The 112,794-nt window shown below is 64.7% G+C and carries 105 protein-coding genes, 1 other RNA gene, 3 pseudogenes and 2 riboswitches (1 of these 111 only partly in view); of the genes and pseudogenes, 51 read left to right on the top strand and 58 right to left on the bottom strand.

What is annotated here, in order from left to right:
• The 4 genes from JC607_RS03550 to JC607_RS03535 form a co-directional block, all read right to left on the bottom strand.
• Nucleotides 1-261 carry the start of an SDR family NAD(P)-dependent oxidoreductase gene (locus JC607_RS03550; protein WP_198835567.1) on the bottom strand. It extends 531 nt beyond the left edge of the window, so the window shows 261 of its 792 coding nt (coding positions 1-261); it begins with the start codon at nt 259-261; its stop codon lies off the left edge, out of view.
• A complete protein-coding gene (locus tag JC607_RS03545) occupies nt 254-964 on the bottom strand; it encodes a cytidylyltransferase domain-containing protein (RefSeq protein WP_198835566.1) in 711 nt (236 codons plus the stop codon). The genes JC607_RS03550 and JC607_RS03545 overlap by 8 nt, the downstream gene beginning before the upstream one ends.
• Nucleotides 961-1,908: a Gfo/Idh/MocA family protein gene (locus tag JC607_RS03540; protein ID WP_198835565.1), complete on the bottom strand. Its 948-nt coding sequence runs from the start codon at nt 1,906-1,908 to the stop codon at nt 961-963. The genes JC607_RS03545 and JC607_RS03540 overlap by 4 nt, the downstream gene beginning before the upstream one ends.
• Nucleotides 1,909-2,066: 158 nt before the next feature.
• Entirely contained in the window at nt 2,067-3,527 is a 1,461-nt protein-coding gene (locus tag JC607_RS03535; RefSeq protein WP_198835564.1) for an amidase, read from the bottom strand.
• Between the two features lie 172 nt (nt 3,528-3,699).
• Nucleotides 3,700-3,937, top strand: a riboswitch (cobalamin riboswitch).
• A 137-nt stretch (nt 3,938-4,074) separates the two neighbouring features.
• Here JC607_RS03535 and JC607_RS03530 point away from each other — a divergent pair.
• From JC607_RS03530 to JC607_RS03500, 7 genes are all read left to right on the top strand, one after another.
• A complete protein-coding gene (locus JC607_RS03530) occupies nt 4,075-5,949 on the top strand; it encodes a TonB-dependent siderophore receptor (protein ID WP_198835563.1) in 1,875 nt (624 codons plus the stop codon).
• On the top strand, nt 5,949-6,830 hold the full coding sequence (locus JC607_RS03525) for an ABC transporter substrate-binding protein (RefSeq protein WP_198835562.1): 882 nt from the start codon (nt 5,949-5,951) through the stop codon (nt 6,828-6,830). The genes JC607_RS03530 and JC607_RS03525 overlap by 1 nt, the downstream gene beginning before the upstream one ends.
• Nucleotides 6,827-7,810 (top strand): iron ABC transporter permease, encoded by a 984-nt coding sequence (locus JC607_RS03520; RefSeq protein ID WP_198835561.1) that lies wholly within the window; start codon nt 6,827-6,829, stop codon nt 7,808-7,810. Before JC607_RS03525 ends, JC607_RS03520 begins: the two co-directional genes overlap by 4 nt.
• Nucleotides 7,807-8,550 carry an ABC transporter ATP-binding protein gene (locus JC607_RS03515; protein WP_198835560.1) on the top strand — a complete coding sequence of 248 codons (744 nt, stop codon included), beginning with the start codon at nt 7,807-7,809 and terminating at the stop codon, nt 8,548-8,550. Before JC607_RS03520 ends, JC607_RS03515 begins: the two co-directional genes overlap by 4 nt.
• Nucleotides 8,547-9,233, top strand: coding sequence for an adenosylcobinamide amidohydrolase (locus tag JC607_RS03510; RefSeq protein ID WP_198835559.1), 687 nt, complete (start codon nt 8,547-8,549; stop codon nt 9,231-9,233). The genes JC607_RS03515 and JC607_RS03510 overlap by 4 nt, the downstream gene beginning before the upstream one ends.
• 403 nt (nt 9,234-9,636) lie before the next feature.
• Entirely contained in the window at nt 9,637-9,804 is a 168-nt protein-coding gene (gene rpmG / locus JC607_RS03505) for a 50S ribosomal protein L33 (RefSeq protein ID WP_023666545.1), read from the top strand.
• A gap of 87 nt (nt 9,805-9,891) precedes the next feature.
• Nucleotides 9,892-10,446, top strand: a complete 555-nt coding sequence (locus JC607_RS03500) for an AAA family ATPase (RefSeq protein ID WP_198835558.1) — start codon at nt 9,892-9,894, stop codon at nt 10,444-10,446.
• Nucleotides 10,447-10,539: 93 nt separating this feature from the next.
• Here JC607_RS03500 and JC607_RS03495 read toward each other — a convergent pair whose 3' ends face one another.
• Nucleotides 10,540-11,316: a Bax inhibitor-1/YccA family protein gene (locus JC607_RS03495; RefSeq protein ID WP_198835557.1), complete on the bottom strand. Its 777-nt coding sequence runs from the start codon at nt 11,314-11,316 to the stop codon at nt 10,540-10,542.
• A 253-nt stretch (nt 11,317-11,569) separates the two neighbouring features.
• Nucleotides 11,570-11,791: a DUF1127 domain-containing protein gene (locus tag JC607_RS03490; protein ID WP_198835556.1), complete on the bottom strand. Its 222-nt coding sequence runs from the start codon at nt 11,789-11,791 to the stop codon at nt 11,570-11,572.
• A gap of 127 nt (nt 11,792-11,918) precedes the next feature.
• Here JC607_RS03490 and JC607_RS03485 point away from each other — a divergent pair, with 127 nt between their 5' ends.
• Nucleotides 11,919-12,782 (top strand): LysR family transcriptional regulator, encoded by an 864-nt coding sequence (locus JC607_RS03485; RefSeq protein WP_198835555.1) that lies wholly within the window; start codon nt 11,919-11,921, stop codon nt 12,780-12,782.
• A 21-nt stretch (nt 12,783-12,803) separates the two neighbouring features.
• Here the strand turns inward: JC607_RS03485 and JC607_RS03480 are convergent, their stop codons facing one another.
• A complete protein-coding gene (locus JC607_RS03480) occupies nt 12,804-13,781 on the bottom strand; it encodes an NADPH:quinone oxidoreductase family protein (RefSeq protein WP_198835554.1) in 978 nt (325 codons plus the stop codon).
• 419 nt (nt 13,782-14,200) lie between these two features.
• Here JC607_RS03480 and JC607_RS03475 point away from each other — a divergent pair, with 419 nt between their 5' ends.
• Both JC607_RS03475 and JC607_RS03470 read left to right on the top strand, forming a co-directional pair.
• A complete protein-coding gene (locus tag JC607_RS03475; RefSeq protein WP_198835553.1) occupies nt 14,201-14,557 on the top strand; it encodes a helix-turn-helix domain-containing protein in 357 nt (118 codons plus the stop codon).
• 278 nt (nt 14,558-14,835) lie between these two features.
• Nucleotides 14,836-15,702, top strand: coding sequence for an inositol monophosphatase family protein (locus tag JC607_RS03470; protein WP_198835552.1), 867 nt, complete (start codon nt 14,836-14,838; stop codon nt 15,700-15,702).
• A gap of 92 nt (nt 15,703-15,794) precedes the next feature.
• On the opposite strand, the gene JC607_RS03465 is transcribed toward JC607_RS03470, so the two are convergent.
• Nucleotides 15,795-16,265 (bottom strand): hypothetical protein, encoded by a 471-nt coding sequence (locus tag JC607_RS03465; RefSeq protein ID WP_198835551.1) that lies wholly within the window; start codon nt 16,263-16,265, stop codon nt 15,795-15,797.
• Between the two features lie 303 nt (nt 16,266-16,568).
• On the opposite strand from JC607_RS03465, the gene JC607_RS03460 reads away from it, so the two are divergent.
• From JC607_RS03460 to JC607_RS03450, 3 genes are all read left to right on the top strand, one after another.
• A complete protein-coding gene (locus JC607_RS03460) occupies nt 16,569-16,898 on the top strand; it encodes a ribonuclease E inhibitor RraB (RefSeq protein ID WP_198835550.1) in 330 nt (109 codons plus the stop codon).
• Between the two features lie 305 nt (nt 16,899-17,203).
• Nucleotides 17,204-19,261 (top strand): divergent polysaccharide deacetylase family protein, encoded by a 2,058-nt coding sequence (locus JC607_RS25935; RefSeq protein WP_198835549.1) that lies wholly within the window; start codon nt 17,204-17,206, stop codon nt 19,259-19,261.
• Entirely contained in the window at nt 19,251-19,700 is a 450-nt protein-coding gene (locus JC607_RS03450; RefSeq protein ID WP_198835548.1) for a GNAT family N-acetyltransferase, read from the top strand. Before JC607_RS25935 ends, JC607_RS03450 begins: the two co-directional genes overlap by 11 nt.
• A gap of 35 nt (nt 19,701-19,735) precedes the next feature.
• On the opposite strand, the gene JC607_RS25890 is transcribed toward JC607_RS03450, so the two are convergent.
• Entirely contained in the window at nt 19,736-20,449 is a 714-nt protein-coding gene (locus JC607_RS25890; protein ID WP_198835547.1) for a nuclear transport factor 2 family protein, read from the bottom strand.
• Between the two features lie 95 nt (nt 20,450-20,544).
• Nucleotides 20,545-21,006 carry an Lrp/AsnC family transcriptional regulator gene (locus tag JC607_RS03440; RefSeq protein WP_092896463.1) on the bottom strand — a complete coding sequence of 154 codons (462 nt, stop codon included), beginning with the start codon at nt 21,004-21,006 and terminating at the stop codon, nt 20,545-20,547.
• Nucleotides 21,007-21,109: 103 nt separating this feature from the next.
• Here JC607_RS03440 and putA point away from each other — a divergent pair, with 103 nt between their 5' ends.
• The 3 genes from putA to JC607_RS03425 all read left to right on the top strand — a co-directional run bounded on the left by putA (nt 21,110) and on the right by JC607_RS03425 (nt 26,238).
• A complete protein-coding gene (putA, locus tag JC607_RS03435) occupies nt 21,110-24,550 on the top strand; it encodes a bifunctional proline dehydrogenase/L-glutamate gamma-semialdehyde dehydrogenase PutA (RefSeq protein ID WP_198835546.1) in 3,441 nt (1,146 codons plus the stop codon).
• Nucleotides 24,551-25,529: 979 nt separating this feature from the next.
• Nucleotides 25,530-25,754 (top strand): hypothetical protein, encoded by a 225-nt coding sequence (locus JC607_RS03430; RefSeq protein ID WP_198835545.1) that lies wholly within the window; start codon nt 25,530-25,532, stop codon nt 25,752-25,754.
• 343 nt (nt 25,755-26,097) lie between these two features.
• On the top strand, nt 26,098-26,238 hold the full coding sequence (locus JC607_RS03425) for a hypothetical protein (protein WP_198835544.1): 141 nt from the start codon (nt 26,098-26,100) through the stop codon (nt 26,236-26,238).
• Between the two features lie 271 nt (nt 26,239-26,509).
• Here JC607_RS03425 and JC607_RS03420 read toward each other — a convergent pair.
• Nucleotides 26,510-26,959: pseudogene (locus JC607_RS03420) on the bottom strand (transposase); the annotation flags it as partial.
• Between JC607_RS03420 and JC607_RS03415 the strand changes: the two are divergent.
• Nucleotides 26,926-27,084: pseudogene (locus JC607_RS03415) on the top strand (glutaredoxin); the annotation flags it as partial. The pseudogenes JC607_RS03420 and JC607_RS03415 overlap by 34 nt on opposite strands.
• Nucleotides 27,085-27,196: 112 nt before the next feature.
• Here the strand turns inward: JC607_RS03415 and JC607_RS03410 are convergent.
• Nucleotides 27,197-27,682: a hypothetical protein gene (locus tag JC607_RS03410; protein ID WP_198835543.1), complete on the bottom strand. Its 486-nt coding sequence runs from the start codon at nt 27,680-27,682 to the stop codon at nt 27,197-27,199.
• Between the two features lie 711 nt (nt 27,683-28,393).
• Between JC607_RS03410 and JC607_RS03405 the strand changes: the two genes are divergently transcribed.
• The 3 genes from JC607_RS03405 (at nt 28,394) to bfr (ending at nt 30,573) form a co-directional block, all read left to right on the top strand.
• Entirely contained in the window at nt 28,394-29,659 is a 1,266-nt protein-coding gene (locus JC607_RS03405; RefSeq protein ID WP_198835612.1) for an imelysin family protein, read from the top strand.
• An 18-nt stretch (nt 29,660-29,677) separates the two neighbouring features.
• On the top strand, nt 29,678-29,935 hold the full coding sequence (locus JC607_RS03400; protein WP_198835542.1) for a bacterioferritin-associated ferredoxin: 258 nt from the start codon (nt 29,678-29,680) through the stop codon (nt 29,933-29,935).
• A gap of 152 nt (nt 29,936-30,087) precedes the next feature.
• Complete coding sequence (bfr, locus tag JC607_RS03395; protein ID WP_198835541.1) at nt 30,088-30,573, top strand: bacterioferritin; 486 nt, start codon at nt 30,088-30,090, stop codon at nt 30,571-30,573.
• A gap of 210 nt (nt 30,574-30,783) precedes the next feature.
• Here the strand turns inward: bfr and JC607_RS03390 are convergent, their stop codons facing one another.
• From JC607_RS03390 to JC607_RS03370, 5 genes are all read right to left on the bottom strand, one after another.
• Nucleotides 30,784-32,742, bottom strand: coding sequence for a MacB family efflux pump subunit (locus JC607_RS03390; RefSeq protein ID WP_198835540.1), 1,959 nt, complete (start codon nt 32,740-32,742; stop codon nt 30,784-30,786).
• Between the two features lie 10 nt (nt 32,743-32,752).
• The gene (locus JC607_RS03385) at nt 32,753-33,958 is read right to left on the bottom strand and encodes an efflux RND transporter periplasmic adaptor subunit (RefSeq protein ID WP_198835539.1); all 1,206 of its coding nucleotides are present in this window, start codon (nt 33,956-33,958) and stop codon (nt 32,753-32,755) included.
• A gap of 96 nt (nt 33,959-34,054) precedes the next feature.
• A complete protein-coding gene (locus JC607_RS03380) occupies nt 34,055-34,468 on the bottom strand; it encodes a YbaN family protein (RefSeq protein WP_198835538.1) in 414 nt (137 codons plus the stop codon).
• The gene (locus tag JC607_RS03375; protein ID WP_198835537.1) at nt 34,458-35,699 is read right to left on the bottom strand and encodes an FAD-dependent oxidoreductase; all 1,242 of its coding nucleotides are present in this window, start codon (nt 35,697-35,699) and stop codon (nt 34,458-34,460) included. The genes JC607_RS03380 and JC607_RS03375 overlap by 11 nt, the downstream gene beginning before the upstream one ends.
• A 230-nt stretch (nt 35,700-35,929) precedes the next feature.
• Nucleotides 35,930-36,817 carry a LysR family transcriptional regulator gene (locus JC607_RS03370; protein ID WP_198835536.1) on the bottom strand — a complete coding sequence of 296 codons (888 nt, stop codon included), beginning with the start codon at nt 36,815-36,817 and terminating at the stop codon, nt 35,930-35,932.
• 245 nt (nt 36,818-37,062) lie between these two features.
• Here JC607_RS03370 and JC607_RS03365 point away from each other — a divergent pair, with 245 nt between their 5' ends.
• A complete protein-coding gene (locus JC607_RS03365) occupies nt 37,063-38,034 on the top strand; it encodes a serine protease (protein ID WP_198835535.1) in 972 nt (323 codons plus the stop codon).
• 202 nt (nt 38,035-38,236) lie between these two features.
• A complete protein-coding gene (locus JC607_RS03360) occupies nt 38,237-38,710 on the top strand; it encodes an Hsp20 family protein (RefSeq protein WP_198835534.1) in 474 nt (157 codons plus the stop codon).
• A gap of 1,934 nt (nt 38,711-40,644) precedes the next feature.
• Here JC607_RS03360 and JC607_RS03355 read toward each other — a convergent pair.
• On the bottom strand, nt 40,645-41,697 hold the full coding sequence (locus JC607_RS03355) for a PotD/PotF family extracellular solute-binding protein (protein WP_198835533.1): 1,053 nt from the start codon (nt 41,695-41,697) through the stop codon (nt 40,645-40,647).
• Nucleotides 41,698-41,983: 286 nt separating this feature from the next.
• On the opposite strand from JC607_RS03355, the gene tam reads away from it, so the two are divergent.
• The 6 genes from tam (at nt 41,984) to JC607_RS03325 (ending at nt 47,196) form a co-directional block, all read left to right on the top strand.
• On the top strand, nt 41,984-42,781 hold the full coding sequence (gene tam / locus JC607_RS03350) for a trans-aconitate 2-methyltransferase (RefSeq protein WP_198835532.1): 798 nt from the start codon (nt 41,984-41,986) through the stop codon (nt 42,779-42,781).
• Nucleotides 42,782-43,065: 284 nt separating this feature from the next.
• Nucleotides 43,066-44,298, top strand: a complete 1,233-nt coding sequence (locus JC607_RS03345; protein WP_198835531.1) for an aminotransferase class V-fold PLP-dependent enzyme — start codon at nt 43,066-43,068, stop codon at nt 44,296-44,298.
• 220 nt (nt 44,299-44,518) lie between these two features.
• Nucleotides 44,519-44,965, top strand: coding sequence for a TrgA family protein (locus tag JC607_RS03340; RefSeq protein ID WP_198835530.1), 447 nt, complete (start codon nt 44,519-44,521; stop codon nt 44,963-44,965).
• Nucleotides 44,941-45,864 (top strand): NUDIX domain-containing protein, encoded by a 924-nt coding sequence (locus JC607_RS03335; protein WP_198835529.1) that lies wholly within the window; start codon nt 44,941-44,943, stop codon nt 45,862-45,864. The genes JC607_RS03340 and JC607_RS03335 overlap by 25 nt, the downstream gene beginning before the upstream one ends.
• Nucleotides 45,865-46,074: 210 nt before the next feature.
• Nucleotides 46,075-46,734 carry a GntR family transcriptional regulator gene (locus JC607_RS03330; protein ID WP_198835528.1) on the top strand — a complete coding sequence of 220 codons (660 nt, stop codon included), beginning with the start codon at nt 46,075-46,077 and terminating at the stop codon, nt 46,732-46,734.
• 231 nt (nt 46,735-46,965) lie between these two features.
• Entirely contained in the window at nt 46,966-47,196 is a 231-nt protein-coding gene (locus JC607_RS03325; protein ID WP_198835527.1) for a hypothetical protein, read from the top strand.
• A 551-nt stretch (nt 47,197-47,747) separates the two neighbouring features.
• Here JC607_RS03325 and JC607_RS03320 read toward each other — a convergent pair.
• Nucleotides 47,748-48,044: pseudogene (locus JC607_RS03320) on the bottom strand (winged helix-turn-helix transcriptional regulator).
• A gap of 193 nt (nt 48,045-48,237) precedes the next feature.
• Here JC607_RS03320 and JC607_RS03315 point away from each other — a divergent pair.
• Nucleotides 48,238-49,245, top strand: a complete 1,008-nt coding sequence (locus JC607_RS03315; RefSeq protein WP_198835526.1) for an NAD(P)-dependent alcohol dehydrogenase — start codon at nt 48,238-48,240, stop codon at nt 49,243-49,245.
• Nucleotides 49,246-49,275: 30 nt separating this feature from the next.
• On the opposite strand, the gene JC607_RS03310 is transcribed toward JC607_RS03315, so the two are convergent.
• Together JC607_RS03310 and JC607_RS03305 are read right to left on the bottom strand one after the other, a co-directional pair.
• Nucleotides 49,276-50,130, bottom strand: coding sequence for a sigma-70 family RNA polymerase sigma factor (locus tag JC607_RS03310; protein WP_198835525.1), 855 nt, complete (start codon nt 50,128-50,130; stop codon nt 49,276-49,278).
• Nucleotides 50,120-50,593: a carboxymuconolactone decarboxylase family protein gene (locus JC607_RS03305; RefSeq protein WP_198835524.1), complete on the bottom strand. Its 474-nt coding sequence runs from the start codon at nt 50,591-50,593 to the stop codon at nt 50,120-50,122. Before JC607_RS03305 ends, JC607_RS03310 begins: the two co-directional genes overlap by 11 nt.
• Nucleotides 50,594-50,801: 208 nt before the next feature.
• On the opposite strand from JC607_RS03305, the gene JC607_RS03300 reads away from it, so the two are divergent.
• The gene (locus JC607_RS03300; protein ID WP_198835523.1) at nt 50,802-51,785 is read left to right on the top strand and encodes an MFS transporter; all 984 of its coding nucleotides are present in this window, start codon (nt 50,802-50,804) and stop codon (nt 51,783-51,785) included.
• 346 nt (nt 51,786-52,131) lie between these two features.
• Here JC607_RS03300 and JC607_RS03295 read toward each other — a convergent pair whose 3' ends face one another.
• Nucleotides 52,132-53,175, bottom strand: coding sequence for a helix-turn-helix domain-containing protein (locus JC607_RS03295; protein ID WP_198835522.1), 1,044 nt, complete (start codon nt 53,173-53,175; stop codon nt 52,132-52,134).
• 111 nt (nt 53,176-53,286) lie between these two features.
• Here JC607_RS03295 and JC607_RS03290 point away from each other — a divergent pair, with 111 nt between their 5' ends.
• The 7 genes from JC607_RS03290 to JC607_RS03260 all read left to right on the top strand — a co-directional run bounded on the left by JC607_RS03290 (nt 53,287) and on the right by JC607_RS03260 (nt 62,064).
• The gene (locus JC607_RS03290; RefSeq protein WP_198835521.1) at nt 53,287-54,150 is read left to right on the top strand and encodes a sugar phosphate isomerase/epimerase; all 864 of its coding nucleotides are present in this window, start codon (nt 53,287-53,289) and stop codon (nt 54,148-54,150) included.
• Entirely contained in the window at nt 54,147-55,646 is a 1,500-nt protein-coding gene (locus JC607_RS03285) for a sugar ABC transporter ATP-binding protein (protein ID WP_198835520.1), read from the top strand. Before JC607_RS03290 ends, JC607_RS03285 begins: the two co-directional genes overlap by 4 nt.
• 2 nt (nt 55,647-55,648) lie before the next feature.
• Entirely contained in the window at nt 55,649-56,605 is a 957-nt protein-coding gene (locus tag JC607_RS03280; protein WP_233092595.1) for an ABC transporter permease, read from the top strand.
• Nucleotides 56,602-57,579, top strand: coding sequence for an ABC transporter permease (locus tag JC607_RS03275; RefSeq protein ID WP_198835518.1), 978 nt, complete (start codon nt 56,602-56,604; stop codon nt 57,577-57,579). Before JC607_RS03280 ends, JC607_RS03275 begins: the two co-directional genes overlap by 4 nt.
• 35 nt (nt 57,580-57,614) lie before the next feature.
• Nucleotides 57,615-58,748: a substrate-binding domain-containing protein gene (locus JC607_RS03270; protein WP_198835517.1), complete on the top strand. Its 1,134-nt coding sequence runs from the start codon at nt 57,615-57,617 to the stop codon at nt 58,746-58,748.
• A 952-nt stretch (nt 58,749-59,700) separates the two neighbouring features.
• The gene (locus tag JC607_RS03265) at nt 59,701-59,847 is read left to right on the top strand and encodes a hypothetical protein (protein WP_198835516.1); all 147 of its coding nucleotides are present in this window, start codon (nt 59,701-59,703) and stop codon (nt 59,845-59,847) included.
• A 726-nt stretch (nt 59,848-60,573) separates the two neighbouring features.
• The gene (locus JC607_RS03260) at nt 60,574-62,064 is read left to right on the top strand and encodes a PLP-dependent aminotransferase family protein (protein ID WP_198835515.1); all 1,491 of its coding nucleotides are present in this window, start codon (nt 60,574-60,576) and stop codon (nt 62,062-62,064) included.
• On the opposite strand, the gene JC607_RS03255 is transcribed toward JC607_RS03260, so the two are convergent.
• The 14 genes from JC607_RS03255 to pyrC all read right to left on the bottom strand — a co-directional run bounded on the left by JC607_RS03255 (nt 62,057) and on the right by pyrC (nt 76,027).
• Nucleotides 62,057-62,716 carry an SDR family oxidoreductase gene (locus JC607_RS03255; RefSeq protein ID WP_198835514.1) on the bottom strand — a complete coding sequence of 220 codons (660 nt, stop codon included), beginning with the start codon at nt 62,714-62,716 and terminating at the stop codon, nt 62,057-62,059. The genes JC607_RS03260 and JC607_RS03255 overlap by 8 nt on opposite strands.
• 142 nt (nt 62,717-62,858) lie before the next feature.
• Nucleotides 62,859-64,334, bottom strand: coding sequence for an amidophosphoribosyltransferase (gene purF, locus JC607_RS03250; RefSeq protein WP_198835513.1), 1,476 nt, complete (start codon nt 64,332-64,334; stop codon nt 62,859-62,861).
• A gap of 121 nt (nt 64,335-64,455) precedes the next feature.
• Nucleotides 64,456-65,103 carry a CvpA family protein gene (locus JC607_RS03245; protein WP_198835512.1) on the bottom strand — a complete coding sequence of 216 codons (648 nt, stop codon included), beginning with the start codon at nt 65,101-65,103 and terminating at the stop codon, nt 64,456-64,458.
• Between the two features lie 25 nt (nt 65,104-65,128).
• Nucleotides 65,129-66,487: a DNA repair protein RadA gene (gene radA, locus JC607_RS03240; RefSeq protein ID WP_198835511.1), complete on the bottom strand. Its 1,359-nt coding sequence runs from the start codon at nt 66,485-66,487 to the stop codon at nt 65,129-65,131.
• A gap of 196 nt (nt 66,488-66,683) precedes the next feature.
• Nucleotides 66,684-67,685 (bottom strand): LLM class flavin-dependent oxidoreductase, encoded by a 1,002-nt coding sequence (locus JC607_RS03235; RefSeq protein WP_198835510.1) that lies wholly within the window; start codon nt 67,683-67,685, stop codon nt 66,684-66,686.
• Complete coding sequence (locus JC607_RS03230; protein ID WP_198835509.1) at nt 67,678-68,127, bottom strand: paraquat-inducible protein A; 450 nt, start codon at nt 68,125-68,127, stop codon at nt 67,678-67,680. The genes JC607_RS03235 and JC607_RS03230 overlap by 8 nt, the downstream gene beginning before the upstream one ends.
• A gap of 167 nt (nt 68,128-68,294) precedes the next feature.
• A complete protein-coding gene (locus tag JC607_RS03225; RefSeq protein WP_233092594.1) occupies nt 68,295-69,107 on the bottom strand; it encodes a DNA repair protein in 813 nt (270 codons plus the stop codon).
• Nucleotides 69,108-69,263: 156 nt separating this feature from the next.
• On the bottom strand, nt 69,264-69,641 hold the full coding sequence (locus JC607_RS03220) for a hypothetical protein (protein ID WP_198835508.1): 378 nt from the start codon (nt 69,639-69,641) through the stop codon (nt 69,264-69,266).
• A 7-nt stretch (nt 69,642-69,648) separates the two neighbouring features.
• Complete coding sequence (locus tag JC607_RS03215; RefSeq protein WP_198835507.1) at nt 69,649-70,395, bottom strand: ABC transporter ATP-binding protein; 747 nt, start codon at nt 70,393-70,395, stop codon at nt 69,649-69,651.
• Nucleotides 70,392-71,183 carry an ABC transporter permease gene (locus JC607_RS03210; RefSeq protein ID WP_198835506.1) on the bottom strand — a complete coding sequence of 264 codons (792 nt, stop codon included), beginning with the start codon at nt 71,181-71,183 and terminating at the stop codon, nt 70,392-70,394. Before JC607_RS03210 ends, JC607_RS03215 begins: the two co-directional genes overlap by 4 nt.
• A 5-nt stretch (nt 71,184-71,188) precedes the next feature.
• A complete protein-coding gene (alr, locus tag JC607_RS03205; protein WP_198835505.1) occupies nt 71,189-72,238 on the bottom strand; it encodes an alanine racemase in 1,050 nt (349 codons plus the stop codon).
• Between the two features lie 183 nt (nt 72,239-72,421).
• Nucleotides 72,422-73,927 carry a replicative DNA helicase gene (locus tag JC607_RS03200; RefSeq protein ID WP_198835610.1) on the bottom strand — a complete coding sequence of 502 codons (1,506 nt, stop codon included), beginning with the start codon at nt 73,925-73,927 and terminating at the stop codon, nt 72,422-72,424.
• Between the two features lie 275 nt (nt 73,928-74,202).
• Entirely contained in the window at nt 74,203-74,880 is a 678-nt protein-coding gene (locus tag JC607_RS03195) for an orotate phosphoribosyltransferase (protein WP_198835504.1), read from the bottom strand.
• Nucleotides 74,881-74,983: 103 nt separating this feature from the next.
• Nucleotides 74,984-76,027 carry a dihydroorotase gene (pyrC, locus tag JC607_RS03190; protein WP_198835503.1) on the bottom strand — a complete coding sequence of 348 codons (1,044 nt, stop codon included), beginning with the start codon at nt 76,025-76,027 and terminating at the stop codon, nt 74,984-74,986.
• An 80-nt stretch (nt 76,028-76,107) separates the two neighbouring features.
• Here pyrC and JC607_RS03185 point away from each other — a divergent pair, with 80 nt between their 5' ends.
• Together JC607_RS03185 and JC607_RS03180 are read left to right on the top strand one after the other, a co-directional pair.
• Nucleotides 76,108-76,464, top strand: coding sequence for a GFA family protein (locus tag JC607_RS03185; RefSeq protein WP_198835502.1), 357 nt, complete (start codon nt 76,108-76,110; stop codon nt 76,462-76,464).
• On the top strand, nt 76,461-76,868 hold the full coding sequence (locus JC607_RS03180) for a lysozyme inhibitor LprI family protein (RefSeq protein ID WP_233092592.1): 408 nt from the start codon (nt 76,461-76,463) through the stop codon (nt 76,866-76,868). The genes JC607_RS03185 and JC607_RS03180 overlap by 4 nt, the downstream gene beginning before the upstream one ends.
• 87 nt (nt 76,869-76,955) lie before the next feature.
• On the opposite strand, the gene JC607_RS03175 is transcribed toward JC607_RS03180, so the two are convergent.
• Together JC607_RS03175 and JC607_RS03170 are read right to left on the bottom strand one after the other, a co-directional pair.
• Nucleotides 76,956-77,891 carry a hypothetical protein gene (locus JC607_RS03175; protein ID WP_198835501.1) on the bottom strand — a complete coding sequence of 312 codons (936 nt, stop codon included), beginning with the start codon at nt 77,889-77,891 and terminating at the stop codon, nt 76,956-76,958.
• A gap of 323 nt (nt 77,892-78,214) precedes the next feature.
• On the bottom strand, nt 78,215-79,447 hold the full coding sequence (locus tag JC607_RS03170) for an acyl-CoA dehydrogenase (protein WP_233092590.1): 1,233 nt from the start codon (nt 79,445-79,447) through the stop codon (nt 78,215-78,217).
• A gap of 94 nt (nt 79,448-79,541) precedes the next feature.
• Between JC607_RS03170 and JC607_RS03165 the strand changes: the two genes are divergently transcribed.
• Together JC607_RS03165 and JC607_RS03160 are read left to right on the top strand one after the other, a co-directional pair.
• Complete coding sequence (locus tag JC607_RS03165) at nt 79,542-80,468, top strand: LysR family transcriptional regulator (protein ID WP_233092588.1); 927 nt, start codon at nt 79,542-79,544, stop codon at nt 80,466-80,468.
• 219 nt (nt 80,469-80,687) lie between these two features.
• A complete protein-coding gene (locus tag JC607_RS03160; protein WP_198835498.1) occupies nt 80,688-82,595 on the top strand; it encodes an OmpA family protein in 1,908 nt (635 codons plus the stop codon).
• 124 nt (nt 82,596-82,719) lie between these two features.
• Here the strand turns inward: JC607_RS03160 and JC607_RS03155 are convergent, their stop codons facing one another.
• The 5 genes from JC607_RS03155 to JC607_RS03135 all read right to left on the bottom strand — a co-directional run bounded on the left by JC607_RS03155 (nt 82,720) and on the right by JC607_RS03135 (nt 86,066).
• On the bottom strand, nt 82,720-83,475 hold the full coding sequence (locus tag JC607_RS03155) for a VOC family protein (protein ID WP_198835497.1): 756 nt from the start codon (nt 83,473-83,475) through the stop codon (nt 82,720-82,722).
• A gap of 11 nt (nt 83,476-83,486) precedes the next feature.
• Nucleotides 83,487-83,864, bottom strand: coding sequence for a DUF1428 domain-containing protein (locus JC607_RS03150; protein ID WP_198835496.1), 378 nt, complete (start codon nt 83,862-83,864; stop codon nt 83,487-83,489).
• A gap of 244 nt (nt 83,865-84,108) precedes the next feature.
• Nucleotides 84,109-85,017 carry a polyphosphate kinase 2 gene (gene ppk2, locus JC607_RS03145; RefSeq protein ID WP_198835495.1) on the bottom strand — a complete coding sequence of 303 codons (909 nt, stop codon included), beginning with the start codon at nt 85,015-85,017 and terminating at the stop codon, nt 84,109-84,111.
• 81 nt (nt 85,018-85,098) lie between these two features.
• Nucleotides 85,099-85,431 (bottom strand): multidrug efflux SMR transporter, encoded by a 333-nt coding sequence (locus JC607_RS03140; RefSeq protein ID WP_370584744.1) that lies wholly within the window; start codon nt 85,429-85,431, stop codon nt 85,099-85,101.
• Between the two features lie 11 nt (nt 85,432-85,442).
• Complete coding sequence (locus tag JC607_RS03135) at nt 85,443-86,066, bottom strand: TetR/AcrR family transcriptional regulator (protein ID WP_198835493.1); 624 nt, start codon at nt 86,064-86,066, stop codon at nt 85,443-85,445.
• A gap of 342 nt (nt 86,067-86,408) precedes the next feature.
• Between JC607_RS03135 and ssrA the strand changes: the two genes are divergently transcribed.
• Both ssrA and JC607_RS03125 read left to right on the top strand, forming a co-directional pair.
• Nucleotides 86,409-86,764: a transfer-messenger RNA gene (gene ssrA / locus JC607_RS03130) on the top strand.
• A 260-nt stretch (nt 86,765-87,024) separates the two neighbouring features.
• Nucleotides 87,025-87,768, top strand: a complete 744-nt coding sequence (locus JC607_RS03125; RefSeq protein ID WP_198835492.1) for a YoaK family protein — start codon at nt 87,025-87,027, stop codon at nt 87,766-87,768.
• Nucleotides 87,769-87,777: 9 nt separating this feature from the next.
• Here JC607_RS03125 and JC607_RS03120 read toward each other — a convergent pair whose 3' ends face one another.
• Nucleotides 87,778-90,033 carry an adenosylcobalamin-dependent ribonucleoside-diphosphate reductase gene (locus tag JC607_RS03120; protein WP_198835608.1) on the bottom strand — a complete coding sequence of 752 codons (2,256 nt, stop codon included), beginning with the start codon at nt 90,031-90,033 and terminating at the stop codon, nt 87,778-87,780.
• A gap of 235 nt (nt 90,034-90,268) precedes the next feature.
• Between JC607_RS03120 and JC607_RS03115 the strand changes: the two genes are divergently transcribed.
• Complete coding sequence (locus JC607_RS03115) at nt 90,269-90,697, top strand: DUF1489 family protein (RefSeq protein ID WP_198835491.1); 429 nt, start codon at nt 90,269-90,271, stop codon at nt 90,695-90,697.
• Nucleotides 90,698-90,786: 89 nt separating this feature from the next.
• Here the strand turns inward: JC607_RS03115 and JC607_RS03110 are convergent, their stop codons facing one another.
• Nucleotides 90,787-91,188, bottom strand: coding sequence for a polymer-forming cytoskeletal protein (locus JC607_RS03110; RefSeq protein ID WP_198835490.1), 402 nt, complete (start codon nt 91,186-91,188; stop codon nt 90,787-90,789).
• Nucleotides 91,189-91,556: 368 nt separating this feature from the next.
• Nucleotides 91,557-91,714: riboswitch (cobalamin riboswitch) on the top strand.
• Nucleotides 91,715-91,782: 68 nt separating this feature from the next.
• Between JC607_RS03110 and bluB the strand changes: the two genes are divergently transcribed.
• The gene (bluB, locus tag JC607_RS03105) at nt 91,783-92,553 is read left to right on the top strand and encodes a 5,6-dimethylbenzimidazole synthase (RefSeq protein WP_198835489.1); all 771 of its coding nucleotides are present in this window, start codon (nt 91,783-91,785) and stop codon (nt 92,551-92,553) included.
• 311 nt (nt 92,554-92,864) lie between these two features.
• Here bluB and JC607_RS03100 read toward each other — a convergent pair whose 3' ends face one another.
• Entirely contained in the window at nt 92,865-94,913 is a 2,049-nt protein-coding gene (locus JC607_RS03100; RefSeq protein ID WP_198835488.1) for a bifunctional aldolase/short-chain dehydrogenase, read from the bottom strand.
• Between the two features lie 162 nt (nt 94,914-95,075).
• Between JC607_RS03100 and JC607_RS03095 the strand changes: the two genes are divergently transcribed.
• Nucleotides 95,076-96,050, top strand: a complete 975-nt coding sequence (locus JC607_RS03095; RefSeq protein WP_198835487.1) for a sugar-binding transcriptional regulator — start codon at nt 95,076-95,078, stop codon at nt 96,048-96,050.
• A 96-nt stretch (nt 96,051-96,146) separates the two neighbouring features.
• Here JC607_RS03095 and JC607_RS03090 read toward each other — a convergent pair whose 3' ends face one another.
• The 9 genes from JC607_RS03090 to JC607_RS03050 all read right to left on the bottom strand — a co-directional run bounded on the left by JC607_RS03090 (nt 96,147) and on the right by JC607_RS03050 (nt 107,257).
• Nucleotides 96,147-97,091 (bottom strand): carbohydrate kinase family protein, encoded by a 945-nt coding sequence (locus tag JC607_RS03090; RefSeq protein ID WP_198835486.1) that lies wholly within the window; start codon nt 97,089-97,091, stop codon nt 96,147-96,149.
• Between the two features lie 38 nt (nt 97,092-97,129).
• On the bottom strand, nt 97,130-98,149 hold the full coding sequence (locus tag JC607_RS03085; RefSeq protein ID WP_198835485.1) for an ABC transporter permease: 1,020 nt from the start codon (nt 98,147-98,149) through the stop codon (nt 97,130-97,132).
• Nucleotides 98,146-99,738, bottom strand: coding sequence for a sugar ABC transporter ATP-binding protein (locus JC607_RS03080; RefSeq protein ID WP_198835484.1), 1,593 nt, complete (start codon nt 99,736-99,738; stop codon nt 98,146-98,148). Before JC607_RS03080 ends, JC607_RS03085 begins: the two co-directional genes overlap by 4 nt.
• Nucleotides 99,739-99,820: 82 nt before the next feature.
• Nucleotides 99,821-100,822, bottom strand: coding sequence for a substrate-binding domain-containing protein (locus JC607_RS03075; protein ID WP_198835483.1), 1,002 nt, complete (start codon nt 100,820-100,822; stop codon nt 99,821-99,823).
• 77 nt (nt 100,823-100,899) lie between these two features.
• The gene (locus JC607_RS03070) at nt 100,900-101,883 is read right to left on the bottom strand and encodes an ABC transporter permease (RefSeq protein ID WP_198835482.1); all 984 of its coding nucleotides are present in this window, start codon (nt 101,881-101,883) and stop codon (nt 100,900-100,902) included.
• Between the two features lie 166 nt (nt 101,884-102,049).
• Nucleotides 102,050-104,101, bottom strand: a complete 2,052-nt coding sequence (locus JC607_RS03065; protein ID WP_233092586.1) for a bifunctional sugar-binding transcriptional regulator/dihydroxyacetone kinase subunit DhaK — start codon at nt 104,099-104,101, stop codon at nt 102,050-102,052.
• Nucleotides 104,101-104,754, bottom strand: coding sequence for a dihydroxyacetone kinase subunit DhaL (gene dhaL / locus JC607_RS03060; RefSeq protein WP_198835481.1), 654 nt, complete (start codon nt 104,752-104,754; stop codon nt 104,101-104,103). Before dhaL (JC607_RS03060) ends, JC607_RS03065 begins: the two co-directional genes overlap by 1 nt.
• Nucleotide 104,755: 1 nt before the next feature.
• Nucleotides 104,756-106,486 carry a dihydroxyacetone kinase subunit DhaL gene (gene dhaL / locus JC607_RS03055; RefSeq protein ID WP_198835480.1) on the bottom strand — a complete coding sequence of 577 codons (1,731 nt, stop codon included), beginning with the start codon at nt 106,484-106,486 and terminating at the stop codon, nt 104,756-104,758.
• A 180-nt stretch (nt 106,487-106,666) separates the two neighbouring features.
• Nucleotides 106,667-107,257 carry a hypothetical protein gene (locus JC607_RS03050; RefSeq protein ID WP_198835479.1) on the bottom strand — a complete coding sequence of 197 codons (591 nt, stop codon included), beginning with the start codon at nt 107,255-107,257 and terminating at the stop codon, nt 106,667-106,669.
• A gap of 36 nt (nt 107,258-107,293) precedes the next feature.
• On the opposite strand from JC607_RS03050, the gene JC607_RS03045 reads away from it, so the two are divergent.
• Nucleotides 107,294-107,467: a hypothetical protein gene (locus tag JC607_RS03045; RefSeq protein ID WP_198835478.1), complete on the top strand. Its 174-nt coding sequence runs from the start codon at nt 107,294-107,296 to the stop codon at nt 107,465-107,467.
• A 303-nt stretch (nt 107,468-107,770) separates the two neighbouring features.
• Here the strand turns inward: JC607_RS03045 and JC607_RS03040 are convergent, their stop codons facing one another.
• Nucleotides 107,771-108,214 (bottom strand): MarR family winged helix-turn-helix transcriptional regulator, encoded by a 444-nt coding sequence (locus tag JC607_RS03040; RefSeq protein ID WP_198835477.1) that lies wholly within the window; start codon nt 108,212-108,214, stop codon nt 107,771-107,773.
• A 118-nt stretch (nt 108,215-108,332) separates the two neighbouring features.
• Between JC607_RS03040 and JC607_RS03035 the strand changes: the two genes are divergently transcribed.
• Complete coding sequence (locus JC607_RS03035; protein ID WP_198835476.1) at nt 108,333-108,758, top strand: organic hydroperoxide resistance protein; 426 nt, start codon at nt 108,333-108,335, stop codon at nt 108,756-108,758.
• A 102-nt stretch (nt 108,759-108,860) separates the two neighbouring features.
• A complete protein-coding gene (locus JC607_RS03030) occupies nt 108,861-109,358 on the top strand; it encodes a hypothetical protein (RefSeq protein ID WP_198835475.1) in 498 nt (165 codons plus the stop codon).
• A 26-nt stretch (nt 109,359-109,384) separates the two neighbouring features.
• Here the strand turns inward: JC607_RS03030 and JC607_RS03025 are convergent, their stop codons facing one another.
• Nucleotides 109,385-110,137, bottom strand: a complete 753-nt coding sequence (locus JC607_RS03025) for an SDR family oxidoreductase (protein WP_198835474.1) — start codon at nt 110,135-110,137, stop codon at nt 109,385-109,387.
• Between the two features lie 105 nt (nt 110,138-110,242).
• Here JC607_RS03025 and JC607_RS03020 point away from each other — a divergent pair, with 105 nt between their 5' ends.
• On the top strand, nt 110,243-111,169 hold the full coding sequence (locus tag JC607_RS03020; RefSeq protein WP_198835473.1) for an AraC family transcriptional regulator: 927 nt from the start codon (nt 110,243-110,245) through the stop codon (nt 111,167-111,169).
• Between the two features lie 138 nt (nt 111,170-111,307).
• Here JC607_RS03020 and JC607_RS03015 read toward each other — a convergent pair whose 3' ends face one another.
• A complete protein-coding gene (locus JC607_RS03015; RefSeq protein ID WP_304612917.1) occupies nt 111,308-111,712 on the bottom strand; it encodes a helix-turn-helix domain-containing protein in 405 nt (134 codons plus the stop codon).
• A 98-nt stretch (nt 111,713-111,810) separates the two neighbouring features.
• Between JC607_RS03015 and JC607_RS03010 the strand changes: the two genes are divergently transcribed.
• Entirely contained in the window at nt 111,811-112,695 is an 885-nt protein-coding gene (locus JC607_RS03010) for an NmrA/HSCARG family protein (protein ID WP_198835471.1), read from the top strand.
• The last annotated feature ends 99 nt before the right edge of the window (nt 112,696-112,794 follow it).

Genomic DNA, 112,794 nt, shown 5'->3' with positions numbered 1-112,794 from the left:
CACGACATTGGGCTCCCATCCGTCTTTTTCGATGCGTTTGAAAATGGTTACGACCTGATCTTCATCCGATACATCAAGCTCGTAAAAGCGAAAATTTTCGTTTCCCGCATGGGCTTCTTTCAGCGCCTCGGCCCGGTGCCCGGCAAGATCAGAGCTGACCACCCGCGCGCCTTCGGCCAGCATGCGGCGCACGTAAGTGCTGCCCAGCACACCACCCGATCCGGTGATGAAAACCGTGCGGCCTTTCAGTTGATCAGCCATGATGCGCCCCTTCCTGAGCTTCTTTCAACAAAAACTCGACCAGCCGGAAATCGAACGGGCTGTCGATATCGACACAGCGCTCGGGGGGCATCAGGTAAGGGATCACGCGCCCCTCCCAAAGCCCTTTCGAGCGCTTCAGGTAATCGGGCGAGACCACATAAGTCGAGGCCGCATGTTCATAAACCACCGGCGCCTGCTGACGCGCGACCACGCCGCCGGGCAGCGGTTTTGAGACATGCAGGGCGCCACTCGCATCGGGCTCAACCAGGTTGAAATAGGGGTTCTTGCGCGCCTCGCAACACGACATCACCATGTCCGGCGCCTCACGCGCGAAAAGATCCAGTGCACCGCTGATATCCTCGGGCAGCCGCAAAGGCGAAGTACAGTCAAGATCCAGAAACGCCATTACCGGACGGTCGAGCAAAGCCTGCGAGGCATCAAGCGCATGCGCCCAGACCCCCCATTTCCCGGCCTGATCAGTGGCCAGATGCGCAGGCCTGAGCCCGATTTGCAGCGCGCCCTTTGCCACGGCATGATCATAGATCTCTTCATCATCGGTCGAGACCACCACCGCATCAACGCCGGGATGCGCGAAAAGCTGATCCAGCGACCAGTCGATCAGCGGCTTGCCGCAAATCTCGCGGAAATTCTTGCGCGGCACGCCTTTGGACCCTTTGCGCGCGCCGATATGACCCAAAATCATGTGAGCTCCTTATCGATCAGGCCGATGAAACGGCGATTCTGCCAGGCCTCGCTGATGAGTTTCGCCGAGGCGATAACGCGGTCAAGCCGCGGCAGATGTTCGACCGGATCGGGGCTTTGCCCGGCCACCAGCGCCAGAAAGGCGCGCATCGCATCGAGGAACATCGCATTGCGCTCCAGCGGCAGGTCAAGCACCCGCTCGCCCGCCAGGTCCTGGACCCGGTAGATCTGGGCCGCGAAATCAAAGTCAAAGCTCTGACGGGTGCCGTGCAGCACCGCCCGCCGATGCAGGCGCGGCGTCAGGTAATCCATTGCGACCGAGCCCGCCACCCCTCCCTCGCGCTGCCTGAGCGTGATGAAACTCGCCAGATCAACACCCGGGTAACCGGCATGGCCCTGCGACAGCACCTCGTCTGGCTGCAGCCCGGGGAACAGGCATTGCGCCATATCAAGCTCATGGCACAGATCCAGCAGCACACCGCCGCCTTTCTCCTGCGCGGCATAGCTCTGCGCAAAGGACCAGTTCTGCCGCCACTGGGTGACATCATGGCCAATCGCAAAGGAAAACCGAAAAATATCCGACAGATCGCGGCGCGCGAGTTCGCGAAACGCCGGATGCCAGCGCATCATATAACCGACCATCGACCGCTCCGCGACCGCGGCGCAGCAGGTGCTGATGGCATCCACCCCGGCTGGCAAAAAGGACAGCGGCTTTTCCACATAGACCGGCAGACCCCGATCCGCCGCCGCGCAGATCACTTCGGCGCGCACATCGGTCGCGGTCGCCACCACCACCGCATCATGGTCGCGCAGATCCGCCTGCAATCCGGCCGCGCCATATCCCCGCCAGCCGCGCAAGCGCGCCACCGCCCCAAGCGTCTGCAGGTTGTCATGATGGCGCCGCCCGATCGAGCCCGCCCCCACCACCAGAACCTTCAAAGCCATCCTGCGCCTCCGCTTTTCCGGAGCGCATCGCATGAATTCCGCGTCGCGACCAGCCACCTCATTTTCTGTCCTTAAATATCCTCGGGGGGAGGCGCGGCACGCGCCCGGGGGGCAGACAGCCCCCCGATGCCCGGCCCGCCAAACTCAGCCAGCCAAACTCACCCCGCCAAAGCCGCGCGCCGGTTCCAGTACACCGCCGCCTCCACCTCGGCACAAAGTGCGATCAGCTCTTCATCCGCCCCGAAAGGCGCGGCGAGATGGATGCCAATCGGCAGGTCGGATTTCGACCAGCCCAAAGGCAGCGACGCCGCCGGCTGGCCACTCGCGTTGAACACAGCCGCAAAGGGCGAATAGTCAAAGCAGCGCCCCGGCCCGAGGCGGTAATCGACGTAATCCTCGGTCTCATGGCTGAAGCGCCCGACATGTGCCGGCGGCTCGGCCAGCGTGGCCGAAAGCAGAATGTCGTAACCAGCGCCGCTTGCATCAGGGCCGTCCTCTGGCCGGAAGAAATACGCCATCTCACGACCGAAATCATGGATATCCTCGACCGCTTCCAGATAGCGCAGCGGCCCGAGCGCCTCGGCATGTTTCACCGCGCCGCGCCCGACACCCTCGACCAGATCCGCCGTCAGCGCGCGGCCTTTCAGCTTTTGCCGGATCGTCAGCGCGGTGCCGACCGCGACGATATCGGTCCAGGCCCGCATCATTGCCCCGATATCCGCCTTTGGTCGCGCCGGCTCCACATGATGGCCAAGGCTTTCCAGCAGCTGCCCGGCCTCCCGCACGGCAGCCGCGACCTCCGGGTCAATCGCGGCGCCGGTAAAGGTCGTGTCGCAGATCGCCACGCGCAGCCGCCGGGGCGGGGCCGAGATCGCCTGACCGTACCCTTTCGCCAGCGGCGGCGCGCAATAGGGCGCGCCGGGGTCAGGTCCCTCGCAGGCATCCAGCATCACCGCCGTGTCGCGGACCGAGCGTGTCAGGAAGCCGTCAATCGCCATACCGGCCCAGCCCTCACCGGACCAGGGCCCGTCGGGCAGCCGCGCGCGGGTCGGCTTGAATCCGAACAGCCCGCAATTCGAGGCCGGAACCCGGACCGAGCCGCCGCCGTCTGATCCATGCGCGAAAGCGACGATCCCCGCCGCGACCGCCGCCGCCGCGCCGCCCGAAGAGCCGCCGGCGGTATGGTCAGGATTCCAGGGGTTGCGCGTCGGCCCGCCATAGACGGCGGCTTCGGTTGCGATGCCGACCCCGCCTTCGGGGCTTGTCGTGCGCCCGAAGGTCACCACCCCGGTCGCCCGCATCCGGGCCATCATATTGCAATCGGCGGCATAGGTCCTGGCCGGAGCAAGCCGCGTGCCGTTAAGGGATGGCAGATCCTTTGCCTCAAGCCCCAGATCCTTGATCAGGAAGGGCACGCCGCGAAACGGCCCGCGCGGCAGGCCGGCGCGGATTTCAGCGCGCGCAACCTCTTCCTGCACCAGCACCACGGCATTGATTGCCGGATTTCGCGCCCCGACCGCCGCCAGCGCCGCATCCAGCAGCTCATCCGGGCTGACCTCGCCCTTTGCCACCAGCCCCGCAAGTTCGGTCGCATCCCGTGCGCCCAGATCCCCGATCATCTGCGATTCCCCGTTATCCATCACCCGGCCAGTCTGGACGCGGCGCCCGGGAAAGGTCCAGAGGCGCCGCGCATCCGGCTGTTACCGCAACCATGTGGCCCGGGCGACCAAAGCGGCCCCTGCCGCCGCTTTGCCACCCGTCAGCCGCTTGACAGAGGGCAAGGGCGGGTCGCATGGAAGGCAGAGCAACGGTTCCGGCACCGCGCCCGCAAAGCGCGGTTTTCCGGAGAATAGGGAATGTGGCCGGGCCTTCTGCGCAGGGATCCGGGACCACAGCTGCCCCCGCAACTGTAAGCGGTGAGCGGCGGTTGATGATGCCACTGGAAGTGCCTCAGAGGGGCTCTCCGGGAAGGCCAGCCGTCCGCCCGGACCCGCGAGCCAGGAGACCTGCCGCTGCTGATCACCCTTTCCCTCGCACGGGGCGTGCGGCGGAGGGCGGAGTGCCGCCAGAGGTGACGTTCATGCGCAACGGGAGGGCTTTCCCCCGCGGCGAAAACGCATCAGGGCAGCGGTCAGCGACCGGCGGCTCCGAAGAAAGGGCTGAGAGATGTTTCACAGGGTTTCCCATCTGGCACTGATCACCGCGCTGGCCGCCGCCGGTGCTGTGGCGACAGCTGGCGGCCGTGCCAATGCGCAGGCGCAGGAGGAAGAGCCGATTGAACTGGGCACCATTACGCTGACGGCCAGTGGCGAGCCGGTCGCCCTCAGCCGTACCGGGGCCACGGTAACGGTGCTGACCGCGCCCGAGATCGAAAAGCGCGGCCCGCTGTCGCTGGTGGGTATGCTGCGGCAGGTGCCCTCGGTGACGCTGGCGGCGAATGGCGGTATTGGCAGCCTCACCACGCTGCGCCTGCGCGGCCTGCCGGGTTATTATGTCGGCACCCGGATTGACGGGATCGATGTCTCCGACCCCTCGAACACGCAGCATTACTTCGACTTTGGCGGCTCGACGACGGCGGGGGTCTCGCGGATCGAGGTGCTTCGCGGCTCGCAATCAGCGCTTTACGGATCCGAGGCGGTGGCGGGGGTGATAGACATCACCAGCTGGCGCCCGACCGAAGACGGGGTTTCGGGCGAGGCCGCGCTGGAGGGCGGCACCGATCAGACCTGGTCCGGCACACTGTCGCTTGGCTTCAGAGATGCCCGCAGCACATTCGCGATCAGCGCCAACCGTACCATCACCGATGGCATTTCTTCCTATGCCAAAGGCATCGAGGATGACGGGTTCAGGACCAGCTCACTCAGCCTTTACGGCGCCTATGATCTGACCGAGACCGTCACGCTGGGTTTCAACGGGTTTCGTAAATCTTCGTTCAGTGAATTCGACTCCGGAACCGGGGATGCCGATAATTTCGGCACCAGCGACCTGACCGGCGGGCGGGCCTTCCTGCGCGCCGAGCTTGGCGCGACCTGGCACGAGATTTCCGTCTCGCGCATGAAGACCAGCCGCGAAGTATTTGAGTTTGGCGGCTTTACCTGGTTCGACAGCGACCGTGATGTGATCGCCTGGCACAGCGGTTGGACCGCCACCAATACCCTGTCGCTGAATTGGGGGCTGGAACATAAGGAAGAGGATTTCACCTCGTCTTCCGCTTTTGGGTCTGAGGCGGGTTCCGCCAGAACCAGTTCAGCCTCGGCCGAGATCCTCTGGGCCGCGACCCCCGATCTCGACCTGTCACTGGCGCTGCGTCACGATGATCACAGCCGGTTTGGCGGACAGAATTCGGCCCGCGCAGCGCTGGCCTGGCGCCCTGATGACGCCTGGATCCTTCGTGCGGTGGCCGCGAAGGGCTATCGTTCTCCCTCGCTTTACGAGCTGCATTCCAGCTATGGCGATCCCGGCTTTACCCCGGAAAACAGCCGCAGCTTTGAACTGAGCGCCGAAAGGCTCTTCAACAATGGCTCGGTCCAGGTGACGCTGTTCGACACCGAAATCAGCGATCAGATCATCTTTGACAATGTGCCCTTCGCCTATCGCCAGATCGACGGCACCTCGACAAGCCGCGGGATCGAGATGACGGGGCAGGTCGAAATCGCCTCGGGCTGGCAGCTTTTCGGCAATTACACCTATGCCGATGTGGTGATCGACGAGGCCGGGTCGGAGCGGGGCGCGCCACGAGCACCGCGTCACAACCTGACCATCGGGGCCGAGGGCCAGATCACGGACCGTTTCAGCGCGGCCATGTCACTGACCCGCGTGGCCGGGGCACGGGACGAATACTGGGACTGGGGCGCCATGGTCCTGGTGCAGGAGGCGCTGCCCGATTACACCCTCGCCAATCTGACCTTGTCCTATGAGCTGAATGACACAACCGAGGCCTGGCTCCGCGTCGAGAACCTATTTGACGAGGAATACCAGACCGCGCGCAATTACGGCCAGCCCGGACGTCAGGTCTTCCTCGGCCTGCGGACAAAGTTCTGATGCTGCGGGCCGCCGCCCTTGCCTTGCTTGCCTTGCTTGCCTTCGCAGGTCCGGCGGAGGCCGAACATGATGATGACCACGCCCCTGTGCCGGGGCGGGTGGTCTCGATCAACCTTTGCACCGATCAGCTGGCGATGATGCTGGCGGCGCCGGGGCAACTGGTTTCAGTCAGCCATCTGGCCTCGGACCCGCTGGCGTCCTCCATGCCGGAGGAGGCCGCCGCCTATACCGCAAACCGGGGCGGCGCCGAGCAGGTGTTTCTTATGAAGCCGGGTCTCGTGCTGGCCGGCACCTATACCGCCCGCGCCAGTGTCGATCTTCTGCGCCAGCTTGGTATCCGGGTGGAACAGGTCGCGCCGGTCACCTCGCTGGAGGGTGTCAGCGCGCAGATCCGCGAGGTGGCGGGGTATCTCGGGCGCGAGGCGGCGGGCGAGGCGCTGGTCACTGAATTCGAGGCCGGGCTAGCGGCGCTGGCGACCGGTCTGCCCCTGAGGCCGGCGGCACTTTACTATCCCAATGGCTATACGACGGGGAAGGGCACCCTGTCGGATGATGTTCTGGCGCATACCGGTTTTGCCAATATCGGCGCGGTCGCGGGCGTCAGTGGCGGAGGTGTCCTGCCGATGGAACTGCTGGTGATGGCGAGCCCCGACCTGATCGTGACCTCTAAACCCTATCCCGGCGCCTCGCGTTCGGAAGAGATCCTTGACCATCCCGCGCTGGCGCTTTTACAGGCTGAGGCCGGGGTGGTGGCCTTCAGCGATGCCGACTGGATCTGCGGCACACCGCATATCCTGCGTGCGGTCGCAGAGATGCGCGCGGCGCGGCTGGGGCTGGATGACACAAAGGCCGGGACAGACGCTGGGGAGCGCGCCGAATGAAACTGCTGATCCCGCTGTTGCTGGCGCTGGTGGCTCTGCTGTTTGCGGCCTCGCTTCTGATCGGGCCGGCAGGGCTGGGCCTTGGCGAAAGCCTGCGCGCGCTTTTGGGCGGCGAGGGAGGCCCGGTCGTGCTGGTCATGCAGGAGATCCGCCTGCCGCGCGCGCTCCTCGGCCTGCTGATCGGCGCGGCGCTCGGGATCTCCGGCGCCGCGATGCAGGGCTATCTGCGCAACCCCCTGGCCGAGCCGGGGCTGATCGGCGTTTCGGCCTCGGCGGCGCTGGGCGCCGTTCTGACCTTGCAGACCGGGCTTGCGGCGGCCTTTTCGCTGGCCTTGCCGCTGGCGGCGCTGGCGGGGGCGGGGCTGGCCTCGCTGCTGATCCTGGGGCTTGCCGGCCCGCGCGGCGGTGCGCTGGCGCTGATCCTGGCCGGGATCGCGATTTCCGCGCTGGCCGGCGCGGCGACCTCGCTGGTCCTGAACCTCTCGCCCAATCCCTTTGCCGCAGCCGAAATCGTCTATTGGATGATGGGCTCGCTGGCGGACCGGTCTTTCACCCATGTCTGGCTGGCGGCGCCGTTTATCCTTGTGGGCCTTGTGGCGCTGCTGAGCCTCGGGCGGGGCCTTGATGCGATGACGCTGGGCGAGGATGCGGCCGAGAGCCTTGGCATCCGCCCCGCAAGGCTGCGCCTCGTGCTGATCCTCGGATGTTCGGCGGCGGTGGGCGCCTCGGTCGCAGTGGCGGGGGCGATTGGCTTTGTCGGGCTTGTGGTGCCGCATGTGTTGCGCCCGCTGGTCGGCGCCAGGCCCTCGCGGCTTTTGCCGGCTTCGGCCCTTGGCGGCGCGGCGGTGCTGCTTGCCGCCGATATCGCGACCCGGCTGATCGCGCCGGACCGTGACCTGAAGCTCGGCGTGCTGACGGCCCTGGTCGGCGCGCCTTTCTTCCTGCATCTGATCTGGAAGATGCGGAGGGTCGAGGCATGACATTGCTGACACTGGACAGAGTGACCGTGCGTCGCGGCGCCCGCGCAGTGGTCGAAGCTGTTTCGCTGACGGTGGGCGAGGGAGAATTCATCGGGCTGATCGGCCCGAACGGTGCCGGCAAGACCACGCTGATGCGCGCCGCTCTGGGGCTTTTGCCGCATGAGGGGCGCTCGAGCCTTGCGCTGATGCCGGCACGGGCACGGGCGCGGACAGTGGCCTTCCTGCCGCAGGGGCGCGAGATTGCCTGGCCGGTCTCGGTTGCGGATCTGGTGGCCCTGGGCCGTGCGCCCTGGGGCCATGCTGATCCTGCCGACCCTGCCGTGGCATGGGCGCTGAGACGCCTCGGGATTGAGGGTTTCGCGGCCCGGCCTGCGACCGAACTTTCCGGCGGCGAACAGGCGCGGGCACTGATTGCCCGCGCGCTGGCGCAGGAGACGCCGTTGCTGATCGCCGATGAGCCGGGCGCCGGTCTCGACCCGGAGGCGCAGATCCGCATGATGACGATCTTCGCCGCTCTGGCGGACGAGGGGCGCGCGGTGGTGGCTTCCGTCCATGATCTGGGCCTCGCCGCCCGTCATTGCACCCGGCTCTTGCTGATGGATTGCGGGCGTCTGGTCGCCGATGGCCCACCGCGCGAGGTGCTGACTGCGGCGCGGCTTGCGGCCACATTCGGCATCCGCGCCCATCTGTCGGAAGGCCCGGACGGGCTGATCTTCCAGCCGCTCGCGGTGATCCGGTGATCCGTGACCATCTCGCGCGGCCCTGGCTCTTTGCGCAATTGCCCGGTCCGATGCGCATCCTGTCCCATGCGCCCTTTGGCGCGGGGTTTGTGACCGGCGACACCATCGCCTGGCGTGAGGTGCGCGACCAGGATCTGAAGCCGGATTTCCCGGTGGAAGCCTGGTTCGGGGCCGAAATGGCCCGCGCTCCGATGCAGGCGACGGTTGGCATGATGACCTCGCGCGATGTATCGAGCCGGGTGCTGGCCGAGGCTGAGGCGGAAGGCGTCCGGGCGGCGGCGCTGGTGACGCTGGGCCTCTCGAATGCCGAAGCCGTCGGGCGACGCCTGCCCTGGCACCGCGCCGATGGGTCGGGCTTTGGCACGGTGAATATCCTCGTCACCACCGATGCCGCCCTGTCACAGACCGCGCAGATCGAGGCGCTGACCATTGCCGTCGAGGCCCGCACCGCCGCGATCATGGATCTCGGGCTGGATCTCGCCACAGGCCGCGCCACGGGAACCGGCACCGATTGCCTGGCGCTGGCCTGCCTGCCGGGCGAGGGGCGCTATGCCGGCCTCCATACCGCGGCAGGCGAGGCAGTGGGTGCCGCCGTGCGCAAAGCGGTGGCGCAGGCGGGCGCGGAATGGATGGCCTGGCGCGCGCCGAAGCTGCGGGACCAGCGCGCGCAGCCCGCCCGCTAAATCTCTCCTGGCCGGCTAAGGCCCTTCTCACGTGGGATCTTACCCGGGGAGCTTTAAACGCGCGCTGAAGAAGCCTTTAAGAGGGCACGGTTTCCTGTTTCGGCTGTCTTCGGCATTCTGCTTCGGACCCGGTCACGGCGGAAGGATCCCCGCCTTGCATCATCGACGCGCCCCGATCCCCGGGAACGGCAGGTCTCTGGCTTGCTCCCGCCACGGTCATCTTGCGCCTTGCCAGTCTTCCCGCCGGAGCCTTTCCCGGCCGCCGCCGGCGGGAAGGCGGCGCAGCTGCGGAAACTCGCCCATCAGAGCATTTTTGACTGTTGACACTGGCAGGGATGCCCTTAAAAGGCTGGCTCAGAGATTTCGCGGGGAAGCCATCTTTCCCGATGCAGGAGAGACGACTATGGCGAAGCCGACGACGATCAAGATCCGTCTGAACTCGACGGCGGGCACCGGGCACTTCTACGTGACCAAAAAGAATGCCCGCACCATGACCGAGAAGATGGTTGTTAAGAAATACGACCCCGTCAAGCGGGAGCATGTCGAGTATAAAGAAGGCAAGATCAAGTAAGATCTGCCTCCCATTCGGGATGAAAGGCCGTGCCCTCCGGGCGCGGCCTTTTCGCTTTTGCGGCACAGACAATCCGGAGAGCCTGGCATGCAGCGCATCATGATCATCGGTCAGCCTGGCTCGGGGAAATCGACACTGGCGCGGGCCTTGTCGCGGATCACCGGGCTGCCGGTCATCCATATCGACCGCATTCACTGGCAATCGGGCTGGGTGGAGCGCTCGCGTGCGGAAAAGACCCGGCTGTGTCATGAGGCAGAAGCGGGGGAGGCCTGGATTTTCGAAGGCGGGCATTCTGCCACCTGGGATAATCGTATCCGGCGGGCAGATCTGCTGATCTGGCTGGATCTGCCGCCGGGGCTCAGGATGTGGCGCGTGCTCTGGCGGCTGGTTCGCCATTATGGCCGCAGCCGCCCCGATCTGCCCGAGGGCTGCCCCGAACGTCTGGGGCGCGAGAGCCTGGCATTCTGGGCCTGGATCTGGAACACCCGCCATTCGGCGCGCCAGGGGATGGCACGGCTTGCCGGATCAGAAGCGGCAGAGGGCAAGCTGGTCCATCTGCGCTCGCGTCGTGAGGTGGCGGCATGGTTGCAGGCGCAGGAGTCTGCGCGCAGGAGCGGGCGTAGCCACGCCGAGCCGCGATAAGGAACAGGGGCGGACAAACGAAAACCCCGCGCTGCCGGAAAGCTGCGCGGGGTTTCTGTTCTTACCAGGCCAGGCCAGGCCCGGACGGTCTGCTTATTCGCGGTTGCCCATGAATTGCAGCAGGAACATGAAGAGGTTGATGAAGTCGAGATAGAGGTTCAGCGCGCCCATGATGGCGGCCTTGCCGAGCCATTCCTGATCACCCGTCACTGCGTGCTGGATATAGGTGTTCTTGATGTTCTGCGTGTCATAGGCGGTCAGGCCAGCGAAAATCAGCACGCCGATCACCGGGATCGCGAAAGCAAGACCTTCCGATTGCAGGAACATGTTCACGACCATCGCGACGAGCAGGCCAACGAGGCCCATCATCAGGAAGGTGCCCATGCCCGACAGATCGCGCTTGGTCAGATAGCCATAGAGCGACAGCGCCAGGAAGGAGATCGAGGTCACGAGGAAGGTCGAAGCGATCGATCCGCCGGTGAAGACGATGAAAATCCACGACAGCGACAGGCCCATGGCCGCCGCATAAACATAGAAGAACAGCTGGGCCGACGCGACCGAGAGACGGTTGACCAGCGCGCCAAAGGCGAAAACCATCACCAGCGGCAGGAACATGATCACCCATTTCAGCGGCGACGCGAAGAGGGTGTAGCCAAACTGGGTCAGATAGGTGCCGTTGCGGATCTCAGCCACAGCCAGCGACGGATCCGTGGTCGTGGTCAGACCCGAAATCCCCCAGGCCACAGCAGCCGTGATCAGCATCGCCACGGACATCAGCCCGTAGACCTTATTCATATGGGCGCGAAGCCCTTCATCGATCTGAGCGCGGGCGCCAACGCCTACACCGCGGACCGTTTCATATTGAGCCATTTAAGCCTCCGATGTTGTCCCTAAGGGCAACGCCGGGGAGTCCGGCGCACCTTACTGCCCGAATATCGGAAAGGATCGGCGTGATTTCAAGGATTTCTGCCCGCGTCAGGGTTAAAAATCATGTCATCTGTTGCGATTTGTTGTCTCCGGTCCGGATCGGGGCCCGCATCGGCGCCCGGGCAGGGCGGGCGCAGGGGGCGGGATCGTGGCGTGAAGCCCCGCGCGGCGCGCAGCGATATGTGAAGTGATACGCTCAGCGATACCAATGGCCCGGCGCATCCCAGAAGGGGCGGGCAGCCTCGGCTTCGGCCTCGCGGTGGCTCAGGCCGATATCGCGCAAAAGCCGGCTGTCCAGCCTTGCGAGCTGCCGGCGATGGCGCCGGAGGGCATAGGCGAGCGCGATCCGGCGCCAGAACCCGGAGCGCGTGTTTTTGCTCGACAGGCGTGAGAGGAAGGCCAGGCTGAGGTCAGACATCACCGGAGTCCTTTTGATCTGATTCTGTGATGCGGATCTGTGTTTGCATCAGGCATATTGATGTCTCGCCGAAATCCTTCCATAATGGAAATGAATGATTGTTGGGTTATTCATCAGGATCTGTGATATGCCGCGCAACCTCGACATGACAGCGCTCCGTTCCTTCGTCACCGTGGCCGATGTCGGCGGTGTGACGCGGGCGGCGGGCTTTCTCAATCTGACGCAATCGGCGGTTTCGATGCAGATCAAGCGGCTTGAAGAGGCGCTTGGGCTGCCCTTGTTCCTGCGGGCGGCGCGCAAACTGGCGCTTTCGCCCGAGGGGGAGATGCTGGTCTCTTATGGCCGGCGCCTCCTTGAGATCAATGACGAGGCGCTGTCGCGGCTGGGGGGCGCGAAATACCAGGGCGAGATCCGGCTGGGTGTGCCCTATGACATTGTTTATCCGGCGATTCCCCAGATCCTGAAGCGGCTTGGGCAAAGCTGGCCGCTGATGCGGATCAATCTGGTGTCCTCGTTCACGCTGCACCTGAAAGAGGATTTCACACGCGGCAAATTCGATGTGATCGTGACCACCGAAGACCAGCCCGATGCCGGCGCCGAGGTGCTGTCATCGCGGCAGTTGCAATGGATCGGGGCGATTGATGGTGCCGTCTGGCAGCGCCGGCCGCTGCGGCTTGGCTTCAAGCAAAGCTGTATCTTCCGGCCGCTGGCGATGGCTGCGCTGGACCAGGCCGGAATCCCCTGGGAGCTGGCGGTCGATGGCGAAAGCGACCAGGTGGTGGATGCCTCGGTCGCGGCGGATCTGGCGGTCACGGTGCGCATCGCAGATGGCCTGCCCGAAGCGACCCAGCCGATCAGCGGCGAGAATGCGCTGCCCGCCCTTGGGCGGACGAAGATCGGGCTTTATGCGCTCGACACGATGCGCGGCGATGCCGGGGGCGAGGTGGCGGCGGCGCTTCTGTCCGAATTGCGCTGCGCCTATGGGGGGTAGGGGCCGGTCAGCTGCGGGGCCTCAGCCGGGGGGTGTCAGCAGCACCAGCTTGCCGGTCGCCTGGCGGCTGCGGATGGTCTCCAGCCCTGCCTCCAGCTGCGTGAAGGGCAGCTGGTGCGAGATCAGCGGGTGAATGCGCCCCTCCTGCCACCAGGCGAGCAGCTGGCGCAGGCTCGCCGCAAGCTCGCCGGGGGCGAAATCGGAATAGCCGCCATACCAGAAGCCGATCACCGTAATATTGCGCACGAGCAATTGGTTGAGCGGCACCTGCGGCACCTCGCCGCCGGCGAAACCGATGGCGAGCATCCGCCCGCCCGGCCTTGTCGCCCGCATCGCGGCGTCAAATCCCGCTCCGCCCACCGTGTCATAGGTTACGTCAATGCCGCCAAGCGCGCGCAACCGGTCTTTCAGGTCGGGCGCGTCGCTGTCGATCACCTCATCGGCGCCGGCGGCGCGGGCGATGGCCGCTTTCTCTGCGCCCCGGACCGAGGCAATCACCCGCGCGCCGAGGAGATGCCCGATCGCGACCGCTGTCAGTCCGACCCCGCCCGCAGCACCGGTGACAAACAGCGTCTCACCCGCCCGCAGCATGGCCTTGCCCGCAAGCGCCAGATGCGAGGTGCCCCAGGCGATCTGGAACCCGGCAGCCGTGGCGAAATCCATGCCCTCGGGCAGTTCGACCAGGGCCGCCGCCGGCACGACCGCATATTCCGCAAATCCGCCCTTTGACACCAGCGCCGCCACCCGCGCGCCGATCGCGGGCCCGCCGGTTTCAGCGGTTCCGGGCCCGAGGGCGGCCAGGCTGCCGGAAAGCTCCAGCCCGCCGGTCACCGGCAGTGAATGGCGCACCTGATAGCGCCCCTGATTCATCAGCAGATCGGCAAAATTCAGCCCTGCCGCTGCAACCTGCACCAGAGCCTCGCCCGGGCCGGGGAGGGGAATATCCACCTCGCAAAGCTGCATCGGCGCCCCTGCAACCAGCGTTTGCCATGCTTTCATCCGCGTCATCTGCCTGACCCCCTCCAGCCTCTGGCAGAGATTTCCCGCACAACTGCCAGAAAGCAAATGGTTTTCTCGCAGCTTACGCGCAGGTTCGCCGGTGCTGCCCGCAGCGGCTTGCGCATTTTTGGAAATTATTCTCATTTTGAGACGCAAAATAGAGATATCGCAATGGGCGAGTGATCGCCTGTCAAGGCATCTATAGGTGAAGTTGCCTAGAGCGCCCGGAATAAATTGCGCGGCCAGATAATTCATCGGGCCGAAACCAGCCTGATTTATGGTTAATCGTCGGATGGCCCTAAAAAACTACGGTGTGGCTGTGCAGATGGCACGAAATATGCTTGTGTGTTTATGGGAGGAGCCCGTCAGACAGGCTCTCTTGCGGTTTGGTTCCTGGTAGAAGTCGTACGGAGTTGAGAATGAAGCACCCTGTTGACGCCCATGTGGGCAAACGCATTCGTCATCGTCGCTGGATGGTGGGGATGACGCAACAACAGCTGGCCGATAAGGTCGGCATCAAATTCCAGCAAATTCAGAAATATGAAACCGGCATGAACCGCGTCAGCGCGTCGCGGCTCTGGGATATTGCCGATGCTCTGGGGGTGCAGATTGCCTTCTTCTTCGAAGGCCTCGCCGAGGGTGTCGAGGCTCATGCCGGCCAGGGTGATATGATGGCGGATAAAGAGGCACTGGAACTGGTGCGCTCCTATTATTCCATCCCCGAGGCGCAGCGTCGTCGTCTCTTTGATCTCGCCCGGGTGCTTTCCGCCGCCTGATCGCCTGACGCGGAACGTCCCGCATTATTGGCCGCGACAGGCCAGCCCGTTTTTTTCGGGCAACGGGAAGGCCGGGGTGTGGGCGTGGCAGCGCCCCATCCTGGCCTCCGGCAGACCTGCGCCGCCTGCGGGGGCTCGCGGTTTCATAATCTTTGCACGTCGGGCCCGCTTTTCGGGGCGGGGCCGCAGTCCGTCGCAGTCGGCCGCAACGGCCTGCGGGGTTTCTTGACCTCATGACCCGGGGCGGTTAGCGCCGGAGGGATATGTGAGGTGAGACGATGACATCTGATTCCCTGACCCTTTCCGACAGCACGCTGCGCCGCCCGGTTTCGGGCCTTGCCGCCGCGCTGTCGCTGGCCGAGATCAACGCGCTGATTGGCACCGCCCATGCGCTTGCCGATGCGGCGCGGGTGGCGACGCTGGATTATTTCCGCCGCCCCGGCCTTGCCGCCGACAACAAGGAGACCGCGCGCTTTGACCCTGTGACCATGGGCGACCGCCTCTCAGAGCAGCGGATGCGCGAGATCCTCGCTGACAGGCGGCCGCAGGATGCCATCCTTGGCGAAGAATTCGGCACCAGCACCGGCACTTCGGGCCTGACCTGGGTTCTCGACCCGATCGACGGCACCCGTGGCTTTCTGACCGGCAGCCCGACCTGGGGCGTGCTGATCTCATTGCGCGACGAGACCGGCCCGGTTTACGGCATCATCGACCAGCCCCATATCGGCGAGCGTTTCGAGGGCGGCTTCGGTCTTTCCCGCGTTGCCGGGCCGCATGGCACGCAGCCGCTTGCCACACGCCCGGAGCGGAGTCTGGAGGAGGCTTTTCTCTATAGCACCTTCCCCGAGATCGGCAGCGAAGCGGAATATGCCGCTTTCCGCCGCGTGTCCCAAAAGGCAAAGCTGGTCCGCTATGGCATGGATTGCTACGCCTATGCTTTGCTGGCGGCGGGGCAGATTGATCTTGTGATCGAGGCGGGTCTGCAGGCCTATGACATCCAGGCGCCGATGGCGGTGATCCGGGCGGCGGGGGGGATTGTGACCTCCTGGGACGGGGGCGACTGCGCGCAGGGCGGGCGGGTGCTGGCGGCGGCCAATCCCGGAATCCACGCGGCGGCGCTGGAGCTTCTGAACGCGACTGCCTGACCTGGGTATCACCTTCCCGCATGACAAAGGGCGGTGCCTGCAGGCGCCGCCCTTTCTGGTTCAGAGGATCTGGCTGGTGATCTGGCGCTGGATTACCTGCGGTCCCAGCCGATCAGCGCGGCGAGCAGCAACAGGGCCGAGCCGGCAACCCAGGCCCAGGCGCCTGGCCCGGCGAGATCGGTGACGGCCCGGGCGATGTCATTGGCCTTCCCGATATCAAGATTGACCGGCACCGGCAGGTCTGAGGCGCCCTTGCTGATCTTCCACACCGTCCAGCCGGTCAGGCCCACACCAAGGCCCCCGCCCAGCAGGCCAATCAGACGCGACGGCAGGTTGAACAGAACAAGCACCAGAAACACCGCCGCCAGCACGAAGGTCGCAAGGAAGGCCACCAATTCCCCGGGCGAGCTGGCGATAAAACTGCGCAGCGCCTCGACATCGGGTTTCAGCGCGCTGATCAGATCCCAGGGCGTGACCGCGGGGACCGGAAGGGCAGGGCCGGTCCAGGACAGGAAAAGGCTGACCAGAATGGCAATGGCGGAAAGTATAGAAAGGGCACGCAAATCAAGGCTCCGATACTGACTGTCCGTCGGCCAGGCGACATGCGGCCCTGCCGGCGGTTCACGGCGATGTGATGGATGTGATCCGGCCATCGCTTTGCGGTCAAGTATAAAGATCGGGATGTCGAAGACCGGGCAGAGAGCCGGCGAGGCGGCGGCGCGGATGCGGCCATTCCTGGACGGCTTTGCCCGGATGCGCGTGATTTTGCCGGAGCACGGCACGGGGATCGGCCTGTCCCGGCGCGTTTTTCCCCCTCTGCATTCGGGCGATTGAGCCGGCGGCCCGGCTCGGCTATCACTGGCGTCATGAGCCATGATTTCTCTTTCCAGCGCCGTGAGACCTTTGACACCTTCCGCGAGTCGAAAGGGGTGAAACTGCCGGCCCGCGCCGTGGTGGATTTCGCCTTTTTCCCCGAGCTGGAACAGGCCGACTGGACCGGCATTTCCCGCGCGCTCGAGGCGGCGGGCTACCGCGTCAGCCGCCCTGATGCAGAGGGTGAGGACGGCGAAGAGCTGATCGCCTCGACCGGGCCGATCCCGGTCAGCGCCGAGGAAATCTGGAAATATGAAGAGGCGGCGACGAAGATCGCGATCCGCTTTGATTTCTATCCCGATGGCTGGGAGCTCGATATCTGAGGCGGTGATGGTGCCGGTGCTGTGCAGTGGCGGCTGTTTCCCCCCCAAGGCGCCTGGCCACGCAGCGGCTTTTCACTCACAGATGCTGAAAATGGATGAAGCATGCCGATGTGCGGGCTATAAAGATGCAATCAGTTGGATAGTCTTATCCGAATGCGGGTCAGGGATAGTTGTCCGGGCCTGACGGGCCTGACGGGCATGACGGGCCAGCGGGGATCCGGGCGGCCATTATAAGGGACAGCAGACGGTTCTGCACAAATGTCCGGCGTGAGCGGTTGGAGCGGTTGAGCGGCATGGAGAAACAAGTGTTCGGCAGATTCCTTCTTGGAGCGGGGCTGGGTGGTCTGGTCGGGACCGGCGTGCTTGCGCTGGTGTCGGTGTCGCTTTCCGGGCCGTTTCCGCAAAACCGCAGCGCCGACACCCTGCGGGCCGAGGCTGGTATCGAAGACACTGACGCCCGCCTGGCACCTGACACCCAAACCCTGACCGAAGAGGCTGCCGCAGTCACCGTTCCTGTAGCCGATCCGGTGGCCGATCCGGTGGCCAGGACCCCGACAGCGCCAGGCGTCGACCCGGCGGCTGACACGGCCATGGAGAGGGCCGCGCTTGCGGATGCCGCCGCCCCGATGGACGCCCCGATGGACGCGCCGGAGGTGACCGGGACCGCAAAGCAAAACGCGCCAGAGGATAAGGCTGATCCCGAATTCGCCGCAGCGCCGAAACTGATCGACCTTCCCGAACTGGCGTTGGAGCATTCGTCTGACCCGGCGCTCGCTGCGGCGCTGGAGGCGGCGCTGGAGGCGGGTGACGCGAGGCCGGGTCTCATTCCCGATCAGCCGGCGGATCTTGCCGATGCCGCCAGCGACGCGGTACCGCAGGCCCCCGCCGCGCCCGAGGCGGCGCCGCTGATCGCCGGTGTAACCGAGGCCCCGGATGCCGGCGCGACGTCGCCCGCCGACCTGGCGGGGCGGCCTCAGACGCCCGCTCTGCCGCAGGACGATCCCGCGGCGGGCGATCCTGCGGCCACCGCCGCCGGAACGACCGTATCGCGCCCGGCTGGCCCTGCCGAGGACAGCGCGCCGGCTCTCGCATTGGCGCCCGAGCCACCGCCGCTGACGGTTGAGGAAGAACTGATGCTGGCGCAGATGGCGGCCGATCAGTTGCCGGAGGACACAGAGCCGGCCAAAAACGCGCCTGTGCTGCCGGCCGGCGATGATTTTGTGATCCTGGAAGACATCCCGCCGCCATCCCCGGCAGAGAGTGCAGCCGACACTGCGCCGACCGGGCCTGCGACTGGGCCAGCGACCGGGCCTGCGACTGCGCCTGAGGCGCCCGGGGCGTTGCCTGACACAGCTCCCGTTGCGGCAGAACCCGCAGGGGACGCGGCTGCCGGGGGAGAGCCCGCTCTGGCAGATGGCGCGGGCGGCGGGCAGGCTGCCGTCGAAGACGCCCCGGCGGATCGCGACCCTGTACCAGAGACTGCGGAACTTTCTCCGGAAAGCGATGGGACAGAGGCAGAACCGGCTTCGGACCCGGCGGCTGTTAAAATGATCACTCTGGACGATAATTCGTCTTTGCCCGGCAGTGGCGCGATCAGCCGCGAGACCGGCGATGGCAGCACCCGTCTGCCGCGGATCGGCGACACGCCGGCAGAGACGGCTGCGGAAAGCACCGCAATCGGCTCTGACGCGCCGCGCCTCCTTTTTGCGCGCGACTTTGAAAACCCCGCCAACAAGCCGCGTTTCGCGGTGATCCTGCTCGATGACGGCTCGCCGGAGCTGGATCGTGCCGCCCTTGCCGATCTGCCATTCGCCGTCAGTTTCGCGATTGACCCGCAATTGCCCAATGCCGGTGAGATCGCCGCGCTTTACCGCGCCGCCGGCCAGGAGGTGATCATGGTCGCGTCGGGCCTGCCAAAGGGTGCGGCGGCGAGCGATGTCGCGGTGGCCTTTGGCGCCATGGCGCGGGTGCTGCCCGAAGCGGTGGCGACAATGGACGCGCCGGGGCGCAGCTTTCAGGCCGACCGCCCGCTGGCCAGCCTGGTCGTGCCCGAGATCGCCGCACAGGGGCGCGGGCTGATCACCTGGAATATCGGCCTCAACGCCGCCGACCAGGTGGCAAAGCGCGAAGATGTGCCGGCAGCCGTGATCTTCCGCGACCTTGATGCCGAGGGCGAAGAGGCGCCGGTGATCCGCCGCTATCTCGACCGCGCCGCTTTCAAGGCGGCGCAGGATGGCGGTGTGACGGTCTTTGGCCGGGCCAGCCATGCGGCGACGGTGACCGCGCTTCTGGAATGGGCCGTCGAGGGCCGCGCCGCCAGTGTCGAACTCGCGCCTGTTACGGCGATGCTGGATGTCGACTGAGCGCATGGTGGTGATCCGCCCGGCGCTGCGCGCCGATGTGCCTGATATCTTCCGCATCCGCCTTGCGGTGCGGGAAAACGCGCTGAGCGAGGCGGAGCTGGCCGCGCTCGGCATCACGCGCGAGACGGTGGCAGAGCTGGTTGACGCGCCCGGCACCGCCTGGGTGGCGCAAGAGGCCGGCAGGCTTCTTGGCTTTTCGATGATCGACCGCGAGGAAGGCAGCCTCTTTGCCGCTTTCGTTTCGCCGGAGGCCGAGGGCAGGGGCATCGGCCGCGCACTGACCAGTGCCGCCGAAGCCGCGCTTTTCGCCGAACATTCGGAAATCTGGCTGGAAACGGCGGCAGGCAGCAGGGCCGAGGGTTTTTATCGCCGCCTTGGCTGGGGCGGCGATAGGCCGGTGGGGGATGGCGATCTGCGGCTGACAAAGCGGCGGGGCTGAGGCGTCACTGCGTCTCGCCCGCTGCCCGGAACCGCTCAGCCGCGCGCCTTGCGGTAGCTGTCTTTCACCGCGATCAGCGCGCCGTCGAAGCTGAAAATATCGCAGCCCCGCACATCGACCCGCGCCCCCGCCGCAGAAGTGCCGCGAAAGCGCCAGGTCGACAGCCCGGTCTCACCGGTGATGTGATGCGCGCCCTCAAGCCAGGCGGCATCAGGAAAGGCCGCGAACAGCGCCGCATAAGCCGCCCGCACTGCCGCCTGACCCTGATGGATAACGCCTTCGGCCCCGGGCCCCGCCGCGCCGTGAAAGGCGGGATCGGCGGACATGCAGCCCATCAGCCCGTCAAGATCGCGCGCATTGAAACAGTCCATCAGCCGCGCCATGGTCGCGAGCCGTGCCTCATCCCGGGCATTGTCAACCACCTCGACCTCGAGGAAAGACAGCGGCGCGGTGCCGGCATTGGTCACATTGTGTTCGACCCCGACCCGGCGCGAATAGGGCAGGCCCCGGGTCAGCGCCGCCTCCGTCCGGCCGCCACCGGCAAGGTCAAGACCCAGCACCCCATCCGTCAGCGGCACGATCACGTAATCATGGCCATGGCGGTGCCAGCCGGTCTCGGCCCCCGGCGCGAAACGCCATTCGGTGACGCGGAAACGCTCATCGTCAATATGGGTGACGGGCTCGGCCTGGGGGGGTGAGGCCCTGGGTTTCGGGGCCAGAGGTTCAGGTGCGGGCGGGCGTTCAGACATGGTAACCTCCGGATTTCTGACCGATGCTGGCGCAGGCGGGCCGGTTGCGGCAAGGCTGTTGGCCGTCTGGCCTGACCATCCGGACCGGTCTGGCGTTAAAGCGCCTCTTTCACCGCCTCCATCGCGACATAGGTCGAGGTCTGCGCCACATGCGGCAGCGCCGAGATCCGTTCGGCCAGCACCCGGCGGTAATCGGCGATATCAGCGGTGCGCACCTTCAGGAGGTAGTCAAAACGGCTGGCAATCATATGGCATTGCTCGACCTCGGGCACGGTCAGGACGGCGCGGTTGAAGGCCTGGAGCGCCGCCTCGCGCGTATCGGCCAGCCGCACCTCGACAAAGGCCACATGCGCCAGGCCCATTTTCACCGGGTCGAGAATGGCCCGATACCCCGCGATCACCCCGTCCTCCTCGAGCCGTTTCATCCGCGCCTGGACCGGGCTTTTCGACAGACCGACCCGGCGCGCAAGCTCCACCGCTGAAACCCGGCCCTCGACGGCCAGAATGCGCAGAATCGCATGATCAAATCGATCAAGGTCAACAAGGGGGTTTGGCATGTAAAATCAACCTTTTCTGGCCATAATGGCCAGCGTTTGCGGAAAGATCGGGAATACTGACTGGCAGATCAGGTGTATCATAGTCAAAACGCAGGAGGTCTGCATGACAAATTCGCTTGATCTGGTCGCTGATGGAAGTCTTGCCCCCGAGGGGGAGCTGGTGCGGGCGCTGATCGCGCAAAGCGGTTTGGATCAGGCCGATCGCGACCGGATCGCGGCGGCGGGCGCCGATCTCGTGCGCCGCATCCGTTCGGGCGCGAAGCCGGGGCTGATGGAGGTTTTCCTCGCCGAATACGGCCTCTCGACCGATGAGGGCATCGCGCTGATGTGTCTGGCCGAGGCGCTCTTGCGCGTGCCGGATGCGCCGACCATGGACGCACTGATCGAAGACAAGATCGCGCCCTCGGACTGGGGCAGGCATCTGGGCCAGTCGGCGTCTTCGCTGGTCAATGCCTCGACCTGGGCTTTGATGCTGACCGGAAAAGTGCTGGACGAGCGGGGCCCGGGCATTGCCGGCAGCCTGCGCGGCGCGATCCGGCGGCTGGGCGAGCCGGTGATCCGTTCCGCGACCACGCGGGCTATGAAAGAGATGGGCCGCCAGTTCGTGCTGGGCGAAACCATTGAAAAGGCGATGAAACGCGCGACGGAGCTTGAGGCGAAGGGCTATACCTATTCCTATGACATGCTTGGCGAAGGCGCGAAGACCGAAGCGGATGCCCGCAGCTATCACCTCGCCTATACCCGCGCGATCACCGCGATTGCCGGTGCGGTAAAGGGCCGCGACATCGGCGCCAATCCGGGCGTTTCCGTTAAGCTTTCCGCAATTCATCCGCGTTACGAAGTAGCCCATGAGGCGCGCGTGATGGAGGAACTCGTGCCGAGGCTGCGGGCTTTGGCGGGGCTCGCGAAATCTGCGGGCATCGGGCTGAATGTCGATGCAGAGGAGGCGGACAGGCTCGATCTGTCGCTGAAGGTGATTGCGGCCACGCTGGAAGACCCGTCGCTGGCGGGCTGGGACGGCTTTGGTGTGGTTGTGCAGGCTTACGGTCGGCGCTGCGGGGCGGCGATCGATGTGCTTTACGATCTGGCGACGCGTCTGAACCGCCGCATCATGGTGCGCCTGGTGAAGGGCGCCTATTGGGATTACGAGATCAAACGCGCCCAGGTGATGGGGCTGGAAAGCTTTCCGGTTTTCACCCGCAAACAGGCGACGGATGTGTCCTACATCACCAATGCGCAAAAGCTTTTGGGCATGACCGACCGTATCTATCCGCAATTTGCGGGGCATAATGCACATACCGTGGCGGCGGTGCTCGACATGGCATCGGCGGCGGGCGTGAAACCCGAACAATATGAATTCCAGCGCCTGCATGGCATGGGCGAGCGGCTGCATGAGATCGTCCATGCCGATCAGAACACCCGCTGCCGCATCTATGCGCCGGTCGGCGCGCATCGCGATCTGCTGGCCTATCTGGTGCGGCGTCTGCTGGAAAACGGGGCGAATTCGTCCTTTGTGAACCAGATCGTCGATGAGGATGTGACCCCGGAACAGGTCGCTGCCTGCCCGCTGGCCTATATGGAAAGCGTCTCGCCGGTCGAGAACCCGGCTGTGCCGCCGGCGCCGCAGATCTTCCCGGGCCGGGTCAATTCGAAAGGTTTTGACCTGACCTCGCGCGCCGATCTGCGCGAGATCGAGGCCGCGATGCAGCCGCATCTGACCCAGACTTACAGCGCCGGGCCGATCATCGCGGGCCGCGCCGCAGGTGCTTTGCGCACGGATGTGGTGAATCCCGCGACGGGAGAGGTGGTGGGCCAGGTCCTCGCCGCCTCCCGCGCCGATGTTGATACCGCTTTGCGGCTGGCTGAGCCCTGGGCCGCCGATGCCGCCACCCGCGCCACCATCCTGCGCCGCGCAGCCGACGCCTATGAGGCGAATTTCGGCCGGATCTTCGCGCTGCTCACGCGTGAGGCCGGTAAGAACGCGCCCGATATGGTCGGAGAATTGCGCGAAGCGGTTGATTTCCTGCGCTATTACGCGAATGGCGCCGAGGCCCTGACCGCCCCCGCCCGGGGTCGTTTCACCTGTATCAGCCCGTGGAACTTCCCGCTGGCGATCTTTTCGGGCCAGATCGCGGCGGCGCTCGCGGCCGGCAATGCCGTGCTGGCGAAACCTGCCGAACAGACACCGCTGATCGCCGCCCTCGCGGTCGATCTGCTGCATCAGGCCGGGGTGCCGGTCACCGCGCTGCAGCTTTTGCCGGGCGAGGGCGATGTGGGCGCCTGGCTCACCTCTGATCCGCGCGTGGATGGGGTCGCCTTCACCGGCTCTACCGAAGTGGCGCTGCTGATCCGCCGCGCGATGGCGGAAAACCTCGCCCCCGGCGCGCCGCTGATCGCCGAAACCGGCGGGATGAACGCGATGGTGGTCGATTCCACCGCGCTGCCGGAACAGGCGGTGCGCGATATCGTAGCCTCGTCCTTCCAGTCGGCGGGGCAGCGCTGCTCGGCCTTGCGCTGCCTTTACGTGCAGGAAGACATCGCGGCCCCGATCCTCGAGATGCTGGAAGGCGCGATGGACGAGCTGTCGATCGGCAATCCGGGTCTTCTGACCACCGATGTCGGGCCGGTGATTGATGCCGAGGCGCTTGCAACCATCCGCGCCCATATCGATCAGGCGCGGATCGAGGGGCGGCTGATCAAGGAACGCGCGGTGCCGGGGCAGGGGACATTCGCGCCGCCTGCGGTGATCCGCGTGCCGGGGATCGCTGCGATGGAGCGTGAGATTTTCGGCCCTGTCCTGCATGTCGCGACGTTCCGGGCCGGTGAAATCGACAAGGTTATCAATGAGATCAATGCCACAGGCTATGGTCTGACCTTCGGTCTCCATACCCGTATCGATGACCGCGTGCAGCATTTCGTCGAGCGCATCCATTCCGGCAATATCTATGTCAACCGCAACCAGATCGGCGCGGTGGTGGGCAGTCAGCCCTTCGGTGGCGAGGGGCTTTCGGGCACCGGGCCAAAGGCCGGCGGGCCGGATTACCTGACCCGCTTCACCCGCCAGGCGGCGCCGCTGCAAGGGGCCGCCGGCGCGGTCACCAGCGAGGCCGAGGTCGCCGCAGCTCTGGCCAGGGCAGGCCAGGTCGCACCGCCAGAGCCGCTCGACCTGCCCGGCCCGACCGGAGAATCGAACCGGCTTGGTCATTTCGCCCGTCCGCCAGTCCTGTGCCTCGGGCCAGGGGCTGCGGCGGTCGCGGCCCAGGCCAATGCGGTCACCGCGCTTGGCGGCGTGGCGGTTGCGGCTGACGGTCTTGACCCTGAGGCGCTGACCAGGCTGCAAGGCTTCAGCGGCGCGCTGTTCTGGGGCGAAGAGGCCGGGGCACGCAGCCGCGCCCTCGCCCTGTCCGCCCGCAAAGGCGCCATCCTGCCGCTGATCACCGGCGCGCCCGACCGCGCCCATGTCACGCTCGAACGCCATGTCTGCATCGATACCACGGCATCGGGCGGCAATGCCAAGCTGCTCTCCGAGGTGGCGGAGACATAAGCCGGCCCGACCGGATGGGCGGGCCCGGCAAGGCTCGCCCAGGTTTCCGGTCCGTAACAAGGGCCCTCAGGCGCGTATCGCTTTGACTGCTTTGCCCTGATCGGGGCGGCTGCGGCGGGCATTTGCCCGGGTACTCCTCCCGGTGGTTAAGGGGCTGCATAAGCCGAATTTTCTCGTGAGCCGTGAGCCGTGAGCCGTGAGCCGTGAGCTGAGGAGATTCGAATGAGAAAGAGCCGTTTCACCGAGCGGCAGATCATGGCTGTGCTTCGTCAGGCTAAAAGCGGCGTAAGCGCGCCTGAATTTTGACGGGCGAGCTTGGGATCAGCACGGCGAGCGTTGTTAAGTGTCGCTCCAGATTTGGCGGCATGGTGTTACGGCGGCCCAGCTTCTGGATATTGACAGGGTAACGTCTGACCGGAGAATTTTTCCTGTCAGGATATGATCGCGCCGCCTTCTGATACTTCCAAGTCTGACAGTTGCCCCATCTCGTGGCCCCCCCGCGGCGGCTCGGCTGCGCCCCCGCCGGGGTGCTGCCGTTTCCGATCCGCTTGGCCCTCCTGTGGCAGCGCCGCCAGTGCCTGCCCGATCAGGAGTGCAGAGAAGGGGATGTTCTGGCCCTCCATGGCTTTGCTCATGGCAAGATGGATCAGCCCCCCGCCCAGGTCACATGGGCATGGTTGGTATAGGCTGCCGGCATTGCGATGCCCGGAGGTGCAGGGGGGTCAGGCGTCGCGGCGGACGCTGGTTTGCGGGCCATGTTTCTTCTCCTCAGGTGCGGAGTTTGCCTGGAATCCTGACCGAAGTCGCGAGTTGATCGGGCTGGAACAGCGCAGATCTGGCGGATCTGCGAAAGATCGCTGCCGTCGATCTCGGACGGCAGCGCCTTGATTGCTGGCGCGCAGCGCGTCAGGTTGGGCGATGCCGAGGGCGACTGTGTCTTTGGGACTGGTCAATATTGTCTTTTTCAAGTGGTTAAGCAGTGATCACGGCGCGCGCCGCCGTGATGTCCTCGGAGGTCTGGGCTGCGGCGATGGCGGCCGGCGTCGAGACCCGCGCCATGCCGCAAGGTGATGGCCCCTGGCTGATCGGTCCGGGCGGCATCGGCCAGCGCGTGGTGAAGGTGCAGTTTATCGCCCCGGATCGCAGCAAGAATAACATCCTCAAGGGCATGATGGGCGGCGCCAGCCACCTGATCGCCACCTGATCGCCACTGGGCGCAAGACGTGCGTCTGCGAGGGCATCGCGACCGCGCTGAGCGTCGGGGCTGCCCTGCGGATGCTTGGCCGCTCTGAGACCGTGCTTGCGGCCTTCTCTGCTTCGAACGTCGCAAATCTCCCGTACCAGACGCGCAGGAGGCGCCTTTGACTGATATTCCTCCGCCCGATCCCGGGCTGATCGCCATCATCAGCCAATTCATCGGCGGGGCCGCGACTGCGCTGCTGGCCGCGTTCTCCGGTTGCGCGATGTAGCGTGCCAGCGAGCTCCGCGCCCGGCACCGGCCGATCCTGTCCTATGACCTGGTCCGGGAGATCCCGACTGCCGTTGGCATGGCGATCGCCGGTGATGCACGCGGCGCCTGCATGGGCCTGTCGCGCGAGGCCACGGTCGGGCTGATCGCGGTCCTGTCCTATCTCGGCCAGAGGGGCGCCGGGGCGATGGTCGAGCGATGGGCCAGCCGGAAGGGATGATGCGAAGAGCCGAGGGTGTCCTCTGATCGCATGCCATATTGCAAGACCTTTCTGCTTGGTGCGAGACATCGTTTGCCGGGAGCAGGGTCATCTTCGCGGTCGGCAGGTGCCGCCGCATGGAGGGGCTTCGCGGAGAGCCTTCCAATGTGTGAAGCGCAAGCATCGACCTGGACGCAGCGGATGGTGCAACACCCTCGGCGGAATGGTTCTGGTCACGTCCCGGCAGGGACGCCTCGGACGCGTCGAAAGGCCAACGCGGATTGGTTGCGGCTCAGACCATTGGCTCGGCTTGCCGTTGGAGCGTCTGGCCGGATTTCAGCATCGCGTGCATGATGACCGCCAGCTTGCGCGCCACGGCAACGGCGGTCCGCTTGCAGCCGATCCGCTCCCGCAGCTGCAGGCCCCAGGTTCTCAGCGCATTGTCGGCCGTGGTTCTGGTCAGCACCACAGTGGCCGCCTCGCAGAGCAAGCCCCGCAGATGGGGGTCCCCGCGTCGCGGGATATGCCCATCGTAATCGACGTCACCGGACTGGCAGCGGCGCGTGGTCAGCCCGATCCAGGCGGCAACCGATCGGGATTTCCGGAAGTTCTCCGGATCTTCGATTGCCGTGGTGAAAGACGTCGCGGTGACCGCTCCGATGCCCGGGATCGACATCAGTCGCTGACAGGCCTCGCTGCGCCGGGCGAGTCTATATCGACCGGCGCGAGCTGAAACGCGCCTGCGTCGGGGGATCGAGCAATGTGCCGCTCGGCTTTGTTTCTTTGACCGAGAACCTGATGATGATCGCCATGGCTGTGTGGATGGCGCTTGCCGAGCTGGGGATCCTTGGCGTCTCGCATTCCTGACCAGCGCCGTCGGGTGGCCGTGGCATGGCCTGGCTTCTTCGCATCCGGGGCGAGATGCCGAAGGCAAAGATGGCCTTCGGCATTGCACCTCCGGATGGCAGCAAAGTCCATGTCAGCGTCTGCTGAGAAAGGGCTGGCAGCCCAGCCGGGCGGCGATCTTCGGGTGAGAGAACGCCGATGTCGGCCAGTAGCCCATGAGCCAGCGGGCATGTTCCGGGTTCAACTGGCCGCCAGAGCTCATCCCGGCAGAAGAGCCAGTCAGAATCTGACCAGAAGCTTTCAGGCGGGCCGCCTGCGGGTGATCCGTCAGCTCTCCCACCGCCAGCATCGCCAATGTCAGACCAAACCCCTTCCCGTTGTAGCCCTTCGCCTTGCAGGTCTCCCGGCGCTGCCGCATCCGTTCCGGGCCTGCAATCCCGAATTCCTGTGCCGCTGGAGTGGGCCAGCCCGCGCGCGACGATATTGCCGCCAGATCCGGCCCATGGTTGCGCATCGCCTCGCGGATCGCTCCCTCTTCCGATCTCACCCCCTTGTACGCCGGCGCTACGGTTGGTGTCGGCCCGCCGGCGCATTGCACCAGATCGCTCAGGTTCGCCATGCCGTGCCCCTGTGCCTTCTGGCTGGCAATATACTCCGGTGAATGCGGCGGCCTATGGTCCCAGGCGCACCGGAAATGCTCTGCACTGCCGATGGTTACCCCGCTGGCAGAAGCGGTGATTGACCCTGAGCGCGGAACTGTCCGGGGCAGGGCGATGCGGTTCCCGGTTCTTGCCGGTGCCGAAAGCCTGCGCCCATACCAGTTTACGCGATCATGTAGTGTCAGAACCTTGCTGCACAGATCATGGATCGCATCCAGCGCGACAGGCGACACTTTGAGCATCTGCTCATGGCCCGCTCATCTGATCGCATTTCCGGCAAACGGCACCGCATGTCCAGGGCGCTGTGAGACGATGATCCCGACTTTTGCCTCCAGGCAACAGAGCATGTTTATCCACGGCCCTGGTTGTCAGACAGCGCCACACTGGCCGTCACGCTGCCGTCTCGCCACGCTGGCTGAACCTGCGGCGGATCCTAACCAACTAAAACTCTCGTCTTTACTTTTCTGATAAAACTTGTCATCCATTCCGGCAGCCAGGCAATGGTTCCAATCCATCCCTTTGCCGTCGCGAGGCCATATGACCGGTTCGTTCAGTTTCCCTGCCAGGTCCGCCCGCTCGTTCTGCGTGGCATCGCGTGTTGCACCCTGCGCTGCCCTGCTGGCCGGTTTCCCTCATCCCGCCGGAGTTAAGTCTTGAAAAATCCGCGTCTTGTGAAAAATTCCCGCCTTGTTCTCGCGGCTTTGCTGAGCACCACGCTCGCGGCGCCGGCGCTCGCGGCAGACCCTGCCGGCGTGGTGGCGCATTATGCCGATATCGCCGAAGCCTCTTACGGCGACAGCCTCGCCACCGCGCGGGTTCTGCGGGAATCACTTGGCAACCTGGTGGCGCAGCCGTCGCAGGAAACGCTGGATGCGGCGCGCAGCGCCTGGCTTGCCGCGCGCGTGCCCTATCAGCAGACCGAGGCCTTCCGCTTCGGAAATGCGCTGGTTGATGACTGGGAAGGCAAGGTGAACGCCTGGCCGCTGGATGAGGGGCTGATCGATTATGTCGACGCCGCCAGCTATGGCGAGAGCGAAGAGAACCCGCTGGCGACGCTGAATGTGATCGCGAATCCGAAGTTCACGCTTTCGGGGAATGAGATCGACGCCACCACCATCACGCCCGCGCTGATCGCCGATGTCTTGCAGGAGGCCGACGGGATCGAGGCCAATGTCGCCTCGGGCTATCACGCGATTGAATTCCTGCTCTGGGGCCAGGATCTGAACGGCACCGGCCCGGGTGCGGGCAACCGGCCCTGGACCGATTATGCCACGGGTGACGCCTGCACCGGCGGCAATTGCGACCGCCGCGCCGCCTATCTGATCGCGGCCTCCGACCTGCTGGTCTCGGATCTCGAAGAGATGACCGGTGACTGGGGGGCTGAGGGCGAGGCGCGCAAAGCGGTTGTCCAGGACCCGTCTGCCGGGCTTATGGCGATCCTGACCGGCATGGGGTCACTGTCATATGGTGAACTGGCGGGCGAGCGGATGAAGCTTGGCCTGATGCTCTCGGATCCGGAAGAAGAGCATGACTGCTTCTCGGACAATACCCATAACAGCCATTATTATGACGGGCTGGGCATAAGGAATGTCTATCTCGGCGACTATACCCGCATCGATGGCACGAAGCTGACCGGCCCGTCAGTGTCGGAGCTGGTGGCGGCGAAGGATGCGGCCGTCGATACCCAGCTCAGGGCTGAACTCGACAGCTCGGTCGCGGCACTGAATGCGATCAAAACCGCCGCCGAGGAGGGCTTCGCCTATGACCAGATGCTGGAAGCCGGCAATGAGAAGGGCGAGAAACTGATCATGGGCGCGGTCAATGCGCTGGTGACCCAGACCGCCTCGATCGAACGCGCGGTTTCTGTGCTGGGCCTGTCGAAGATCGATTTCGAGGGCTCCGACAGCCTCGACAACCCCAACGCCGTCTTCCAGTAAGCTGAGAGAACCGCCGCCATGATCGTCTGTCATTGCATGAGCATCTCGGATCACGAAATCCGCGCCGCCGTGGACTGGATGCGGGCGGCGGATCCTTCGACCATCATCACCCCGGGCAAGGTCTATCACGCGCTTGGCAAGAAGGCGGATTGTGGCGGTTGCATGCCGGTCTTCCTTGATACGATGCGCAGCTGCGAAAGCTTTGGTGTGGCCGGAGATCCGGCGCGACCGGCAGTTCCAATGCTGAAACCGATGCGCGCGCGCCGCCTCGGCTGAGAAAAAGCCAGGATTTTTCCGGGCGTTTTTGTCAGATTTAGAATTATTCTAAAAAGAACCGGTCCCCCATAGACAGCGGCGTCGGGTCGATTTACCTTCTGCCCATCCGTAGCAAGCCGGGCCCTGTGCCCGCGCAACGATTGGGGTTTGCCATGAAGGGCGACAAGAAAGTCATCGAATATCTCAATGCCGGCCTGCGCTCCGAGCTGACCGCGGTGAGCCAGTACTGGCTGCATTACCGCCTGCTCGACGACTGGGGTTACGGTAAACTGGCCGCCAAGGCGCGGGCCGAGTCGATCGAAGAGATGCAACATGCGGATAAGTTCATCACCCGCATCATCTTTCTCGAAGGCCATCCGAATCTGCAAAAGCTCGACAGCCTGCGGATTGGTCAGAATGTGAAAGAGATCCTCGAGGCGGACCTTGCCGCTGAACATGGCGCCCGTGACCTCTATATCGAGGCGCGCCGCTATTGCGACGAAGCCGGTGATTATGTCAGCCGCGCGCTGTTTGACGAACTGATCACCGATGAGGAAGGCCATATCGACTTCCTTGAAACCCAGTTGGGTCTGTTCAAAGAGCTGGGCGACAAGAATTACGGCCTGTTGAATGCATCGCCGGCGAATGAAGCTGAATAAGCGCGGCTAAGAACTGTGATTTTGAAGTGCCGTGGCGGGGAAATCTGCTGCGGCTCTTTTGGTTTTGGAGGAAGGAGGGGGCCAGCCCCCTCGCGGCTTCGCCGCTCACCCTCGGGATATTTTGAGACAGAAAATGAGAGAAGGGATTATTTTCTGCCCTTAAATATCCCCGCCGGAGGCTTCCGCAGCCGGGCAGGGGCGGGTGGCGGATCATTCCCGTGCCAGTGCCACCACCGGGTCGAGTTTCGAGGCCGCGCGGGCCGGCAGATAGCCAAAGACGATACCAATCGTCGTTGAGGACAGAAAGGCTGCGACGATGGTAAGAGTGGAATAGCTCAGCCGGATTTCCTGGCCGATCTGGCCCGCCAGCCAGCCGCCGCCGAGGGCGAGGGCGACGCCCAGCACGCCTCCGATGAAACAGACCAGCACCGCTTCGATCAGGAACTGCGCGATGATGTCGGAGCGCCTTGCCCCCACTGCAAGACGGACGCCGATCTCGCGGGTTCGTTCGGTCACCGAGACCAGCATGATATTCATCACGCCAATGCCGCCGACGATCAGCGAGATCACGGCGATCGACGAGATCAGGAGTGTCAGCGTCCGGTTGGTGGCGGTCAGATTCTCGCGGATCGTATCGGAATTGGTGAGAAAGAAATCTTCCTTGCCATGGCGCTGGGTCAGGAGCCGGGTGATCCCGGCCTCGGCTTCGGCCATATCGGCGTCGTCGCGCACGCGCACGGTGATCGAATCCACCCGGTTCTGGCCGGTGATGCGCTGGCTGACGGTCGTATAGGGCAGGAAGATCCGCGGGGTTGAGGGGCCAAAGCTCTGGCCGGAGGCGCTGACCACACCGATCACCTCAATTGGTACCCGCCCGATCAACAGGACTTTGCCGATCGGATCCTCGCCCGCGGCAAAGAAGGCGTTGCGCGCATCACTGTCGAGCACGCCGACCTGGGCGCGGCTGTCGATGGCGATCTGGGTCAGAAGCTGCCCGCTGGTCACCGAGAACCCGCCGACATCGAAATAGCCCGCGCCGACACCGCGCACGGAGAGGCTCGCCGTCACCGCGCTGCGCGTCACATTTTCCGTGGTGGAGATCTCGGGTGAGGCCGAGGCGGTGAAGGGTTCTCCCGCCAGCACCGTCGCATCGGTGTCGATCAGCGTATTGATCCGCCTTGCATTGCGGTCGCCAAAACCGGTGCCGGGGCGCACGGTGATGGTCGAGGTGCCGAGCGAGGCGATATTCTCAAGCACCTGTTCGCGCGATCCGGTGCCAAGCGCCACCACCGATACGACCGAAGCGATGCCGATGATGATGCCGAGCATGGTCAGAAAGCTGCGCAGCCGATGCGCATTGAGCGAGCGCAGTGCCATGGTGAAAGCGTCGCGCAGCCGCCCGAGCCGGGCGAGGGCGCCGGTTTTCTCGGGCGGCGCGGGGTCGGGCCTCGCGCCGGTCACCGGGGCGGGGCCGCTGTCCGACAGGATCGTGCCATCCGAGATCTCGATCACCCGTCCGGCGCGGGCGGCGACATCGCGGTCATGGGTGACGATGATGATCGTATGGCCGCGCGCATTCAGCTCATCGAGCAGCGCCAGCAGATCCTTGCCGGAGCGGTTGTCGAGCGCGCCGGTCGGCTCATCGGCGAGGATCACCTCGCCGCCATTCATCAGCGCGCGGGCGACCGAGACGCGTTGCTGCTGGCCACCCGAAAGCTCCGACGGGCGGTGGTCGCTGCGCTCGCCAAGGCCAAGCCGCGCGAGCAGCTCTTTCGCGCGCCGCGACCTCTCGCCAGCAGGGCGGCCGGCATAGATCGAGGGAACTTCGACATTGCCGCTGGCGTCAAGATCGGCAAGAAGCTGATAACGCTGAAAAATAAATCCGAAATGCAGCCGGCGCAGCCGGGCGCGGCCTTCTTCGGGCAGGGCGGTCACATCGATGCCGCCATAGTGGTAGCTGCCTGTATTTGGCCGGTCGAGACAGCCGATCACATTCATCAGCGTCGATTTGCCCGAACCTGACGTGCCGACAATCGCGACCATCTCACCGGCATGGATGGTCAGGCTGACATCTTTCAGCACGGTGAGGCTTTCGCCGCCGCTGGTGAAGCTGCGGCTGATGCCGCGCAATTCAATCAGCGGCGGGCCGCGTTTGACGGGATCACTCATCTGCCCGGCCTCAGAACAGCCCGCCCGAGGGCCTCGGTGTCCCCGGCATCCGGCCGGTCTGACCCGGTTGCTGGCCCGCCCCACGCGACATGGCGCCAGAACCGGCGGTCACGATGCGCTCGCCTTCGCCGATCCCGGAGAGGATCACGGTCTGGCTGGCGGTGGCGGCCCCGGTCTCGACATCGCGGATCTCGACCGTGCCGGTGGCCGGGTCCAGCACCCGCAGCTTACTCCCGCTGCTCCGACCCGAGATCACCGCGGCGGTCGGCACGATCAGCGCATCGGGGATCTCTTCCATCACGATCACCACTTCGGCGGTCATGCCGATCCTGAGGATGCCTTTCGGATTCGGCACTTCGAGAATGGCGCGGTAATAGATCGCCGAGCTGGTATCGACCTCATCGGCGGTCGCAATCGAGGCCGGCGCCGGCTCGATATCGCGCAGGACCGCGTCAAAGCGCATATCGGGCGCGCCCGAGAGGGTGAAACTTGCCTTTTGGCCGGCATGAACCGCGATCACATCGGCCTCGGAAATATCGACCTTGATGATCATGCGGTCGAGTTCGGCGAGTTTGATCAGCGTCGGGCTGGACTGGTTGGCGTTGATCGTCTGCCCTTCGCGCGCGACCAGGGCCACGACCGTACCGTCTGAGGGCGCGGTGATCCTTGTGCGTTCCAGCGCGATATTCGCGGCCTGAACGGCCAGTTCGGCCTGGGATTCGCTGGCCTTCAGCGCCGCGAGATTGGCTTCGGCGACCTTGAACTGCGCCTCGCTGGCCTCAAGCGTCTGGGTGGTGGCGAGCTTGCGGCTGTTCAGCTCGCGCTGACGCTCGAGCGCAAGCCGGGCCTCTTCGATACTGGCCTCCTGGGCCGCGATCTGGGCGCGGATCTGCGCCAGCGAGGCCTGGGCGCGCAGCTGGTCGGTCTTCTGATCCTCAGGGTCGATCTGCGCCACAAGGTCACCGGCGGCAAGTTTCTGCCCCAGCTCGACCGGCAGGGACTGGATCTGACCGCCGACCTGGGCGCCGACCGAGACAAGGCTTGCAGCCTCGATCACGCCTGTCGCCAGCACGGTCTTGCGGAAGGTGCCGCGGATCACCGCCTCCGAGACCGGCGCGGCCTGGGCGGCGCCCTCGCTCGCCTGCATCCGCCACAGGCCAAAGCCCGCGCCGCCGGCAAGAGCGAGGATAAGGGTGGTCCAAAGGATTTTGCGCATCTGGCTGTGATCCGGCTTGCTTGTGCTGCTCGTCTGTTGCCGGATTATACGCGCGGCCCGCAATCTTCCGTCGCGACCCGGCCCGGGATTTATCGTTCAGGCATCGGGTCTGGTGAAGACAAAGACCACGCCGAATCCCATGATCGCGGCGACGGCAAGGGTCAGTGGCCAGCCGGGAGTGCTGCCCCAGAGGAACAGCACGAATCCAAGGCCGCAACCGCCGCCTGCCATCCATTTCGCGCGGCGCGGGATCGCGCCCTTGTCGCGCCAGTCGCGCAAAAGCGGGCCGAAATGCCGGTGATCCAGCAGCCAGCGCTCCAGCCGGGGCGAGGAACGGGTGAAACAGGCGGCGGCGAGGATCAGGAAGGGGACTGTCGGCAGCACCGGCAGAAAGGCTCCGACAAAGCCCAGCCCGGTGAAAAACAGCCCGAGGATGAGAAAAAGCGCGCGGGAGACGGCGGTTCCGGTTGCCGCGCGCGCATGTTCTGTCGGGGGGCGTTCAGAGGTCATGGGGCAGACCGGGCTTCAGGAGGAGGGGCGCGATCCGCTCGGGGCGAAACCCCTGACCGATCAGCCGCCCCATCAGCCGCGACAGAACGGGCCAGCGCGCGATCATGCGGATAAAGCCCGGCGGGCGCGGGGCGGCTTCGCCATCGGGGCGGCGTTTGCGGCGCATCATTTTTTGCAGGCCTTGCGTCGCGCGGGTGGGGAAAAGGCGCCGCGCCTCGACCCGGGCCAGGTCGCGCGGGCTCAGCCTTCCCTCGCGCAGCGGGCGCGCCAGAATATTCGCCGCCGCCACCGCGTCCTGGATCGCGAGATTGACACCAAAGCCCCCGACCGGCGACATCGCATGGGCGGCATCGCCGATGCAAAGCAGGCCGGGCGCCCACCAGCGCGTCAGGCGGTCCATCCGGATCGAGAGAAGATGGGTCTGATCCCAGGAGGTGATCTCGTCAAACCGCCCGGGTGGAAGCGGCGCAAGTGCTGCCAATACCGCACGAAATGCCGGCAGGCCCGCGGCCTGCAGATCATCATAAGAGCCTTTGCGGATCACATAGCCGCATTGCCAGTAATCGCCACGGTCGATCAGCACGAGGCCCTGGCCCGGGCCGGCATGGCTCATCGCGGGCGCGGGATCATCGGCCTGGCGCGAGAGCCGCAGCCAGACCACATCCACCGGCGAGCCGAAATCGGTGACGGTAAACCCCGCCTCGCGGCGGATCACCGAATGACGGCCATCAGCGCCGATCACAAGCGGCGCGCGGATCTCGCCCGCCCCGCTGTCCGACTGCCAGGCAAGGCCACAGATCTTATCCCCGAGCTTATCGCCGTCGCGCAAAAGACCGGTGACCGAATGCCCCATCTTAAGGGTGAATCCGGGCATGGCGGCGGCTTTTCCGGCGAGAAAATTCAGGAAATCCCATTGCGGCATGAAGGCGATGTAACGGCAATCTGTCTTCAGGTTGCGGAAATCGGCGATGGTCACCTGACGCCCGCCGATCTCAGCATGGAGAGCGGGGGCTTTCTGATGCGGCAGGGCCAGAAATTCCTCGAGCCAGCCCAGATCGGCGATCACTTGCAGGGTTGAGGGATGGATGGTGTCGCCGCGAAAATCATGCCGGAAATCAGGGTGTTTCTCGAGAACGCTCACCCGCAGCCCGGCGCGGGCCAGCAAAAGCCCCGCCATCATGCCGGCCGGGCCGCCGCCTGCGATCACGCAGTCCTGATCCTGTTCCGGCATCGTCCTGTCCCCGCCTCTGGCCCATCTCTGAGCCGTCTCCGCTCTGCCTTCGGGGGCAGACGGGCGCTGCCGTTCTGGCGAAAGCGGGGCGCGCGGTTTGTGGCGGCCCTGGCTGGCTGAACGCATGCGGCTATCTTCGCATGCGGGCGGCCGGGTTTCCAGAGCCTCCCCGCCGCACGGGCCTGCGACACGCAAGCGTGTCCTGGCCCGCAAGGATCAGAGCTGGCGGATCACCCGGCGCATTGCGGCCAGTTGCGGGCCTTTTCCTTCAAAAGCCCGACAAAGGCCTGGACCTTGCGGGTGCGGTGCAGGTCGACATGGGTGACGATCCACAAAGGCGAATCCCATTCCGGGCGGGGCGCCAGCACTTCCACGAGGTCGGGGCGGGTTGCGGCCTCCCAGGCGGGCAGGAACCCGATGCCCATGCCAGCTTCCAGCGCCGCATCCCAGGCCGCCGGTTCGGTCGAGCGGAAGGTGAGCTGTTCGTTCGACACCTTGTCGCGCAGCCAGCGAAAAAACGCGGCGCGGCTGCCCTCGCTTTCGGCGATGACAAAGCGGTGGCCGGCGAAATCATGTTCCGATTCCGGTTTGCCCCAGGCCTCGACATAGGATTTCGACGCGTATAGCCCGTAGCGGATCCGGATCAGCGGCTGGACAACATTGTCGGGCTCTTCGGGGGCTGCGCCGGCGCGGATCGCCACATGCGCCTCGCCATAATCCAGCCGGAAGATGCGCATATCGGTCAGAAGCCGCACGATCACCGCCGGATGCTGGCGCTGGAAATCGGCCAGAACCGGGACCAGCAGGCCCGAAAGCCCGGCGATCGAGGTGATGATGAACTCGCCCTGCACCGTCTCGCCATGGCCCTTGATGCGCGAGCCGAGCTGAGCAAATTGCTCTTCGGTGGTCTGGGCGACGGTCAGCAGGTCGCGCCCGGCCTCGGTCGGCGTATAGCCGCGGGTATGGCGCTGAAAAAGCCGCGTGCCGAGCCGTTTTTCCAGCGCATCAATGTGGCGGATCACCGTGGCATGATGCACGCCCAGAACTTCGGCCGCACCCGAGACGGTGCCAAGGCGGGCGACCTGAAAGGCGGTGCGGATCTCGTCCCAGTTTTCCATGAAGTTCCCCGGCTGGCTGTGCGTCAGCGCACAGATGATTACGGATTGGCGCAAGAGGCAAGGGGGCTCCGGGGTAAACATGCAAGGATGCAGGGAAATCTTCCCCGGGCCAAAGAGGGGCGTGAGATTGGGTTGCTTTTGCCGCAAATTCACCAGAATGATGCGGGAGCTTGCCCGGGTGAGTATGCGCGCCACCTCCGGCCGCGCGCCGATCCGGATGGATACAAAGGGCGATTGCACCAGCGATGATCAGTTTGCCGAAATTCTTTGTCGCAATGGCTGTGGGTGCGGGCCGGCTGGCGCTCTCGCAGCCCCGAATTTCACTGACCGCCATCGCCTTGGCCGGGGCCGCATTGGTGCCGGTCCTGCTGCCGGCGCCGGTTGCGGCAGATCCGAAGGCAGTGATCGGGATGCAGACCGCCGATGAAGCACGGGGCTGGCAGCCGGTGGGCAAGCTGGTGCTGGGGGATCGCGGATTTTGCACCGGGGTGCTGATCGAGCGGCAACTGGTGCTGACGGCGGCGCATTGCCTCTTTGACAAGGATACCGGCGCGCGGCTCAGGGATGAAATGATCACCTTCCAGGCGGGCTGGCGCAATGGCCGGGCCGAGGCCTATCGCGGCGTCCGCCGTTCGGTCGCCCATCCGGATTACGTCTATTCCGGCAGTGACAATCTGGGCCGGGTTGTCTGGGATCTGGCGCTTCTGGAACTCGACAAACCGATCATGTTGCCGCAGATCGAGCCCTTTCCCACTGGCCCCCGCCCGATGCGAGACGCCGCCGTCAGCGTGGTTTCCTATGCCAAGGACCGCTCGGAAGTGCCTTCGATCGAGCGTGATTGTGCGGTGCTGGCGCTGGAGACATCGGCGCTGGTGCTGACCTGTGACATCGATTTCGGCTCCTCCGGTGCACCGGTTTTCGCGCTGCGCGACGGGCGGCCCGAGGTCGTGGCGGTGATCTCAGCCAAGGCGGATTACAACGGCGAGAAAGTCGCGCTCGCCGTGGCGGTGGACGCGCCGCTGCAACGGCTGCGCGATGAACTTGGGCTCGATTTGCCCGGGCGCGGGGCGGCGGGGGTACGGGTGATCTCAGGCGGTGGCGCCAATCGCGGTGGCGGGGCGGCGGCGGAAACTGCAGCGGAAACCGCGGACCCGGCCAGCGGTGGCGGCCAGGCTTCCACCATGGGGCAGGGCGGCGCCAAATTCATCCGGCCGTAACGCGTCTCGCGGCGCCTTCCCGGCACAGCGAGGCGCTCACGCGGATGTGACCTCTGCCCGGCTGTAGCGCGCCCCTTGACGCAGGGGGCCATGCTTCCCAGATCAGGATCATGCCGGACGCCATGATGGGTCCGGCGCCTATGCCCGGCCCCGTGAGGGGAGGGTTTGATCCGAAGAGCATCGCTTCCCAAGGAGGATGATCATGCGCAGCTATGATTTCGCACCGCTTTACCGTGCCACTGTCGGCTTTGACCGTGTGGCCGATCTGATGGACCGGGTTCTGACATCCGATGTCGCTCAGCCGGGCTATCCGCCCTATAATATCGAAAAAACCGCCGAAGATGCTTACCGCATCTCGGTCGCCGTTGCCGGTTTCGCCCCGGAGGATCTTACGGTCGAAGTGCGCGACGGCAGCCTGTTTGTGACCGCCCGCAAGGCCGCCGATGAGGCCCCCCGCAGCTTCCTGCATCGTGGCATCGCGACCCGCGCTTTTGAGCGCCGCTTCGCGCTGGCCGATCATGTCCGCGTCACCGGCGCGACGCATGAGCTTGGCATGCTGCATATCGACCTCGCGCGCGAGATCCCCGAAGCAATGAAGCCGCGCCGGATCGAGATTGCCGGGCCAGTCAGGGCAGAGGCCCCCGCGCTTGAGGCCAGGGCAGAACAGGTGAACTGAGGCAGCGGTCTGCCTGAGTCTATGTGGCAGACCCAGAGGCGCATCGGGCAACCGATGCGCCTTTACTTATCCGGGCCAGTTGCTTCGACCGCGTGGGCTGATCTGAAAGCCACAGTCAGTGTCGCCGACAGAGTTAACGGCCAAAGTCTCTTACCGGCACCGTGTGTGCCGCCACCCACGCATGATAGAACAAGCACAGCAGCACCAGGGTGGTGCAGGCGCAGCTGCCTCGCAGCCCGTGCCTTGCCTGGTCCGGCTCTGGGAAACCGGCAGAGGCCGAAGGGCCACAACCCGCGATCTTCAGCACTGAGATTTATGCGTAATTATTTGATCTAAAATAGAATGAGTAAAAATATGAGCTTCTGGCCCGCTGCGTGTCAGCGGCTCAGGCGAAGTCGCTCAACCGGCGACGCTTGCCGAGGCAGATTTTTTCGATGCCCGCCTGCGTAATCGGGTTCCTGGCAAAGCGATTGTCCAGGCTCCCTATTGGGCCTCCGGTTTCGCGCCGGCATCTTTCAGGCTGTGTGCTGGTATTGCGGAAATCCCGGTCTCCGGGTGGCCAGAGCTGAAAGGCCGTAAAATGAATGCGCGCGCAGTCAGGCATCCCGGTCAGGGAAATCGCCCTGACGCCGGAACAGGCTAAAACCTTCCGGGAGCAGGGGCATATCCGGGCTCCGCTCACAATCCTGCGTGACGAAATCCGGTCCGGATTCTGGCCGGATCTGATCGGGAACCTGAAGAAGGGACCGGGAGAGCTGGATTGATTGCAAGCGGGCCTGTCAGGCGGCCCGATCGCGCTGGCCACGCCGCGACCGGACGGGCGAAGGGCCTGTTGGGGGGCAATCTGCGACAGGCGGCGCGCAGCCGCCGCGTGCGACGCAGCGGGATCGGTATCCCGAAACCGGCCCGCGCAACTGCGGCCCCTTCTTGGGGAGGAGCCGCGAATGCGATCCTGGATGAGCCGAAGCCGCAGGAAGTGCTGCCCGGTCCCCTTGCAAAGCGCGCGAATGGATGGGTTCTGGCAAGGTGATCTTCTTCGATCAATGCTGGGCTTTGCTGAAAGCCATCGTTGCCCCGCGCAATTCCCTCACCAGCTGTCGCCGGGCAGCGGCGTCGCCGGCACCACCTGCCAGGTGGCACTTTCCCGACGCGGGCAAACCGGCCCTAAGCGCAGGCAGGGCAGGTCGTGGCGCAGGCAAACAGAGCGGGCAGGGTGCAGGACTTGCGGTGGCTGGAGCTATCTCTTCCTGCGTATCCAGAAGGTCACAGCCCAAAGCGCCACATAAAGCGCCGCCCAAAGAGCGATCAGGTTGGGCACGGCAATACAGGCAATTATCAGGGCAATGCCTGCTGCGGCCAGGGCAATGTTTACGATGATCGTCCCCATAGACCGGAGCATAGACCGGGAGGGGCAGACATCACAAGGGTCGCAGTCCGGGAAAACCGGCAGGGCCGGCGATATCGCAAGGGCCTCCGAACCCGATCCCTTTAAGGGCATGATCTATATGTTTCGATCACGCCGCGCCGACACCCTCCTGGACGGAACTGCCCTCGTGCTTCACGCCTCTGCACCGCATTGTTCAAAGGAACTGACTGAGCTTCCCAGGGCCTGTGCTGCCGGAGCGGGGCCGCCCCTTGGCACCGATTATACACGCGCCGCCCGCTCTGAGGGGGAGCTGCCTGCCGTCCGCTGCCGCGCCCTTTCGCGGCCTTGTGGAAATGCAGGGGCGGAACAGGCCGGACTTCCTTGCGAAGCCTTTGGGAAAGGGATCTTGCGGCCCGGGTCGCGCAAACTCTGGCACAGGTCTGTGCGGCAGGCGCGCGGGGTGGTCCGCAGGAGGTGTGGTCGCGATGCCCCTGGCCTGCACCCGGCACTCCCGGAAAAACCCCCGGCGGAGCGCTCCGCCGGGGGGGCTTTTCGGATCAGTATGGGATCAGAGCCCCATCTTGATCAGTTCGAACTCTTCCAGCAGGCGCGCGCGCAGATCCGGGTCCATCGGCGTCTGGCGGAACAGCGTGGTCGCTACCGGGTCGAGGAAGGCGGATTTCAGCTTTTCGGGATCGATGGCATCGGTCGCGGCTTTGTTGGTATTGGCATAGCCGATCGCCTCGATGATCGACGGCAGGCTTTCGACCGCGAACATCGAATTCACCCAGTCATAGACTTTGTCTTCCTTGCCGGGGCCGTCCTTCATATTGACGAAACCGCAGAAGAAGGTGGTAGAACCCTCGGCCGGCGCGCGGTTGAAGCCCACCGGGAAACCATCGGCCTGCAAAATGGCAACCGGGTCATTCCAGGACCAGGCAACCTCGACCTCTCCGCTCGCCATCAGCTGCGCCAGTTCCGACGGATCCGACCACCAGGAGCGCACATTCGGCGCGGCTTCGCGCAGCCAGGCGGCGGCTTTCTCGATCTGCTCATCGGTCACCCCATCCCAGGAGGTGGTGCCGGTGGCGAGGAAACCAAGCGCCCAGGCGTCATCGGAATTGTCCGAAATCGCGATCTTGCCCTTGAACTCGGGGTTGAGGAAAACATTCAGCGAGGCGACCTTGTCCTCGGAGACTTTGTCTTTGTTATAGGCGATGGCCGTATAGGCAAAATCATAGGGGATGAACCAGACGCCCTCAGCATCCTTGATGTGATGCGATTCCAGCAATTCCGGGTCGATATTGGCGAAAGCCTCGATTTTCGAGGTATCCCAGGGCTCGATCAGCCCGGCTTCGCGGTAATTCGGCACGGCGCCGGGGCAGGGGTGGACAACATCGGCCTTGAACCCCGAAGAGACCTTCTGGAACGCCTCATCGTCATCGGCGTAGAACGCATAGGTCGGCTTCTGGCCGTGTTTTGCGACATAGGGGGCGAGCGCGCCGTCAATTTCCCAGCCAGCCCAGTCGAAAACGGTCAGCTCGGGGTCTGCGGCCTGCGCTGCGGTGGCAATCGCGATGGCCGAAGCGGCTCCGGCAAGGTAAGAAAGGCAACGGGTCATCGTGACTCCTCTGGCGGTTGATATCAGGCAGGTGCCGTCGGTCTGGCCCCTGGGGCAGATCCGGGCACGGGTGATCTCTCTGAGGCTATGACAGGTGAAATTCTCTCACAAGCATCTTTGACACCCAAAACCGGCTTTCCGCCGTCCCGGATATGGGAAAGAATTCCCGCAGCTGACTTTTGGGCGGCTGATCTGAGGGCGGCTGAATTCTGGCTGCCTGATTTACGCGTGAGAGGCGCCCCGGGCGAAGACAGGGGGCCAGATCTGCAGAGAAACGAGTGCGAGAATGGCAGTGACCGGGGCAGAACAGACGGCAAGCGGATGGTCTGCGGGCCAATATGCGAAATTCCTTGATGCGCGCACGCGCCCGGCCCGCGATCTGCTGGCGGCGGTCCCGCTGGAGACGGCGCGGGAGGTAACCGATCTTGGCTCTGGCCCGGGCAATTCCACCGCGCTTTTGCGCGCGCGGTTCGGTGCGGCGCGGATCACCGGGACCGATACAGATGCGGATATGCTGCGGACGGCGCGCGAGGCACTGCCGGATTGCGATTTCGAGGCAGCGGATATTGCGACCTGGACGGCGGCGCGGCCGCAGGACCTGGTCTATGCCAATGCCTCGCTGCAATGGATCCCGGATCACCGGCAGCTCTTTCCCCGGCTTCTGGCGCAGCTGAGCCCGGGCGGCGTGCTTGCGGTGCAGATGCCCGATAATCTTGACGAGCCGACCCATATCGCCATGCGCGAAATCTCGGCCGATCCCCGCTGGGCCGAGCGGCTGACGGCGGCACGGGCGCGGCGCGTGCCGCTTCTGACCCCCGCGGAGCTGCACGCGCTTTTGCGCGCGGACTGCCGGCAGCTTGATATCTGGCGGACGGTCTACCAGGTGGAGCTGACCGGCGCGGATGCGGTGACGCAATGGCTCCTCGGCTCGGCGCTGCGGCCTTTGCTCGCGCCTTTGACCGAAGCGGAACGCGCGGAGTTCCTCGACGCATTCCGCGCGCGGATCGCGCCTTACTATCCCGACCGGGGCGGGCGTGTTCTCCTGCCCTTCCCGCGCGCCTTCTTTGTCGCGACCCGGGCCTGAGCGCTGTTCCTGCCGCCCCCCAAGAGGGGGCTTGTCTTTCAGGAGGCGCCGGATAAATCTCGGCAGCGATCCCAGGTGGCAAATATGCGCCGACACGGGATCTGGGCCGGCGGGAGACATCGCCGGCTCTGGCTGGAAGACCTGCTGCGAAAAAGGGGGGCCGGGAGACCGGATGCGCCCTGGGCCGCAGGTTTATGCCGCCCCCTTTTTTCCGCAGATCTGAAGACGGGGTCCAAAGTAACCGGGCCCGGAATGACAGAGATTATAATGACTGGGGAAATGGGATGACCGCACTTGATCTGGACTTTACCCGCAAACAGTTTCCGGCCTTTGCCTCGCCGGTCCTGTCCTCACATGCGTTTTTCGAGAATGCCGGCGGCAGCTATCCCTGTATCCAGGTGATCGACCGGCTGACGCGGTTCTACCATGACCGCAAGGTGCAGCCTTACGGGCCCTATCCGGGCGGTCAGGCGGCGGGCGCCGAGATGGATGAGGCGCGGGTAAAGCTTGCCGCCATGATGGCGGTCAGGCCGGCGCAGGTCTCGTTCGGCCCTTCGACCAGCGCCAATACCTATGTGCTGGCCCAGGCGGTGCGGGCCTGGCTGAAGGGGGATGCGAAGGCCGCGATCGTGGTGACAAACCAGGATCACGAGGCCAATAGCGGCGTCTGGCGGCGTCTGGCCGATGAGGGGATCGAGGTCCGGGAATGGCGGCTCGATCCGGAAACCGGCGCGCTCGATCCGGCAAATCTGAGCGCGCTGCTGGCGGATGGGCAGGTGCGGCTGGTCGCGTTTCCGCATTGCTCAAATGTGATTGCCGAAGTGAATGATGTGGCGGCAATCTCTGCGCTGGCCCATGCGGCGGGGGCGAAAGTGGTGGTCGATGGCGTGTCTTACGCGCCGCATGGCTTCCCGGATTTCCCGGCGCTTGGCTGCGACGCCTATCTGTTTTCCGCCTATAAGACCTATGGCCCGCATCAGGGGATCATGGTGCTGGACGAGGCCTTCGGGATGGAGTTGCCGGGGCAGGGGCATTTTTTCAATCATGGCACGCTTTACAAGCGGCATACGCCCGCCGGGCCAGATCACGCCCAGGTCGCGGCCTGTGCGGGGATGGCGGATTATGTCGATGCCCTGGCGGCGCATCACGGCATCACCGGCGATGCGGGCGCAAAGGGGCGCGGCGTCCATGATCTGATGCGCGCCCAGGAAATACAGGTGATCCAGCCCTTGCTGGACTATTTTGCCGCGCGCAACGACCTGCGGCTGATTGGCCCCCGTGACGCGGCGCGGCGCGCGCCGACGGTGGCGGTGGAGCTGTCAGGAGCGGCAGAGCCGGTCTCGGAAGAGCTTGGCCGGCACGGGATCGCCTGCTGGGCCGGGGATTTCTACGCGGTCAGGCCGCTGGAGGCACTTGGGATTGCGCGCGAGAAGGGGGTGCTGCGGCTGTCGGCGGCGCATTATACCAGCGCCGATGATGTGGCGCGGCTGATCCGGGCGCTGGATCAGGTGCTTTGAGACAGCCAGGGTCGCCGGGGGCCAGCCCCCGGACCCCCGGAGTATTTGGGTCATGAGGAAGAGGGCAGAAGCGGCTGGCTGTGCGGTGATGTTTTTCGCGCCCGGAGTGCGGATGTGTCAAAGATTGTCTTAACTCGTCCCGCAAATTGACAAAATCCCGCGTGAGTTTGCGGTTGTAGTGAAACAGTCTGGATGGGCCTTCCGGGGTCTGAGGAGTGACATGCCGACATCCGCAAAACTGGTGGCCGCGCTCTGGTTTGCCCTGATGGGCTGGCTTGCGGCCAATGCCCATATCCCCGCGCTTCCCGATTCCGGGGCCGGCGGCACCATGGTCTTTCGCGGGGTTTCGGCGGCGATTGGCCTTATTTGCGGCTGGAAGATCATGGGAAATGGCGTTGGGTCCAGCTATGCCGATTCCCTCGGCACAGGGCTCAAGACCTCGATTGTAATGGCGTTTTTCGCGCTTATGGTGTTTTCGGGGCGGCAGATGGTCACCGATTCGTTGAAGATGCGCTATGAAGGGCCGATGGATGCCATGCTGGGCTGGTTCACCAAAATGATGGAAAACGGCCGGGATATGCTGACGGTCGGCGTGCTGGGCGTGCTGATCGTGGCGGGGGTCTTTGGCGGACCGCTTGCCGAATGGACCAGGCGGCGCTGGCGGTGAGCGCGGCGGATCTGCCGGGCGGGGATCCCCGTTTCGCGAAATGCCCGGGGCTGCGCGATCTGATCGCCGGGCCAGGCGGTGCTGAAGGGGACGCGCGCCTCGCCTTCTGGCAGGCGGCCACCCGCGGCGCAGAGGCCGGCGATCCGGCGCTGGAGCTGCGGCTTGCACAGGATATCCTGGCGCAGCAGGGGGCCGCGTCGGCAGAGCGGCTTTATGCCTTGCGCGGGCCGATGCTGTCCTGTGCGGCCTCTGCTTTGCGTGCGGCCGGGCAAACCCGCGCCAATGGCCCCGAAGATGCCCGGGTCGAGACCGACAGCATGGACCACCCGTTTCGCGGCTTCTTTGCCGTGGCGCGGGCCGGGCTCAGGCACCGGCGCTTTGCCGGCGGCATGAGCGGGGGGCTTATCCGCGAGGCCTTTGTCGCGACCGATGCGGTGACGGTGCTGCCCTATGATCCGCTGCGCGATCATGTGCTGCTGGTGGAACAGTTTCGCATGGGCCCCTGGATCAGGGGCGAGGCGCGCCCCTGGCTGATTGAGGCGATCGCGGGCCGGATCGACGCTGGCGAGACCCCGGAAGAGGCCGCGCGGCGCGAGGCGCAGGAAGAGGCCGGCCTGACCATCGGCCAGCTTTTGCATGTCAGCGATTATTACCCGTCGCCCGGCGCCCTGACCGAATATATCTGGTCACTGGTCGGGCTGGCGGATCTGCCTGAAAAAAGCGGCGGGCTCTTTGGCCTTGCGACCGAGGGCGAGGATATCCGCACCCATGTGATCCCCTTTGACACCGCGATGGCCTGGCTCACCGAGGGCCGGCTGGCCAATGCGCCGCTGATCCTGTCGCTGTTCTGGCTGGCGCGGCAGCGGCCTGCCTTGCGCGCGGCTGCGGGCCAGGGCTGACCAGGGGCCCGAGGCGGCATATGAGCCGCGCCCGGGGCGGGAAAGCTGCGTGTTTTGCCACGCAGGCTCAGGTTTCATGCCTGTTACACTTGATCCGGACCTGGCGGCTGGTCATAACTCTGCCTCAGTCGCCGGGGAGGCCGCCATGGGGTGGGTTGATGGGTGCGGCTCCGGTGCAATGCCGGGGATTTCAGGGCCGGATTGACCGAGATGGATGCAGATAGCCGCAAGATCCCGACCCATGAGGTCACCTATTCGCGGCTGCGCGACATGATCCTCTTTGGCGCGCTGGCGCCGGGGCAGCCGGTGACGATCCAGGGGCTGATCGGCGAACTCGACGCCGGCATGACGCCGGTGCGCGAGGCGATCCGGCGGCTCGCGGCCGAGGGCGCGCTGATGCCCCAGGGCAATCGCCGGGTCTCGGTGCCGCAGATGACGGAATCGGTGCTTGATCAGCTGGGTTGGGCGCGTTTTGCGATCGAGCCACAGCTGGCGCGGCTTGCGATGCGGGCGATGGAACCGGCGCTGATCCGGCGGCTGCGGCTTTTGGACGACCGCATCAACACCGCGATCAGCGAGGGCGATATCGCCGCCTATCTGCGGTTCAATCATGCCTTCCATTTCGCGCTTTACGAGGCGGCGGATGCGCCGGTTCTGCTGGATATCGCGCAATCCCTGTGGCTGCGCGCCGGGCCGTCCCTGCGTCTCGTGATGGGGCGGCTTGGAGGGGCAGGGCTGCCGGATCAGCATGTCGAGGCGCTGGCGGCGATGGAGGCGGGCAATGCCGAGGCCCTTGCCGCCGCGATTGCGCAGGATATCGGCCAGGGCATGGATCAGGTGCGGCTGGCGCTTGCTGAAGGGGCGTTCTGACACTGGCCGCCTTGCCACGTGTTGAAGGCGCCAGTCACTCTTTCCCGATCCTGGATTCCCGGGACCGCACCTGACGGTGTGGATGGGAAAGTATCCTCACCCTTTCCCGCGCGGCGGGGGCTTGTACTCGCGCAGGCAGGTGATCGGGTTGCCCACAATTGTCGTTAGAATAGCAGCAATTCTTGCGGCGCGGGATGCGGGCAAGAACCTGAGGGCTCGCCCGGAAACGGAGTGTCGAGAAGGATCGCATCCGGCATCCGGGCGGTGACCGGGGGCACCTGCCTTGGATGGGGCACCGCTTGCCCGCTCTTGCCCCTGCTTCTGCTTCTGCTTCTGCGTCGGCGGCTGGCCGGGTGCAGTGCGGCGGCCGATGTGCTGCGGGAGGCCGTGCTGCCGGTGGAACCAATGAGTGCTGAAGATCTGGTGCGGCGGTTCGCGGCCGCCTTCGCGGCCTCTTGCTGAAGCGGATCTGGTTCGGCCCGTGCCCGTGCCCGCGCCCGCGCCTTTGGCCGCTCCCCCGTTTCGCCCGTTGTCAAAGACTGGCGCGGCGGTGCCATATGCGGCCTCCAGGCACCTGACTGCGGCGCGGCCGGAGATCTGCCTTCAGGAGGCGCGTCGCCTTTCTCGGGAAGACCCCCCCGGTCTCAGATCCCATGTCAGGGCGCGGCCAGGTCACAGCCCGCCTGTTCACGCAGGCCAGATCAGTTGCATCGGCATCGAGATGAGAGGGGGGCGCCGCCGCGCCGCCCGCCATGCCTTCTGACCTTCCGTGGAACATGGGGTCTGGGCCGCACAACCGCAAAGCGGTAGGATATTCAGATCCCGGGGCCGATACCCGGCCTCTTGCTGCAAGACATCCTTATGCGGGTCGGCGCTTGCAAGCTGCCGGATATCAAAGTCGACATGGGGGGCGGGAGGTGCCGGCGCGGGGAAACCTTCCCCTGGGCCCGAGACCCCTGGGCATCGTATTCCCCACATTCCATCGAAGGAAATGGCCGGGCGCTGCCGCCTTTTCAGGAGGCCGCGCAGGCTTCCGCTGCCGTTGCCGCGCCCGCGTAACTCAGCCCCCAGTCCCGCATCGAGACAAGGATCGGCTCCAGCGTCTGGCCAAGGGGGGTGAGGTCGTATTCCACCCGTGGCGGTACCTCGGGATAGACGGTGCGGGTGATGATCGCGGCCTCCTCCAGCTCGCGCAGCTACAGGGTCAGCATCCGCTGGGTGACAGACGGGATCGCCCGCCCCAGATCGCTGAAGCGCATGCGGCCACGCAGAAGATGGAACAGGATGATCGGCTTCCAGGTGCCGCCCATAACCGAAAGCGTCACCTCGACCGCACAACCGCTTTTGCTGTTCAGCTTGCGCATCTTTCCCCCGGTCGTCCGTAACTTACATTTTTGTAAGTATATGCGAGATTTGTACGTTCTTGCGAGAATTGACTACAGCGCTTTAATCTGTCGGGCAATGGCAGGGTTACAAAGCCTGCCCCAAACCGGAGTGAGTTTCATGAAAGCGATCCAGCTTGCCTTTCCGGGCGGCCTTGAGAATCTGCGGCTGGTCGATCTGCCCGAACCTGCCGCGCCGGGTGTCGGCGAGATCACCGTGCGCCTGCATGCAAGCTCGCTCAATTACCATGATCTGCTGGTGGTGACCCGGCCGCGCAAGGCAGATGGCGCCCTGATTCCGATGGCGGATGGCGCGGGCGTCGTGACGGCCATTGGTGCAGATGTCACCGAATTCGCGCCGGGCGATGCGGTGGTCTCCTGCTTCTTTCCCGAATGGCAAACGGGCCGTGACATGCCCGGCAGCTTCGCCACGGTTCCCGGGGATGGTATTGATGGCTTTGCCCGCGAAAGCGTGACGCTGCCGGCAAGCGCCTTCACGCATGCTCCCAAAGGCTACAGCCATACTGAGGCGGCAACCCTGACCACGGCGGGCCTGACCGCCTGGCGGGCACTGGTGGTCGATGGCCGGATCAAAGCGGGCGATACCGTGCTGGTCCTGGGCAGCGGTGGTGTTTCGATCCTCGCGCTGCAAATGGCCAGATCGATGGGCGCGCGGGTGATCGCCACCACCTCAGACGCTGCCAAAGCGGAACGTCTGCGCGACCTCGGGGCCGATGCGGTCATTGACTATGTCGCAAACCCCGACTGGAGCGTGGCGGTGATGGAAGCCACAGCCGGGCGCGGCGTGGATATCGTGATCGAAGTCGGCGGCCCGGCCACATTGACCCAGTCGATCCGGTCCTGCCGGGTGGGTGGCCATATCGCCCTGATCGGCGTGCTGACCGGGTATTCCGGCGAGGTGGCGACGGTGGAACTGATGGCGCGGCAGCAAAAGCTGCAAGGCCTGATCGTCGGCAGCCGCGAAGACCAGCGCGACATGGTCCGCGCGCTGGAGGCGTTCAGCTGGCGGCCGGTGATTGACCGCAGCCTGAAGCTGGAAGAGATCGCCGGGGCCTTCGCCTGGCAGCAGGCGGGCCGGCATTTTGGTAAGATCTGCCTGACCTGGTGAGACTGATCCGGTGACCGGAGCCGTTTCCCGTCAGTGCAGCGCAACCCCGTCGAGTTTGTCGGGGTTGCGGGTGATATAGATATTGGCGATGCGCTCGCCGTCGAATTCCAGCGCGGTGGTCTGCAAGATGCCGCCGACGCGGGTGAGGTAGCCCGGCAATCCGTCGATGCTGACCATCCGCAAAAGCTCGATCGGGCCGAACTTGCGCGTGATGCCCTGGAACAGCCGTCTGACCCGGTCGCTGCCGCGGATGATGTCGAAGGCGCGGATCTTGCCGCCGCCGTCGGATTGCACGCTGACATCGCTTGCCAGCATCGCGCCAAGGCTTTCGGCATCGCCCGACAGGCAGGCGTCAAAGAAGGCGCGGGCCAGGCTGTCGCGCCTTTCGCGCGGGATCTCCTGCCGGGGCCGGTCGAGTTTCACATGCGCCCGTGCCCGGCTTGCCAGCTGGCGCGTGGCGGCGGGGCTGCGCCCGATTGTGGTGGCGACCTCATCGAGGGGCTGGCCAAAGACGTCATGCAGCAGGAACGCCGCGCGCTCCAGCGGGGAGAGCCGCTCCAGCGCCATCATCAGGGTCAGCGTCAGATTGTCGGGGCGCATCGCGTCCTCCTCCGGCTCGATCAGCGGCTCCGGCAGCCAGGTGCCTGGATAGGCCTCGCGCCGGGCGCGGGCGGATTTCATCTGGTCAAGGCAGAGGCGCGACACCACCCGGGTCAGCCAGGCGGCGGGTTCAAGCACTGCCCCCTGATCGCTGTGGTGCCAGCGCAGGAATGCTTCCTGCACCACATCCTCGGCGTCATGGCGCGAGCCGAGCATACGGTAGCCAAGACGCAGCAGCCGGGGCCGCTGCGTCTCGAAGATTTCGGTGTGGCGGTCAGGCGGCATGGCTCTGTTCGCCGGGCAGTTCGGTCGGATGGGCGGCGCGGAAGCCGACCTGCACCCGGTTCCACATATTGATCGCGGCGACGGCCATCGAGAGCCAGGCGCGCTCATCTTCATTGAAGGCGGCCGTCACCGCCTCCCAGTCGGCATCCGGCGCCCCGGTTTCAGCCAGCAGCGTCAGCGCTTCGGTCCAGGCGAGGGCTGCGCGTTCGCGCGGGGAATAGAGTGGGCTTTCGCGCCATGCGACCAGCATATGCAGGCGCAGCGATGTCTCGCCATCTCTCAGCGCCTCGGCCGTGTGCATGTGGATGCAATAGGCGCAGCCGTTGATCTGGCTGGCGCGCAGTTTGATCAGATGCAGGAGCGGCGCCTCCAGCGGGCCGGCCTTCAGCGCGGCTTCCAGCGCATAGAGCGGCCTGAACCCGGCTTCGGCGCGTTTGAAGTAATCGGTCATGCGGGGTATCATCGGTCTCTCCTCTTTGATCAGACACCTGCATGACGAGGCAGCATAGCGGAATGTGACATAGAATGGGGGATTTTCTCCGGAGATCAGGTTTTCGGTGTCTGATGCGCCTGCGGGATATCCCCGCCATCGTTTTGCGTCAGCGACGGTGGGTGGCTGACAAAATGCCGTGAGAGAGTTTGCTGATGTCGCGACCAGGCGGGGCGCAGCCATGACGGATGCTGGTCTGAGCGCCGCCCACGATCATCCCGGCCCCGGCTGGGAATGTCGGTTCCGGGCGATCTTCGGCGGGCAGGCAGTCTCGCTGATCGGCTCTGCCATGACGCAATTCGCGCTGATCTGGTGGATCACCGACAGCACGGGCTCTGTCTCGGCGCTGGCCCTGGCGGGGTTGGTCGCGCTGTTGCCGCAGGCATTGCTGGGACCCCTGGGCGGAACGCTCGCGGATCGCTACAGCCGCCGCGTGATCATGATCGCCGCCGATCTGATCAGTGCCCTGTGCATGCTGGTGCCGGCCAGTTTTTTGCCGCGCGCGGCGGGGCTGAACCAGACGCTGATGGGGATCATCACCATCGCCGCCGCGCCTTTGGGAGCGCTGGCGATCAGCGTCATGCCCATCGGATATGCGCTGTCTGTCGACGTTGTTACTGCCGTCCTGGGCATTGTGCCGCTGCTGGTCTATGCGATCCCGCAGGCCCGTATGCCGAAAGACCAGCGCAGCAGCCTCTGGGCCGAGTTCCGTGAGGGTCTGGGCAGTGCGGGCATGATCCTTGGCGGCATCATCGTCACTGCGCTGGCGCCGAAACGGCTGGTGCTGTGGATCCTCTGGGGGTTTGCGCTGTCCTGCTTTGCCTTCGCGCTGGCCGCGCTGATGCCGGGGAGGATGTTCTGGCTGGCCGTGGTATTCTGGGTCGTCAGCAGCGTGGCCTTCATTCTCGGCAATGCGCCGCTGACCGTCCTGATCCAGACCCGGGTCCCGAACCAGTTGCAGGGCCGCGCCCTGTCGCTGATGGCGACGATGATGGGGCTTGCCGCCCCGGTCGGCCTGGCCAGTGCCACGCCGGTGGGCGAGCGGATCGGCATCCGCTGGCTTTTTGTGGCGATGGGCGTGGTCAGCGGGCTGGTGGCACTGGCGGGTTTTCTGTCGCCCGTGCTGCTGGCGAAAGCCGTCCCGCCAGAGCCCGACAGGCGCTGACGGCCCGTTGCCCCATTTGCCCCATTTGCCGCAGTCAGCTGCTATATCTGCGCCCAAGGGAGGAGCAGGCTCGCCGACAAAGTGACCGGCCCCCCAAGAAGGAAGGCACCGCGTGACGCGATGGCCCGGAGCTGTTGGTCGGTACAGCGACGCGTTTGCAGGGGGTGTTGCCGCATGAGGCGGATCGGTGGTGACGCCGCGAAAGTCACGGTGCTGACCTCACATCAGCCGTGGCTGGTCTGACGGGCAGATACCAGCGCTCATCGCAAATGCTCGCCGACCCTTTCAAAAGAATTGCGGCAAAGGCCTGGCCTAAAGGGACTTACACGGGCCTGCATGGCCGGCTTCATTGCGCCGCCACCTGCCCGGTATTGCGGGGCGCCTCGCCAAATCGCTTGCGATAGGCGTTCGAGAAATACTGGCTGGAATTGAACCCGCAGGCAAAGGCGATATCGGTGACGCTGGCGGGATATTTGCCGGACAAGAGGCCCCGCGCATGGTCCAGCCGCAGATGCTGCAGATACTGGCGCGGGGTCCTGTTGGTCAGTTGGCGGCACAGATCGGCAAAGCGGGTGCGCGACAGGCCGCATTCCTCGGCCATGCCATCCAGCGTCCAGTCTTCGGCCAGGGCATCGGGCAGGCGGCGCAAAAAGATCGCCACCGTATGCTGTGAGGTGGAAAGCTGCGGGTCCAGTTCCGGAGATTGGGCGGCCATCCGCTCGATCAGCGACAGCATCACGGCGTTGATCGCAAGCTTCAGCCGGCTTTCGCCCTCTTCGGGGCTGCGGGTGGTCAGGATCTGGGGCAGGGCCTCAAAGCCGCGCGCGAGGTCGGGATTGCCATCCCAGACCGGCCGCATGTTCTGGGTCAGAAGCTGGCCAAGGTGATGGGCTTCCGCGTCGGAAAACAGCATCCAGCCCGGCCAGTGCCATTGCTCGGACGGGCGGCGCAAACCGGCATCCAGCAGGATCCATACGAGGCGGCTGGCACCGACATGCGGCGCGCCGATGGCGTGCTGCTGCCAGGGCCGGATCACGATGAACTGGCCTTGCCGCAGATCGTAACTTCTGTCGTCAACCACCAGATCCAGCCGCCCGCGGGCAAGCCATGCGATCTTGAACCCTTCATTGCAATGCCGCGCAAGCCCCCAGGTCTGATTGTGCCGGGCATCCCAGAAGCCGACCGTGCAGATCCCGGGCAGAAGATCCCCGAGCCCCGTGCCGGGATAGCTGCCACGGGTCCAGGCATGCAGCTCGCATTCGCCCCGGCGCGCGGCGGCCTGCAAGTCGCGGCAATTATCGGCATACATCATCGAATCCGGCTGGCGAAACACGGTTGGACGGCGGTTTCCGCAAGGCGGCGCCTCCCGGAACGGGCTGATCTCATTCATGGCGTTCCGCCTCCCCGCAGAAATATGACTTAAGATTTTTACCAGTGATCATCCGTGCAAGTCAGCTTCTGTCAAGTCTGTCACCTTGTCCGCCGGGAAGAGGAGTTGACGATGAAGCTTGCCTTCAATCTGCTGGTGATCGGGGCCGGGATCACCCCGGCCCATGCGCCGCAGCTGGCGCGGCTGAAGGCGCATGGCTATGACGCGCTGGAGATCCCGGTTTTTTCGGGAAATCCGGCGCAGTATCGTGACATCGGGCGCATCCTTGCCGATCTCGGCATCACGCCCGGGGCCGCCGCCGTGGCCACGCCCGAGGCGAACCCGGTCAGCCCCGATCCCGCCATTCGCGCCAGGGCCCGCGATCATCACCGCTGGATCGTTGATTGCACCCATGCGATGGGCGGCGAGATCATCGCAGGCCCGCTGCATTCGCCGGTCGGGGTCTTTACCGGCCTTGGTCCGACCGACACCGAGCGCGGCCATTGTGTGGACGCCATGCGGGCGCTGGCCGATTATGCGGGCGACGCCGGCATCAGGGTGTCCGCCGAGGCGGTGAACCGCTTTGAATGCTATATGATGTCCACCATGGCCGAGGCCTCGCGCATCTTCCACGAGGTGGATCACCCGAATTACGGCTATATGTTCGACACCTTCCACGCCAATATCGAGGAAAAGGACGCGCCCGCGACCTATGAGCGGTATCACCGCGAAATCAACCACTTCCATGTCTCGGAAAATGACCGCGGCGTGCCTGGCACCGGCCATGTGCCGTTCCGGGCGCATTTCCAGGCCCTGCGCCGCTGCAACTATGACGGCTGGCTGACGGTCGAAGCCTTTGGCCGCGCTTTGCCGGAACTGGCCGGAGCGACCCGGGTCTGGCGCGATCTGTTTGACGATCTCGATGCGCTTTTTGCCGATAGTGCGGCTTTCATCCGTCGCGAATGGGCGCTTGCCGGGGAGGGCCTCACGGCATGAACCCGGCCCTTGAAATGCGCGAAATCTCGAAGGAATTTCCCGGCGTCAGGGCGCTGGATGCGGTGAGTTTCGACTGTCTGCCTGGCGAGGTTCATGCGATCTGCGGCGAAAATGGCGCCGGAAAATCCACGCTGATGAAAGTGCTGGGCGGCAGCTACCGCCCCGATGCGGGCGAGATCCGCATCGGCGGCTCGGTGATGCGCCTCACCCATCCGCGTGAGGCGGCGCAGGCCGGGATCGCGATCATCCATCAGGAACTCAGCCTGCTGCCGCATCGCTCGGTGACCGAGAATATCTTCATGGGGCATGAGCTGGTGCGGAAGGGCTTTGCCGGGATGCTGCTGGACCGTGCAGCGATGCGGGGGAGGGCCGTGGCGCTGCTGCAGCGTGTGGGCGCGCGGATCAGCCCGGATGATATCGTGGCAGAGCTTTCCATCGCGGAACAGCAGCTGGTCGAAATTGCCAAGGCGCTGCTGCTTGACGCGCGGATTCTGGTGCTGGACGAGCCGACCGCCGCGCTGGACGACCGCGATGCGCGGCATTTGCTGGATCTGATCCGCGCGCTGCGCGGGCAGGGGGTGGCGCTGGTCTATATCTCGCACCGGATGCCAGAAGTGGCGGCGATTGCCGACCGGGTGACGGTGCTGAAAGACGGCCGCCTGGTCTGGACCCGTCCGCAGGCGGAAGCCACGATCCCCGCCATCGTTTCCGCCATGGTCGGGCGCGATCTGAAGGATTTCTACCCTGCCGCCCCGGCCAGCGCACCGGGAGAGACCGTCTTGCAGCTTCAGGATGTGCGGGCTGCGGGTCTGCCCGGCATCAGCCTGAGCCTGCGGCGGGGCGAGATCCTCGGCGTGGCCGGGCTGGAGGATTCCGGCAAGGGCCAGCTGGCGCGGCTGCTTGCAGGCGATCTGCGCCCCGAGGGGGGGACCGCCCGGCTGGCGGGCGAGCCGATGCCGCTGGGCAATCCGCGCCGGGTGATTGCGGCGGGGCTGGGCTATCTGCCGGCGGACCGCAAGCGCGAGGGGCTGACGCTGCGCCAGTCAGTGCGCGACAATGCGGCGCTTGCGCTGCGCGCCATGCGGCCCGCCTGGGCCCGGCCCGGGGCAGGGGTCTTTGCCAAAGAGGCACTCGACGCGGGGCTTTCGCGGATGGATGTGCGCGCGGCCCATTACGGCCAGGACATCGGGGCGCTGTCCGGCGGCAATCAGCAAAAGGCGATCATCGCCCGCTGGCTGGCGCTGGACCCGGCGGTGCTTTTATTCGTCGAGCCGACGCGGGGCATCGACATCGCGGCCAAGGCGGCGATCTATCAGACCATGCGCGACACTGCCGATCAGGGGCGCGGCATCATCGTGGTCTCCTCTGATCTGCCCGAGCTGATCGGGATTTCCGACCGCATTCTCGTGATGCATCGCGGCACGATCCAGGGGGAATTGCCCCGCGGCGCCAGCGAGCAGGAGATCATGCGTCTCTCGCTGGGGGTGGCGGCATGAAAATGGGGAAGATCAGGCCGCAATTTTCGGTGGCTGCGGTGCTTTTGCTGATCTCACTGGTGATTTTCGTCGTAACGGCTGTCGCGACCGGCGAGATGGCGCAGTTTTCCCTTCAGGGGATCACCGGGCTTTTGCAGCGCATGGTGGCGCTCGGTCTGGTGGCGGTCGGCCAGACCTTCGTGATCCTGGTGGCTTCGATCGACCTGTCGGTCGCGGCGGTGATTTCCGGCACGGCGGTGCTGGCGTCCTGGATGATGGGCGGCGATCCGGCGATGATCGTACCTGCGGTTCTGCTGTGCCTGGGGTTTGCGCTGGCGGTCGGGCTGGTCAATGGCGCGCTGGTGGCGTTCGGGGGCATCAATCCACTGATCGCGACGCTGGGCACCGGGCTGATCCTGCAAGGCGTGCTCTCGGCCGGCTACGGTCTCCTCGGCGGCTCGGTCGCGCCGGCATTCCAGCACCTGGCCTATGGCAGCCTTTTCGGCATTCCCTGGTCGGTGCTGGCGCTGTTCGGTCTTGGTCTGGCCATGGCCTTCGTGCTGAACCGCACGGTCCTTGGCGCGCGGATCTTTGCCGTGGGTGGCAACCCCGAAGGCGCGCGGCTGGCGGGTATCCGAACCGGCTGGGTCATCCTGACCGCCCATGTGATCTGCAGCCTTTTCGCGGGTCTGGCCGGGCTTTACCTCGCGGCACGGGTGCAGGCGGGCACGCCCTGGCTGGGCCGCGACGGCATTTATGATCTCGAATCCATCGCGGTGACGGTGATCGGCGGCACTTTGCTGGCCGGAGGCAAAGGCGGCATCGCGGGAACCCTTGCCGGCGTGTTTCTCTTCGCCAGCCTCGACGCGAGCTTCAACATGCTGGGGATCGACGCCTTCCTGAAACAGGTGCTGCGCGGCTTTATCATCATCGTGGCGGTCGCGGTACATGCGATACGCGGCAGGGGGCATGTGGCATGAGCGAGACCCTGAACACCCCCCGCGTAGAGGCGGCACGGATTGCCGTGAATGCAGGCCTTGTCCTGTTCTTCGGGCTTTATGCGGTGATTGTGCTGATCCAGCCGAATTATCTGGAACCCGGGCTTTTCATGAATTTCCTGCGCCGGGCGGCACCGCTGGTGATCCTCGCCTCGGGGCAGATTTATGTGATCCTGACCGGCGGGTTTGACCTTTCGGTGGGGGCGGTGGTCACCTTTACCGTCACGGCGGCGGCGCTTTTGATCAACGGAGATCCAGGAGCAACCTGGAGCGTGATCGCACTTTTATACCTGATGGGAGCGGCGATCGGGCTCTTTAACGGGCTGGTTGTCGCATATCTGAAAGTGCCTTCGATCATCGCGACGCTTGGCACGATGCTCTGGCTGAACGGGCTGGCGCTTGCCTGGTCCGGAGGGGCTGCCCGCGGTGATCTGCCCGAAAATTTCCGTGATCTGGGGCGGTTCCAATGGCGTGATGTGCCGCTGATCGGCACGCTGCCGATGGCGGCGCTGGTGCTGGTCGTGGTCTGCGCGCTTCTGTGGTGGGGGCTGCATGGCATGGGATATGGCAAGCGCGCGCTGGCCGTGGGTGACAACCCGCGCGCGGCCGAACTGGCGGGCATCCCCGTCGCCCGCACCCGGATCACCGCCTTTGTCATCTCGTCGCTGGCGGCGGTGACGGCGGGCATCTTGCTGGGTGGTTTTTCGGGCGTCTCGGTCAATGCCGGTAGCGGGCTGGAGCTGCAGTCGATTGCGGCCTGCGTGATCGGTGGTGCGATGCTCCTGGGCGGGCGCGGCACGATCTGGTGCGCGATCTGGGGGGCGCTGTCGCTGTTCGCGCTGTTCACGCTTTTGAACCTGATGGGGCTGCCGCAGGCGCTGCGCGACAGCATCCAGGGGCTGATCCTGATCCTGGCGGTCGGCCTGACCGCATGGCGAACCCGTCGCCGCAGCTGAGTTCTTATTTCGGACCAATGAGGAGGAGAGACATAATGCAGAAGAAAGCAATGCTTGCCACCACCGTGGCGCTGTTTGCCCTGGCCGGTGCCGCAGGCGCCCAGGAGTTCAACGATCCGGCAGAATTCGCCAGACAGCGCGCGCAGCTCTCGATGACCCCACAAGGCCCCGAAGGCCAGCCCTGGGCCCAGCATCTGGGCGACAGTATGGTCGATACCGCCAAATGGAAAAAGGACGGCCCGGCCACGATCTGTTTCTCGAATGCCGGGATCTTCAACCCCTGGCGCGTGGTGGGGATGCACAACTTCCAGGCCGAAGCCGAGGCGCAGGGCGACAGGATCAAAGAACTGATCGTCGTCGATGCCGAGGGCAAGGATGAAAAGCAGATCGCCGATATCGAGGCGCTGGTGGCGGGCGGCAAATGCGATGTGCTGATCGTCTCGCCGAATACGACCGCGGCCCTGACCCCGGCGGTCGAAGCGGCGGCAACGAAGCTGCCGGTCGTGGTCTTTGACCGGGGCGTCAATACCACCGCGCCGGTGACCTATATCCACCCGGTCGGCGGCTACGGTTTCGGGATTTCCTCGGGCGAGTTCATCGCGGCCAATCTGGAAAAGGGCGCCAATGTTCTGGCGCTCCGCATCGTGCCAGGCGTCGATGTGCTCGAGACCCGCTATTCGGCGGCAAAGAACATCTTTGATGAGGCCGGCCTCAATGTGGTCGGGTCTGAATTCACCGGCTCCGACCGGGCAAAGACGAAATCCGTGGTCGAGGATTATCTGAACCGTGGCATTCAGATCGATGCGATCTGGATGGATGCGGGCGATACCGCGACCGCTGCACTTGAGGCTTTCGAGGATGCCGGTCTGCCCTATCCGGTGATCTCGGGCGAGGATCAGCAGGATTTCCTGCGCAAATGGCGCGATGAGAATCTGACCGCGATCGCGCCGTCCTATCCGACATATCAATGGCGCACCCCGATCATTGCCGCGCTTGATATTCTTGACGGCAAGCCGGTTCCTGGCCCGGAATGGGTGCTGCCACAGCCCGCGATCACCGCCGAAACCCGCGATGGCTATATCGACGAGAAGCTGCCGCCGCTGCATTACAGCCTTTGCGGCTGCCAGGATCTGCCCGGCTATCCCGCGCGCTGGGGCGGCAGCGACTGATCTGAGCTGTTGATCCGGCGACAATGCCATCCGGACCCGGGTGGCATTGTCTTGCGGCTGCGGCTTCGGGGCTTTGGGGCAGAGATTTCAGGTCCGGGCGTCAGCGCGGATCTGGGAAGCCCGGCATCCCGGACCACAAATGCATGGGTCTTTCAGACAAAGGCGGCGCGTCCTGGATGATGAATGGGCTTACCAGACCGGTCGCTCTGGCCGGGCGATGTGGGATCTTTGTCGCAGAGCAGATCGCATACGGCGCCGTCAGTTCCGGGGCGCGTCGAAGATCTGCTGGCCGGCCGCACGCGCAATTGCCGGGGGCCGGCACAACGTTGCCCGCGAATTGGCACCGGCGCGTCGCTGCAACAGCGCGCTCTGTATCCTGAGCCTGCATCAGGGCGAGCTTTCGGCGGGCAGAAAGGCATGCAGGACATTGGGCTGTGACCTGGCCCCCGGCAAGAGTATCGGTCCCGGATCCGCCGCATGTGACCCGGATCAGCGGGCTTTTGTGGTCCATCCGGAGAGTGCTGAACGCGTTTTCCCGACCCCTGGGCGGCCAGTGGCCTGTTCCCCTTTCGGTTCATGTCCGAAGGCCCGGCCCCTGCATCTGATCGGACAGCTTGCAGGACCAGAGGGAGGCCGGGGTCTTCAGGGCCGTCTGCCGCATTTTCGGATCCTGTCCGGCGGGGAGGCAACATGAACCCCTTTGGCTGGTTGAGGCAGAATGTCAGGACCATGCGCATGTTGCCGTGTCCCGCCCTGATCCCGGGCGATATGCAGCGCGGCTGAGCTTTGATGCATCACCGGTCCAAAGCCAGCGCGCGGTCCGGACCGATGCCGGAGAGCTGCGCGCGCGACACCTGCCATTTTGCAGATCAGCGGAAGGCGCGGCTTGGCCTCGCTGCGCTAAAGCCTGGCCGCAATCTGACCGGTCGCCAATGCAAGGCGCACTGCGGCAGTGCGGCCTGAAAGCCTCAAAACCGGCGATGGTCTCGCCTTGGGCGCGGCGGCGCAGCCGATCGACCTGGGCTTCGGCGGCGGCGAGATCGGCCTCTGCAACATCGCCGCGCAGTTTTTGCGCAATGCCGTTCCGGAGCAGAACTGAAATGCCAGGACCGATCCCGGCCTTCGATCTGCCGATGTCGGCCGAAACGCCGCCGATGTGTGTATCGGGGAAGGACCGCGCCCGTTGTTGCGCCGGGCGGGCGCGCGCCATCGCTGCGATTGCGACAGACCTCTGGGCCATCTCACGCGCGAGGGACTGACGGATGCCGGTGAAGACGACATTGGCGGCAAATGAGAACGCGCCGGCGGCCTTGGGGGGCGCATCGCGGAGGCAAAGACCGAAGCGCAGCCATTGCACCGGGACCACTGCGGCAGCCACCCCCGCGGTGGAGTTCATCTGTTTGCTCTGGCCGAAGCGCAGTGACGGAGCGGCGGTGCGGCCCTGGAAAGGCATGGCTTCCGGCTGCGTGAGGAATGCTGAGCGGCGTCCGATCAAGGCCTGATTGGCAAATGCCGCGGGCCATCCTCCCCATGCATCACCCGAGGCGGAGGGCCCTGGCGCAACAGTTGAATTCGCAGATCAGGGGAAGTGATTTCAATAAGGTCCAGGCGATCCTCTGGCCTCTTTGCCAGCACAGATTAGCACCAGATCAGATCACCAGCGTCTTTCATCTGTCCTTAAATATTCCAAGGGAGGCCGCCGGGACGGCGGACGGGGGCCGCGCCCCCTCGTAACCCGGGTCCGGGGCAAGCCACTTTTCATTGTAACCCGTGTCGTATATGGCCAGTCCTGTCGTGGGTTTCGGTCCAGTCGCAGGGGTGTCAGATGGCGATTCCGGTTGAGGCATTCTTTCTGGCTTCCGGCGCGGCGGGGACGCTGCAAAGCCGGATCCGGGCCATGGTGACCGAGGGAATCCTTTCGGGGCGCTTCCGGCCGGGGCAGAAGATGCCCTCCTCGCGCGGGCTTGCGGCACATCTGGGGATCTCGCGTATCACCGTCACCCTGGCCTATGGCGATCTGGTGTCCTCCGATTACCTCACCTCCCGCGGGCGCTCGGGCTATTATGTTTCGGACAATGCCCCCCGCGCGCCGGATTTTCCAAGCCCCGCCCGCCCTGCCGAAGAGGTTGATTATCATGCGTTTTCGGGCGGGCGCTTTACCCGCGCGATGCAGGGTGTCGAGCGCCCGGATGACTGGGAGCGCTATCCCTGGCCCTTTATCTATGGCCAGACCGATCCCACGCTGTTTGACCATCAGAACTGGCGGGCCTGCGCGTTGCGGGCTTTGGGGCGGCGGGATTTTTCGACCCTCACCTCGGATTTCTATGAGCGTGACGATCCTGCGCTGATCGAACAGGTCCTGCGGGTGATCCTGCCACGGCGCGGCATCGCAGCGGGGCCGGATGAGGTGCTGCTGACAATGGGGGCGCAGAACGCGCTCTGGATCGCGACCGAGATCTTGCTGGGCGAGCCCGCGCGGGGCCATCGCGCCGTGATCGAGAACCCGTGTTATCAGGGGATCCGTCGGGTGCTGGAGGTCTCGGGCGCCGAGGTGGTCTCGCTTGATGTCGATGAGGGCGGGCTGCCTTTGGCGGGCTTTTCGCCCGGTGGTCAGGTGCGGCGCGGCGATGTGGTCTATGTCACGCCCTCGCACCAGGCGCCGACCAATGCGACCATGGCGCTGGAGCGGCGGCTGAAGCTGCTGGAGGCTGCGAGCCGCGAGGATTTCATCATCATCGAAGATGATTACGAATTCGAGATGAGCTTTCTGAAGCCGGTTTCACCGGCGCTGAAGTCTTTGGACAAGGCGGGGCGGGTGATCTATGCGGGCTCGTTTTCCAAGTCGATTTTTCCGGGGATGCGGCTGGGATATCTGGTGGCACCGCCGGGGTTTATCGCCGAGGCGCGGGCTTTGCGGTCGATGGCGCTGAAACATCCGCCGGGTCACATTCAGCGCACCGTCGCCTATTTCCTGGCCGAGGGCCATTATGATGCGCTGATCAACCGGATGCGCTCTGCGTTCCGCCGCCGCCGCCAGGGGATGGAAGAGGCGATCCAGGCCGAGGGGCTGACCATTGCGGGCCAGGGCGGCTATGGCGGATCTTCGTTCTGGATGCGCGCGGGCGCGGGAGTAGATACCGCCCGGGTGGCGCAGGATCTGCGCAAGGAGGGCGTGCTGATCGAGCCGGGGCAGAGCTTTTTCGACCCGGAACGTGTGGCGCGGAATTACTACCGGCTGGCTTATTCCTCGATCCAGCCGGCGCGGATCCCCGAGGGGATCCAGAAGATCGCACGGGCTATGGCTTCGGTCAGCTGAGCGCGAGATCGAGGAGGCGCGCGGCCTCGGCCTTCGGGTCGGCAAGGGGTGCGCGGTCTTCGCCGGGATGGAAGCGGGCGCGCAAAGCGGTCGGCATCGGGGCAGGGGCGGCGATCACCACTTTCGGGCCGATGCGCTGTGTCTCGGCCGCCCAGGCGCGGGCGAGCGCCAGCTGTGCGGCTTTGGTGGCGCCGTAAGCGGCGGAATTGGCCGTGCCGGGGAAGGGGTCATCGGGGATCAGGGCAGTGCCCTTGCCCGCGCGCAACAGCGGCTCGACCAGGGTGATCAGCTGCGAGGTCGCGCGCAGATTGGTGGCGATGGATTTATCGAGGTCTTTCAGATCGACCGAGGAGGCCGGGGCAAGGGCGGTCGCATGGATCGCGGTATGGGCCCAGAAGCCGAGACTGCCCCAGCGGGCGGCGATCGAGTCGGTCAGATGGCGCATCGCGTCTTCATTGGTGACATCCATCGGCGCCAGCGTCAGGCTGCCTGCGCCGGGCAGGCCCTGGGCCTTGACCCGGTCATCGAGATCTTCCAGCCCGCCGGTGGTGCGCGCGACCGCGACGACATGCCAGCCGCGCAGCGCCAGCTGTTCGGCGAGGCCGGCACCAAGACCGCGGGAGGCACCTGTCACAAGGGCTGTTCTGGACATGAGCTGGCTCCGATGGCTGATGGCGGTAAGCCGGGGGCGCTTCGCCCCCCGGACCCCCAGAGGATATTTATGGACAGAAAATGAAAGAGGCCAGCGCACGGCCCGAAACGGGGCGCCTGTGGGGCGCCTCTGGGGCGCGCGTTTATTCGGCGGCGGTTTTCATCTCGAACCCTTCATCCAGCTTGTCGGCGGGGATGACGGGATATTCGCCGGAGAAGCAGGCGTCGCAATATTGCGGGCTGCGGTTGTCGCGGCCCTTCGCCTCGCCTGCCGCGCGGTAGAGCCCGTCCAGCGAGATGAATTTCAGACTGTCGACGCCGATCCAGTCGCGCATCTCATCTTCGGTCATGGTGGCGGCGAGAAGCTTCGAGCGCTCGGGCGTGTCTACGCCGTAGAAACAGGGCCAGGCGGTGGGGGGGGACGCGATGCGGAAGTGAACTTCGGCCGCGCCTGCATCGATGATCATGTCTTTGATCTTGCGCGACGTGGTGCCGCGCACGACCGAATCGTCGACGAGGATCACGCGTTTGCCGCGGATCAGGGCGCGGTTTACATTGAGCTTGAGGCGCACGCCCATATTGCGGATCTGCTCGGTCGGCTCGATGAAAGTGCGGCCCATATACTGGTTGCGGGTGATGCCGAGGCCGAAGGGAATGCCCGATTGCGCCGCGAAGCCGATGGCGGCGGGGGTGCCAGAATCCGGGACCGGGCAGACGAGATCGGCATCGACCGGAGATTCCAGCGCGAGTTCAACACCGATCTGGCGGCGGGTCTCATAGACCGAGCGGCCGCCGACGATCGAGTCGGGGCGCGAGAAATAGACCTGTTCAAAGATGCAGGAGCGGCCCTTGGCATGCGGGAAGGGGCGCGAGCTTTCGATCTTGCCGTTCTCGATCACGACCATTTCACCCGGCTCGATCTCGCGGATGAACTCAGCGCCGATAATGTCGAGCGCGCAGGTCTCTGACGCCAGCACATAGCCTTCGCCCAGACGGCCAAGGACCAGCGGGCGGACGCCAAGCGCGTCGCGCACGCCCATCAGTTTCGTGCGGGTCATGGCGATGACGGAAAAGGCGCCTTCGACCAGACGCAGCGCGTCTTTCAGACGTTCGGCCTGGGTTTTCTGCAGGGAGCGCGCCATCAGATGGATGATGCATTCCGAATCAGAGGAAGACTGGAAGATGGCGCCGCGCGCGATCAGGTCTTTTCGCAGCCGCGCCGCATTGGTCAGGTTGCCGTTATGGGCAATGGCGCAGCCACCAATGGCAAATTCGCCGAAGAAGGGCTGCACATCGCGGATCTGGGCGGTGCCTTTCGATCCGGCGGTGGAATAGCGCACATGGCCGATGCCCAGATCGCCGGGCAGCAGCTTCATCACGGCGGAAGAGGTGAATTTGTCGCGCACATAGCCGAAACGGCGCTCGGAATGGAATCCGGTTTCGGCCTCATAGGTGACGATGCCACCGGCCTCCTGGCCGCGGTGCTGCAGGGCATGCAGCCCGAGCGCCACGAAATTCGCGGCATCGGCGAGGCCGATCACCCCGAAAATCCCGCATTCTTCCTTCAGCTTGTCCCCGTCATTCAGGGGTTCAAACGGGTGGGCGGGAAAACGGCGCATGTGGCCTCCGATCCGGCTGCTTCTTCGCGGCTGATGTAGTCGCTGAGAGTGCCAGAGTCACCCCCCGTTGTCATGCATATGTTGCAGGTCGGGCGCTGCGCAAATGCACAGCCGGCGCGGATCAGGGCGCCGGAGCGGGAATGGGCGCCGCTGCCGGGTCTTGTGCGGGCGCGGTTTCGCCATTTGCGGGCGGCGGGCTCACTGGCTGGGCGGTTTCGGCCGAACAGACATTGGTCAGGTCATTATAGCGTGCCACGATCCAGCCAGGCGCATCGGTGGGGATCGCATTGTCGATCGAGGCCTGGAAATTCGCGAAGACCTTCGCCGTGCGGGAATTGTCGATCGCCGCGACCGAGTGATTCGCCAAAGCGCGGTCATAGACGATGAAGGCGACTGCGATCAGCAGCACGCCGCGCGCCACGCCGAAGACGAAGCCAAGCGCCTGGTCGATGCCGCCAAGCGCCGAGCGCTGCACAATCGACGAGAACAGGGGCGTGAACAAAGCCGCCACGATCAGCCCGATGGCAAAGACCGCTGCAAAGGAGGCGACGACCGAAAGCTCGCAGCTGTCGGCGAGGAACTGGCCGACCATCGGGATCTCGCGCACGATGGGCATGGCCGAGGGAGCGAAGATGAAGGCCACGATGGCCGCGCCGATCCAGCCGACAATCGCCATGCCTTCGCGGACAAGGCCGCGCGAATAGGCGAGAACCGCCGAGAGCAGGATGATCAGGGCCGCGCCGCCATCGACCCAGGTGAAATTGTCCATTCCGCTCTCTCCTGCCGGACGCGCCTCAGCCCGCCCCGAACATCTCGCCCGTAAAGGCCGTGAGATCGGCCATTTCGCGCAGTTTCAACCCACCCTGCGCGCCGGGTTTCGATCCCTTGGGCAGTGCCGCCTGTGTGAAACCAAGTTTCGCCGCTTCTTTCAACCTGTTTTCGGTCTGGGACACCGGACGCAACGCGCCCGAAAGCGAGATTTCCCCGAAAAGCACCATGTCACGCGGGATCGCCACATCTTCGCGCGCCGACAAAAGCGCGGCGGCAACGGCCAGATCGGCGGCGGGCTCGGTCACGCGCATGCCGCCCGCGACATTGAGGAAAACATCAAGCCCGGTGAAAGGGATGCCGACCCGCGCCTCCAGCACGGCGAGAATGGTCGAGAGCCTGCCCGAATCAAGCCCGACCACCGTGCGCCGCGGCGTGCCCAGAGGCGAGGGCGCGACAAGGGCCTGGATTTCGGTCAGGACCGGCCTTGTGCCCTCGATCCCGGCGAAGACGGCGGAACCGGGGGCGGGCGCATCGCGGTTCGCGAGAAACAGCGCCGAAGGGTTGGTGACCTCGGAAAGCCCCCGGCCGGTCATCTCGAAAACGCCGATCTCGTCCGAGGCGCCAAAGCGGTTCTTGACGGCGCGTAAGATACGGAACTGATGGCCACGCTCGCCTTCGAAATACAGCACGGTATCGACCATATGCTCGACCACACGCGGGCCGGCGATCTGGCCCTCTTTGGTGACATGGCCCACGATGATGATGGCGACGCCGCACCGTTTGGCGAAGTTCACCAGCTCATGCGCGGCGGCACGGACCTGAGAGACCGAGCCTGGCGCCGCCGCGACCGTGTCGAGCCACATGGTCTGGATCGAATCGATGATGGCAAGGCCCGGGCGCTCGGCATCCAGCGTGGTGAGGATATCCCTCAGGCTGGTCTCGGTGCCGAGCATGACCGGCGCATCGGTGAGGCCAAGGCGCTGTGCCCGCATCCGGACCTGGGCTGCCGCCTCCTCGCCGGAGATATAAATGCATTTCAGCCCGGTCTTTGCGAAACTGGCGGCGGCCTGCAACAGAAGGGTCGATTTCCCGATCCCCGGATCGCCGCCGACCAGAATGGCCGAGGCCGGCACGAGGCCCCCCCCCAGCACGAGATCCAGCTCGGATATGCCCGAGGTGGCGCGGGGCGGCGGCGCTTCTTCTGTCGCAAGATCCGTCAGCGCGACCTGCTTGCCCCTGGGGCCCAGCGGTTTCGGACCCGAGGAGAGCGGCGCCTCCTCGATGATCGAATTCCAGGCGCCACAGGCATCGCAGCGTCCGGCCCATTTGCGCGAACTCGCGCCGCAGGCGGTGCAGGTGAAAGAGGGGGCGGATTTGCTCATGCTCTGACCTCGCATGGCGGGGCAGGCGGGGGCAAGAGGGGGCAAGAGGGGGCCAGCCCCCTCGGCCCTTTCAGGGCCTCACCCCCGGGATATTTGAGGGACAGAAAATGAGAGCAGAAGAGAGGCTCATTTTCTGTCTTTTAAATATCCCCGCCGGAGGCTTCCGCCGGGGTGCCAGAGGAGACCGGCTGACCGGTCAGGCCGCAGACAGCCCCCAGGCCTGAGCGGTCAGTTCCAGCGAGCGCCGGCGGGCCGCAGGGTCCCAGATATCGGAGACGATGATGAATTCATCGGCCAGTGTCCGCAGTTGCAAGGCCTTCAGCCCGGCTTTGACCTCATCCGGAGTGCCGACGACAGCGCAGCCAAGCATGCGGGAGACCTGGCTTTCTTCGCGGATGTTCCAATAGGTTGAAATATCGTCGATCGGCGGCTGGGAGAGGCCGCGTGCGCCGCGGAAGATGCCGGTAAAGCTCATCTGAGCGGTGGTGAAGAGGCGGCGGGCTTCGGCGGAGGTCTCGGCGCAGATCACATTGACGCCGACCATGGCCCAGGGCGTGTTCCGTTGCGCCGAGGGTTTGAAACGCGAGCGGTAGATATGCAGCGCCTCATCAAGGTAATCGGGCGCGAAATGCGAGGCGAAGCCATAAGGCAGGCCCAGTTTTGCCGCCAGCATGGCACCGAATTCCGACGAGCCGAGGATCCAGAAATCCACCTCGGTTCCGGCGGCGGGCCAGGCGCGGATATAGCCCGGCTCATCGGCAGGTGCGAACCAGTGCATCAGCTCCATCACCTCTTGCGGGAAGCGTTCGGCGGCTCCGACCGGGGTGCGGATGGCGCGCAAGGTCGCCTGATCGGTTCCCGGCGCGCGGCCAAGGCCCAGATCGACGCGGCCGGGGAAAAGCGAGGCCAGCGTGCCGAATTGCTCGGCGATGATATAGGGCGAGTGATTGGGCAACATGATGCCGCCCGATCCGATCCGGATCCGCTTTGTGTGCTGCCCGGCATGGGCCAGCACCACCGCGGTCGCGGCCGAGGCAATGCTTTCCATATTGTGATGCTCGGCCACCCAATAGCGATGATAGCCCAGCCGGTCGGCAACCGTCGCAATACTCTGGGCCTCGGACAGCGCATTGGCTGCATCAAACCCCTCGCGCACCCGGACAAGATCAAGAAGAGAAAGTGTAATATTATCAGTCATTTGCAGGTCGCTCCTTGCCGGGACGGCGCCCGGCATCCCAGGCGATCAGGATCGAGGTAAGCACGCAAAGGGTGAAAAGCCAGAGGCCCCAGGCGGTTTCTATTGTGACCCAGCCGGCGCCTTTGGCGACCAGGATAGAGAGCGCGATCAGGAAAACATCTGCCATGGCCAGCTTGCCAAGGAACTGCAGCACCGGCAGGACCGACGGTGCCAGCAGCCCGAATTGCAGCAAGGCAAGGCCAATCGTTTTCAGATAGGGCGCGAAGACGGCGAGGAAGGTGACCAGCAGCGCAAGTCCGGGATCGGTGCCCCAGAGGGATTGCAGCCCGCTGATGACCGAAATCTCATCCATCCCGAAAAGCGGGAGCAGGGCGGCCCGCATCAGGGGCGCAAACCAGGCGACGGGAAACAGGATCAGGAGCGAGAGATTGAGCCAGCGCATGAGGCGACTGCTGGCACCCTGACAGCCCCGGGTCAAGGGGCAGCGCCGCGAGGAGGGCGCGGCTGCCCGGGCCTTTCTTGGTCTCAGCCCGGGAGGCTTTCGGGGGCAGAAAGCGGGCGCGGTCCCGCATATTTTCTGTCTTTTAAATATCCCCGCCGGAGGCTTCCTCAATCAGCCAGGGGCGTCTGGCTGCGGGGATCTGGCCGGAGGGGGCCGGGTTTCGGCAGGGGAACGACATTGCCTTCGGGCTCGTTGCGGTCTTCGATATCGACGGCATAACCGAGCCCGGGCAGGATCTCGCGCAGATCGGCCTCAAGCCGTTTGAGCTGGATCCGGGCGTGCTGTTCCTCGGCCTCGATGGCGGCAAGCCAGCGGCGCATTTCGTCGCAGATGCCGCGCGCGAGCCGCAGGCGCTCGTTCAGCGCGTCGATCTCTTGCTGGCGCTGTTCCAGGAAGCCTTTGGCCCGCGCCACTTTCGCATCGGAATAGGTCTGGGCCAGGGCGCGGGTTTCATGGCTCATCTGTGCCGCAAGTTGCAGCAGCTCCGGCTCCAGCCCGGCGAAATCGGGGTGGCGGCGCAGCTCTTCCATCCGCTCGCGGATCGAGTCGAATTCCGCGGACAGACCGAAGAGCCCGGTACGGTCGGCCTCATGCGACATCCGAGAGGCGCGGGCGACATCCGAGACGCCCATCGCAAAGCTGCGATGCCCGGCCTCGAGCCGCGCCATGCGGCTGTTTGCGGGCAACCAGAAGACCAGCATCGCCAGCAGCGCGGTCAGGCCGATCTGCAGCCACATGCCTGCATTCGCGACTGGCACCCCGCCCAGCGACAGTCCGATTTCCGGCCAGGAGCTCCAGCCGAGGGCTGCGAAAAGACTGGCGCCCATAAGGATCAGGCTGGCCCCGAAAATCACGGCATGGGCACAGACCTGGCCGGCAGCAAAAACCCTGCGCAAAGCTGCGCGATCATCTGAAAACATGCCCAACCCCCGTTACGGCCTTTTCAGGCAAAGGCTGAACATCTTAAATTTGCAAGGAAAAACCAGAATTTACGGGCGAGTGAGAAACTGAATCCTGTGGAAAGCCGGGACTGTTTCCATCCTGTCAACGTTCTGCGCGGTGTGGTTGTAACTGGCTCAGTGCGACAGCGCGCGCACCAGCGCCACCGCACAGGCGATCATGAGGGTCACCAGATGCGACACCACCCAGCCATGTGCCCAGACCGGGCTGGGCCAGCGGTTCCAGACATGGGCACCCCAGGCGGCCAGCACCGAGACCCATAGCAGGGTCGAGACCAGCACCGATATGGCATGGCCCGACGGATCAGCGAACTGCAGTGGCAGCGCCAGCCAGACCAGCGTGATCAGCGCAAGCCCCGTCAGGCGGAACGCGCCGTTATGGCGCCGCCGTATCCCCGTCAGCCCGGCCACCAGAACCACCGCCGGGAAAAGCAGCAAGAGCCATTGCATCACTGGCGACGGCGTCAGGAGCCGGTTGAGAAAATCGCTTTCCATCACAGCCTCAGCGCACGGAAGGGATCGGGCCTTCGGCGCGACCATGGATGAACTGTTGCACGTAAGGGTCTGATGTCTCATCCATTTCGGTGACAGTCCCTGTCCAGCGCACGATGCCTCCATGCAGCATCGCAACCTTGTCGGCAATGGCGCGCACGCTGGTCATATCATGGGTGATCGTCATTGCGGTCGCGCCCATTTCGGTCACGATCTCGCGGATCAACTCATTGATGACGCCTGCCATGATCGGGTCGAGGCCAGTGGTCGGCTCATCGAAGAAGATGATCTCCGGATTGGCGGCGATGGCGCGGGCGAGGCCGACACGCTTTTGCATGCCCCCCGAAAGCTCGGCCGGGAAGAGGTCGGCGACCTGGGGGCCGAGACCCACGCGGCGCAGTTTTTCGACCGCGATTTCCCGCGCCTCGTGTTTGGGGCGTTTCAGGCGGCCGCGCAGCAGGCGGAAGGCGACATTCTCCCAGACCGGCATCGAATCGAACAAAGCCGCGCCCTGGAACAGCATCCCGAACCGGGCCAGAAAAGCGTCGCGCTCGTGACGCGCCACATCCTGGCCGTCGAGCGTGATCGTGCCGCGATCCGGCGTCACCAGCCCCAGCACCGATTTCAGCATCACCGATTTGCCGGTGCCGGACCCGCCAATGATCACCATGCTCTCGCCGCGCGCGATGCTCAGACCGACGCCGTTCAGCACCTGATTGCTGCCAAAGGCCTTATATACGCCGCTGAGCTCTATCATGCCGAGAAGAAGGCCTCTGTAAGCAGGTAATTGGCGGCAAGGATCAGCACCGAGGCCGAGACCACGGCAGATTTGGTCGCCGCCCCCACGCCCTGGGCGCCACGCCCGGAATTCATCCCATGCCAGCAGCCCATCAGCGCGACGATGAAGCCAAAGGCCGCGCCCTTCACCAGGCCCGAGCCGATATCCCAGACCTGGAGGAAATCGACCGTGTTCCTGATATAGGTGGCCGAGTTGAAATCAAGCCGCGTCACGCCCACAAGCCAGCCGCCCATGATCCCGATGGAATCGCCGACCGCGACCAGCACCGGCAACGTCAGCACCGCAGCCAGCAGGCGCGGCACGGTCAGATATTTCATCGGATCGGTCGAAAGCGTGGTCAGCGCGTCGATCTGCTCGGTCACTTTCATCGTGCCGATCTCGGCGGCAATAGAAGACGCCACCCGCGCCGCCACCATCAGCCCGCCCAGGACCGGCCCAAGCTCGCGCGCCATGCCGATGGCGACAATTTGCGGCACCACCGCCTCGGCCCCGAAACGGTTGCCGCCGGCATAGATCTGAAGCGCCAGCGCGCCACCGGTGAAAATCGCGGTCATGCCCACAACCGGCAGCGAGAACCAGCCGATCTGCATCACCGCCTGGCCGAATTCGCGCCAGTAAAACGGCGGCCGGAAGATATGGCTCACCGCCACCATCGCGAAAAGCGCCACCCGCCCGATCGCCGCGAGCAGTTCCAGCACCGGCCGCCCGAGTGCCGCCAGAAAAGCCACTGGCCGTCCGTTCAGCATCCCCGTCACCCGCGCGTCTCGAGATAACGGCGGCTGTAGCGCTTGCCGAGCCCGGTGAGGATCTCATAGCCGATGGTGCCGGCCGCATCGGCCAGATCATCCACCGTCTGATGCGGCCCGAGAATGTCGAGGCTTTTCGGGATCTCTTTCAGATGGGTGACATCGACGGTGATCAGATCCATCGAGACCCGGCCGATCAGCGGGCAGGGCGTATCGCCATCCCACAAGACCGCATTGTTCGAAAGCGTGCGCGGCAGCCCGTCGGCATAGCCGGCAGCCACCGTGGCGATGACCGAGGGCGCGTCCGGCTCCCATGACGCGGCATAGCCGACCACTTCGCCGGGCATCACGTCGCGGGTCTGGATCACCGGCAAAGACAGGGTGACAACGCGCTCGGCCATCTCAAACGGCCGCCCGCCATAAAGCCCGATCCCGGCGCGGGTCAGGTCGAAATGATATTTCGGCCCCAGCAGGATGCCCCCCGTGGCGGCAAAGCTGCGCGGCAGGCCGGTGCCATCGGTCATCTCATGGAAGGCCTGCAACTGCTCCTGGTTCATGGGATGGTCCGGCTCGTCGGCGCAGGCGAGATGGCTCATCAGCATCACCGGGCCGGCCTCGATGATGATCGGCGCCACCGCCTGCCATTCCACCGGCTCAACGCCGAGCCGGTTCATCCCGGTATCAAGCTGCACCCCGAACGGATGGCCCGGCAGGGCCTCCAGATGGCGGGTGATCTGCTCGAGGCTGTTGAGCATCGGCGTCAGCTCAAGATCATTGAGCATCTCAGTATCGCCGGCCATATGGCCCGAAAGGATATTGATCTGCGGCCCGGGCCCAAGCGCCTGCCGCACCGCCGCGCCCTCTTCGGCGGCTGCAACAAAAAACCGCCGTGCCCCGGCCCAGGCCAAAGCCCGCGCCACTTTGCCGGCCCCCAGCCCATAGGCATCCGCCTTGACCACCGCAGCGGTCTGCACTTCGGGCGCGGAAAGACGGTCCAGCGCCCGCCAGTTGGCAGCGATGGCGTCGAGGTCAATGGTAAGGGACGATGTGGCCATGATAGCAACTTCCTGGCATCTGGAAATCTGGGGTCAAGGGAGAATTGTCGTGAGCGTGGTAATGTCGGCTGCCTCCGGCGGGGATATTTAGAGACAGAAAATGAGGAAGCGCCTCTCCCTTCATTTTCTGTCTCTAAATATCCCGGGGGTGAGGGGGCAGAGCCCCCTTTGCGACATCAGCCATCAAAAACCGCCATCGGGTCCTGCACCGCCATCCCAGGGCCGCGCGAGGTTGCCAAAGCGGGTGAAGCGGCCCTCGAAGGAAAGCTCTACCGAACCGATTGGCCCGTGACGCTGCTTGCCGAGGATCACCTCGGCCTTGCCATGGCATTGTTCCATGATCTGCTGCCAGGCCGCCATTTTCTCCAGCTCGTGATCGCCGGGCTTTTCGCGTTCTTTGTAATATTCCTCGCGATAGACGAACATCACCACGTCCGCGTCCTGCTCAATCGATCCCGATTCGCGCAGATCCGAAAGCTGCGGCCGCTTGTCTTCCCGGCTTTCGACCTGGCGCGACAGCTGCGACAGCGCGATCACCGGCACGTTCAGCTCTTTCGCGATGGCCTTCAGGCCTTGCGTGATCTCGGAGACCTCCTGGACCCGGTTTGCCTCTGAGCTTTTCGACGAGCCTTTCAGGAGCTGAAGGTAGTCGATCATCAGCACATCCAGCCCATGCGTCCGCTTCAGCCGCCGCGCCCGCGCTGCGACCTGGCTGATCGGAAGCGCCGGCGTGTCGTCGATATAAAGCGGGCAGCTCTCCAGCGATTTCGCAGCATCAACAAAGCGGCGGAACTCGGGCTCGGTCATATCGCCGCGCCGGATCTGCTCGGATGGCACCTCGGAGGCCTCGGACAGGATCCGCGCCGCCAGCTGCTCGGCCGACATCTCAAGCGAGAAGAACCCGACCACGCCCCCCTCGACCGCGCCCTCATGCCCGTCGGGCTTGCGGCCGCGTTTATAGGCCTTGGCCACGTTGAAGGCGATATTGGTCGCGAGCGAGGTCTTCCCCATCGAGGGGCGCCCGGCAAGGATGATCAGGTCGCTCTCATGCAGCCCGCCCATCTTCTTGTCGAGATCGACCAGCCCGGTCGAAATCCCTGCCAGACCGCCACCGCGCTGATAGGCCGCATTCGCCACATTAACCGCATCAGTTGCGGCCTTGAGGAAGCTCTGGAAGCCGCGCTCGGCCACGCCCTGCTCGCCCAGTTTGTAAAGCCTCTGTTCGGCCTCGGTGATCTGGGCGCGCGGTTCCGAATCGATATCGACCTTGCCGGCGCGGTCGGCGATGTCTTTGCCCAGCTGGATCAGCTCGCGCCGCACCGCCAGATCATAGATCATCTGCGCATAGTCGCGCGCGGCAAAGGCCGAGATCGCCGCGCCCGCCAGACGCACCAGATAGGCGGCGCCGCCGAGCTCCTTCAGCCCTTCGTCCTCTTCGAGAAACGCCTTCAGTGTCACCGGCGAGGCCAGCGCGTTGCGCTGGATCCTCGAGGCCGCAATATCGAAGATGCGGCGATGCACCGGGTCATAGAAATGCTCGGTCTTCACCACGCTGGCGATGCGGTCATAGATGTCATTATTGACCAGAATCGCGCCCAGCAATTGCTGTTCGGCTTCGATATTTTGCGGCAGCGCCTCGGTCACGGCCGGCGCCGGCAGATCGCTGCGGATTTTCGCGACTTCGTTCATGCTCACCTGCGCCCCATCAAGGGATCAGCTTTAGCCTGTCAGAGTGCCTCAGAGCAACCGCTGCACAGGTCTGTGGAAAAGTGAATGGATAAGCCGGTTCTGGTCACGCGGCCTGGGGTCCAGGATGCAGAGGATACCATATCTTGCGGATTTTGTCAGACGGATGCGCTGAATTCGCGATTCGTGCCCAGACTTGCACCGGGGAGAAGGGGAAGAGTGGTGAAAGTTTCTCCACTCCCCCGACCGGCCGCCTGTCCAACCGGCGGTTTCCCGCCTTACTTCGCGCGGGCCGCCTGCCAGCCGCGTGGGTCGTTGAGGAACTCCTCGACTCCGGTCAGCGTTTCGGCGTCAAAAATCCCCTGAGTCTTCGCCTCTGCCAGCATATCCCACCAGGTGCAGAGGTAAGAGAGGCTCACGCCATGATCAGCCAGCCGCGCCTCGGTCTCTTTGAAAATACCGTAATAGAAGATCACGGTCGTATGGTTGCAGGTGGCGCCGGTCTCGCGGATCGCATCGACAAAGCTGAGTTTTGATCCGCCATCGGTGGTCAGGTCTTCGACCAGCAGCACGCGCTGGCCCTCGGTCATGGTGCCTTCAATGCGGGCATTGCGCCCATACCCCTTCGGCTTCTTGCGCACATAGGTCATCGGCAAAGCGAGCCGCTCGGCCACCAGTGCTGCGAAAGGAATACCCGCCGTCTCGCCGCCTGCGATATTGTCGAAGGCTTCGAACCCGGCCTCGCGCATTACGGTCACCGCCATGAAATCCATCAGCATCGAGCGGATGCGCGGATAAGAGATCAGCTTGCGGCAATCGATATAGGTTGGCGAAGGCAGGCCGGACGCCAGCGTGAAGGGCTCGCGCGCGTTGAAATGCACCGCGCCAATCTCAAGGAAGGCGCGGGCGGTGAGACGGGCGATCTCTTCTTTTGACGGGAAGGCGGCGGGGATCATTCTGTGCTCCTTTGCAGCTTCCTCTTGAGAAAAATACTCCCGCCGGAGGCGTCCCCGGCTGGCCAAAGGAGCCTCCGGCGGGAGTATTTAAGTCAAGAGGAAATCAGCTTTCGACCGACCAATGGACGGGAAAGCCGGGGTTGAAGACGGTAACCGGGCCAGCGCCGGTCTCGATTTTTTCCGGGAAAGCGGTGGCGGCTGCGCGTTTGACGAGGCGCAGCTTCGCCTCATTGACCGGCAGCCGGTAGAAGGCGGGGCCATTCAGCGAGGTGAAGGCCTCGAGCCGGTCGAGCGCCTCCTCTTCCTCGAAGACATGCGCCAGGAGCGGCATCGTATTCGTCGCGGTGAAGCAGCCGGCGCAGCCGCAGGCATGTTCTTTCAGCGCGTCGATATGGGGTGCCGAGTCGGTGCCAAGGAAATAGCGCGGGCTGCCGGATGTGGCGGCACGGCGCAGGGCGAGGCGGTGCTTCTCGCGCTTGGCAACCGGCAGGCAGTAGTAATGCGGTTTGATACCGCCGACGAGGATATGGTTGCGATTGATGATCAGGTGATGCGTGGTGATTGTCGCCGCCAGCGTCTCGCCGCCTTCACCCGCATAGGCGACACCTTCTTCGGTGGTGATATGTTCCATCACCACCCGCAGCCCCGGCAGACGTTTGCGCAGCGGATCGAGCACCGTGTCAATGAACACCGCCTCGCGGTCGAAAATATCGACCTCGGCTGTCGTCACCTCGCCATGGGTGCAGAGCGGCAGGCCGATCTCGGCCATTTTCTCGAGCACCGGCATAACCTTGTCGAAATCCCGCACCCCGGAATGGGAATTGGTCGTGGCGCCCGCAGGGTAAAGCTTGACCGCTTTGACCAGCCCCGAAGCCGCCGCCTGCGCCACATCGGCGGGGTCGGTTTCCTCGGTCAGGTAAAGGGTCATCAGCGGCTCGAACGCCATGCCTTCGGGCAGGGCGCTCAGGATGCGGTCGCGGTAAGCGCGCGCGTCTTTCGCGGTCACAACCGGCGGCACCAGGTTGGGCATGATGATCGCGCGGGCGAAATCGCGCGCAGATTCGGGCAATACGCCTTCCAGCATCGCGCCATCGCGCAGATGCAGATGCCAGTCGTCGGGGCGGCGGATCTCAAAGCTGTTTTCCATACCCCGCAGCTAGCCGAAACCGCGTGTCTTTGCCAGAGACTTCCGCCAGGATCAGGCTGCATCGTAGAGGAGAGAATCCGATGGCCAGCCATATGGGCGGATGTCAGTGCGGGGCCGTGCGCTACAGTGTCGATGTCTCACTGGAGGCGCCGCTGATCTGCAATTGCTCGCGGTGCAGCCGGATCGGGTCGGTGCTGGTGTTCGCGCCGGCGGCCGGGTTCACGCTGGAAAAGGGCGCCGGCGCCAGCACGGAATATCTTTTCCATGATCATGTCATCCGGCATTACTTTTGTAAGACCTGCGGGGTGCAGAGCTATTCCCTCGGCGCGATGCCGGATGGCAGCGAGATTGTGGCGGTCAATGCGCGCTGCCTCGACGGGGTGGATGGCCATGCGCTGGCGGCGCGGGCGAAACTGGTGGATGGAGCTTCCCGATGACACGATTTGCACTGATTGTTCTGATGGCTCTGGCGGGGCAGGCCGGGCAGGCGGCGGCGCAGGATGCCGATTGCGCGAATGCCATGGTGCAGGCCGATCTGAACGAATGCGCCGCTGCGGACTGGGAGGCGGCGGATGCGCTGCTGAACCAGCGCTATAAAGAGGCGATGACGCTGTTGCAGACCTGGGACGCGGATCTGCCTGCGGCGCTGAAGGGCGGGCCGGCGGAGCTGCGCGCGGCGCAGCGCGCCTGGATCACCTATCGCGATGCCGCCTGTGCCGCCGAGGGCTACGCGATGCGTGGCGGCAGTGCAGAGCCGCTGCTCGTCTATGGCTGCAAGGCGCGGCTGACCGAGGCGAGGACCGAAGATCTCGAAGGGCTGATCGAATATGGCGAGCACTGACCGGGTTTGGCAGTGGTCCGGGGTATTTGGCAGTGGTCCGGGGTATGCGGCAGCCCGATCTGAGCTGCCCGTTCTGAGGTCTTTGGCTCAGTCTTCGGCCGTACCCTCTGGCTCGTCCTGTGCGAGGAGCGCGGCGAGGCGCCGCTCGAATCGCGGGATCGGCTGTTCGGACAGCACCTGACGCAATACGCGGATCTGCCGCTGGCGATTGCCCTTGACCGATATAGCGGTCAGGAGGGAGCGTACCCAGGCCGGAGACCGGCGGCGCGCGCGCCACAGGGCGGCGAAACCGGCAGGGGTCAGGGTGCCGGCCATCGCCGCCTGGATCACCTGATCGAGGACTGTGGCGGGCATGCTGCGCTCGGGCTGCTCGCCGCCCCAGCGGGTGTGGAGCATGGTGGTCCAGTCGCGCCGGAACAGCGCCGCATGGGCGTTATCGCCGGGCGAAAGCGGATCATGGATCAGCCAGACATGGTCGGCGCCCTCGGTCATGTCGGGGGCGTAGCCATAGCGGCTGGAGAAATCGAGCCGCCGCTGCGCCAGGTGACGGCGGTCCCAGCCGGCGATGGCGGGCGCGAGTGTGGCGCGCGGCGCCAGCAAAAGCGCCCGGGCCCCGGGGGCCGCCACGACATACGAGGCGGCGGCATAGCCTGCCGGGCCCGAGCCGTAAAACAGCACCTGGTCGAAATCGTCAAAAAAGGCGTCATCGACGAGGCGGTCGAAATAGCCCCAGACCTCGGGCGCGCGCCAGAAGGTCTCGCCGCGCGCGATCAGACACAGCAGCGACCAGCCATTGCGCTTTGCGAGATCCCAGGCGCCTGGCATATTGCCGTCATTGGCCTCGATCTGTTCGGCACGTTCAAAGGTCACCAGCAGTGTCGTGCCGGTTTCGGCAAAAAACGCCCAGTGGTTCGGGCCAAGCGGATCAAGATAGCCATCCTCGTCGGCGACACTCTCCATCGCCGCCAGCCATTCGGTGCCGGGATGTGCCGGAAGGTGATCGGCACTGTCGGGGAAGGACATTGTCACTCCTGTAAGCATTAAGCTTCATTTTGTCGGGCTCTGGCCTGGATATCGGGGTCAGGTCCGGCGAATGGGCAGGCCATTGCGACGCCGCTGGCATCGCAGCGAACCACGTGCTGTCCAGTATCGGCAGTCGGGACGGCTGCTGCAAGGGATCACGCCGGAATGTGAACTCTGCATTCGTGAACAATCTGTTATCGGACGGGTGCGCAATGTGGCGCGCAAGGCGCAGGGCAGGTCCTGTCGCGCCGGGAAAAGGCAAATGAAAAGGGCAGATCCGTCAGGATCCGCCCTTTGATGTCACCGACGCGCCCGCGCCGGGATCAGAAAAACGCCTGTAGTCCGGTGATGGCGCGGCCAAGGATCAGCGCATGGATGTCATGCGTGCCCTCATAGGTGTTGACGGTTTCAAGGTTCACCATATGGCGGATGACCTGAAATTCCTCGGAAATGCCATTGCCGCCATGCATGTCGCGGGCGTGGCGGGCGGCCTCCAGCGCGATGCCGCAATTGTTGCGCTTGATCAGCGAGATCATCTCGGGCGCGGCATTGGCCTCATCCAAAAGCCGCCCGACGCGCAGGCTGGCCTGAAGGCCAAGGCTGATCTGCGTCAGCATATTCGCCAGTTTCAGCTGATAAAGCTGGGTCTGGGCAAGGGGCTTGCCGAATTGCTTACGGTCCAGACCATATTGGCGCGAGGCATGGAGACAGAATTCTGCCGCGCCCAGAACGCCCCAGGAAATGCCATAGCGCGCGCGGTTGAGACAGCCGAACGGCCCTTTCAGACCCTCGACATGCGGCAGCAAAGCATCTTCACCGACCTCGACCTGATCCATCACGATCTCACCGGTGATCGAGGCGCGCAGGCTGATCTTGCCGCCCACCTTCGGCGCCGTCAGGCCTTTGGCGCCCTTGTCGAGCACGAAGCCCCGGATCTTGCCGCCATGCGCCTCGGATTTCGCCCAGACCACGAAAACATCAGCAATCGGCGCGTTCGAGATCCACATTTTGGACCCATGCAGCACATAGCCATTCGCGGTTTTCTTGGCGGTGGTCTTCATCCCGGCGGGGTCGGACCCGGCATCGGGCTCGGTCAGGCCGAAACAGCCGATCCATTCGCCCGAGGCCAGTTTCGGCAGGTATTTCCGGCGCTGCTCTTCGGACCCGTAAGCGTAGATCGGGTACATGACGAGGCTCGACTGCACCGACATCATCGAACGATAGCCGCTGTCGACGCGCTCGACCTCGCGCGCGACCAGACCATAGGACACATAAGAGGCGCCAAGCCCGCCATATTCCTCGGGAATGGTGACACCGAGAAGGCCCATCTCGCCCATTTCGCGGAAGATCGACGGGTCGGTTTCTTCATTGCGGAAGGCTTCAATCACGCGGGGCTGCAGCTTGCCTTCGGCATAGGCGCGGGCGGCGTCGCGGATCGCGCGTTCTTCCTCCGAAAGCTGGTCTTCCAGGCGGAAGGGATCCTCCCAGTCAAAGCGCGAAAGGTCGGGGGCGTCCTTGGCTTTCAGTTTCGGGCGGCTGCTGCTGGCATCTGACATGGGCTGATCCTCCGGAATCATCTGTCGCCATATTGCATGGAAGGGCACGGCCAGGGTATCGAAACTCTGTCACCGGATCATGAGGAAAACTCATATGCTGCCGCGTCGTTATCTGCCGTCGATCGCTTCGCTCACCGCGCTTGAGGCGCTGGAGCGGCTGGGCACCGCCTCGGCGGCGGCGGCAGAGCTGTCGCTGACCCAGGGCGCGGTCTCGCGGCAGATCCAGCTGCTTGAAGGGCAGCTGGGCGCCCCCCTTGTCACGCGCGAACGTCAGCGGCTGGTTTTGACACCTGCCGCGCGAGATTATGTGGCAGAGGTTCGCAAGGCTATGAAATTGCTGTCAGATGCCTCGCTGACGCTCAGGGCAAACCCATCGGGCGGCACGCTGCATCTGTCGATCCTGCCGGCCTTTGGCATGCATTGGCTGGCGCCGCGCCTCGCAGGGTTTGCAGCGGGGCATCCGGAGGTGACGGTGAACCTCTCGACCCGGCTCCGGCCCTTTGATTTCGACGGCACCTCTTTCGATGCCGCCATCCATTATGGCCGCGAGGACTGGCCCGGGGTGAATTACATGAAACTCATGGAGGAAGAGGTGATCGCGCTGGCGGCGCCTGCGCTGCTCACACGCCCGCTGACCGGGGCGGCGGATCTGCTGGCGCTGCCGCTTTTGCAGCTGGAAAGCCGGATGGGCGACTGGGGGCGCTGGTTCGCCAGCCATGATCTGCCGGGTCAGCGCCCGCCCGCGATGCTGTTCGACCAGTTCGCCACCATGGCCCAGGCGGCGGTGCATGGGATGGGGGTGGCGCTGTTGCCAACCTTTCTTGCGGCGGGGGATCTCGCCTCGGGGCGGCTTGTGCCGGCCTGGGGCGGCGCGGTCGCGGCCTCGGGCGCCTATTACCTGGTCTGGCCCGCCACGCGCCCGGAACGCGCGCCGCTCACCTCGTTTCGCCGCTGGCTGGCTGCGGGGGGCGGCGCGGGCGAGGGGCCGGGAGCCGTTGCCGGGGCGACTGATATCCGATGACAGGCGGAACCCCGCTCCGGGATCTGCGTTGCTATCGCATAGCACGCCCTGTCCGGTGCAGGGTCAGGGGCTGAAGACACCGCGATTCCCGGACCTTGTTCGGGGCATTGCCCGCAGCAGTAACCGGAGAAGTGTTCCGGGCCTTGCGCGGGCGAAGAGGCCCGCAAGCACCCCGGGACGCGGCGTCAGAATCACGGCCAGGATCTCAGAGGAAGACCAATGCGCAAATTACTCATCTCCTCGACCGCACTCTCGGTCGCGCTGAGCTCGTTTCACACGCTGCCGGTCTATGCGCAGGAAAATGGGACAGAGACACAGGCTGAGATAGAAGCTCAGGCCGCAGCGGAAGCTCAGGCAGCAGCGGAGGCTCAGGCGGCAGCAGAAGCTCAGGCCGCAGCGGAAGCTCAGGCGGCAGAGGAAGCTCAGGCAGCGGCAGAGGCTCAGGCGGCAGCGGAAGCTCAGGCCGCAGCGGAAGCTCAGGCGGCAGCGGAGGCTCAGGCCGCAGCGGAGGCTCAGGCGGCAGCGGAGGCTCAGGCGGCAGCGGAAGCTCAGGCGGCGGCGGAAGCTCAGGCGGCGGCCACGAAAGCGGATGCGGCAGCTGAGGCAGACGCTCAGGCAACTGCGGATGCCGCGGCGCAGGCGGCAGCGGCCGCAGCGGCGGCCGAGACAGCTGCGGCCGAAGCCGCAGCCGCCAGCGCCGCAGCCGCGGAAGCCGCAGCAGCGGACGCCGCGACCTCGGATATCGAAACGCCTGACCCTGCTGTGCCGGCGGATGTCGCGGATGCGCTTGAGCCAGCCGATGCCGTTGCGGCAGAGGTCTCCCCCGAGGACCTCGCCAATGCGATCGATGTCCCGGTGCCGGAAGAGGAGGCGGTCAGCAGCCTCGCGGATATTCTGGGAATGCCGGAGGCCCAGGCCGATGCGGGTGCGGGTGCGGGTGCGGAATCCGAGGCCGGCACGAATGCGGATGCGACAGTCCTTGCGGTGCCCGCTGTGGCGGCGGCGTCCTTCCTTGAAGGCGTCCCGGGCGGGGTCGATGTCCCCGGCCTGGCAACCGGCACGGACACGGCAACTGCTGCGCCGGGCGCAGGGGAAGCGACCACTCCTGGGACGGGTGTTGCACCGGTCTCGGTGGTTGATACGATCATCACCGAAGCCAATACCCGGACCTCGGTCAATGAATTTGCCGCCGCCCCGGTCGCGGTCGGCAAAGGCAAGAAATCCGGCCTCTCGGACCTCGAGAAAGTCGGGTTGCTGGCGCTTGGGGCGCTGGCGGTGGGCACGATCATCAATGGCGGCAAAAAAGATGAACGCCGCGTTGTCAGCAATTCCGGCGACCGGGTGGTGGTCGAGAATGCGGATGGCTCTTACGTCGTCTATAAGGATGACGATGCCGTGCTGCGCCGTCCCGGCGTGCGCACCCAGACCGAGAGCTTTAATGACGGCTCGACCCGCACGGTGGTCAGCCGCGCCGATGGCACCCAGGTGGTGACGATCCGCGACGCCTCCGGCAGGGTGCTGCGCCGCGCCGCCTATGACCAATATGGCCAGGAGATGCTTCTGATCAACGATCTGGAGCCGGAACAGCCGATCATCGTGACGCAGCTGCCCAAGCCGCGCCCGGACCGGGTGGTGATCTCAACCTCAGACCAGAACGCGGCGCTGAAGGCGGAAATGGCGGCGCTGGAGGTCGAGGGCCTTGGCCGCAAGTTCAGTCTGCGCCAGGTGCGTGACATTCCGCAGGTGCGGGCGCTGGCGGCCACGGTCGAGGTGGACAGTATCACCTTTGACACAGGCTCTTCGGTGATCAATGCGACCGAAGCGAAGAAGCTCGCCGATCTTGGCCGGCTCATGCAGCAGCTGCTGGCATCGAACCCGGGTCATGTCTTCCTGATCGAAGGCCATACCGACGCGGTGGGCTCGGCAAGTTCCAACCTGCTGTTGTCGGACCGTCGGGCAGAGAGCCTCGCGCTGGCGCTGACCGAATATTTCGGCGTTCCGCCGGAAAACCTGGTGGTGCAGGGCTATGGCGAGGCCGAGCTGAAGATCCGGACCGAAGCGGCAGAACGCTCCAATCGCCGGGTGCTCGTGCGGCTGATCACACCGCTGCTGCGCAATGCGGGCTGAGACGCCCGACCCGGAAAAAGGTCTGACTTGCCCGGATAAGGGTCTGACTTAAACGACAAAGCCGCGCTGAAAAGCGCGGCTTTGGTCTTTGTCTCATCCCGTCAGCTGCGGCGTGAAGGCTGTCTCACCGCGGCCCGACCACCGCAAAACCCGCGCCGCGCGGGTCGCTTGCCATGGTGATCCAGGCGCCGCCCGGCACTTCGACAGGGCCATGCAGCACCTTGCCCCCCAGCGAAGTGATCCCGGCCGTTGCCGCGTCAATGCCCGGCACGCCGAAATAGGGCAGCCAGTGCGGCGGCGCGCCTTCCACGCCCAGCATCCCCATCATGCCACCGATATCGCGGCCATCATGGGCAAAAAGCTGGTATTTGCCATCCGGCCCCATATCCATCGCATCGGTCGCGCTCCAGCCGAACAGGGCGGCGTAGAACTGGAACCCGGCCTCGGGGTCCGAAGAGTGCAGCTCAAGCCAGTTGCCATGACCGGTTCTGGCCTGATCAAAGGCATGGCCCGGAGTGCCGTCTTCGGGCTGCAACAGGCCAAAGGCGGCGCCCTGAGGATCGGCCAGGATCGCGAAACGGCCGGTGCCGGGGATGTCCTCGGGCGCGCGATGCACATTGGCCCCGAGCGCCTTGGCTTTCGCGACCAGGTGATCGCAATGGTCAACCGCGAAATAGACCATCCAGAATTCCGGCATCGGGCTGTCGGGCGTCATCAACCCGGCAATCATCGCCCCGTCTTTGGTGGCAAGACCATAGTCAAACCCCTCCATTCCGGCATCCTGGAAGGTCCAGCCCAGCAATGGGCCGTAAAAGCCGCGCGCCGCCCCGGCATCCATGGTGCAGAGCTCGTACCAGCAGGGGGTTCCTTGCAATGTCATGGCTCAGATCCTCATTCTTCGACCAAAAGCGGCACGAAGCCGCCATAGATCATGCGCTTGCCGTCAAAGGGCATGGCTTCGGGCTTCATTTCGGGATCGCTTTCTGACCGCGCCTCCATGGCAGCATAGGCCTTGTCACGGGTCGCCTTGTCGGGCCAGGTCATCCAGCAAAACACCACGCTTTCGCCGTCCTGAAGATCCACCGCGCGCAAAAAGTCGGTCTGCTTTCCGGGCGGCACGTCATCCCCCCAGCCCACGACCAGGGTCAGCGCCCCGAGCGCCCTGAACGCGCCCCACCATTTCGCCTCATGGGCGCGGTAGGTCTCACGATCCTCATTGCGGACCGGGATCAGAAAACCATCAATATAGCCGGGAGACTGCTTTGCCATGATCTGCTCCTCCGGATCTCAGGTTGCGGTCTGCGCTCATGCTCCGGCTGATCCTCCCGAAAGGCAAATGGAATATCGAACAGCACCCGGAAGCGGCGGGAAATGACCGCCGCGCAGGGCGCCTCTGGTCGCCAGCCGATCATCCCGGCTCAGCGGCTCCCCATCATACCCCCAATATTTTCTGTCCTTAAATATCCCCGCCGGAGGCATTCCGGCGTCGCAAGACGCCGGAACAACAGATGCCTCAGTATTTCAGCGGCACGTAGAGCTCGGGCGGCAGAACGGCACGCTCATAATCGGGGTTGAAGACGCGTTCGGGCAGCTGGATGTCCTCATGCGGCACATCCTCATAGGGGAAGAGGCTGAGGAGATGGTCGATGCAGTTCAGCCGGGCGCGTTTCTTGTCGGTGCCCTCGACAATATACCAGGGCGCCTCGGGGATATTGGTGCGCGCCAGCATCTCTTCCTTCGCCTTGGTATATTGCTCCCACCGCACCCGGCTTTGCAGATCCATCGGCGAAAGCTTCCACTGTTTCATCGGATCATGGATCCGCATCAGGAAGCGCATCTGCTGTTCTTCATCGGTGATCGAAAACCAGTATTTCACCACTTTGATGCCCGAGCGCACCAGCATCCGCTCGAATTCCGGCACGTCCTGGAAGAACTGTTCCACCTGGTCTTCCGAGGCAAAGCCCATCACCCGCTCGACCCCGGCACGGTTGTACCAGGAGCGGTCAAACAGCACCATTTCGCCGCCGGCCGGCAGATGCGGCACATAGCGCTGGAAATACCACTGGGTTTTCTCGCGGTCCGAGGGGGCCGGCAGTGCCACGGTGCGCGCGACACGCGGGTTCAGCCGCTGGGTGATGCGCTTGATCGCGCCGCCTTTGCCGGCGGAATCGCGGCCCTCGAAGATCACGACCACGCGTTCCTTGTGATATTGCACCCAGGATTGCAGCCGGATCAGCTCGGCCTGAAGGCGGATCAGCGCGCGCAGGTATTCGCGGCGCTCCATCCCGGGCCCGTGGCGTTTCTTGTAGATCTTTGCGATTTCTTCGGACAGCTCGGCATCTTCCAGCTCAAGCTCATAATCCTCGTCGAAGGAATCCGAGAGTTCGGCTTCCAGCCAGTCCATCGGGGTCTGTTCGTTCATGGCATCCGTCGCGCGTGAGGGGAGTTCAGGATCTCAATGGCAGCAGAGCGTAACGGAAGCATGACGCTCCGGTGACGGAAATCAATGCGGAGCGGCCTGGGAAAACAGGTTGATCACCAGCACACCGGCAAGGATCAGCCCAATCCCGATCACCGCCGCGAGATCAAGCGATTGTTTCAGCCAGATCCAGCCGATCATCGAGATCAGCACGATGCCAAATCCTGACCAGATCGCATAGGCGATCCCCACCGGCAGGGTCTTAAGCGCCTGCGACAGGAAGAAAAAGGCGCCGCCATAGAGGCAGAGCATGAGGATGGTCGGCACCGCTTTGGTGAATTGCCGTGTCTGGGGCAGAAGCGAGGTCGCCATCACCTCCAGCGAGACCGCGAGGAGGAGCGTGACATAGGTTGTCAGCGTGGGGTTCATCAGCCGGGATTCCTTCGGGTCAGGTCAAGCAATGTTGCGCATAAGTCTGCCATCGGCTGGCGCAGATCGGGTTCGACCTGCCAGAGATCGGCAAGCCAGAAGCCATCCGCCGCGTGGCGCAGGATCTCGTACCAGGGGCCGGAATCGGTTGCGGCATGGCACGAAAGCCGGGCCCGCAGCCAGTCTGACCAGAGGCCGCGCATCCCGGGATTCATCAGCAGGACCGCGTTCAGCGGCGCCGAAGCCGCCAGCCGGGGGTCAAGCGTGGCGGCAATCCAGGCGCGGGTAAAACTGCCCTGCGGCTCGGGATCAGCCGCCATGCCGAGGTCGATGGCCGCATCGAAATGATCGAGGAGATCGCGCAACAGCGCGGTGATCAGCGCCTCTTTATCGGGGAAATGGTGAAAAAGCCCGCCCTTGGTCACCCCGGCGGCCCGGGCCACCGCCGCGATGGTCATCGCCTGGAGCCCGCCTGCGACCGCCAGCGCCGCAGCCGCATCAAGCAGCCGGCGCCGCAGAATCTCGGGCTGGCGGCGACGGGGCGACGCCGGGGAAAGCTCGGGCGGCGAAAGCGAGGCCGGGGAAGGCGAGGGTGGGGAAGGCGAGGGTGGGGCTGCGGTCATACCGGCAATTACATACCGTTTGGTATGTAATCGGCAACAGGTTTCTTGCCTGCCACCTTTAAGGCGCCAGGCCCTTAACAGGGGGCTGAAATTGACGGGCTGAGGTCCTGGTTTGTGCCGGAAAGCAGGCGGCTCGCCCGCGGGCGTCCTGCGAACCGCCGAATTTGAAATGTCCGCCGCCTGTGCCGGAAAGACCTCAGCCGCCGGGCAGATCCGGAATGTCCTACGCGCCACAGGCTGAGGCTTCGGATCGTCGCGTGCCGGGCCATAAAGCCCGGATAAAAGACAGGTCCGGGTCATAAATGCCGGGGGTCCGGGATTTCATCGCACCGGTCTCTGCCGCCGCTTGCGCCCGGTCGGGTGTGGTCCTATATTCCTTCTTGTCCGGGGCAACCCGGACTATGGCGATAAACGCACCTGTAATAGGCGGCTCGGACCCGGGGGCGGTACCCGGCGGCTCCACCAAATCTCCCGTTCATTGCGGGCGTGTGGGGCCGAAACAGGATCGACGGACGTTCAAAGAGGCCAGCTTTCGCTCGGTAAGGTACCACCGTTATCGGTCCATGATCACAGTTGCCAATGACAACAGTGCTCCGGTGGCGATGGCTGCGTAAGCAGCTCTCAATACCAAACCTAAGTCCTTGCGCTTAGCCGCGTAAGGCGGGGTTCGCAGGTACCTGGCAACAGAAACCTGCACCTTCCCCCCGTTTTCAGCCCGGGCACCTTTACCGAGGGTCATAAGGATCGGCATCGCGGCTGCGATTATGGCGGTTTTCACCATAATCGCCGTTCAGATACCGGCATGCATGCGCCGGCGCCGGGCGGCCGGTATCCGTTACGGTATTGCCAAGGCTTTTCCCGCCAGAGCAGCCGCGCTATGGCAGTGAGGCCTCGCCCCGGAGCCTGATCCGGTCCCGGCGGGCAAATTGCCAGAGAGGCATTCCCGAAAGGCATTGCTGTGAAACGGCACCGTCATATTCTGCATCCGCTGCAATCGGCGCGGGTCATTCTGGGGCATCGGCGATCTGCCGGGGCGGATCTGCTGCTGGCCACGGTCATCGCCTTCACCGCCGGCGCCGCCAATGCGGGCGGGTTTTTCGCGCTTGGTCAATATACCTCGCATGTGACCGGCTATCTGTCGCAGCTGGCCGATCACCTGGTGGTGGCTGAGTGGTGGATCTGCCTTGTCGCCGTGATCGCCATCGGCGCCTTTGTCAGTGGCGCCGCCTTTTGTTCGGCCCTGATCCACTGGGCGCGGCTGCATCTGCCGGGGCGCCAATATGCGGTGAGCGTGGCGGTGCAGGGCGTTTGCCTGATGCTGTTCGCCACCGGCGGCTGGTATGAGGGCGTGGCCTGGCGGCTCTGGTGCATGGCGTGTCTCTGTTTCACCATGGGGATGCAGAACGCCACCGTGACCAAAATCTCAGGCGGCAGGCTGCGCGCCACCCATGCCACGGCGATGATCACCGATATTGGCATTGGTCTCGGCCGCGCCCTGTATCGCCGCCATGCGCCCGACGCGGTCCACAGGGTCGACTGGCACCGGATGCGGCTGATGGCGCAGCTGGTTTTCACCTTCTTTCTGGGCGGGGTGACCGGGGCGCTTGGCTATGCGCGGGTCGGGTTCGGGTTCTCGCTGCCGCTGGGATGCCTGTTGCTGGCGATGGCGCTGCCGGCGCTCTGGAAATACCGGCAGGGCTGAGGACGCGCCTCAGCTGCATTGTGAAAAGCCGCAACTGGCGCAGATCAGGCAGCCCTCTTCCCTGCGCAGATCAAAGGATCCGCAACTGGGGCAGATGGCCTGCGGTCCGGGCTCTCCGGACCCGGTTCCCGTTCCGCACCCGGGGGCCTCGCCCGGCGGCGGGGCGCCGGGGTCGGAGTTCAGCCCCATTCCTTCGCCCGCGATGAAGCCGGTCGCGATCAGGTGGCGTTCGATCACACCGCCGATCGCCGCAAGGATCGAGGGGATGTAGCGTCCGTCAATCCAGGCGCCCCCCCTCGGGTCGAACACCGCCTTGAGTTCGCCCACCACGAAAGACACATCGCCCCCCCGCCGGAACACCGCCGAGATCATTCGCGTCAGCGCCACCGTCCAGGCAAAATGCTCCATGTTTTTCGAGTTGATGAAGACCTCGAAGGGGCGGCGGCGCCCGGCCGAGACGATATCATTCACGGTGATGTAAAGCGCATGTTCCGAACCCGGCCAGCGGATCTTATAGGTCTCGCCCGAAAGCGTGGCGGGGCGCGGCAGCGGCGCATCCCGGGGCGTATCGCTGTCCCCGGGGGCGGGCGCGACGCTCAGCACCGATCCTGTGACCGCATTGGGCCGGTATGTGGTGCAACCCTTGCAACCCATATCCCAGGCGGCAAGGTAGACATCGCGGAAGGCCTCGAACGGGATATCCGCCGGGCAGTTGATCGTTTTCGAGATCGAGCTGTCGATATGGCGCTGCGCCGCCGCCTGCATCCGCAGATGGTCCATTGGCGCCAGCTCCTGCGCGGTTACGAAATGCGCTGGCAGGGGCGCGTCACCATAAAGCGCACGCCAGCGCATCAGCGCGTAATCCCCGACCTCCTCCTCGCGCGCGCTGCCATCCTTTTGCAATACCCTGCGCCTTGTGCTCCAGGCGAAGACCGGCTCGATCCCCGACGACACATTGCCCGCATAAAGCGAGATCGTTCCCGTGGGCGCGATGGAGGTCACCAGCGCATTGCGGATGCCATGGCTGCGGATGGCGTCGCGGATATCCTTGTCCATCGCCGCCATGGTGCCGCCTTTGAGAAAGGCCTCAGCCTCGAACAGAGGGAAGGGGCCGCGCTCTTTCGCGAGATCGACCGAGGCGAGGTAAGCCGCCCGTGACAGCGCTTTGAGCCAGGCATCGGTCTGGGCCACCGCTTCATCCGCGCCATAGCGCAGCCCGCACATCAACAGCGCATCGGCAAGCCCGGTGACGCCAAGGCCGATCCGCCGCTTGGCCCGGGCCTCGGCCTCCTGTTCGGGCAGGGGAAAACGCGACTGGTCGATCACATTATCCAGCATCCGCACGGCGGTCGTGACCAGGTCGGCAAGCTCGTCGCCCGCGATCCGGGCCGTTTCGGTGAAAGGGTCACGAACCAGCGCGGCCAGGTTGACCGACCCGAGCAGGCAGGCGCCATAGGGCGGCAGGGGCTGTTCGCCGCAAGGGTTGGTGGCGCTGATCAGCTCGGCATAATGGAGGTTGTTCATCCGGTTGATGCGGTCGATGAAGATCACGCCCGGCTCGGCATAATCATAGGTCGCGCGCATGATCCGGTCCCAGAGCGCGCGGGCGGGCAGGCTGTGATAAACCCTGCCGCCAAAGACCAGATCCCAGTTTTGATCCGCGTTCACCGCTGCCATGAACGCATCGGTGATCAGCACCGAGAGATTGAACATCCTCAGCCGCGCCGCATCCTGTTTGGCACTGATAAAGTCAAGGATATCAGGGTGATCGCAGCGCAGTGTGGCCATCATCGCGCCGCGCCGCGCGCCGGCGGACATGATGGTGCGGCACATCGCATCCCAGACATCCATGAAGGACAAAGGCCCCGAAGCATCCGCCGCCACAGACGCTACCAATGCGCCTTTCGGCCGGATGGTCGAGAAATCATAGCCGATGCCGCCGCCCTGTTGCAGCGTCAGCGCAGCCTCTTTCAGGGCCTGGAAAATCCCTTCCATGGAATCGGGGATCGTGCCCATGACGAAACAGTTGAACAGCGTGACGGCGCGACCGGTGCCGGCTCCGGCCAGGATGCGACCGGCGGGCAGAAAGTGGAATCCTTCCAGCGCCGCCATGAACCGGGCCTCGGCGGCGGCAGGGTCAGGCTCGTCCACCGCAAGGGCGCGGGCGACGCGACGCCAGCTGTCGGCGACCGTCAGGTCGATGGGCGTGCCATCCGCGTCTTTCAGCCGGTATTTCATATCCCAGATCCGGGCCGCGACGGGCATGGCAAAGCCGGCCTGCGCGACAGAACCGGTCTGATCGGCGGGGCCGGTCAGGCGGTCGGCGGCGGCAGTATCGGGTGCAGTATCGGGCAAGGCGCAGACCCTCCGGCAAAGAGGGCCGTCAGCGGCGCGAGGAATGGGCCAGCTTTTGCGCCGGATCCGGCCAGACCCACAGGATAGGGGGGCGGAGGCCTTCGGTCAATCTTGCGGTGGCGGGGCAGGCGCCTATGATCCGGCCATGGGATTCGTGAACATACTCAAGCTTTGCGTCGGTGCCGAAAGCATCGGGGATCTTGCGACCTGGCAAGAGGAAAATGCGGCACGCTGGCCGGCGGGGCAGGCGGTGCATGTCACCCGCATGTGGCCCAAACGCGAGGCCGAGGTGCTGGCAGGCGGCTCGCTTTACTGGGTGATCAAGGGGGTGATCCTCTGCCGGCAGCGCATCACCGCGCTGGAACGGGTCGAGACCGGTGATGGCATCAGCCGCTGCGCCATCGTGATGGACCGCGAGATCATCCGCACCGAACCCGCGCCGCGCCGCCCGTTTCAGGGCTGGCGCTATATCGGTCCGGAGGACGTGCCGCGCGATCTGACGCTGAGCCGGGCCGGCGATGACAGCCTGCCGCCGGACCTGGAACGCGCTTTGGCCGAGATCGGCCTGCGCTGACGCGTTTTGCGCAACCGGCCCGATCTGAACTCCCCGATCCGCACTGCCGACCGGGGCCGGTTCAGAGCGGCCATTTCAGATGCGGGTGATCAGCCGCGACCGCGGGTGAAGCGGCCTTCGATCGTCGCGCCGCTCTCGATCACCAGGGTGTCATAAGTGATATCGGCGGTCACCTGGGCGGTGGCGCGCATGATGAAATGCTGGCTGTCGACCTTGCCGTCGAGCCGGCCATGCACCTCGACCGATTTCGCGCTGACCGAGCCGGAGATGCGGCCATGCTGCCCGACCGCCAGCGCGTCGGCGGTGATATTGCCATCGACCTCGCCCAGAACCTCAAGCGCGCCGGTCGAGCTGATCTCGCCGGTGATCTTCAGGTCAGAGCCAAGCACAGAGCGGGTCGCATTGCTGCGGCTGGCGCCGGCGGAAGGCGTGGTCGCCTGGGAGCCAGCCTGTCCGGGCTCGCCATTCGGAGCGGCAGTTTTCGAGAACATGGGGGATCTTTCTGAAAGCGTCTCGAGGGCGATAAGGCGGAATTGCGGCGCGAGGGTCAAGTGGACTGCGACCGGCGAGGCCGGGGAAAGCCGGTTTTCTGCCGAAACTCAATGATCACGACGGGACGGGGCGGCGTCCGGCATCCTTCCGGCATCCTAAAGCCGGTGAAAAGGCGCGTGAAACAGAGAGACGCGCTCTTTTGGGGCGGGGCCTCCTGTCCGCTGCGGGCGGCGTTGCCGGTCGGGGGCGGATCGCAGGGCGCATCCTGTCGCCGCGAATCAGGGGGCGGCGCGGTTGCGTTCTGGCCGGACTTCTCTGATAGTGCGGCTGTCTGGTGCTCTCCGGCCCGGGCAAGGGCGCAGGCCCTGTGCCGCTCCTGGCCGGAGGGATAATCGGGAAGGCGGTGCAAATCCGCCGCGTGCCCAACGCTGTAAGGTGGACCGCTGTTGCGGACCGGGCGGCAGATGCCACTGGCTTTGGCCGGGAAGGCGCCGTTTCGGGATGAAACCGAGCCAGAAGACCGGCCAGACCAGAACGGCCCCGGCTGCGCGGACGGCAGCAGGGGCGCCGGTTTGCCTGACAGGGGAAATGTCATGCCGATAAAACTGCCGCCCGCGGCCCGTTGCGATCACGCTCCTCGCGAACAGCTTTCTTCCGATCCGTATGGCTCAGCTCCGGGCACTTCTGGCCCTGACCTGCGCGCGCCCGGCACCGCCGCTGCCTTTTCGGCAGAGGAACGTGCCGCCGTCTACCGCGCGATCTTTGAGCGGCGCGATGTGCGGGGACAGTTCCTCCCCGATCCGCTCAGCGAGGATCTGCTGCTCCGGCTCCTGGCGGCGGCTCATGCCGCGCCTTCGGTCGGTCTCTCTCAGCCGTGGAATTTCATCCTGATCCGCGATGGCGGCGTGCGAGCCGAGATCCGTGCCGCTTTCGAGGCCGCCAATACCGAGGCGGCGGCGATGTTCGGCGAGGGGCGGCGCGCGCTTTATTCGCAGCTCAAGCTCCAGGGGATCTCCGAGGCGCCGCTGTGCCTTTGCGTCACCTGCGACCGCACACGTGGCGGTCCTGTGGTGCTGGGCCGCACCCATGATGCCGCGACCGACCTCTATTCCACGGTTTGCGCGGTGCAGAACCTCTGGCTCGCCGCGCGGGCCGAGGGGATCGGTGTCGGCTGGGTCAGCATCTTCCGCGAAGGTGATCTGAAGCGCATCCTGCATCTGCCCGATGATGTGGTGCCGGTGGCGCTCCTGTGTCTTGGTCATGTGCGCGATCTCTATGACCGGCCGGAGCTCGAGGTCAGGGGCTGGGGGCAGCGTCACCGTCTGGAAGACATGGTCTTCGCCGACCGCTGGCAGGGGCGCTGAGGACCGCCGCTGCCGTCCGGCGCGACGCCGGAACAGGCCGCCGCAGCGGGATAAGGGCCGTTGTTGCGGCGAAGGCTGGCAATGACCAGTGATCGGGAGAATGACGGCCCGTCAGCCACAGAAGGATAACACTGCTTCCCGCGCAGCGTTCCGGTCTGCGACCCGACTTGATCCGGTTCAGGCAGCAGCAGAGGGACTGCCTGAACCGGCGGTGCTGATCCTGCGGCCCGGGGGACCGCAGGTGTGGCACAGACGAAAGCGCCGGCGACATCGTGCCGCCGGCGTCAGGCGAAAGGGCAGGTCGGGCCGCCTCAGCGCAGCATTGCAGCGGTATTGCCGCCATCGACGGTGATCACCGCCCCGGTCGAGGTGCGCGCCCGGATCAGTGCGAGCGCGGCCTGGGCCACATCTTCTGCCGTGACTTCGCGATGCAGCAGGTTGCCACGCATATAGACCTCGGGCGTGACGCCCCGGGCGCGGGCACGTTCCTCGATCATCTGGTCGGTCATCAGCCCGGTGCGGATCCGGTCCGGATTGACCGCATTCGAGGTGATGCCATCCGCCGCATGTTCCACCGCATATTGCTTCATCAAGGCCATCAGCGCGGCTTTCGACGTGCCATAGGGGCCGAAGTCCGGACCCGGGTTCACCGCCTGTTTCGAGACGTTGAACAAGAGCGCACCGCCGGTGCCCTGGGCCTGCATCACCCGCACCACCGCGCGGGCGACATAGTGGTGACCCCAGAAATTCAGCTCGAACGCAGCGCGGAAATCATCATCCGACACGTCGAGAAGCGCGCCCTGCCAGGCCGCCCCGGCATTCGAGACGAGGATGTCAACGCCGCCAAAGCGCAGCGCCACCTGCGCAATCGCCGCATCGACCGCAACCGCATCGGTCAGATCGCAGCCGATGCCGATGCCGCCCAGCCGCTTCGCCGCCTCTGCGGCCTTGTCGGCGTCAATATCCAGCAGTGCAATCTCGGCACCTTCGGCGCGCAGGGCCTCGGCCATGACAAGGCCCAGACCACCGGCACCGCCGGTGATCACCGCGACCTGGCGGGTCAGCGGCTTTTCCGCGACCTTCTTGAGCTTCACCTGTTCCAGCGACCAGTATTCCAGATCAAAAAGGTCTGCCTCGGGCAGCGCTTCGAAAGCGTCGATCCCTTCGGCGCCGCGGATCACCTGGATCGTCGCCTCGGCGACATCGGCCCCGATCCGGGCGGCTTTCGCGGTCGGGCCGGCGGCAAAGACGCCGACGCCTTCGACGTAGAAGACGCGGGGCATCGGGTCGAGCATGGTCTTGATGCCGCCCGCCCGCGCATTGTTGCGGGTGAAATAATCAGTGTAATCCGCGATATAGCCCGCGATCTTCTCGCGGACCAGCGCCGCCCAGGACTTCAGATCACCCGCTTTTGGCGCGGGCAGTGCCAGGCCGAAGCGCTTGATATGGATGACATGTTCGGGTGTCGCATTGCCACGCCGGGTCAGGCTTTCGACATTTTCCGCGCCGCAGAAGTCCAGGATATCCTGGTTGACGCGATGTTCGATCACGAAACGGCGGGGCAGGCCTTCCTGCGCGCCCGGCAATGCGATGGCGCCGCGCAGGATCGGCGCGATCTTTGCCGCGTCTGCAAGCCCGCTCAGCACAGGCGCGGTGCCGAAGGGTTTCGGATTGCCCTCCGCGATGCGGTTTTCGGCGCGGGTGATCGCCTCGATCATCGCCTCATAGGCGACACGCGGATCGTCGGACCAGGTGAAGATCCCGTGTTTGATCAGGATCATCCCGGGCGCATCGGGGCGCTCATTATATGCTTTCAGACAAACCTTCGAGAGGTCAAAGCCCGGCATCACATAGGGAATGACGATATATTCGGGGTAAAGCGCGCGGATCAGCGCCTCGCCATTCGGCTGATTGGTCAGCGCGACAATCGCATTGGCATGGGTGTGATCGACATGGCGGAAGGGCAGGATCGCATGCAGGATCGCCTCGACCGAAGGATTGGGCGAGGCCGGATCCAGCAAGAGGCGGCGCTGCAGCATGACCATATCGTCATCCGACAGCACCTCGTAATTCACCATCGCCTTCAGCTCGGCCAGACGCAGCGCCGGCAGGCCCGCAGGCTCGATCTGGCCCATATCCCAGCCCGACCCCTTGACGCAGAGCACCTCGACCGGCGTGCCGTCATGGTCATTGATCACGGTTTTCACCGATGTATTGCCGCCGCCATGCAGCACCAGCTGCGGCACCTGGCCCAGCAGCCGCGTCGTCCAGGTGCGGATCGCCACATCGCGGTTCACACCGGCCGCAACATAGGCGGCAACGGTTTTTTCGAAATCCGCATCGGACCACAGGGATTGCATCGGATCTTCTCCTTGGACATTCAGGTCTGAGTTTATGTCAAATGACAGTTATTGGTGTCAAATGTCAATGCGAGTACGAAAGAGATCGGTGAAAGCCTCGCCAAGGCCTGGGTTTCGTGGCAAAGCTGATGGCAGGACAGGGCGTGACGGGCAGGGGGACTGATGTCGGCAGAGGCGCAGATACGCGGGCGGGGGGCCGTGCCGGCAGAATTCGACGATATCGTGATCTGGGCCGCCTGGCTCTATTATGAAGAAAGCCTGAACCAGAGCGATATCGCCGCGCGGCTCGGCGTCTCGCGCGCCAGCGTGGTCAATTATCTCCAGGAAGCGCGCGAACGCGGCGCGGTGCGGATCAGCATGGATGCGGGTGTTATGGCGCGGCATTCGCTGTCGCTGGCCCTCGCCGCGCGCTTTGGCCTCGAAGAGGCGCTGGTGGTGCCGGTGCAGCCCGGAGACGATGCGGCGACGCGACTGGCAGCCCTTGGCGCCGCCGGGGCGCGGCAGCTTGAGCGGATGCTGACCCCGGGTGAGACGCTCTGCATCTCCTGGGGCCGCACCGTGCTGGCGGTGGCCGATGCGATCTCGCAGCCCGTCGAGGGGCTGAGCGTGGTCCAGGTCACCGGCGCAGCCATGGGGCGGCGCGATTTCTCCGCCGAGCTCTGCACCGCGATCATGGCGCGCAATCTCGGCGCGCTGAGCATGGTGATGCATGCACCGGCGGTGCTGTCGAGTGCCGCGCTCTGCACCGCCTTGCGCGAGGAGCCGGCGCTTTCCGAGCAATTCGCGCTGATCCGCAAGGCGCGCACCATCGTTTTCGGTCTCGGCGGTCTCGGGCCGGACAGCACGATGCGGATCGCCGGCATTGCCGGCACGGATGAGATCGACGCCTATGCCGCAGATGGCGCCGAAGCGGTGCTGATCTGCCGTTTCCTCGATGCTGAAGGCCGGCAGATCCGCCGTGATTTTGACAGCCGTATGATGGGGATCGAACTTGAAGAGCTGCGGGCCATCCCCCGCCGGGTCTGCGTCGCCGGTGGCCCAGGAAAGATCGCCGCGCTGCGCGCCACTCTGAAGGGCGGCTATGTCAGCCATCTGGTAACCGACACCGAAACAGCCGCGGCGCTTCTGAACGCCTGACCTGTTTCTTTGTCCATTTCCGCTTGATCAAAATACTCTGCGGGGGGGTCCGGAGGGGTGCAAAACCCCTCCGGGGCCAGCCAAAGGGCGCTGCCGTCAGCCCTTGACTTTCGCCGTATTCATGAACTCAAGCGTATGGTCGAACGACTGCACACCCGCATCTGACCCGAGCCCGGTCGCCACCAGCGCCGCCGTCGCCTGGGCGAAATTCAGCGCGGTTTTCAGATCCATTTTATGATGCAGCGCGGTGATGAAGCCCGCGTCGAAGGCATCGCCGCAGCCGGTGGTATCGACCACCTCAATCTCAAATGCCGGCTGGCGAACCACGGCGCCCTTGTTATCCATGAAACAGACGCCATCCCCGCCAAGCGTAAAGACGCATTGTTTCACCCCGCGATCGAGGAAGAAGCGCCCCGCGCCCTCGACCGTCGTCGCGCCGGAAATCGCCTGGGCTTCTTCGACCGAGGGCATGAAGTAATCGATATGCGGGAACAGCGGCGCGACGAGGCTGATCGTATTGTCATCCGCGCCAAGGAGGTCAAAGGTGGTCGTCCGCCCGCGCCGCTTGGCCTCGGCCAGAAGCTTCGCGCTCGGCTCCCCATCGAGTTTCGCCAGCAGACCGGTGCCGCCGAGATGGATGATCGGGGCGGCCAGCACCGCATCCAGCGTTTCGGGGATGATGTCGAAATGATCCGACGCGCCGCGCTGATGCAGGGCAGGGCGCTCGCCATTCCGGCGGATATTCAGGATCGAGGCCGAGGTTGGCACGCCCGCAAGGCGCTGCATCTGGGTCGTGTCGACCCCGAACCGCGCCAGCGTCGCCAGCACGAAATCGGCCTTTTCGTCGTCACCAACCGCACCGACCGCAAGGCAGTTCAGCCCGTGTTTCGCCAGATCGACCACGGTACCGCCGGCGGTACCGGCCACGGTCAGGCGGATTTCGTCGATAAAGGCGACCGAGCCGCCGGGCGGGATCGCATCGACCGGCCGCCCCAGCACGTCAAGGATATAAAGGCCGATGACCGAAACATCATGGCTCATGGTGGTTCCTCCCGGAAGGTTGTTCAGCCGCGCCTTGCTCAGTTGCGTTGGCGCAGCGCGAAAATGGTGCCGGCGATCAGGATGAAGATGCCGACAATGGCAAGCTGCAGCGTCGAGGGGATGCCCACGAAGACCAGAACATTGCTCACCAGCGTGATCAGCAGCACACCGAGCAGCGTGCCGATCACGGTCCCCGAGCCGCCGGTGATCCGCGCGCCGCCAAGCACCACGGCTGCGATGATCTCCAGCTCCATCCCGGCAAGGTCAAAGGGGTTCGCGAGACGGTTCGAGGCAACATGCACGATGCCCGCGATACCAGCCAGCAGTCCCGCCCAGCCGAACACGAACAGCCGGATATGGAAGAGGTTGAAGCCAAGGCGTTCTGCGATCCCCGGATTGCCGCCCGAGGCAAAGATCGCGCGGCCCATCAGGGTGCGTTCAAGGATGAACCAGGTGGCGAAGGCAACCACGACCAGCACCAGAACGGTCGCAGGCAGGGTCGAGATCACCCCGGTACCGCCGGTCCAGGTGATGAGGGAGGCCTTGCCGAAGGCCTCCATCGAGGCGGGCAGGTTCATGAACAGCGCTGTCCCGACAAAGGTCAGAAGCGCCGAGCGGATGATATATTGCGTGCCGATGGTGACGATCAGCGAGGGTGCGCGCAGGGAATGCACCAAAAGCCCGTTGATCACGCCAAAGACCGCGCCGCCCAGGGCCGCCAGCGGCAGGATCACCCAAAGCGGCATGCCCGGAAAGATATTGGTGACCAGCATGGTCAGCGCATACATCACAAAGGCCGCGATGGCAGTGAAGGAGACGTCGATGCCGCCTGCGGCCAGCACCACAAGCACGCCCATCGCAAAGATCCCCCGCACCACCGAGGCGCGCAGAATGTCGAAGACATTGTTCATCGCGAAGAAATTCGGGTTCGCAATGGCCACGCCGATCACCGTCACCACGATCAGGGCAAGGGTGAAGAGCTCGGGCCGGCGGCCCATCAGATCCCAGAGGCGCGCGGGCAGACCCGGGGTTGCGGCGGAAGCGGGGACGTCGGTCATGCTGGCATTTCCAGGTCTGTGACGGCGGGCGCTGCGCCGGCCATTGTCTGATAGAGGCGATCTTCGCTGGTGGTCGCCGCGTCATAGGTTGCGGCAATCGCGCCCTGGCGCATCACGGCGATGCGGTCGCAATTCTGCAAAAGCTCGGGCAGGTCATCCGAGATGATGATGACGCCCATCCCCTCATCCGCAAGGCGCTGGATGATGCGGAAGATGGTGTCTTTCGACCCGACATCGACACCGACCGTCGGGCCGTGCAGGATCAGAAGGCGTGGTTCAATCGTCAGCCAGCGCCCGATCAGCACGCGCTGCTGATTGCCACCCGAGAGCGACTGCACCGGGGCCGCGACATTCGGTGCCACGACCTGGAGGCCGGCAATCTGGTCTTCGGCCAGTTTGCGCGCGCGTTTCGGGCTGATCATGCCGATTGCGTTTTTCAGCCGGTCAAGCACCGGCAGGGTCACATTGTCCTGGATCGGTTTTTCCAGAAACAGCCCTTCGGTCAGGCGGTCTTCGGGGACATAGCCGATGCCGTCCCGGATCGCCTCGCCGGGGGTTTTCGGCCAGACGGATTTGCCTTCCAGCCGGATCGCGCCGCTGCTTGCCGGGCGCACACCCGACAGCGCCAGTGCCAGTTCATTGCGGCCGGAATCGAGAAGCCCGGTGATGCCGAGGATCTCGCCCTTGCGCAGGCTCAGCGACAGGTTCCGGAAGGCGTTTGTCTGTGTGAGGGTCTCGACCTCCAGCAGCCCCTCGCCGATTTTTGGTTCGGTCCGGTAGCGCGCCTCGGAAATCTCGCGGCCGGTCATCAGCTGACTGATCTCGGATTTATTGGTGGTGGCGACCTCGCGTTCCGCCACTTTCAGGCCGTCGCGCATGATGATCGCGTGCCCGCCCAGCGATTTCACCTCGTCGAGCTTATGGGTCACGAAGAGCACCGTCACGCCCTGGTCAAGAAGGCGGCGCACCACGGAAAGCAGGTTCTCGACCTCCTGCCGGGTCAGCGAGGTGGTGGGTTCATCCATGATGACCAGCCGCGCCGAGGCCGCGATGGCGCGGGCAATGGCCACGAGCTGGCGGGTCGCGAGCGGCAAAGTATCGGTGCGGCGTGTGAGGAAGGCAGGGTCGGTCGGCAGATGCACCTCGGCCAGGGCTTTGGCGGCAGTGGCGAAAAGCTCCGCCCGTTTCAGCCGCCGCGCCAGACGCCCGCCCGCCGCGACCAGCTGGCCGGTCAGCGCGATATTTTCCGCCACCGACAGGTTCGGCAACAGGGAGAGATCCTGGTAGACGGTCTCGATCCCGGCCTTCAGCGCACCAATGGCCCCGATATCGCCGGCCAGCGGGCCGGTGGCCTCGCCATCGATGAAGATCTGCCCCGAGGTCGCATTCTGTGCGCCCGAGACGATCTTGATCAGGGTGGATTTGCCGCAGCCATTCTCGCCCATCAGATGGTAAATCTGGCCCGCCTCCAGCGTGAGGCTGACATCTTTCAGCGCCTGCACGCCGCCGAAGGATTTCCGCAGGTTGCGGATTTCCAGAAAGGGCTTCTGGCCGGTGGATTGGTTGGTCTGGCCTGGCTGCGATTGCATCGCGGTCGTCCTTAGCTTGGGAATGCGAAGGCGCGGGCAGAATGCCGCGCCTTCGCCTGGTTGTCCGGTCAGGGAGGGCAGATCAGAACGGGTAGTTCTTGTATTCGTCTTTGCCGACATCAACCCAGGCAGCGCCCTGGATGATGATGCCCTTGCCCGGGCCCTGCGTCACGGTGACGGCGTTATAGCCCGGCACGCCGAGATCGGCGCCATCGGCGATTTCCTCGCCGGCCAGCACTTTGGCGGCGACGACATTCATGACATAGCCCGCATCTTTCGGATCCCAGAAATAGATGCGGTTGACCGCACCGGATTCGAGATAGGGGCCGGTGTCTTTCGGAAGGCCGAGGCCATAGACGCAGACCTTGCCGACAAGGCCGGCCTCTTCAACCGCACGGCCGATGCCGATCACATCGATGGCCGACGAACCCTGGAAGCCTTTGATATCCGGATAGGCACGCAGGATTTCTTTTGCCTTGTCATAGGCCTTGTTCGCGTCGTTGAACGACTCGTTCTTGGCTGCGACCAGCTCCATGCCCGGGTGGTTTGCTGCGGCGCTTTCAGCACCGGCATCGGCCCAGATGTTATGGGTCAGGCTGCCGAGCGAGCCGACAAAGCTCGTCCATTTGCCCTCACCGCCCATGCATTCCGCAAGGCCGTCATTGATCTTGCGGCCGAAGGCTGCGTTGTCGAAGGCTTCGATATCGGCATCGGCGTTGACGATGCTGTCGCCTTCATGCGCGATGACCTTGATGCCACGGGCCTGGGCACGCCGCAGCACGCCTTCAAGAGCCGCCGGGTCCATCGGCACGACCGCGATGGCCGAGACGCCTTTGGCCACGAGGTCTTCGATGATGCGGGCCTGTTGTGCGGCATCGGCCTGAGCCGGGCCGACCTGAACCGCGTCGATGGCCTCATTGTCGGCGTCAAACGCTTTCACGCCTTCATCCATCCGCACGAACCAGCCTTCGCCGGTGATCTTGACCACGGTGGTGATCGACTGCTTGTCCTGGGCCATGGCCGCGCCTGCGACCATCGCACCGGCGATCATGGCGCTTCCGGCCAGTTTCGCGAGTGTTTTCATGGTAGTCCTCCTCCGGTTTTCAGGGGCATTTGTCTTGCAGCGATCCGGCCTGCCCTGCGGGGCCGGCGCCGCATCCGTTATCGCGCCGGTCGGAACCAGTACGACAGATCCACCCGCGCCGAGGCCAGCAGCGCCAGAAGCAGCACCCCCCAGGCCAGATCGCGGAAGAAGTTCGAGATGCCGAGGAAGTTGAAAAGGCTCGACAGCATCTGCAATGCGGTGGCGGCCAGCAGGACGCACAGGACGCGGCCATATCCGCCTTCGGGTTTAACACCGCCCAAGACCGCGATCAGGATGGCGATCAGCACGTAAGAGCTGCCGTAATCCCATTTCACCGAGCCCGCGCGCGATGCGATCACGATGCCCGCGACCGAGGCGAGGATGCCGCAGATCGCATAGGTGATGACGATCATCCGCTTCACCGGGATACCGCCATAGCGGGCGGCTTTCTCATTCGATCCCAGCAGCATCAGCTTGACGCCGAAGGGGGTGAAGCGCAGCAGATAGCCGATCAGCCCCGCGATCAGCACGAACAGCGCGAAACACAGCGGCACACCCAGCACCGGCAGATTGCCGAAATCATCCAGCGGCGGGATATAGCCGAGGCTCACAGAAGAGCCATTGGTCAGCCAGACCGCGATCCCGGTGAACAGAAGCTGGGTGCCAAGCGTCGCGATCAGCGGCGTCAGCCCGGTATAGGCGATCATCAGCCCGTTGATCAGCCCGCCGGCCAGACCGACGCAAAGCGCGATGCCGGCGAAAGTCCAGGAGAAAGCCATAGGCGCATCGCCCGGGGGCAGGATGCGGCTTGCGACCAGAAAGGCGGTGATGCCGGCAAGGTTCGCCAGCGCGATCCCGGAAAGGTCGATGCCGCCATTGCCGGAAATCATCGCCAGCGCGACGCCAAGCGCCAGCAGGCCCAGTTCCGGCACCTGCGCGGCCATCACCTGCAGATTATAGCTGTCAACGAAATTCGCCCCGGCCAGCAGGGCGCCTGCCACCAGCACAATCACATTGATCAGGGCCAGAAACACGGTCTGGCGGTCAGCGGTCTTGATCACGGTCTTCCTCCCGCCGGGGCAGGGGCAGACGGCGCGCCCTGATCCGGTTCTGTATATCGACACTGGCCCGTGACAAATGTCAATGCTTGCTGTCGTATGTCATGGGCCTGTTGTGTGGCCTGTTGTGTGGCCAGTTTTCTGATCCGGTTTCCGGCGCGGCAGCGGCTCATGCGCGGCCCCCTTTGCTCATCAGCGCCGGCGCGTCGCAGGGATGGTCCATCAGCGCCGCCAGCTCATCATCGAGATGCAGGACCGAGAGCGAGACGCCCGCCATATCCAGCGAGGTGTAATAGGGGCCGACCAGCATGTGGCTGACAGTGATGCCATGCGCCGTCAGGCGCTGCCGGATGCGGCGGGTGAGAATGTAAAGCTCCATCGCGGGCGTCCCGCCCAGCGAATTGACCAGCACCGCCACCCGGTCACCGCGCGACGGCGCCATCTCAGAGAGGATCCGGTCCAGCAGCAGATCGGCGGCATCATCGGCAGAGACCAGCTGCTGCCGCTCCACCCCGGGCTCGCCATGGACACCGACGCCGATCTCCATCTCATCCGCGCCCAGCTCGTAGCCGGGGCGGCCGGTATCGGGCAGGCGGGCGGGTTCCAGCGCGAGGCCCATCGTATAGACGCGCTGCGCCGCGCGCCGCGTCACCGCCTCGCAGGCCTCAAGCGAGGCGCCAAGATCCGCGGCCGCGCCCGCGATGCGAAAGACAAAGACATTGCCCGCAACGCCCCGGCGCGAGCCACGGCTGTCGGGTTCTGACGAGGCAATGTCATCGGTGGTGATGATCTGGCGCACCGGGATGCCGCCGGCCTCGGCCATCTCGCGCGCCATCTCGAAATTCATCACATCGCCCGAGAAATTGCCGAAGATATACAAAAGCCCGGCACCGCCATCGACGGCGCGGCTGGCGGCCAGGATCGGGCCGGGCGGCGGGGCGGCAAAGATATTCCCCACCACCGCCGCATCGGCGAGGCCCTGGCCGACATAGCCCCAGAAGCCCGGCTCATGCCCGGCGCCGCCGCCGATCACGATGCCGACTTTGCCCGGGCGCGGGCCGTGCTTCGCCATCACGGCGCGGCTGGTGCCGGGGACAAGGCTGATCAGCGCCTCATGCGCCATCAGCGCGCCGGCGAGGCTTTCATCAACGGCGTTCCGCGCCTCATTTATCAGTTTTTTGCCGTGGCTGCGGGTGGCTGTGGGGACAGTCGCAGCAGGGGCCGGACGGCGGCTGCTTTCCTGCCAGCCATCGGCGGTCAGCACGCCGCGGGCGGTGGCGGCATCGGTCACCAGCACATCGATCAGCCCGCCGCGCAATGCCGCAAGGATTGCGGCCACCTTGTCGATACCGCCCGCCACCGCGATCTTTTGCGGCACGCGGCGCAGCCCGTCGAGATCCAGCCCGATGGTACGGTCATTGACCGGCCCCGAGACCAGCTCGCCCCTGGCCGAGATGAACCGGCCCAACAGGCTGCCGACCGCGTCCTGGTAATGGGCGTGACGGTCGACGCCTTCGAGGAACCCCGAGCTGTGGATCGTGCTTTCGGGTCGCATCGACGAGATGCCCATGATGATGCGATTGGCCTCGGAGAGAACCTGAAGCTGTTCCGCCAGCACCGGCTCTTCCATCAGCATGGCGCGCATCGCGGGTGATGAGACGATCGCGGGCACTGCCAGCGGGATCCAGCGCGCACCAAGCGCCGAGGCAAGGCGCGAGGCGCAGGCTTCGGGCGTCCAGGCGATGCGTGCCGTGGTCGAGCCGGTGGCCTGAACCACGCGGATATCGGCAAGCCCGGGATGATCCAGCGCCGAAGCCAGCGCCAGCACCGACCGCCCCCAGGTCACCGCCAGCGTGTCGCCCGACCGCACCAGCCGTTTCAGCACCATTGCACCGGCCTGCCCAAGCCGTTCGATCAGCGGCTTTCCGTCGCCTTCCGACGGGATCACAAGGCAGTCATGCAGGCCGAAATGGTCCTTCAGACCGCGCGCAACAGAGACCGCCCGAAAGTGCTCGGGCTGGATCTCGATATTGACGAGACCGCGCGCGCGGGCATCGGCCAGCCAGGTGTTCACCGAGGCGCGCGACAGGCCCATCTTCTGCGCGATATCGCTCTGGGTCAGCCCGTCCTCGTAATAAAGCCAGGCGGCCCAGAGGAGCGCATCGTCGCCAAAGCGCATCGGCATTTCCGCCAGCACGCCGCTTTCGGGTTTGACCGCCATCAGCTTGCCCCCCGTGCCAGGCGAGCGGTGAGGCCTTCGCGCAGGCCCTGGAGGATGATCACGGCCGAGGCCGCGCCGGGGTCGATATGGCCCAGTGTCCGGCTGCCAAGCCGCGCGGCACGGCCAAGGGCTGCAACCATGGCGCGGGTGGCATCACGGCCCTCGCTTGCTGCGGCTTCGGCGGCGGCAAGGGCGGCCAGCGGGTCGGGGCCGGCGGCGGCAACTGCACGCGCAGCAGGCCGCCAGGCGTCGAGCATGGTCTTGTCGCCGACGCCCGCCTTGCCGCGCCGTGCGATTCCGTCATGGAAGGCGGTGACCAGTTCGGGGATGCGGGCGGCGGGAATGCTGTCCATGCCGCTGAAAAGCTGCCCGGCGCTCAGGAAGGCCGAGGCGTAAAGCGGCCCGGTGGTGGCGCCCACCGCGTCGAGAAAGCTCTCGGCGGCGATGGGGAACAGCTCGCCCGCGCCCTTGCCCTCGCGGGTTGCGGAGACGAGCGCCCGGGTCAGGGCGGCAAAGCCTTCGGCCATGGAATTGCCGTGGTCGCCATCGCCGATGGCGCCATCAAGTGCTCCAAGCGCCGCGCGTGCCTCGCCGATCCGCAGCGAGACGGTGCGGAACAGGTCGGTCACATCTGCGGCGCTCAGATCGGTCATTTCAGGCCAGGCGTTTCAGCGCGGCATCCGCCAGCGTGGTCAGGATCAGGCAGCAAGAGGTCGCGCCGGCATCCGGCACCCCGCGAGACCGTTCGCCCAGCCGGCTGGCGCGGCCGATCTTTGCCACCAGATCGACGGTGGAATCGCGGCCTTTGATCGCAGCGTCAGACATGGCGGAAAGTGCGGGGGCAAGGCCCTGAGCTTTCGCCGCGTCAAAGGCTTCGACTGCGGGCACAAGGCAATCGATCAGGGTCTTGTCACCGACCTGGGCCGAACCGGTCCGGCGCACCCCCGCAAGGGCGGCATTCAGCACATCCGCAAAGCCATCGGCATCAAGACCCGGGCGGCCCGCAACCTCATCGGCCATCCCCTGGAACATGAAGCCATAAAGCGGGCCCATCGAGCCGCCGATCTCGCTCATCAGCACATCCGAAAGGATCCGCAGCGCCTGATCAAAGCTGGCATCCTCCGGGATCCGGTCTGCGGCGCGGCCAAAGCCCTTGGCCATATTGATCCCATGGTCGCCATCGCCGATCAGCCCGTCGATCTCCGACAGATGCGCTTTGTTGGCGACGATCACCGCGGCGATCTCGCGGACGATCCCGGCGCTGCCCGCCACCGGCACGGATGCGCCGGTGAGGGTGACATTCTTTGCGACCGTGGCGGTGGTGGTCGTGGCACTGGCCGCATGGCGACCATGGGCCACCCCTGCGTTTTTCGGCGCGGCCACCGCACCGGTGGCCATGCCGGGCGCATCTGCTGCGAGATCGAGGAGCTCTTTCAGTTCACCATCCAGCGCCATCACCGTCAGCGTCGCCCCGACCATCTCAAGCGAGGTGAAGTAATTGCCGACGAAAGCCTTGTGAACATGGATGCCCTTGGCATCCAATTGGCTCTCGATCCGGTCATAGAGCACGTAAAGCTCATTGATCGGCGTCGCGCCAAGGCCCGAAAGCAGCACCGAGACCTCGGCGCCCTCCTGCAGCCCGTGATCGCCCAGCACGATCTCCAGCATGTCATCGGCCACCGCATCGGCGGTTTTCAGCGCCTCGACCCGGACGCCGGGCTCGCCGTGATGGCCGATCCCGACCTCCATCGTGCCGGGCTCGATTTTGAAATTCGGATGGCCGACAGCGGGCAGGGTGCAGGGTCCAAGGCCGACACCAACCGAGCGGCAGGCATCGATTGCCTTTTGTGCGGCCTGGATCACCTCGGAAAGCGAGCCGCCTTTCGCCGCTTTCGCGCCGCCGATCTTCCACATGAAGATCTCGCCCGCGACGCCGCGCCGGCGCTCACGCTCGGCCAGCGGTGCCGAGCAAACATCGTCATTGGCAACGACCGTGGCGACCTCGATCCCGTCCGGGGTCACCATCTCTTTCGCCATGCGCACATTCATATTGTCGCCGGCATAATTGCCGTAGAGCACCGCGACCCCGGCGCCGCCATCGGCTGCGCGGATCGCGTCGGCAAAGCTTTTGGCGGTCGGCGAGGAGAAGAGCTCTCCCACCGCCACCGCATCGACCAGATTGCGGCCGGTATAGCCGATAAAGGCCGGCTCATGCCCCGATCCGCCGCCGGTCACGATGCCGACACGGCCCGGCTGCGGTGCCGCCGTCGAGACGACCACACGCGGATTGTCGGGATCAAGCCGCACAAGATCGCGATGTGCACGGACAAATCCCGCGACGGTTTCATCGACGATATCGTCGGGGTTGTTGAGGAAGCGTTGCATATCTGATCCCGTTTTCCGTTCGCAGCCAGGCCGTCTCCTTGCCCCGCGCAGGCTGCGCGGTCCGGCCGGATTTCGGACTGAGCTGGTCTCCTCCGGACGGCGGGCTGCAAAGCTGCCGGCCCCGTCCTGAGCCTGTTTTTTCGTGCCTGCTGATTTTTGTCAAGTCACAACTGAAAAATGTCAGATTGCTTTGGGCGCGCGCCAAGGGCGCAAATATCCTTGCTGCCAGTGCCCCTGTAATTGCGCTCTTTTGCACAGATCGCCCGTGTTCCGGACCATTGCCTTCTCCATCTCGCGTGGGTCCGGATCGAACCCCCACAGCGCCGGGGCGCGGGTGAATGCGGCCGGGAGATGTGAGAGATAGTTCAATACGCTTACGGGTGAAGCCAGCCCGGGCCTGTTGCGGAGTTCCTGCGCGAACCAGACGATTTCGACGGAGTCGATCTGATCGCGCCGCTTATCTGCGATGTGGCAGTCTTTGCGGATCGTGCGCAGAACCTGGGTCTTTGTCTTCCCGATAACCTTCACGGATTGCTCGACATACCTGGCTATGGCATCCCCGAGAGTCTTCCGCTGTATCCGCGTGGTCTTCAGCTTAAGACCTTCGGCGATCACATCGTCAATTTCGACTTCGGTTTTCTTCGCCAGGGCTTTCGCGGTTATCCTCCGGTCGAAAGAGCGCGTTTCCTGGACGCCGTGGCCCCGCCTTGTGATCTGCGCTACATACGCAGTTGTAACGTCCTTCCTGGGGCGTCCCACAATCGTCACCATGCAGGACACCAGGCGTTTTCCGTATGACTCCGTGTCATGCAGCATTCCGAAATGGGCAAAAACAGGCCTGAGCAGGCAAAAAATGAGAAGATGCGTATGACTGAAAAAATGCCAAAAATTATCGATAAATCAGGCGTTTACGGCAGTCACCGGCTATCTGTCGCCCCTATGATGGATTGGATGTTTTTCTTTTTTAAATCAGTATGTTGATCTCTATCGTGTGCAATTCATGTTCATGCTTTGATCGCAGAATTTCGTGGTCTGGCGGGATGCAGCGCAGTTCTCGACCCTGAGTTAGATTGGAATCTGACTAAAGGATGACGAGTCTTCGTCCGCGACGTGCGTCGATAGGAGCATGAGAGCGGGTGCCCGCAAGGAAAGAGGAGGATGAGGGGCGTAGGACGACGATGTCTTCTGCGCCCGGAGGCCGAGCACAACCTTTGAACAGGGCTATAGCCTCAGCGCCTGCGGGCACACGTGTCAGCGCGGAGGGATCGGTCGCCCTCGGAGAGCTTATATTTTGCTGGTTCTGCCCGTCAGGGCGTCGTGCAAATCCCGAACCTTGCGGTTGAGCGCGATCATCTCTTCTGCGGCCATGCCCGCCTTTGTAAACAGGGCTTCACCAAGGCAACGGCTCTCGCTCTTCAACGCTGCCCCGCGCGGGGTCAGCGCGACCGAGACACTGCGCTCGTCATCCGGGCGGCGGGTGCGGGTGACCAGACCGGCTGCCTCCAGCCGCTTGACCAGCGGCGTGATCGTGCTCGGCTCCAGATCCAGTCGCGCCGCAATCGCGCCGACGCCGCGGCCGTCCTCCTCCCAAAGCACGCTCAGCACCAGATATTGCGGATAGGTGATCCGCAGCTGGTCGAGCAGCGGCTTGTAGAGCCGGTTGATCGCCATGGAGGTCGCATAGAGCGAGAAACAGAGCTGGTCTTCGAGGGTCAGATCATGGGCCATGAGGCTGATTATCACGAAATTCGTTATCGCGACAACAAAAAGCTGGACAGGGTCGGGCGCGTGACCTAGTGAATATTATCACAATAAATATTATCGAGAAATAGAAAGAAGGGCGACCATGTCAGTCCAGGTTCTCTATCGCACCAAAGCCACCGCAACCGGCGGCCGTGAGGGGCAGGCCCGCAGTGAAGACGGCAGGCTCGAGGTTGTGCTGTCGACGCCGAAGGAACTCGGCGGTGCCGGCGGCCCGGGCACCAATCCCGAACAACTCTTCGCAGCAGGCTATGCCGCCTGCTTCCTCGGCGCACTGAAAGTCGTGGCGGGGCAGCACAAGGTGAAGCTTCCCGCTGGCGCAGCGATCACGGCCAGTGTCGGGATCGGGCCGCGCAGCGAAGGCGGGTTCGGCATCACGGCGGATCTGGAGGTCAGCCTGCCGGGCATTGCGCGCGAAGAAGCGCAAAAGCTGGTCGAGGCCGCGCATCAGACCTGTCCCTATTCCAACGCCACCCGCAACAATGTCGAGGTCGGTCTGACCCTGGTCTGAGCAGAAGTCCCCGACGTATCCGCGACAGCCGCAGCCCGGCTGTCGCCTCGCCCGCCAGACATCGGCGGTGGCCTTCAACCAACATCATCTCAGGAAAACACCATGTTCGGTATCTCTCCCCTGGGCTGGCTGCACACGCTTGGCAGCCTGCCGGCCATTCCGCTTGCGATTTGGATGCTTGCCCGCCACGGGAGGATCGTGCCCCGATCCGGTGCGGGTGTGGCCTGGTTCATCTTCATGGCGATCGGCGGGCTGACGGTCTTTCTGATCGCAAAACAGCCGGTCAGCATCGGGGTTGGCATCGTGACCCTGGTGCTGCTTGTCGCAGGCTATACGGTCGGGCACGTATCGGCACTTGGCCGCGCCGCTCGCTACCTTGAGACCATCTTTCTGAGTTTGACAGTCTTCCTGTTGCTGGTGCCGTCGGTCAACGAGACCCTGACCCGGGTGCCAAATGGCAATCCCATCGCGAAGGGACCGGAATCGCCGATCCTGTTGGGCGCGCTCGGCACGCTGCTCGTCCTGCTCGTCGTCGGGTTGACGGCGCAGATTCTGCATCTGCGCCGCTCCGGAAGTAACTTCGACGCCGTGCCGCGTTAAGACTTAAGCGCGCGCCCTGTCCGGCCTCAGCCTTTGAACAAGGCCACGGCATCGGCGCCTGCGGGTACGCGCATGGGTGCGGTCGGGTCGGTCGCGACGCGCCAGATCGCCGCAGCCACATCTTCCGCTCTGGTCAGCTCATCTTCTGACCCGCCGGCCAGCCGCGCAAAGACCGCCTGAACCATCTCGGCATAGGGTTCCGGGAAGCCGCCAGCCTGCGTCAGGCGTTCGCGGGCATTGGCGCCAAAGGCGGTGCCCGGCGCCTGGCCCGGCAACACGACATGGGCGCGGATCCCGAACGGAGCGAGCTCCAGCGCCATCACCGCGGTCAGCGCATTCACGGCCGCCTTGCTGGCGGTATAGACCGACAGCAGGTCGTAATTCTTCAGCGTCACGCTGGAGGTCACGTTGATGATCACCCCCGCGCGGCGTGTGCGGAACTGCGGCAACACGGCCTGGATCATGGCGATGGTGCTGAAGGTGTTGGTCTCAAAGATGTCGCGCACGACGTGGATCGGTGTGCCTTCAACCGCGTTCAGCCAGCCGATACCGGCATTGTTCACCAGCACGTCGATCTCGCCTGCGGCTGCCACCGCTGAGGCGATGCTTGCGGCGTCGGTGACGTCCAGTGGCAGGATCGTCAGCCGGTCGGAGGCAGGAAGAAGATCAGCATTCGGCGTCCGCATCGTGGCGATGACTTTCCAGCCTTCTGTCAGGAAGTGCCGAGCGGTTTCCAGGCCGAAGCCCGAGGAGCAGCCGGTGATCAGAATGGTGGGCATGGGGAAGTCCTTTCTCTGTTGCCCTCCCGATCTAGCCATCCCGTAGTCGACGACCTATAATCCGAAGTCCTGGATGATTTATCGAAAGTCCACACTGAGCTCGCCATGACCGATCCGCTGACCCAGATCGTGACCTTGCTGCGTCCCGGCGCGCCCTATGCCAAGATCGCCAGCGCTTCTGGTGCCTGGCGGGTGCGCCGGGATGAGGACAGCATCGTCTTCTACAACCTGACCCTTGCGGGGCGGGCGCTGCTTGAAGTGGACGGGCGCCCGCCGATCCTTCTTGAGGAGGGCGACTTTGCGCTGATCCCGGCCGCCAAGCGCTTCACGATCTCAAGCCCTGATCCCGTCCTGCCGAAGGGGCAGTTCTCCGTGCCTGTGCTGCTTGCGCCCGGGCAGGTGCGCATCGGTGATCCTGATCTGCCTGTCACGACGCAGCAGCTTGTCGGCCACTGCACCTTTGGCGCGCGGGATGCCGCGCTGCTGCTGACGCTGCTCCCCGATCTGGTTGTGATCCGTGGCGAGGCGCGGCTCGCGATGCTGATCCGCTTGGTTGCCGATGAGGCGCGGGCGGTGCGGCCGGGCCGCGAGGTGGTGCTGGAACGGCTGCTGGAAGTTCTGCTGATCGAGGCTTTCCGCGCATCCAGAGGCATCACGGCCCCGCCAGGCCTGTTGCGGGGGCTTGGTGATCCGCATCTGTCCACCGCCTTGCGCGCCATGCACTCCGATCCGGCGCGATCCTGGACGGTGGCGGAACTGGCCCGCTCTGCGGGCCTGTCACGTTCCGCCTTCTTTACTCGGTTCGAGCGCGAGCTCGGGCTTGCCCCGATGGCCTATTTGACCGGCTGGCGGATGAGCCTCGCCAAGGACCGGCTGCGGCGAGGGGACGGCAGTCTGGCGGAGATCGGCGCGGCCCTGGGTTATGGCTCGGCCAGCGCATTCAACACGGCTTTTGCCCGCGAGGTCGGTCAGCCGCCGGGACAATATGCGATGTCGGTCTCTCGGTTGGTGCCCGAGGATGTGCCGGTCTGAGGAAGGACGCGTCCTGCTCGGCCTCAAGAGCCCGGTCGAGAGCCATTGATGCCGCATAGCGTCGTTCTTTGAAGTGGTCGTTTGCTCAAGCGCGGCGAGGGGGCGTAGTTTCTCGTAAAGGGTTTGAATGATAAAGGCTTACGAACCCACTTCGTCGTAAGCGCGGCGGTGTTCCCTTATGGTCTGCAGGTTGTCACGGACCCAGAAGTTGAACCCCTCAAGGGCGCGCAAGGCGCCGATACCCATGTCGGTCAGTTCATATTCGACGCGTGGCGGTACTTCCGGGAAATAATACCGGGCAACCAGCCCATCGCGCTCAAGGTTGCGCAGCGTGAGTGTCAGCATACGCTGCGTCACGCCAGCGACTTCCTTCTTCAGCGTTGAGAAGCGGAGCCGATGTCCCTCTGCGAGTGAAAGCCGCCAGAGCACCGGAACAGTCCACTTGTCACTCAGCAGCGCACAGACCCCGTTTGATGCAACGGGTCGAAACACCCGGCTATCCCCGGACCCTCGCGGCGCGTCGGCATGAATCTGTTCGTCCAAGGGTATCATTCTTGTGCCTGATGCAGTAAAATGTGCCGTCTTCCGGCGGGTTTACGTCGGTATATATGGATAGCCCTTGTTCCATGCGAGGGTATCCCATGACCAATGATAAAAGACCCATTCTGGTTTTCGGCGCCACCGGGCGGCAGGGAGGATCCGCCGCCAGGGCATTGCTGAGGGCAGGGCGGCCTGTTCGAGCGCTTGTCCTGGACGCCACGGGTACCGCATCTCTGACGCTGCGGGATGCAGGCGTTGATCTTATCCAGGGCTCATTCGAGGACAAGGATGTCATCCGCTCTGCCATGAAAGATGCCTATGGTGTCTTCAGCGTATTGCCGGGGAACCTGGCCGCTGAAGACGAAGTTCGCTATGGGATCGCGATTGCGGATATCGCAGCCGAAACCGGCATCGAGCATCTCCTCTACTCCTCGGGAGCCAGCGCGGGAGATGTGCTGACGGGCGTGCCGCGCTTCGACGCCAAGCCCCGCATCGAGGCGCATGTCCGCGCCCTTCCCATCACGGTCACCATCATCCGGCCGATGATCTTCATGGAGATGCTGGTGCGGCCGGGCTTCGGACTGGATCAGGGCCGGCTGGTGTCGCTGATCCGGCGGGATCAGGCGATCCACCTGACCGCGGTGGAAGATATCGGCAAATTTGCTGCCGCCGTGTTTGCCGACAGGGCTCGTTTCGGCGGTAAGACCATGAAGATCGCCAGCGACCGCGTGACAGGACGCGAACTGGAACTGGCGTTCTCTGAGGCTGCGGGTCGTCAGATCACCTATGAGCGCTTCCAAGATGATGTTCTCTCCGCAAACGCGGACCTCGCGCATATGGCGAAGAGCCTGGAAGACGGCCCACTTTCAGAAGGGGTTGACCTTGATGCCATGCGCGAGATCAACCCGGAACTGCTCAGCCTGCGTTCCTGGCTCGCGGGAAGTGGGCGTGCGGCGCTTGAGCAGGCTCTGGGAACCACAGGCTGACGGTAGCAAGTGCCGGGCGACACAGAGTGACGAGAGCTGGAGCGGCTCTGCGACCTGGTGGACATAAAGCCTTGTTCCGCAAGTCAGCACCGGAGGTTG

Source organism: Paracoccus sp. IB05 (genome assembly GCF_016405985.1).
Classification (GTDB): Bacteria; Pseudomonadota; Alphaproteobacteria; order Rhodobacterales; family Rhodobacteraceae; genus Pseudogemmobacter.
Note: the sequence above shows the minus strand (reverse complement) of the source record. Positions and strands in the feature narration are given on the sequence as shown.

Coding starts and splice junctions, on each gene's coding strand:
- JC607_RS03540 (WP_198835565.1), bottom strand. CDS start 1,908: ATGGCTTTGAAGGTTCTGGTGGTGGGGGCGGGCTCGATCGGGCGGCGC.
- JC607_RS03160 (WP_198835498.1), top strand. CDS start 80,688: ATGCGCAAATTACTCATCTCCTCGACCGCACTCTCGGTCGCGCTGAGC.
- JC607_RS03360 (WP_198835534.1), top strand. CDS start 38,237: ATGCGCAGCTATGATTTCGCACCGCTTTACCGTGCCACTGTCGGCTTT.
- JC607_RS03110 (WP_198835490.1), bottom strand. CDS start 91,188: ATGTTCTCGAAAACTGCCGCTCCGAATGGCGAGCCCGGACAGGCTGGC.
- JC607_RS03340 (WP_198835530.1), top strand. CDS start 44,519: ATGCCGACATCCGCAAAACTGGTGGCCGCGCTCTGGTTTGCCCTGATG.
- radA (WP_198835511.1), bottom strand. CDS start 66,487: ATGAGCAAATCCGCCCCCTCTTTCACCTGCACCGCCTGCGGCGCGAGT.
- pyrC (WP_198835503.1), bottom strand. CDS start 76,027: ATGGAAAACAGCTTTGAGATCCGCCGCCCCGACGACTGGCATCTGCAT.
- JC607_RS03365 (WP_198835535.1), top strand. CDS start 37,063: ATGATCAGTTTGCCGAAATTCTTTGTCGCAATGGCTGTGGGTGCGGGC.
- JC607_RS03150 (WP_198835496.1), bottom strand. CDS start 83,864: ATGGCAAAGCAGTCTCCCGGCTATATTGATGGTTTTCTGATCCCGGTC.
- JC607_RS03225 (WP_233092594.1), bottom strand. CDS start 69,107: ATGTTTTCAGATGATCGCGCAGCTTTGCGCAGGGTTTTTGCTGCCGGC.
- JC607_RS03090 (WP_198835486.1), bottom strand. CDS start 97,091: ATGAGCCATGATGTTTCGGTCATCGGCCTTTATATCCTTGACGTGCTG.
- JC607_RS03200 (WP_198835610.1), bottom strand. CDS start 73,927: ATGAACGAAGTCGCGAAAATCCGCAGCGATCTGCCGGCGCCGGCCGTG.
- JC607_RS03535 (WP_198835564.1), bottom strand. CDS start 3,527: ATGATCGGGGATCTGGGCGCACGGGATGCGACCGAACTTGCGGGGCTG.
- JC607_RS03280 (WP_233092595.1), top strand. CDS start 55,649: ATGGGGAAGATCAGGCCGCAATTTTCGGTGGCTGCGGTGCTTTTGCTG.
- JC607_RS03370 (WP_198835536.1), bottom strand. CDS start 36,817: ATGGAAAACTGGGACGAGATCCGCACCGCCTTTCAGGTCGCCCGCCTT.
- JC607_RS03050 (WP_198835479.1), bottom strand. CDS start 107,257: ATGGTGACGATTGTGGGACGCCCCAGGAAGGACGTTACAACTGCGTAT.
- JC607_RS03495 (WP_198835557.1), bottom strand. CDS start 11,316: ATGGCTCAATATGAAACGGTCCGCGGTGTAGGCGTTGGCGCCCGCGCT.
- JC607_RS03135 (WP_198835493.1), bottom strand. CDS start 86,066: ATGACCGCAGCCCCACCCTCGCCTTCCCCACCCTCGCCTTCCCCGGCC.
- JC607_RS03520 (WP_198835561.1), top strand. CDS start 6,827: ATGAAACTGCTGATCCCGCTGTTGCTGGCGCTGGTGGCTCTGCTGTTT.
- JC607_RS03045 (WP_198835478.1), top strand. CDS start 107,294: ATGCAGCATTCCGAAATGGGCAAAAACAGGCCTGAGCAGGCAAAAAAT.
- JC607_RS03310 (WP_198835525.1), bottom strand. CDS start 50,130: ATGCCGCCTGACCGCCACACCGAAATCTTCGAGACGCAGCGGCCCCGG.
- JC607_RS03030 (WP_198835475.1), top strand. CDS start 108,861: ATGTTCGGTATCTCTCCCCTGGGCTGGCTGCACACGCTTGGCAGCCTG.
- JC607_RS03065 (WP_233092586.1), bottom strand. CDS start 104,101: ATGGCGGTCAAACCCGAAAGCGGCGTGCTGGCGGAAATGCCGATGCGC.
- JC607_RS03220 (WP_198835508.1), bottom strand. CDS start 69,641: ATGGAAAGCGATTTTCTCAACCGGCTCCTGACGCCGTCGCCAGTGATG.
- rpmG (WP_023666545.1), top strand. CDS start 9,637: ATGGCGAAGCCGACGACGATCAAGATCCGTCTGAACTCGACGGCGGGC.
- JC607_RS03010 (WP_198835471.1), top strand. CDS start 111,811: ATGACCAATGATAAAAGACCCATTCTGGTTTTCGGCGCCACCGGGCGG.
- JC607_RS03080 (WP_198835484.1), bottom strand. CDS start 99,738: ATGCAATCGCAGCCAGGCCAGACCAACCAATCCACCGGCCAGAAGCCC.
- JC607_RS03270 (WP_198835517.1), top strand. CDS start 57,615: ATGCAGAAGAAAGCAATGCTTGCCACCACCGTGGCGCTGTTTGCCCTG.
- JC607_RS03380 (WP_198835538.1), bottom strand. CDS start 34,468: ATGACCTCTGAACGCCCCCCGACAGAACATGCGCGCGCGGCAACCGGA.
- JC607_RS03470 (WP_198835552.1), top strand. CDS start 14,836: ATGACATCTGATTCCCTGACCCTTTCCGACAGCACGCTGCGCCGCCCG.
- JC607_RS03475 (WP_198835553.1), top strand. CDS start 14,201: ATGAAGCACCCTGTTGACGCCCATGTGGGCAAACGCATTCGTCATCGT.
- JC607_RS03400 (WP_198835542.1), top strand. CDS start 29,678: ATGATCGTCTGTCATTGCATGAGCATCTCGGATCACGAAATCCGCGCC.
- JC607_RS03235 (WP_198835510.1), bottom strand. CDS start 67,685: ATGACTGATAATATTACACTTTCTCTTCTTGATCTTGTCCGGGTGCGC.
- JC607_RS03300 (WP_198835523.1), top strand. CDS start 50,802: ATGACGGATGCTGGTCTGAGCGCCGCCCACGATCATCCCGGCCCCGGC.
- dhaL (WP_198835480.1), bottom strand. CDS start 106,486: ATGCAACGCTTCCTCAACAACCCCGACGATATCGTCGATGAAACCGTC.
- JC607_RS03515 (WP_198835560.1), top strand. CDS start 7,807: ATGACATTGCTGACACTGGACAGAGTGACCGTGCGTCGCGGCGCCCGC.
- JC607_RS03155 (WP_198835497.1), bottom strand. CDS start 83,475: ATGACATTGCAAGGAACCCCCTGCTGGTACGAGCTCTGCACCATGGAT.
- JC607_RS03440 (WP_092896463.1), bottom strand. CDS start 21,006: ATGCCAAACCCCCTTGTTGACCTTGATCGATTTGATCATGCGATTCTG.
- JC607_RS03375 (WP_198835537.1), bottom strand. CDS start 35,699: ATGCCGGAACAGGATCAGGACTGCGTGATCGCAGGCGGCGGCCCGGCC.
- JC607_RS03175 (WP_198835501.1), bottom strand. CDS start 77,891: ATGTCCTTCCCCGACAGTGCCGATCACCTTCCGGCACATCCCGGCACC.
- dhaL (WP_198835481.1), bottom strand. CDS start 104,754: ATGACCGATCTGAGCGCCGCAGATGTGACCGACCTGTTCCGCACCGTC.
- JC607_RS03545 (WP_198835566.1), bottom strand. CDS start 964: ATGATTTTGGGTCATATCGGCGCGCGCAAAGGGTCCAAAGGCGTGCCG.
- JC607_RS03480 (WP_198835554.1), bottom strand. CDS start 13,781: ATGAAAGCATGGCAAACGCTGGTTGCAGGGGCGCCGATGCAGCTTTGC.
- bfr (WP_198835541.1), top strand. CDS start 30,088: ATGAAGGGCGACAAGAAAGTCATCGAATATCTCAATGCCGGCCTGCGC.
- JC607_RS03530 (WP_198835563.1), top strand. CDS start 4,075: ATGTTTCACAGGGTTTCCCATCTGGCACTGATCACCGCGCTGGCCGCC.
- JC607_RS03035 (WP_198835476.1), top strand. CDS start 108,333: ATGTCAGTCCAGGTTCTCTATCGCACCAAAGCCACCGCAACCGGCGGC.
- JC607_RS03450 (WP_198835548.1), top strand. CDS start 19,251: ATGTCGACTGAGCGCATGGTGGTGATCCGCCCGGCGCTGCGCGCCGAT.
- JC607_RS03485 (WP_198835555.1), top strand. CDS start 11,919: ATGCCGCGCAACCTCGACATGACAGCGCTCCGTTCCTTCGTCACCGTG.
- JC607_RS03425 (WP_198835544.1), top strand. CDS start 26,098: ATGGCGATCGCCGGTGATGCACGCGGCGCCTGCATGGGCCTGTCGCGC.
- ppk2 (WP_198835495.1), bottom strand. CDS start 85,017: ATGAACGAACAGACCCCGATGGACTGGCTGGAAGCCGAACTCTCGGAT.
- JC607_RS03290 (WP_198835521.1), top strand. CDS start 53,287: ATGAAGCTTGCCTTCAATCTGCTGGTGATCGGGGCCGGGATCACCCCG.
- JC607_RS03230 (WP_198835509.1), bottom strand. CDS start 68,127: ATGCGCTGGCTCAATCTCTCGCTCCTGATCCTGTTTCCCGTCGCCTGG.
- JC607_RS03305 (WP_198835524.1), bottom strand. CDS start 50,593: ATGATACCCCGCATGACCGATTACTTCAAACGCGCCGAAGCCGGGTTC.
- JC607_RS03075 (WP_198835483.1), bottom strand. CDS start 100,822: ATGAAAACACTCGCGAAACTGGCCGGAAGCGCCATGATCGCCGGTGCG.
- JC607_RS25890 (WP_198835547.1), bottom strand. CDS start 20,449: ATGTCTGAACGCCCGCCCGCACCTGAACCTCTGGCCCCGAAACCCAGG.
- JC607_RS03275 (WP_198835518.1), top strand. CDS start 56,602: ATGAGCGAGACCCTGAACACCCCCCGCGTAGAGGCGGCACGGATTGCC.
- JC607_RS03025 (WP_198835474.1), bottom strand. CDS start 110,137: ATGCCCACCATTCTGATCACCGGCTGCTCCTCGGGCTTCGGCCTGGAA.
- JC607_RS03385 (WP_198835539.1), bottom strand. CDS start 33,958: ATGCGCAAAATCCTTTGGACCACCCTTATCCTCGCTCTTGCCGGCGGC.
- JC607_RS03185 (WP_198835502.1), top strand. CDS start 76,108: ATGGCCAGCCATATGGGCGGATGTCAGTGCGGGGCCGTGCGCTACAGT.
- JC607_RS03330 (WP_198835528.1), top strand. CDS start 46,075: ATGGATGCAGATAGCCGCAAGATCCCGACCCATGAGGTCACCTATTCG.
- JC607_RS03410 (WP_198835543.1), bottom strand. CDS start 27,682: ATGGCGAACCTGAGCGATCTGGTGCAATGCGCCGGCGGGCCGACACCA.
- JC607_RS03335 (WP_198835529.1), top strand. CDS start 44,941: ATGGACCAGGCGGCGCTGGCGGTGAGCGCGGCGGATCTGCCGGGCGGG.
- JC607_RS03345 (WP_198835531.1), top strand. CDS start 43,066: ATGACCGCACTTGATCTGGACTTTACCCGCAAACAGTTTCCGGCCTTT.
- JC607_RS03115 (WP_198835491.1), top strand. CDS start 90,269: ATGGGATTCGTGAACATACTCAAGCTTTGCGTCGGTGCCGAAAGCATC.
- JC607_RS03460 (WP_198835550.1), top strand. CDS start 16,569: ATGAGCCATGATTTCTCTTTCCAGCGCCGTGAGACCTTTGACACCTTC.
- JC607_RS03500 (WP_198835558.1), top strand. CDS start 9,892: ATGCAGCGCATCATGATCATCGGTCAGCCTGGCTCGGGGAAATCGACA.
- JC607_RS03085 (WP_198835485.1), bottom strand. CDS start 98,149: ATGACCGACGTCCCCGCTTCCGCCGCAACCCCGGGTCTGCCCGCGCGC.
- JC607_RS03170 (WP_233092590.1), bottom strand. CDS start 79,447: ATGTCAGATGCCAGCAGCAGCCGCCCGAAACTGAAAGCCAAGGACGCC.
- putA (WP_198835546.1), top strand. CDS start 21,110: ATGACAAATTCGCTTGATCTGGTCGCTGATGGAAGTCTTGCCCCCGAG.
- bluB (WP_198835489.1), top strand. CDS start 91,783: ATGCCGATAAAACTGCCGCCCGCGGCCCGTTGCGATCACGCTCCTCGC.
- JC607_RS03315 (WP_198835526.1), top strand. CDS start 48,238: ATGAAAGCGATCCAGCTTGCCTTTCCGGGCGGCCTTGAGAATCTGCGG.
- JC607_RS03195 (WP_198835504.1), bottom strand. CDS start 74,880: ATGATCCCCGCCGCCTTCCCGTCAAAAGAAGAGATCGCCCGTCTCACC.
- JC607_RS03355 (WP_198835533.1), bottom strand. CDS start 41,697: ATGACCCGTTGCCTTTCTTACCTTGCCGGAGCCGCTTCGGCCATCGCG.
- JC607_RS03020 (WP_198835473.1), top strand. CDS start 110,243: ATGACCGATCCGCTGACCCAGATCGTGACCTTGCTGCGTCCCGGCGCG.
- JC607_RS03260 (WP_198835515.1), top strand. CDS start 60,574: ATGGCGATTCCGGTTGAGGCATTCTTTCTGGCTTCCGGCGCGGCGGGG.
- JC607_RS03285 (WP_198835520.1), top strand. CDS start 54,147: ATGAACCCGGCCCTTGAAATGCGCGAAATCTCGAAGGAATTTCCCGGC.
- JC607_RS03525 (WP_198835562.1), top strand. CDS start 5,949: ATGCTGCGGGCCGCCGCCCTTGCCTTGCTTGCCTTGCTTGCCTTCGCA.
- JC607_RS03095 (WP_198835487.1), top strand. CDS start 95,076: ATGTCGGCAGAGGCGCAGATACGCGGGCGGGGGGCCGTGCCGGCAGAA.
- JC607_RS03215 (WP_198835507.1), bottom strand. CDS start 70,395: ATGATAGAGCTCAGCGGCGTATATAAGGCCTTTGGCAGCAATCAGGTG.
- JC607_RS03245 (WP_198835512.1), bottom strand. CDS start 65,103: ATGGACAATTTCACCTGGGTCGATGGCGGCGCGGCCCTGATCATCCTG.
- JC607_RS03390 (WP_198835540.1), bottom strand. CDS start 32,742: ATGAGTGATCCCGTCAAACGCGGCCCGCCGCTGATTGAATTGCGCGGC.
- JC607_RS03490 (WP_198835556.1), bottom strand. CDS start 11,791: ATGTCTGACCTCAGCCTGGCCTTCCTCTCACGCCTGTCGAGCAAAAAC.
- JC607_RS03120 (WP_198835608.1), bottom strand. CDS start 90,033: ATGCCCGTCGCGGCCCGGATCTGGGATATGAAATACCGGCTGAAAGAC.
- JC607_RS03180 (WP_233092592.1), top strand. CDS start 76,461: ATGACACGATTTGCACTGATTGTTCTGATGGCTCTGGCGGGGCAGGCC.
- tam (WP_198835532.1), top strand. CDS start 41,984: ATGGCAGTGACCGGGGCAGAACAGACGGCAAGCGGATGGTCTGCGGGC.
- purF (WP_198835513.1), bottom strand. CDS start 64,334: ATGCGCCGTTTTCCCGCCCACCCGTTTGAACCCCTGAATGACGGGGAC.
- JC607_RS03295 (WP_198835522.1), bottom strand. CDS start 53,175: ATGAATGAGATCAGCCCGTTCCGGGAGGCGCCGCCTTGCGGAAACCGC.
- JC607_RS03165 (WP_233092588.1), top strand. CDS start 79,542: ATGCTGCCGCGTCGTTATCTGCCGTCGATCGCTTCGCTCACCGCGCTT.
- alr (WP_198835505.1), bottom strand. CDS start 72,238: ATGGCCACATCGTCCCTTACCATTGACCTCGACGCCATCGCTGCCAAC.
- JC607_RS03255 (WP_198835514.1), bottom strand. CDS start 62,716: ATGTCCAGAACAGCCCTTGTGACAGGTGCCTCCCGCGGTCTTGGTGCC.
- JC607_RS03040 (WP_198835477.1), bottom strand. CDS start 108,214: ATGGCCCATGATCTGACCCTCGAAGACCAGCTCTGTTTCTCGCTCTAT.
- JC607_RS03210 (WP_198835506.1), bottom strand. CDS start 71,183: ATGCTGAACGGACGGCCAGTGGCTTTTCTGGCGGCACTCGGGCGGCCG.
- JC607_RS03100 (WP_198835488.1), bottom strand. CDS start 94,913: ATGCAATCCCTGTGGTCCGATGCGGATTTCGAAAAAACCGTTGCCGCC.